The 110,059-nt window shown below is 66.8% G+C and carries 108 protein-coding genes, 5 tRNA genes, 4 pseudogenes and 1 riboswitch (1 of these 118 running past the window's edge); of the genes and pseudogenes, 26 read left to right on the top strand and 91 right to left on the bottom strand.

Annotated elements, in window-relative coordinates; all coding sequences use genetic code 11:
* The 3 genes from HMPREF1008_RS03760 to HMPREF1008_RS03750 form a co-directional block, all read left to right on the top strand.
* On the top strand, positions 1-294 hold the 3' portion of the coding sequence (locus HMPREF1008_RS03760; RefSeq protein ID WP_009278504.1) for a cell wall metabolism sensor histidine kinase WalK. Its footprint begins 924 nt before the window's first position; the window shows 294 of its 1,218 coding nt (coding positions 925-1,218); the start codon falls outside the window, past its left edge; its stop codon occupies positions 292-294.
* Between the two features lie 117 nt (positions 295-411).
* Positions 412-1,338: a carbon-nitrogen hydrolase family protein gene (locus tag HMPREF1008_RS03755; RefSeq protein ID WP_009278503.1), complete on the top strand. Its 927-nt coding sequence runs from the start codon at positions 412-414 to the stop codon at positions 1,336-1,338.
* A gap of 137 nt (positions 1,339-1,475) precedes the next feature.
* The gene (locus HMPREF1008_RS03750) at positions 1,476-2,873 is read left to right on the top strand and encodes an MATE family efflux transporter (RefSeq protein ID WP_232202827.1); all 1,398 of its coding nucleotides are present in this window, start codon (positions 1,476-1,478) and stop codon (positions 2,871-2,873) included.
* A gap of 49 nt (positions 2,874-2,922) precedes the next feature.
* On the opposite strand, the gene HMPREF1008_RS03745 is transcribed toward HMPREF1008_RS03750, so the two are convergent.
* Both HMPREF1008_RS03745 and HMPREF1008_RS10605 read right to left on the bottom strand, forming a co-directional pair.
* Positions 2,923-4,230, bottom strand: coding sequence for an alpha/beta hydrolase-fold protein (locus tag HMPREF1008_RS03745; RefSeq protein WP_009278501.1), 1,308 nt, complete (start codon positions 4,228-4,230; stop codon positions 2,923-2,925).
* 233 nt (positions 4,231-4,463) lie between these two features.
* A complete protein-coding gene (locus HMPREF1008_RS10605; protein ID WP_198003147.1) occupies positions 4,464-5,078 on the bottom strand; it encodes a DUF1801 domain-containing protein in 615 nt (204 codons plus the stop codon).
* Between the two features lie 253 nt (positions 5,079-5,331).
* Between HMPREF1008_RS10605 and HMPREF1008_RS03730 the strand changes: the two genes are divergently transcribed.
* Positions 5,332-8,190, top strand: coding sequence for a Cna B-type domain-containing protein (locus HMPREF1008_RS03730; protein WP_009278499.1), 2,859 nt, complete (start codon positions 5,332-5,334; stop codon positions 8,188-8,190).
* 143 nt (positions 8,191-8,333) lie between these two features.
* Here the strand turns inward: HMPREF1008_RS03730 and HMPREF1008_RS03725 are convergent, their stop codons facing one another.
* Positions 8,334-9,782: a PLP-dependent aminotransferase family protein gene (locus HMPREF1008_RS03725; protein WP_009278498.1), complete on the bottom strand. Its 1,449-nt coding sequence runs from the start codon at positions 9,780-9,782 to the stop codon at positions 8,334-8,336.
* 147 nt (positions 9,783-9,929) lie between these two features.
* Here HMPREF1008_RS03725 and pdxS point away from each other — a divergent pair, with 147 nt between their 5' ends.
* Positions 9,930-10,820, top strand: coding sequence for a pyridoxal 5'-phosphate synthase lyase subunit PdxS (gene pdxS / locus HMPREF1008_RS03720; RefSeq protein WP_009278497.1), 891 nt, complete (start codon positions 9,930-9,932; stop codon positions 10,818-10,820).
* A 289-nt stretch (positions 10,821-11,109) separates the two neighbouring features.
* Positions 11,110-11,430, top strand: a complete 321-nt coding sequence (locus tag HMPREF1008_RS03715; RefSeq protein ID WP_009278496.1) for a hypothetical protein — start codon at positions 11,110-11,112, stop codon at positions 11,428-11,430.
* A 47-nt stretch (positions 11,431-11,477) separates the two neighbouring features.
* Here HMPREF1008_RS03715 and HMPREF1008_RS03710 read toward each other — a convergent pair whose 3' ends face one another.
* Positions 11,478-12,272 carry a protein-ADP-ribose hydrolase gene (locus HMPREF1008_RS03710; protein ID WP_009278495.1) on the bottom strand — a complete coding sequence of 265 codons (795 nt, stop codon included), beginning with the start codon at positions 12,270-12,272 and terminating at the stop codon, positions 11,478-11,480.
* Positions 12,273-12,275: 3 nt separating this feature from the next.
* The gene (locus tag HMPREF1008_RS03705; RefSeq protein ID WP_009278494.1) at positions 12,276-13,187 is read right to left on the bottom strand and encodes a hypothetical protein; all 912 of its coding nucleotides are present in this window, start codon (positions 13,185-13,187) and stop codon (positions 12,276-12,278) included.
* Positions 13,188-13,404: 217 nt separating this feature from the next.
* On the opposite strand from HMPREF1008_RS03705, the gene HMPREF1008_RS03700 reads away from it, so the two are divergent.
* Positions 13,405-14,151: a DeoR/GlpR family DNA-binding transcription regulator gene (locus HMPREF1008_RS03700; protein WP_009278493.1), complete on the top strand. Its 747-nt coding sequence runs from the start codon at positions 13,405-13,407 to the stop codon at positions 14,149-14,151.
* Between the two features lie 103 nt (positions 14,152-14,254).
* Here HMPREF1008_RS03700 and HMPREF1008_RS03695 read toward each other — a convergent pair whose 3' ends face one another.
* The gene (locus HMPREF1008_RS03695; protein WP_009278492.1) at positions 14,255-15,163 is read right to left on the bottom strand and encodes a glycyl-radical enzyme activating protein; all 909 of its coding nucleotides are present in this window, start codon (positions 15,161-15,163) and stop codon (positions 14,255-14,257) included.
* A 108-nt stretch (positions 15,164-15,271) separates the two neighbouring features.
* Here HMPREF1008_RS03695 and HMPREF1008_RS03690 point away from each other — a divergent pair, with 108 nt between their 5' ends.
* Both HMPREF1008_RS03690 and HMPREF1008_RS03685 read left to right on the top strand, forming a co-directional pair.
* Entirely contained in the window at positions 15,272-17,686 is a 2,415-nt protein-coding gene (locus HMPREF1008_RS03690) for a glycyl radical protein (RefSeq protein ID WP_009278491.1), read from the top strand.
* A gap of 47 nt (positions 17,687-17,733) precedes the next feature.
* A complete protein-coding gene (locus HMPREF1008_RS03685; protein WP_009278490.1) occupies positions 17,734-18,405 on the top strand; it encodes a transaldolase family protein in 672 nt (223 codons plus the stop codon).
* A 182-nt stretch (positions 18,406-18,587) separates the two neighbouring features.
* On the opposite strand, the gene HMPREF1008_RS03680 is transcribed toward HMPREF1008_RS03685, so the two are convergent.
* The 3 genes from HMPREF1008_RS03680 to HMPREF1008_RS03670 form a co-directional block, all read right to left on the bottom strand.
* Positions 18,588-19,067 carry a flavodoxin gene (locus HMPREF1008_RS03680; protein ID WP_009278489.1) on the bottom strand — a complete coding sequence of 160 codons (480 nt, stop codon included), beginning with the start codon at positions 19,065-19,067 and terminating at the stop codon, positions 18,588-18,590.
* Between the two features lie 344 nt (positions 19,068-19,411).
* Positions 19,412-20,326 (bottom strand): CPBP family intramembrane glutamic endopeptidase, encoded by a 915-nt coding sequence (locus HMPREF1008_RS03675; RefSeq protein ID WP_050796604.1) that lies wholly within the window; start codon positions 20,324-20,326, stop codon positions 19,412-19,414.
* Positions 20,327-20,394: 68 nt separating this feature from the next.
* Positions 20,395-21,045: a TetR/AcrR family transcriptional regulator gene (locus tag HMPREF1008_RS03670; RefSeq protein ID WP_009278487.1), complete on the bottom strand. Its 651-nt coding sequence runs from the start codon at positions 21,043-21,045 to the stop codon at positions 20,395-20,397.
* A gap of 207 nt (positions 21,046-21,252) precedes the next feature.
* Here HMPREF1008_RS03670 and HMPREF1008_RS03665 point away from each other — a divergent pair, with 207 nt between their 5' ends.
* The 3 genes from HMPREF1008_RS03665 (at position 21,253) to HMPREF1008_RS03655 (ending at position 23,080) form a co-directional block, all read left to right on the top strand.
* Positions 21,253-21,687, top strand: coding sequence for a cupin domain-containing protein (locus tag HMPREF1008_RS03665; protein WP_009278486.1), 435 nt, complete (start codon positions 21,253-21,255; stop codon positions 21,685-21,687).
* Positions 21,688-21,808: 121 nt separating this feature from the next.
* The gene (locus HMPREF1008_RS03660; protein ID WP_009278485.1) at positions 21,809-22,660 is read left to right on the top strand and encodes an aldo/keto reductase; all 852 of its coding nucleotides are present in this window, start codon (positions 21,809-21,811) and stop codon (positions 22,658-22,660) included.
* Positions 22,661-22,759: 99 nt separating this feature from the next.
* Positions 22,760-23,080: a carboxymuconolactone decarboxylase family protein gene (locus tag HMPREF1008_RS03655; protein WP_009278484.1), complete on the top strand. Its 321-nt coding sequence runs from the start codon at positions 22,760-22,762 to the stop codon at positions 23,078-23,080.
* 375 nt (positions 23,081-23,455) lie between these two features.
* Here HMPREF1008_RS03655 and HMPREF1008_RS03650 read toward each other — a convergent pair whose 3' ends face one another.
* Both HMPREF1008_RS03650 and HMPREF1008_RS03645 read right to left on the bottom strand, forming a co-directional pair.
* A complete protein-coding gene (locus HMPREF1008_RS03650) occupies positions 23,456-24,643 on the bottom strand; it encodes a branched-chain amino acid aminotransferase (RefSeq protein WP_082719623.1) in 1,188 nt (395 codons plus the stop codon).
* A 487-nt stretch (positions 24,644-25,130) separates the two neighbouring features.
* The gene (locus HMPREF1008_RS03645; RefSeq protein ID WP_009278482.1) at positions 25,131-27,929 is read right to left on the bottom strand and encodes a magnesium-translocating P-type ATPase; all 2,799 of its coding nucleotides are present in this window, start codon (positions 27,927-27,929) and stop codon (positions 25,131-25,133) included.
* 916 nt (positions 27,930-28,845) lie between these two features.
* On the opposite strand from HMPREF1008_RS03645, the gene glmU reads away from it, so the two are divergent.
* Positions 28,846-30,243, top strand: a complete 1,398-nt coding sequence (gene glmU / locus HMPREF1008_RS03640) for a bifunctional UDP-N-acetylglucosamine diphosphorylase/glucosamine-1-phosphate N-acetyltransferase GlmU (protein ID WP_009278481.1) — start codon at positions 28,846-28,848, stop codon at positions 30,241-30,243.
* Positions 30,244-31,239, top strand: a complete 996-nt coding sequence (locus HMPREF1008_RS03635) for a ribose-phosphate pyrophosphokinase (RefSeq protein WP_009278480.1) — start codon at positions 30,244-30,246, stop codon at positions 31,237-31,239. It abuts the gene before it with no gap.
* Positions 31,240-31,434: 195 nt separating this feature from the next.
* Here the strand turns inward: HMPREF1008_RS03635 and HMPREF1008_RS03630 are convergent, their stop codons facing one another.
* Positions 31,435-32,442: a serine hydrolase gene (locus tag HMPREF1008_RS03630; protein WP_009278479.1), complete on the bottom strand. Its 1,008-nt coding sequence runs from the start codon at positions 32,440-32,442 to the stop codon at positions 31,435-31,437.
* Positions 32,443-32,569: 127 nt separating this feature from the next.
* Between HMPREF1008_RS03630 and HMPREF1008_RS09820 the strand changes: the two genes are divergently transcribed.
* Positions 32,570-33,601, top strand: a complete 1,032-nt coding sequence (locus tag HMPREF1008_RS09820) for a zinc ribbon domain-containing protein (protein WP_009278478.1) — start codon at positions 32,570-32,572, stop codon at positions 33,599-33,601.
* Positions 33,602-33,891: 290 nt separating this feature from the next.
* On the opposite strand, the gene pcp is transcribed toward HMPREF1008_RS09820, so the two are convergent.
* Entirely contained in the window at positions 33,892-34,503 is a 612-nt protein-coding gene (pcp, locus tag HMPREF1008_RS03615; RefSeq protein WP_009278477.1) for a pyroglutamyl-peptidase I, read from the bottom strand.
* A 118-nt stretch (positions 34,504-34,621) separates the two neighbouring features.
* Between pcp and pth the strand changes: the two genes are divergently transcribed.
* From pth to gltA, 4 genes are all read left to right on the top strand, one after another.
* Positions 34,622-35,206, top strand: coding sequence for an aminoacyl-tRNA hydrolase (gene pth, locus HMPREF1008_RS03610; RefSeq protein ID WP_009278476.1), 585 nt, complete (start codon positions 34,622-34,624; stop codon positions 35,204-35,206).
* An 87-nt stretch (positions 35,207-35,293) separates the two neighbouring features.
* On the top strand, positions 35,294-35,668 hold the full coding sequence (locus HMPREF1008_RS03605) for a TMEM175 family protein (protein WP_009278475.1): 375 nt from the start codon (positions 35,294-35,296) through the stop codon (positions 35,666-35,668).
* 185 nt (positions 35,669-35,853) lie between these two features.
* Positions 35,854-36,696, top strand: coding sequence for a sulfide/dihydroorotate dehydrogenase-like FAD/NAD-binding protein (locus HMPREF1008_RS03600; RefSeq protein ID WP_009278474.1), 843 nt, complete (start codon positions 35,854-35,856; stop codon positions 36,694-36,696).
* Positions 36,684-38,096 carry an NADPH-dependent glutamate synthase gene (gltA, locus tag HMPREF1008_RS03595; protein WP_009278473.1) on the top strand — a complete coding sequence of 471 codons (1,413 nt, stop codon included), beginning with the start codon at positions 36,684-36,686 and terminating at the stop codon, positions 38,094-38,096. Before HMPREF1008_RS03600 ends, gltA begins: the two co-directional genes overlap by 13 nt.
* Before the next feature lie 603 nt (positions 38,097-38,699).
* Here the strand turns inward: gltA and HMPREF1008_RS09815 are convergent.
* The 30 genes and pseudogenes from HMPREF1008_RS09815 to HMPREF1008_RS09810 all read right to left on the bottom strand — a co-directional run bounded on the left by HMPREF1008_RS09815 (position 38,700) and on the right by HMPREF1008_RS09810 (position 60,654).
* Positions 38,700-39,716 carry a C39 family peptidase gene (locus tag HMPREF1008_RS09815; protein ID WP_232202826.1) on the bottom strand — a complete coding sequence of 339 codons (1,017 nt, stop codon included), beginning with the start codon at positions 39,714-39,716 and terminating at the stop codon, positions 38,700-38,702.
* Between the two features lie 120 nt (positions 39,717-39,836).
* Positions 39,837-40,475 carry an orotate phosphoribosyltransferase gene (pyrE, locus tag HMPREF1008_RS03585; RefSeq protein WP_009278471.1) on the bottom strand — a complete coding sequence of 213 codons (639 nt, stop codon included), beginning with the start codon at positions 40,473-40,475 and terminating at the stop codon, positions 39,837-39,839.
* Positions 40,476-40,565: 90 nt separating this feature from the next.
* Entirely contained in the window at positions 40,566-41,561 is a 996-nt protein-coding gene (locus HMPREF1008_RS03580) for a zinc ribbon domain-containing protein (protein ID WP_009278470.1), read from the bottom strand.
* Between the two features lie 132 nt (positions 41,562-41,693).
* Positions 41,694-42,764 carry a glycosyltransferase gene (locus tag HMPREF1008_RS03575; RefSeq protein ID WP_009278469.1) on the bottom strand — a complete coding sequence of 357 codons (1,071 nt, stop codon included), beginning with the start codon at positions 42,762-42,764 and terminating at the stop codon, positions 41,694-41,696.
* 523 nt (positions 42,765-43,287) lie between these two features.
* A complete protein-coding gene (locus tag HMPREF1008_RS03570; RefSeq protein ID WP_232202875.1) occupies positions 43,288-43,902 on the bottom strand; it encodes a hypothetical protein in 615 nt (204 codons plus the stop codon).
* A 289-nt stretch (positions 43,903-44,191) separates the two neighbouring features.
* The gene (locus HMPREF1008_RS11055; RefSeq protein WP_369750397.1) at positions 44,192-44,482 is read right to left on the bottom strand and encodes a hypothetical protein; all 291 of its coding nucleotides are present in this window, start codon (positions 44,480-44,482) and stop codon (positions 44,192-44,194) included.
* Positions 44,382-45,011: pseudogene (locus HMPREF1008_RS03565) on the bottom strand (tRNA pseudouridine(38-40) synthase TruA); the annotation flags it as partial. The pseudogene HMPREF1008_RS03565 and the gene HMPREF1008_RS11055, both read right to left, overlap by 101 nt.
* Before the next feature lie 76 nt (positions 45,012-45,087).
* Positions 45,088-45,891: an energy-coupling factor transporter transmembrane protein EcfT gene (locus HMPREF1008_RS03560; RefSeq protein ID WP_009278466.1), complete on the bottom strand. Its 804-nt coding sequence runs from the start codon at positions 45,889-45,891 to the stop codon at positions 45,088-45,090.
* Positions 45,884-47,560, bottom strand: a complete 1,677-nt coding sequence (locus tag HMPREF1008_RS03555) for an ABC transporter ATP-binding protein (protein ID WP_009278465.1) — start codon at positions 47,558-47,560, stop codon at positions 45,884-45,886. Before HMPREF1008_RS03555 ends, HMPREF1008_RS03560 begins: the two co-directional genes overlap by 8 nt.
* 76 nt (positions 47,561-47,636) lie before the next feature.
* Positions 47,637-48,122 (bottom strand): 50S ribosomal protein L17, encoded by a 486-nt coding sequence (rplQ, locus tag HMPREF1008_RS03550; RefSeq protein WP_009278464.1) that lies wholly within the window; start codon positions 48,120-48,122, stop codon positions 47,637-47,639.
* A gap of 28 nt (positions 48,123-48,150) precedes the next feature.
* Positions 48,151-49,092: a DNA-directed RNA polymerase subunit alpha gene (locus HMPREF1008_RS03545; RefSeq protein ID WP_009278463.1), complete on the bottom strand. Its 942-nt coding sequence runs from the start codon at positions 49,090-49,092 to the stop codon at positions 48,151-48,153.
* 23 nt (positions 49,093-49,115) lie between these two features.
* Positions 49,116-49,709 (bottom strand): 30S ribosomal protein S4, encoded by a 594-nt coding sequence (rpsD, locus tag HMPREF1008_RS03540; protein WP_009278462.1) that lies wholly within the window; start codon positions 49,707-49,709, stop codon positions 49,116-49,118.
* A gap of 18 nt (positions 49,710-49,727) precedes the next feature.
* Positions 49,728-50,129: a 30S ribosomal protein S11 gene (gene rpsK / locus HMPREF1008_RS03535; RefSeq protein WP_009278461.1), complete on the bottom strand. Its 402-nt coding sequence runs from the start codon at positions 50,127-50,129 to the stop codon at positions 49,728-49,730.
* Between the two features lie 10 nt (positions 50,130-50,139).
* A complete protein-coding gene (rpsM, locus tag HMPREF1008_RS03530; RefSeq protein ID WP_009278460.1) occupies positions 50,140-50,511 on the bottom strand; it encodes a 30S ribosomal protein S13 in 372 nt (123 codons plus the stop codon).
* A gap of 15 nt (positions 50,512-50,526) precedes the next feature.
* Positions 50,527-50,640, bottom strand: coding sequence for a 50S ribosomal protein L36 (rpmJ, locus tag HMPREF1008_RS03525; RefSeq protein ID WP_009278459.1), 114 nt, complete (start codon positions 50,638-50,640; stop codon positions 50,527-50,529).
* Positions 50,641-50,757: 117 nt separating this feature from the next.
* The gene (infA, locus tag HMPREF1008_RS03520) at positions 50,758-50,976 is read right to left on the bottom strand and encodes a translation initiation factor IF-1 (protein WP_009278458.1); all 219 of its coding nucleotides are present in this window, start codon (positions 50,974-50,976) and stop codon (positions 50,758-50,760) included.
* Between the two features lie 176 nt (positions 50,977-51,152).
* Complete coding sequence (gene map, locus HMPREF1008_RS03515) at positions 51,153-51,938, bottom strand: type I methionyl aminopeptidase (RefSeq protein WP_009278457.1); 786 nt, start codon at positions 51,936-51,938, stop codon at positions 51,153-51,155.
* The gene (locus HMPREF1008_RS03510; RefSeq protein WP_009278456.1) at positions 51,935-52,561 is read right to left on the bottom strand and encodes an adenylate kinase; all 627 of its coding nucleotides are present in this window, start codon (positions 52,559-52,561) and stop codon (positions 51,935-51,937) included. Before HMPREF1008_RS03510 ends, map begins: the two co-directional genes overlap by 4 nt.
* A 217-nt stretch (positions 52,562-52,778) precedes the next feature.
* Positions 52,779-54,059, bottom strand: coding sequence for a preprotein translocase subunit SecY (gene secY / locus HMPREF1008_RS03505; RefSeq protein ID WP_009278455.1), 1,281 nt, complete (start codon positions 54,057-54,059; stop codon positions 52,779-52,781).
* A complete protein-coding gene (gene rplO, locus HMPREF1008_RS03500; RefSeq protein ID WP_009278454.1) occupies positions 54,053-54,502 on the bottom strand; it encodes a 50S ribosomal protein L15 in 450 nt (149 codons plus the stop codon). Before rplO ends, secY begins: the two co-directional genes overlap by 7 nt.
* A 10-nt stretch (positions 54,503-54,512) precedes the next feature.
* Complete coding sequence (rpmD, locus tag HMPREF1008_RS03495) at positions 54,513-54,701, bottom strand: 50S ribosomal protein L30 (RefSeq protein ID WP_009278453.1); 189 nt, start codon at positions 54,699-54,701, stop codon at positions 54,513-54,515.
* 2 nt (positions 54,702-54,703) lie between these two features.
* Positions 54,704-55,225 (bottom strand): 30S ribosomal protein S5, encoded by a 522-nt coding sequence (gene rpsE, locus HMPREF1008_RS03490; protein ID WP_009278452.1) that lies wholly within the window; start codon positions 55,223-55,225, stop codon positions 54,704-54,706.
* Positions 55,226-55,236: 11 nt separating this feature from the next.
* Positions 55,237-55,605: a 50S ribosomal protein L18 gene (gene rplR / locus HMPREF1008_RS03485; protein WP_009278451.1), complete on the bottom strand. Its 369-nt coding sequence runs from the start codon at positions 55,603-55,605 to the stop codon at positions 55,237-55,239.
* A gap of 64 nt (positions 55,606-55,669) precedes the next feature.
* Positions 55,670-56,206: a 50S ribosomal protein L6 gene (rplF, locus tag HMPREF1008_RS03480; RefSeq protein WP_009278450.1), complete on the bottom strand. Its 537-nt coding sequence runs from the start codon at positions 56,204-56,206 to the stop codon at positions 55,670-55,672.
* Between the two features lie 29 nt (positions 56,207-56,235).
* Positions 56,236-56,634, bottom strand: coding sequence for a 30S ribosomal protein S8 (gene rpsH / locus HMPREF1008_RS03475; RefSeq protein ID WP_009278449.1), 399 nt, complete (start codon positions 56,632-56,634; stop codon positions 56,236-56,238).
* An 87-nt stretch (positions 56,635-56,721) separates the two neighbouring features.
* Positions 56,722-56,907, bottom strand: a complete 186-nt coding sequence (locus tag HMPREF1008_RS03470; protein WP_009278448.1) for a type Z 30S ribosomal protein S14 — start codon at positions 56,905-56,907, stop codon at positions 56,722-56,724.
* A 59-nt stretch (positions 56,908-56,966) separates the two neighbouring features.
* Positions 56,967-57,524 (bottom strand): 50S ribosomal protein L5, encoded by a 558-nt coding sequence (rplE, locus tag HMPREF1008_RS03465; protein WP_009278447.1) that lies wholly within the window; start codon positions 57,522-57,524, stop codon positions 56,967-56,969.
* A 608-nt stretch (positions 57,525-58,132) separates the two neighbouring features.
* Positions 58,133-58,552, bottom strand: a complete 420-nt coding sequence (locus tag HMPREF1008_RS03460) for a peptide deformylase (RefSeq protein WP_009278446.1) — start codon at positions 58,550-58,552, stop codon at positions 58,133-58,135.
* A gap of 123 nt (positions 58,553-58,675) precedes the next feature.
* Positions 58,676-59,875, bottom strand: coding sequence for a GTP-binding protein (locus HMPREF1008_RS03455; protein ID WP_156797591.1), 1,200 nt, complete (start codon positions 59,873-59,875; stop codon positions 58,676-58,678).
* Positions 59,876-59,934: 59 nt separating this feature from the next.
* On the bottom strand, positions 59,935-60,654 hold the full coding sequence (locus tag HMPREF1008_RS09810) for a metal-dependent hydrolase (protein WP_255348645.1): 720 nt from the start codon (positions 60,652-60,654) through the stop codon (positions 59,935-59,937).
* 215 nt (positions 60,655-60,869) lie between these two features.
* Positions 60,870-60,955: riboswitch (ZMP/ZTP riboswitch) on the top strand.
* A gap of 80 nt (positions 60,956-61,035) precedes the next feature.
* Between HMPREF1008_RS09810 and HMPREF1008_RS03445 the strand changes: the two genes are divergently transcribed.
* Positions 61,036-61,680 carry an IMP cyclohydrolase gene (locus HMPREF1008_RS03445; protein ID WP_009278443.1) on the top strand — a complete coding sequence of 215 codons (645 nt, stop codon included), beginning with the start codon at positions 61,036-61,038 and terminating at the stop codon, positions 61,678-61,680.
* Positions 61,681-61,782: 102 nt separating this feature from the next.
* Complete coding sequence (locus HMPREF1008_RS03440) at positions 61,783-62,961, top strand: phosphoribosylaminoimidazolecarboxamide formyltransferase (protein WP_009278442.1); 1,179 nt, start codon at positions 61,783-61,785, stop codon at positions 62,959-62,961.
* A 91-nt stretch (positions 62,962-63,052) separates the two neighbouring features.
* Here HMPREF1008_RS03440 and HMPREF1008_RS03435 read toward each other — a convergent pair whose 3' ends face one another.
* The 3 genes and pseudogenes from HMPREF1008_RS03435 to HMPREF1008_RS10150 form a co-directional block, all read right to left on the bottom strand.
* Positions 63,053-64,219, bottom strand: a complete 1,167-nt coding sequence (locus HMPREF1008_RS03435) for a DUF389 domain-containing protein (protein WP_009278441.1) — start codon at positions 64,217-64,219, stop codon at positions 63,053-63,055.
* Positions 64,220-64,343: 124 nt separating this feature from the next.
* A complete protein-coding gene (locus HMPREF1008_RS03430; RefSeq protein ID WP_009278440.1) occupies positions 64,344-64,529 on the bottom strand; it encodes a hypothetical protein in 186 nt (61 codons plus the stop codon).
* Positions 64,526-64,846 (bottom strand): annotated as a pseudogene (locus tag HMPREF1008_RS10150) (ATP-binding cassette domain-containing protein); the annotation flags it as partial. The pseudogene HMPREF1008_RS10150 and the gene HMPREF1008_RS03430, both read right to left, overlap by 4 nt.
* 65 nt (positions 64,847-64,911) lie before the next feature.
* Between HMPREF1008_RS10150 and HMPREF1008_RS03420 the strand changes: the two are divergent.
* Positions 64,912-65,259, top strand: a pseudogene (locus HMPREF1008_RS03420) (methyltransferase domain-containing protein); the annotation flags it as partial.
* Positions 65,260-65,496: 237 nt separating this feature from the next.
* Here HMPREF1008_RS03420 and feoB read toward each other — a convergent pair.
* The 3 genes from feoB to HMPREF1008_RS03405 form a co-directional block, all read right to left on the bottom strand.
* The gene (gene feoB / locus HMPREF1008_RS03415) at positions 65,497-67,488 is read right to left on the bottom strand and encodes a ferrous iron transport protein B (RefSeq protein ID WP_009278436.1); all 1,992 of its coding nucleotides are present in this window, start codon (positions 67,486-67,488) and stop codon (positions 65,497-65,499) included.
* Complete coding sequence (locus HMPREF1008_RS03410) at positions 67,485-67,712, bottom strand: ferrous iron transport protein A (RefSeq protein ID WP_009278435.1); 228 nt, start codon at positions 67,710-67,712, stop codon at positions 67,485-67,487. The genes feoB and HMPREF1008_RS03410 overlap by 4 nt, the downstream gene beginning before the upstream one ends.
* A gap of 639 nt (positions 67,713-68,351) precedes the next feature.
* Positions 68,352-69,296, bottom strand: coding sequence for an EamA family transporter (locus HMPREF1008_RS03405; RefSeq protein ID WP_232202824.1), 945 nt, complete (start codon positions 69,294-69,296; stop codon positions 68,352-68,354).
* A 100-nt stretch (positions 69,297-69,396) separates the two neighbouring features.
* Here HMPREF1008_RS03405 and HMPREF1008_RS03400 point away from each other — a divergent pair, with 100 nt between their 5' ends.
* Positions 69,397-70,023, top strand: coding sequence for a uracil-DNA glycosylase family protein (locus tag HMPREF1008_RS03400; RefSeq protein WP_009278433.1), 627 nt, complete (start codon positions 69,397-69,399; stop codon positions 70,021-70,023).
* Between the two features lie 41 nt (positions 70,024-70,064).
* Here HMPREF1008_RS03400 and HMPREF1008_RS03395 read toward each other — a convergent pair whose 3' ends face one another.
* The 8 genes from HMPREF1008_RS03395 to HMPREF1008_RS03360 all read right to left on the bottom strand — a co-directional run bounded on the left by HMPREF1008_RS03395 (position 70,065) and on the right by HMPREF1008_RS03360 (position 77,475).
* Positions 70,065-70,592: a GNAT family N-acetyltransferase gene (locus HMPREF1008_RS03395; RefSeq protein WP_009278432.1), complete on the bottom strand. Its 528-nt coding sequence runs from the start codon at positions 70,590-70,592 to the stop codon at positions 70,065-70,067.
* A 256-nt stretch (positions 70,593-70,848) separates the two neighbouring features.
* Complete coding sequence (locus HMPREF1008_RS03390) at positions 70,849-71,043, bottom strand: helix-turn-helix transcriptional regulator (RefSeq protein ID WP_009278431.1); 195 nt, start codon at positions 71,041-71,043, stop codon at positions 70,849-70,851.
* Positions 71,040-71,555, bottom strand: coding sequence for a hypothetical protein (locus HMPREF1008_RS03385; RefSeq protein ID WP_009278430.1), 516 nt, complete (start codon positions 71,553-71,555; stop codon positions 71,040-71,042). Before HMPREF1008_RS03385 ends, HMPREF1008_RS03390 begins: the two co-directional genes overlap by 4 nt.
* Positions 71,556-71,695: 140 nt before the next feature.
* Positions 71,696-72,679 carry an ABC transporter ATP-binding protein gene (locus tag HMPREF1008_RS03380; protein WP_009278429.1) on the bottom strand — a complete coding sequence of 328 codons (984 nt, stop codon included), beginning with the start codon at positions 72,677-72,679 and terminating at the stop codon, positions 71,696-71,698.
* Entirely contained in the window at positions 72,672-73,778 is a 1,107-nt protein-coding gene (locus HMPREF1008_RS03375; RefSeq protein ID WP_009278428.1) for an ABC transporter ATP-binding protein, read from the bottom strand. Before HMPREF1008_RS03375 ends, HMPREF1008_RS03380 begins: the two co-directional genes overlap by 8 nt.
* Before the next feature lie 9 nt (positions 73,779-73,787).
* Positions 73,788-74,735 carry an ABC transporter permease gene (locus HMPREF1008_RS03370; RefSeq protein WP_009278427.1) on the bottom strand — a complete coding sequence of 316 codons (948 nt, stop codon included), beginning with the start codon at positions 74,733-74,735 and terminating at the stop codon, positions 73,788-73,790.
* 13 nt (positions 74,736-74,748) lie between these two features.
* On the bottom strand, positions 74,749-75,669 hold the full coding sequence (locus HMPREF1008_RS03365; RefSeq protein ID WP_009278426.1) for an ABC transporter permease: 921 nt from the start codon (positions 75,667-75,669) through the stop codon (positions 74,749-74,751).
* Between the two features lie 108 nt (positions 75,670-75,777).
* A complete protein-coding gene (locus tag HMPREF1008_RS03360; RefSeq protein WP_009278425.1) occupies positions 75,778-77,475 on the bottom strand; it encodes an ABC transporter substrate-binding protein in 1,698 nt (565 codons plus the stop codon).
* A 304-nt stretch (positions 77,476-77,779) separates the two neighbouring features.
* On the opposite strand from HMPREF1008_RS03360, the gene HMPREF1008_RS03355 reads away from it, so the two are divergent.
* The 3 genes from HMPREF1008_RS03355 to HMPREF1008_RS03345 all read left to right on the top strand — a co-directional run bounded on the left by HMPREF1008_RS03355 (position 77,780) and on the right by HMPREF1008_RS03345 (position 82,947).
* Positions 77,780-79,102 carry an alpha-L-fucosidase gene (locus HMPREF1008_RS03355; RefSeq protein WP_009278424.1) on the top strand — a complete coding sequence of 441 codons (1,323 nt, stop codon included), beginning with the start codon at positions 77,780-77,782 and terminating at the stop codon, positions 79,100-79,102.
* 115 nt (positions 79,103-79,217) lie between these two features.
* Positions 79,218-82,055, top strand: a complete 2,838-nt coding sequence (locus HMPREF1008_RS03350) for a transglutaminase domain-containing protein (RefSeq protein ID WP_009278423.1) — start codon at positions 79,218-79,220, stop codon at positions 82,053-82,055.
* Between the two features lie 169 nt (positions 82,056-82,224).
* The gene (locus tag HMPREF1008_RS03345) at positions 82,225-82,947 is read left to right on the top strand and encodes a class I SAM-dependent methyltransferase (RefSeq protein ID WP_009278422.1); all 723 of its coding nucleotides are present in this window, start codon (positions 82,225-82,227) and stop codon (positions 82,945-82,947) included.
* Positions 82,948-83,437: 490 nt separating this feature from the next.
* On the opposite strand, the gene rplX is transcribed toward HMPREF1008_RS03345, so the two are convergent.
* The 34 genes and pseudogenes from rplX to rlmB form a co-directional block, all read right to left on the bottom strand.
* Positions 83,438-83,755 (bottom strand): 50S ribosomal protein L24, encoded by a 318-nt coding sequence (gene rplX / locus HMPREF1008_RS03340; protein WP_009278421.1) that lies wholly within the window; start codon positions 83,753-83,755, stop codon positions 83,438-83,440.
* A 14-nt stretch (positions 83,756-83,769) separates the two neighbouring features.
* Positions 83,770-84,138 carry a 50S ribosomal protein L14 gene (rplN, locus tag HMPREF1008_RS03335; RefSeq protein ID WP_009278420.1) on the bottom strand — a complete coding sequence of 123 codons (369 nt, stop codon included), beginning with the start codon at positions 84,136-84,138 and terminating at the stop codon, positions 83,770-83,772.
* 84 nt (positions 84,139-84,222) lie between these two features.
* Positions 84,223-84,489 carry a 30S ribosomal protein S17 gene (rpsQ, locus tag HMPREF1008_RS03330; RefSeq protein ID WP_009278419.1) on the bottom strand — a complete coding sequence of 89 codons (267 nt, stop codon included), beginning with the start codon at positions 84,487-84,489 and terminating at the stop codon, positions 84,223-84,225.
* Between the two features lie 19 nt (positions 84,490-84,508).
* Positions 84,509-84,724 (bottom strand): 50S ribosomal protein L29, encoded by a 216-nt coding sequence (rpmC, locus tag HMPREF1008_RS03325; protein ID WP_009278418.1) that lies wholly within the window; start codon positions 84,722-84,724, stop codon positions 84,509-84,511.
* Entirely contained in the window at positions 84,725-85,153 is a 429-nt protein-coding gene (gene rplP, locus HMPREF1008_RS03320; protein ID WP_009278417.1) for a 50S ribosomal protein L16, read from the bottom strand. It abuts the gene before it with no gap.
* Complete coding sequence (gene rpsC, locus HMPREF1008_RS03315; RefSeq protein ID WP_009278416.1) at positions 85,153-85,866, bottom strand: 30S ribosomal protein S3; 714 nt, start codon at positions 85,864-85,866, stop codon at positions 85,153-85,155. Before rpsC ends, rplP begins: the two co-directional genes overlap by 1 nt.
* A gap of 7 nt (positions 85,867-85,873) precedes the next feature.
* Positions 85,874-86,236 (bottom strand): 50S ribosomal protein L22, encoded by a 363-nt coding sequence (rplV, locus tag HMPREF1008_RS03310; RefSeq protein ID WP_009278415.1) that lies wholly within the window; start codon positions 86,234-86,236, stop codon positions 85,874-85,876.
* An 18-nt stretch (positions 86,237-86,254) separates the two neighbouring features.
* On the bottom strand, positions 86,255-86,512 hold the full coding sequence (gene rpsS, locus HMPREF1008_RS03305; protein WP_009278414.1) for a 30S ribosomal protein S19: 258 nt from the start codon (positions 86,510-86,512) through the stop codon (positions 86,255-86,257).
* Positions 86,513-86,542: 30 nt separating this feature from the next.
* On the bottom strand, positions 86,543-87,379 hold the full coding sequence (gene rplB / locus HMPREF1008_RS03300; protein ID WP_040656716.1) for a 50S ribosomal protein L2: 837 nt from the start codon (positions 87,377-87,379) through the stop codon (positions 86,543-86,545).
* A gap of 131 nt (positions 87,380-87,510) precedes the next feature.
* Positions 87,511-87,816 (bottom strand): 50S ribosomal protein L23, encoded by a 306-nt coding sequence (gene rplW, locus HMPREF1008_RS03295; RefSeq protein ID WP_009278412.1) that lies wholly within the window; start codon positions 87,814-87,816, stop codon positions 87,511-87,513.
* The gene (gene rplD / locus HMPREF1008_RS03290) at positions 87,816-88,439 is read right to left on the bottom strand and encodes a 50S ribosomal protein L4 (RefSeq protein ID WP_009278411.1); all 624 of its coding nucleotides are present in this window, start codon (positions 88,437-88,439) and stop codon (positions 87,816-87,818) included. The genes rplW and rplD overlap by 1 nt, the downstream gene beginning before the upstream one ends.
* A gap of 43 nt (positions 88,440-88,482) precedes the next feature.
* A complete protein-coding gene (gene rplC, locus HMPREF1008_RS03285) occupies positions 88,483-89,103 on the bottom strand; it encodes a 50S ribosomal protein L3 (RefSeq protein WP_009278410.1) in 621 nt (206 codons plus the stop codon).
* A gap of 688 nt (positions 89,104-89,791) precedes the next feature.
* On the bottom strand, positions 89,792-90,100 hold the full coding sequence (gene rpsJ / locus HMPREF1008_RS03275) for a 30S ribosomal protein S10 (RefSeq protein ID WP_009278409.1): 309 nt from the start codon (positions 90,098-90,100) through the stop codon (positions 89,792-89,794).
* A 61-nt stretch (positions 90,101-90,161) separates the two neighbouring features.
* Positions 90,162-92,258, bottom strand: a complete 2,097-nt coding sequence (gene fusA / locus HMPREF1008_RS03270) for an elongation factor G (protein WP_009278408.1) — start codon at positions 92,256-92,258, stop codon at positions 90,162-90,164.
* A gap of 24 nt (positions 92,259-92,282) precedes the next feature.
* On the bottom strand, positions 92,283-92,753 hold the full coding sequence (gene rpsG / locus HMPREF1008_RS03265; RefSeq protein ID WP_009278407.1) for a 30S ribosomal protein S7: 471 nt from the start codon (positions 92,751-92,753) through the stop codon (positions 92,283-92,285).
* 45 nt (positions 92,754-92,798) lie between these two features.
* Entirely contained in the window at positions 92,799-93,173 is a 375-nt protein-coding gene (rpsL, locus tag HMPREF1008_RS03260) for a 30S ribosomal protein S12 (RefSeq protein ID WP_009278406.1), read from the bottom strand.
* A 406-nt stretch (positions 93,174-93,579) separates the two neighbouring features.
* Positions 93,580-93,906, bottom strand: a complete 327-nt coding sequence (locus HMPREF1008_RS03255) for a helix-turn-helix transcriptional regulator (protein ID WP_009278405.1) — start codon at positions 93,904-93,906, stop codon at positions 93,580-93,582.
* Positions 93,907-94,024: 118 nt separating this feature from the next.
* Positions 94,025-98,455: a DNA-directed RNA polymerase subunit beta' gene (locus tag HMPREF1008_RS03250; protein WP_009278404.1), complete on the bottom strand. Its 4,431-nt coding sequence runs from the start codon at positions 98,453-98,455 to the stop codon at positions 94,025-94,027.
* Positions 98,456-98,460: 5 nt separating this feature from the next.
* Entirely contained in the window at positions 98,461-101,925 is a 3,465-nt protein-coding gene (locus tag HMPREF1008_RS03245) for a DNA-directed RNA polymerase subunit beta (protein WP_232202823.1), read from the bottom strand.
* A 723-nt stretch (positions 101,926-102,648) separates the two neighbouring features.
* On the bottom strand, positions 102,649-103,023 hold the full coding sequence (gene rplL, locus HMPREF1008_RS03240) for a 50S ribosomal protein L7/L12 (RefSeq protein WP_009278402.1): 375 nt from the start codon (positions 103,021-103,023) through the stop codon (positions 102,649-102,651).
* Between the two features lie 63 nt (positions 103,024-103,086).
* Positions 103,087-103,608: a 50S ribosomal protein L10 gene (gene rplJ / locus HMPREF1008_RS03235; protein ID WP_009278401.1), complete on the bottom strand. Its 522-nt coding sequence runs from the start codon at positions 103,606-103,608 to the stop codon at positions 103,087-103,089.
* Positions 103,609-103,936: 328 nt separating this feature from the next.
* A complete protein-coding gene (rplA, locus tag HMPREF1008_RS03230) occupies positions 103,937-104,641 on the bottom strand; it encodes a 50S ribosomal protein L1 (RefSeq protein WP_009278400.1) in 705 nt (234 codons plus the stop codon).
* A gap of 65 nt (positions 104,642-104,706) precedes the next feature.
* Positions 104,707-105,135: a 50S ribosomal protein L11 gene (rplK, locus tag HMPREF1008_RS03225; RefSeq protein ID WP_009278399.1), complete on the bottom strand. Its 429-nt coding sequence runs from the start codon at positions 105,133-105,135 to the stop codon at positions 104,707-104,709.
* A gap of 90 nt (positions 105,136-105,225) precedes the next feature.
* A complete protein-coding gene (gene nusG, locus HMPREF1008_RS03220; RefSeq protein ID WP_009278398.1) occupies positions 105,226-105,771 on the bottom strand; it encodes a transcription termination/antitermination protein NusG in 546 nt (181 codons plus the stop codon).
* Positions 105,772-105,774: 3 nt separating this feature from the next.
* A complete protein-coding gene (gene secE, locus HMPREF1008_RS03215; protein ID WP_009278397.1) occupies positions 105,775-106,146 on the bottom strand; it encodes a preprotein translocase subunit SecE in 372 nt (123 codons plus the stop codon).
* 78 nt (positions 106,147-106,224) lie between these two features.
* A tRNA-Trp gene (locus HMPREF1008_RS03210) sits at positions 106,225-106,300 on the bottom strand.
* A 14-nt stretch (positions 106,301-106,314) separates the two neighbouring features.
* Positions 106,315-106,464, bottom strand: a complete 150-nt coding sequence (gene rpmG / locus HMPREF1008_RS03205; RefSeq protein WP_009278396.1) for a 50S ribosomal protein L33 — start codon at positions 106,462-106,464, stop codon at positions 106,315-106,317.
* A gap of 235 nt (positions 106,465-106,699) precedes the next feature.
* A complete protein-coding gene (tuf, locus tag HMPREF1008_RS03200; RefSeq protein ID WP_009278395.1) occupies positions 106,700-107,905 on the bottom strand; it encodes an elongation factor Tu in 1,206 nt (401 codons plus the stop codon).
* A gap of 80 nt (positions 107,906-107,985) precedes the next feature.
* A tRNA-Met gene (locus tag HMPREF1008_RS03195) sits at positions 107,986-108,062 on the bottom strand.
* Positions 108,063-108,078: 16 nt separating this feature from the next.
* Positions 108,079-108,154 (bottom strand) — tRNA-Thr (locus HMPREF1008_RS03190).
* A 6-nt stretch (positions 108,155-108,160) separates the two neighbouring features.
* Positions 108,161-108,244, bottom strand: a tRNA-Tyr gene (locus HMPREF1008_RS03185).
* 278 nt (positions 108,245-108,522) lie between these two features.
* Positions 108,523-108,598 (bottom strand) — tRNA-Thr (locus HMPREF1008_RS03180).
* A gap of 109 nt (positions 108,599-108,707) precedes the next feature.
* Positions 108,708-109,244, bottom strand: a complete 537-nt coding sequence (locus HMPREF1008_RS03175; RefSeq protein WP_009278394.1) for an NYN domain-containing protein — start codon at positions 109,242-109,244, stop codon at positions 108,708-108,710.
* Positions 109,237-110,059, bottom strand: a pseudogene (gene rlmB, locus HMPREF1008_RS10145) (23S rRNA (guanosine(2251)-2'-O)-methyltransferase RlmB); the annotation flags it as partial. The pseudogene rlmB and the gene HMPREF1008_RS03175, both read right to left, overlap by 8 nt.

Below are 110,059 nucleotides of genomic sequence, written 5' to 3'. Positions count from 1 at the left end.
TCCCCGACCGGGTCGACCATCACCCTCCGTGCCAGGGCTGGGGACGGCCGCGTCTCGTACCAGGTGCAGGACGAGGGGATGGGCATGGGCGAGAGTGACGTGGCACACGCGTTCGAGAGGTTCTGGCGCGCGGACGAGGCGCGCGGCGGCGAGGTCGGCGGCACCGGGCTGGGACTCTCCATCGCCAAGTGGATCGTGGACGCGCACCAGGGGACGATCGACGTCGTCTCGCGCGAGGGCGTGGGCACGCGCTTCTCCGTGAGCTTTCCCGTCTCTGCGGATGGACGCGCCTGACGGGGGGACGCCCCGTGCTTCTCCCCCGTAAAATGTCGTGGCCCCTCGGCGGCCGCCCGCCGTGGGGTGGCTATTCTCCCCTTTGCACGACTCGCAAGCCCGCAGAAGGAGCAGCACATGAGGGAACTCGCCGACACCTGCCGCATCGCCGTGGTGCAGATGCAGCCCACGATCTTCGACCGCGACACCTGCGCCTCTCGGATGGTGGAGACGATCGATCGCGTCTCGCGCGAGCGCCCCAGCGACCTCATCGTCTTCCCCGAGCTGGCGATTCCCGGTTACCCGCATGGCCTGACCTTCGGCTTCGTCACCGGGGCGCGCAGGCCAGCCGGCCAGCTCGACTGGAAGCGCTACTACGACGGCTCCGTCCTGGTCGACGGACCGGAGGTGGGGGCCATCGCCGAGGCGGCGCGCCGGGCCAGCAGCTGGGTGAGCGTGGGCATATCGGAGCGCGACGCCACGAGCGGCACGCTCTACAACAGCAACGTGGTCATCGACCCCGAAGGAAGGGTCGACGCCGTGCACCGCAAGCTCAAGCCCACGGGCCTCGAGCGCGTGGTGTGGGGAGACGCCCAGGACCACTACTTCCCCACCTCCGACACGCCCTGGGGGCCGATGGGCACCCTCATCTGCTGGGTGAGCTACATGCCCCTGGCGCGCGTCGCGCTGTACCAGAGGGGCGTGACCATCTACCTCGCCCCCAACACCAACTGCAACCCCGAGTGGCAGGCCACGCTGCGGCACATCGTCCTGGAGGGGCGCTGCTTCGTGGTCAACTGCGCGCCCTACGTCGAGCGAGCGGACTACCCGGCCGACCTGGCGGAGCCGGAGGAGGTCGAGGCGCTGGACGAGGTGGTGTACACGGGCGGGAGCTGCGTGGTCGACCCCTACGGACACTACGCCGCCGGCCCCCTGTGGGACGAGCCGGGCGTCATCTATGCCGAGCTCGACCTGCAGCAGGTGGCGGCGAGCAAGTGGGAGTTCGACCCCGTGGGCCACTATGCCCGGCCCGACGTGCTCGAGCTGCGCGTGAGCGACCGGTAGGACCTCGTTCGGCCAGTTCGCCCCTCCCGCACGTAACGATTCCGTGAGGATGTGAGCACCGGCTCAGCATCCCGACGGGCCACGCCGGGCTTCGGTGCATCATGCCTCTCATGCGAAGCGACGCAGACGACACAGACGTGACCGCACGGACGGACGCGGCCGAAGCCCACCACAGGGGCAGGCAGACCCCCGAGGAGAAGTTCCGGCAGATGACCGAGGAGCCCATCCGGCCCCTGATACTCTCGCTCGCCACGCCCTCGATCCTCTCCAACCTGGTCACCAGCATCTACAACCTGTCCGACACCTTCTTCGTGAGCAGCCTGGGCACCTCCGCGTCGGGTGCCATCGGCATCTCGTTCGTCGCGATGACCGCGATCCAGGCCATAGGCTTCTACTTCGGGCAGGGCACGGGCAATGCCATCTCGCGCCACCTTGGGGCGAGGGAGAGGGACGAGGCCTGCGTGCTTGCCACCACGGGCCTCGCCTGCACGCTGACGCTGGGGCTGGTCGTCGCCGTGCTGGGCAACGTCTTCATCGACCCCATCTGCCTCCTGGCCGGGTCGACCCCCACTATCCTCCCCTACGCGCGGCGCTTCGTGGGCATCATCCTCATGGGCGCGCCGTTCATGTGCAGCTCGCTCATGCTCAACATGCAGCTGCGCTTCGAGGGGGAGGCCTTCTACTCGATGGCGGCCATCATGACGGGCGCCGTGCTCAACATGGCGCTGACGCCGTTCTTGATCTACGTCTGCGGCATGGGGATCGCGGGCAGCGCGACCTCCACCGTCATCTGCGAGTTCATAAGCTTCTGTCTCCTGGTCTTCCAGATGCAGAGAGCGGGCATCACGCCGCTGGGCCTACGGTGGCTGCGGCGTCCCACGAGGGAGATGGCGCTCAAGATCAACAACGGCGGCGTGCCGTCCTTCGTACGACAGATCATGCTGGGCGTGGCGACGACGCTGCTCAACGACGCCGCGCGGCCGTTTGGCGACGCGGCCATCGCGGGACTGGCCATCGTCCAGCGCATCTGCGGCTTCGGCAACTACGTGCAGATTGGCATCGGACAGGGCTTCCAGCCCCTCGTGGGATACAACTACGGGGCACGGCGCTTCGGGCGCATCCGGGAGGGCTATGCGTTCGCGGTGCGCGCGGCGCTGGTCGCGGTGTTCTCTGTGGGCGTGTTCACCTGCGCCTTCGCGCCGCAGCTGGTTGCCTTCTTCAACGACGACCCCGAGGTGGTGCGCATAGCCACGCTCACCCTGCGCGTCGAGAGCTTCACCATGTCCATCACGGGCATGGCCATGATCACCAACTTCCTGCTCCAGACCACGGGGCGCATGTGGCGCGCCACCATCCTGGGTGCCTGCAGGCTGGGCCTGGTGCTCGGCCCGGTCGTGACCGTGCTGCCGCACTTCATGGGGCTCCTGGGCGTGCAGCTGGCCCAGCCCCTGACCGACGTGATCACGGGCCTGGTGGCGCTGCCCATGGCGGCGAGCATCCTCGGCGAGCTTGGGCGCGAGGAGCGGGCGGCCTAACGAGCGCGACTCGATTCAGCTGCGGATCGATCCGCGGCTGCAGTGTGGTCTAGCTGCGCTTTGACTTGGACCGGCTGGTCTTGCCAGACTTGAGCCGGCGGGCCTCGTCCCTCTCCGCGTCGACCTCCGCCTGCACCTCGGCGAGCGCGGCGGCAAGGCGCTCCGCCTCCCCCTGGGCTGCAGCCACGGCCTCCTTGGCGGAGGCGAGACGGGCCGTGGCGTCCGCCTGGGCTTGGGACGCCCGCTCGACGGCAGCCTCGGCCTCGCCCGCGATCCAGCGCGCGGAGCCCAGGCGCTCGGCGGCCGCGTCTGCGGCCGACTGCGCCGCACCCGCCGCCTTCGTGGCCTCGGCCAGCAGCAGGGCGATGCGGTCCCTCTCGGCCCAGGCCTCGGCGGCGGCGACGCTGAGCTCCTCGTCCTTCTGCGCTGCCGCCTCGACGGACTCTGCCTCGTCGCGGGTGCGCTTGCGAGCGGCCCTGAGCTCGGACTTCGCCTGCTTCAGGGCCTCGGACGCCTCCCTGAGCTCGACCGCCGCGGCCTCGCTCTGGTCGGCGGCATGCTCCGCCTCGGTGCGTGCGGACGCGAGACGGGCGACCAGCTTGCGGTCGATGAGGCCGTTGGGCGCCAGGAGGCAGGGCAGCAACTGGCGTGCCTCCTCCTGCCACCAGAACCAGCTGGGCACGACGTCCCAGCCCCAGTACTCGAAGCTTGCCTCGAGCCCCAGCTCGCAGCAGAGTGCGTCGAGGCCACGCTGGGAGCCCAGGCCGAGCTCGTCGGAGGAGCGACCACAGACGAAGGCAAGCTGCTTGCCAGCAAGGGCCTTCATGCCCTTCGCGTCATTGGCAAGCGTTCGCACGATGTCGACGGGAGAGACGTCAAGCCACGCCTGGTCGGGGTCGGCTCCCGCAAACGCGCGCGCGTCATAGCTGCCCGACATCGCGAGGAGCCCGCCCAGCCTCTTGGGCTGTCGCAGCATGAGTGCCGTGGCGTTGAGCGCGCCGATGCTGGCACCGGCAACGAGCGGCAGCTCCTTGCTGGCGGAGTGCCGTGCCGCATAGGGAAGGAGCTCCTTCTCCACGTAGCCTTGCCATTGCTCAAGGTTGCGCAGGCGGTAGTCGTCCACGGCGCCGCGGGCGAGCCAGGTCTGCGCGTCCATGGACTCGGTGCAGAAGAGCTGCAGCTCTCCAGCCTCGATGCGCTCGCGAAGCGCCTCGACCATGCCGCCGTTCTCCCAGCTGGTGCTGCAGCCGTCCTCTGACGGGAAGGCGATGACCGCGCGTCCGGCATCGCCATAGACTGACACGTCGAACGACCTCTGCGCCAGCTTGCTTTGGATGCTGATGTCTGCCTGCTTCATGGGAGACCTCCGGTCTGGCTCGTCGGCGGCGCATCGCCCAGCGATGCCCTGGTATCCAGGCTTAATTGTACGCGCTCGAAGGACGGCCGAAGCGCCAGCGGGCCGCTCGCAGGCCACGCCTGGCGAGGGCGCACCGAAAAAATGCGCATTGGATTACGTTCAGGCGAGGGCATTCTGGGCAAACGCGGCGCGTCTCCACAATTCGACACTACCGTGCGCAGTTTTTTGGCGCACTAGTCCGATTCCCCAGCCAACCAGAGACAGATGCGCGTGACGAGTCCCCTTGGGAGCGGCTCGTCATACTCCAGGCGCAGCGTCCCCTTCGAGCTGCGGCGCGAGCCAAGCTCTTGGGCGAAGTGGTCGAGAGCGGCCGCTCCCGGGTAGATTCCGACATGGCTCGCGTAGCCCGCGAAGTGCAGAAGCAGCTTCCCGTCCAGCCGATAGCTGGGCATCTGCCACGAGATGGTCTCCTCGGCCCCTGGGAGAGCGTCAACGACAGTCGCCCTGAGCTCGTCCAGCAGGAGGCGACGCTCCGCAGGCTGGGCCTCTAGGTACTCGTCCGCCGTGCGAGGTCCCGCGACGACGTCAGGGGCCTCGGGGCCGCCCACCTCCGCACCGCCCGACGACGTCGCATCCTTCTCCTTGCGGGACGGACGGTGCTCCATGCCCATGTACACGCCACCGCGCGCAAGCTCGTCCAACATCTGGGCGATATGCCGCTCGCGCGTGGCCGGAAGCTTGGCGCGGTCAATCCAACCCAGGTAGTCGTTTCGTTGGTAGGCGGGGCGCTGGTCGTAGTCCGCCCTCAGCCCGCGAGACTCGAGCAGCTCAAGGACGTCCTGCGGCATGGGGTTCCTCGCGCGCATACCATCCTCCCTTGGTTATTTAAACGAGAGACGCAGTCAAAGACGGCACCGGGCCTCATGCTGAGCAGATATCGACAGGCGACAAACACTGTATTTTTGGAAAATCATACACAAACGGAACCAGATATTATCTGCTAGATGCAGGAATTCGGTTACCATGGCACAGATACGATGGAATTTGACAAAGACGCCCTTCTGGAGAAGACAGACCAAACACACGAGAGGAAGGCCCGCCATGAAGAGCAGGCTCTTTGCCCTTTTGGGCATGGTGCTGGCATTCTGCATCTGCCTACCCCTAGGCATGCGGACAGCCCTTGCCGAGAGTGACCACCCCATCTATGTGAACGGCTCCACCGGGTCTGACAGCAACCCCGGCACGGAGGATGCGCCGGTGAAGACCTTCGCCAAGGTCAAGGAGCTGCTGCCCGGCTCGGGCTTCGACTTCGCCTACGTGAGCGGGGCGCTCAAGCCCTCTGGCGACGAGACCTGGGACCTCGGCGGCAAGATGCTCCAGCGGGCGTCTGGTTACTACGGCGAGCTCATCCATGTCGGGGGAGGCGCGAAGCTGACGCTCGCCAACATCGTCGTAGATGGCGGCATTGACAACGGCAGCTGGGCAGAGTGCACGGGCGGCTCAGGCGAAGGCGGATCCATCGTTGGCGTGTTCGACGGCGGTGCGCTGACGATCGCCGAGGGCGCCACGTTGCAGAACAACTACATCCGCAGCGAGGGGCATTGGTACCCCGAGGCAGGAGGCGGGGTCTTCGCGAAGGATGCGGGCACCACGGTGAACGTCGAAGGCGGCACCATCCGCAACAACTCCGCCGTCCGCGGCGGCGGCATCTACGGCTGCGATAATGCCGTCATCAACATGTCAAGCGGCACCATCACGGGCAACCACGCCGTCGATGGCACAAACAGCAACCCCGATCTTGATCAACGCTATGGCGGTTCCGGCGGCGGCATCTGCGTGTTCGATGGTGCCGACATCAACCTCTCGGGCGGCACCATATCCGGCAACGATGCCTTCGAGCGGGGCGGCGGCATCTCGGTAGGCACATTCTTTGGCCCCCAAAGCCAATCCGTCCTCACCATGACCGGCGGCACGATCGACGGCAACAGCGCCGGGAGCGGTGGCGGCGGCATCTTCGTGCAGTACGGCGACGATTCCGCCTATAGCATCGCGACCATCACCGGCGGCAGCATCACCAACAACGCCATGACGGGCGAAGGCGATGACAACGGCATGTTCGGCGGCGGCGGCATCTACGTCAACGGCATCGGTGACGGATATACCGGCTGGCACGACGCCGAGCTCTACCTCTCGAACGTCGAGGTGGCTAACAACTCGACGAAGGTCTACGGCGGCGGCTATGCTGCCTGCCCCGCCTCCGTCACCGAGATCAACCTGACTAACGGCTCGGTCTTCTACAACAACAAGGCCGACGAGGGCGCCAACGAGCTCTACATCCTCGCCGCGACCTGGCTCGGCACCCACAGCGGTAACCCTCCCTACGAGATCTCGCCCTCCATGCTCGGCGGTGGCGCCTACAGGTGGACCTACGACGACGGCAGCGAGGTTCCCCTCGACGACCTCAAGGGCGTGCTGGATGCCTGGTCCGGTCAGGAGCTCTCGCTCGGTAACGCGCTGACCAAGGACGATCCGGGCGTGCAAAAGGCACTCGGTTTGGCGAAGGTTCACATCACGGGCAACAGCTCCGCCACACGCGGTGGCGGTATCGGCTCCAACGGCACCGTGTTCATCGGCAAGTCCGTCGAGACCACCGAGATCAAGGTCACCAAGACCTGGAACGACGGCTCCGAGCAGAACGCCACCCATCCGGGCTCGGTGCTGGTCAACCTCTATCGCGACGGCCAGTACGTGGGCTTCCAGAAGGTCACCCCCGACTCCGACGGCAACTGGACGGCGACCTTCCAGAACCTCCCCAAGAACGACCCCAGCGGCCACGTGTACGACTACACCGTCGAAGAGCGCAAGGTCGAGGGCTACGTCCCCGAGGTCAGCGGCAGTGCCGCAGAGGGCTTTGTCATCACCAACACCCCCGCCACCTCCGTCCAGGTGAAGAAGAGCTGGGTCGGTCCCGTCGCAGGACCCGTGACGGTAAAGCTCCTGGCAGACGGCCACGACACGGACAGGGAGCTCGCACTCAACGAAGGGAGCGGCTGGAAGGGCAGCTTCGACGACCTGCCCAAGTATGCCGAGGACGGTCACGCGATCGCATACTCCGTGCGGGAGTCCGACGTGCCCGACGGCTACGAGGCCAGCGATCCGGCGGGTGACGCAGCGACCGGCTTCACCATCACGAACACCAACGTCGAGAAGGTCCACGTCCAGGGAAGCAAGACCTGGGACGACGACAACGACCGCGACGGCCTGCGACCCGCGAGCATCACGGTGCGGCTCCTCGCCGGCCAGACGGAGGTCGCAAGCAAGGAGGTCACGGCAGAGCAGGGCTGGAGCTGGGACTTTGGCGAGCTGCCGAAGTACGACGGCAACGGCAGCCCCATCAGCTACCGGATCGTCGAGGACAAGGTCGGGGGCTATGCGAGCACGACGTCCGAAACCGGCTTCGACGTCACCAACACGCACTCCCCCAGCGTCACCTTCGTCAAGGTGGAGAAGGTCTGGGACGACGCGGACAACGCCTCCGGCAAGCGTCCCGCCTCGGTGCGCGTGCAGCTGACGGCCAACGGCAAGGCCACGGGCGACGCGGTTGAGCTCTCCGCCGCCAACGGCTGGAAGCACAGCTGGGACAAGCTGCCCGTCAACGAGGCCGGCAAGAAGGTCACCTACGCGGTCCAGGAGGTCGAGGTCCCCGACGGCTACGCCTCCGAGGTCACGGGGAACGCTGGTGAGGGCTTCACGATCACCAACAAGCTGACCACCACCCCTCCCGACAAGACCCCCAAGAAGCCGAAGCCTGAGACCCCGAGCAAGGCAACCCCGAAGCCGAAGCCCGCGACGCCCAAGACCGGGGATGACAGCGCCTCGCCCATCGCTCCCCTGCTCGCGTCGGCATGCGCCCTGAGTGCGGGACTCGCCCTGCGACGCGGCGCGCGTCGCGAGGACTAACACCAGGCGAGAGCATCCACGACACCGATTGACGGTCCAGGCGGCCAGCGGAGTCAACTCCGTTGGCCGCCTTCTCGTTGGCATGACGGACGGAACGGATACGCCACCCGCGTTGCCAGCACACCAATGTTTGGCGCGAACCCCTAGCGTGCGTTCCTGACGAGAGCGGCCAGACGCGCGGCAACGGACGCGACGTCACTCTCACCAAGACTTGAGTAGCTCATCACGAAGGCGTGCCGGTCGGCCTCGGGCGCCTCGCCCCCGGCGTAGAAGCCGCTCATCGCCCGCAGGGGCACGCCCGCCTCGCGGCACGCGCGCTCGAGCTCCTGGTCGCTCGTGCCGGAAGGCAGCTCCAACCGTAGGACGAAATGCAGCCCCGCGTCCTTTGACCTCACGTCCGCGAGACGCACCCCAAGCTCCCCCTCGAGCGCGAGGAGAAGCTGGTCCCGCAGGTGGCGACAGCGCGTGCGCGTTCGGTTCACGTGCCGCTCGAAGCTGCCGGACTCTATGACGCGCGCCAGGACGAGCTGGTCGACGGTGCCCACGGTGCCCGACGCGAACGAGAGCTCGTCTCGCCAGCGCCGCGCCAGGGCCTCGGGCAGCACGGCGTACGCCACGCGGAAGGCCGGGCCAAGGCTCTTGGTGAAGGTGTTGGTGTATATCACACGACCCGCGACGTCGACGGACTGCAGCGTAGGCGCCGGCAGGCCCGAAAGGCGGAACTCGCAGTCGTAGTCGTCCTCGACCACGTAGCGCCGGGGATGCTCCGCCGCCCAGGCCAGGAGCTCGTAGCGGCGGCCAACCGGCATGACGACACCCGTGGGGAACTGGTGGGACGGCGTGACGTGCGCGACGTCGGCGCCGTTCGACCTGAGGCCGTCCACGACGAGGCCCGCCACGTCCATTCCCACGGGGACGACACGCACGCCGCTGGCCTGGTAGAGGCGGCGCAGCTGGGGATATCCGGGGTCCTCCACCGCAAAGCAGAGGTCCCGGCCCAGGAGCTGCGCCAGCATGGCGTCGAGCAGCTTGGAGCCGGCGCCCACCACGACCTGGTCCGGCGTGGCCGCGAGCCCGCGCGTCTGGGCCAGATGGCGACAGATGGCGGCGCGCAGGCGGGGTGACCCCAGGGGATCGGTCTGCCCGAGCAGGGAGCGCTCGTCCTCCTCGGCAAGCACCTCGCGTGTGATGCGCGCCCAGTTGCGAAGGGAGAAGAGGCCCGCTGAGCCCAGCTCCGCCTCCTCGTCGGGGAGGGTGGGAACGAATCGTTGCGCCCCGGACCCATGGGCTGGCCCCGACGCCGAGGCGTGGCTCGGGACGAGGGGCCGCGCGACTCTCGCCCGCCCGGAGATGCCCCGTGCCACGAAGTAGCCCCGGCGCTCGGCAGACTCGACGTAGCCTTCGGCCAGGAGCTGGCGATACGCCGCCTCCACCGTGATCACGCTCACGCCCAGGTGCTCCGCCAGGCGACGCTTGGGGGGCAGCCGGTCGCCCGCCACGAGCCGCGCCGACTCTATGTCTGCCCGCAGGCACTTGTAGAGGTGCGCGTACAGCGTGTCGCTGCCACGCCGCCCCATGTCGTAGGTAAGCATTTCTGACCCTGTTCTGGACTGGTACTGACCTTGTTGATTAATCATCTATTGGATATAGCGACAATATCAGACTCAACCTAGCCTTTGGTTCGTGACACCAGACGGCCTGCGCGGACGGGCGGGGGCACACGACCAAGGGAGAATGGCATGGCAACGGAGCAGACAGGCAAGGACCAGGCGGCGGCCAACCGCGAGTTCGCTCGGTCACTGGCGGGCGGCGTCATCATGGACGTCACCACGCCCGAACAGGCGCGCGTCGCGGAGGAGGCGGGCGCGGTCGCGGTCATGGCCCTGGAGCGCATACCGGCAGACATCCGCGCGGCAGGTGGCGTGTCCCGCATGAGCGACCCCAAGATGATCAGGGGAATCCAGGCGGCGGTGGGCATCCCCGTCATGGCGAAGTGCCGCATCGGCCACTTCGTCGAGGCGCAGGTCCTCCAGGCGATTGGCATCGACTTCATCGACGAGAGCGAGGTGCTCTCGCCTGCGGACGACGTGAACCACATCGACAAGACCGACTTCGCGGCACCCTTCGTCTGCGGCGCACGCGACCTGGGCGAGGCGCTGCGCCGCATCGCCGAGGGGGCGGCGATGATCCGCACCAAGGGCGAGGCCGGCACGGGTGACGTGGTGCAAGCCGTGAGCCACATGCGCAGGATGAACGCGCAGATCCGGCAGGTCCAGAGCCTGCGCGTCGACGAGCTCTTCGAGTTCGCCAAGGAGCTGCAGGTGCCCCTGGGGCTGCTGAGGCGCATTCATGACGAGGGCAGGCTACCCGTGGTCAACTTCGCCGCCGGTGGCGTGGCGACCCCGGCGGACGCGGCGCTCATGATGCAGCTGGGCTCTGAGGGCGTCTTCGTCGGGTCGGGCATCTTCAAGAGCGGCAACCCCGCCAAGAGGGCTGCGGCCATCGTCGAGGCCGTGCGCCACTACGAGGACGCCGAGCTCGTCGCCCGCGTGAGCGAGGACCTGGGCGAGGCCATGGTTGGCCTCAACGAGGACGAGGTAACGCTGCTCATGGCCAAGCGCGGGAGGTAGGGGCCGCAGGCGCGCCCGGACAGGCCGGAACGGAAGGCTCAGCCGCCAGGCCGATGGGCGCGACCTGCACGACCTACATTTCAGGCGCAACGGGCGCGGCGCGGTCACCCAGTTCGGTGGTCGCACCGCGCCTTGCGCGCCGATACTCGGAGGGGCACCAAGAAACTGTACATTGGATTTCTTTCAGGCGATAAAATCCTGGGCAAACGTCCCTCGCCTCCACAACTCTGAGGAATCATGCGCAGTTTTTTCCCACGAAGTCTGATAGGTCGCGCGCGATAAGAATTGGATGTCGGGTATCAGGATAAAGAGCGCAGGCGAGGCCACCGTCCCAGGAACGACCACCCACCCATTCCGCGCGACCGATGGCTCCTACCTGGTTGAGGGCAAGCGCGTCAGCGGCTTCACCAACATGGAGGAGAAGCTCAACCGCACGGCGAAGGCCATACCCTTCTCACCCGAGGACGAGATCGGCAAGCGCGGCGGCAAGTTCACCAAGAGGCCCCCCTTCAGCACGTTCGCCGTAGCCGACGGGCGCCTGATAAGCGGCCAGAACCCCATGTCGGCCGCAAAGACCGCCACGCTGCTCGTCGAGGCCCTGCGCGCGTAGGCGGCAGGACCGCGCTGGGACGGGCAGGCGCCTCGCGTCCTTGCCTGCTAGCCCAGCAGCTCCCGGTAGATCCGCTCGTCCCGGGCGAGAAACACGTTGAATACCACCTGGTCTACCGCACCGGGATGCTCGTCGAGCCAGCTTCGGACGGAGCCCACGGCGATGCGCGCCGCCTCCTCCTGGGGGAAGCCGAAGAGCCCCGTGCTGATGCAGCAGAAGGCGACGCTACGGTCGCCCGCCTCGCTCGCGGCGTCGAGGCAGCTCTCGTAGCAGTCTGCCAGCTGGCGTCGGTGCAGGTTCGTGGGCGCGCCTCCCGCGATGGGCCCCACGGTGTGGACGACGTGGCGCACCGGCAGGTTGTACGCCGACGTCAGCTTGGCCTGGCCCGTCGGCTCCTCGTGGCGCTGCGCCGCCATGAGCCGCGCACACTCCTCGCGCAGCTGCACCCCCGCGTAGCTGTGGATCGCGTTGTCTATGCAGTGGTGTCCAGGCACCCAGCAGCCCAGGAGCTGGCTGTTGGCCGCGTTGACGATGGCATCCACCTCGAGGGCGGTGATGTCGCCACGCCAGAGCGAGAGGTGCCCGTCGACGTCGCAGCGCGGCAACCGCGCCGCGACCGTGACGCCCTTCTCCTCTGCCATGACGCGCAGCAGTCGGTCCTGGCGTGCATAGAACTCGTCGCTCGCGGGACGCGGCTCACGCACGTTCATCAGCGCGCGGAGGTGGGGCCAGAGCTGGCCCGGCTCCGTGGCCGAGGCGCGACTGGCCGAGCCGCGCTCCTCCTCGAGGTAGTCGATGAGCCACCTGAGCTCCGCCTCCCTCTCGTCGTCCACGACGTCCATGGGCTATGCCTCCTCCGCGAGCTTCGCCCTCAGGCCGGCGAGCACCCGCGCCGCATCGTCGCGAATCAGAATCGCGCGCTCGCCCAGCGCGGCAGGCGCCAGCGACTCCGTGGCGTTGACCTGCGCGTACGTAGCCCGCGGATTCTGCGCGGCAAGCTTCCAAAAGGGGTACTTGATGATGCCCGGCGTGTTGTTGCCCACGCCGACCTCGAGGTAGACGACCTTGTCACCCTCGTGGGCATCCAGGAAGGCCCGATAGCGTCCGGCCGCCGCATGCCAGCCCGCATCCTCCACGAAGGTGGAGTCCGCACGCAGGTTCATGCTCATCTCCTCACCGCAGCGCGGGCAACGGGGCACGAGCTCCTCGGGCACGCGCAGGTCGCTCTGGAGCTCGACCATCTGCCGCACGACCTCGTAGTTGTCGTAGGTCTCGTCGTGGCAGGGCACGGAGCACTGCCAGAGGCCGTAGTCGCCCTGGGTGTAGAAGAGACGCTCCCGGTCGACGCCCGCACGCTGGAACTGGTGGTCGACGTTCGTGGTGAGCACGAAGTGCTCTCGGCCTCGCAGCAGCGCCACCAGGTCGCGGTAGGGCTCGCCGACCGGACAGTCGTAGCGCGCATACCACACGTGACGGCTCCACCAGGCCCAGCGCGTCGTCGCGCCGGGGAAGGGATAGAAGCCCCCGGAATAGAGGTCCGTGATGCCAAAGCGCTCGTGGAAGTCGCCGAACCTCGCGAGGAAGCGCTCCCCGGAGTAGTCGAACTCCGGCCCGCAGGCGGCCGAGAGCCCCGCCCCGGCACCCACCAGCACGGCGTCGGCCTCCCTGATGCGCCGCGCGAGCTCGCCCACGGCATCCTCCGTGCTGCCCGTGGGCCGCGTGGCCCAGCGGACGTCGACCGACCTTCCCATCGGCATCGCGACTCCCCTCCCGTTTCTGCAAGCGTTTCCGTCCATTCTTACCCAAGCGAGAGAAGCTCTGGCGCACGATGCCCCCGCTTCTTCTCGCCTGAATTTTTCTTCCTTTTTGCTAGAATCTGCTTTCGTACGTAAGAAACATGCCACTGCTACGGCTCCGCGACGACGCGCTGCCACGCAGTCGCCCTCTTGGTGCAAGCCAGACAGAAGGTCCCACATGTCCAAGCGCGACGCCAAGATCCTCGAGCTGCTCACAGTCGAGAAGAAGATGGACGTCACGCGCCTGTCGGAGCGGCTCGGCGTCTCCAACGTCACCATGCGCAAGGACCTCGACTCGCTCCAGGACCGCGGCCTCGTGCTGCGCGAGCACGGCTTTGCCCTCCTTGCCAACCCCAACGACGTGAGCGGGCGCCTGGCGTACCACTACGAGGAGAAGCGCCGCATCGCCCAGCGCGCGGCCGAGCTCGTGCCCGACGGCTCCACCATCATGATCGAGAGCGGCAGCTGCTGTGCCATCCTCGCACGCGAGCTCGCCGTCCAGAAGCAGGGCGTGACCGTGGTCACCAATAGCGTCTTCATAGCCAACTACCTGCGTGACTTCCCGAGCGTCGAGGCAATCCTGCTGGGCGGGATCATGCAGCGCGACTCCCAGGTCACCGTGGGTCCGCTCCTGCGCACCTGTGCCCGCGAGTTTGCGGTCGACCACCTCTTCGTGGGAGCGGACGGCTGGATCGACGGAGTGGGCTTCACCAATGGCGACCAGATGCGCGCCGAGGCGGACCGCACGATGGCAGAGTCGGCCGGACACGTGGTCGTGCTCACAGAGTCCGAGAAGTTCCGCCAGCACGGCGCCATCCCCCTGCGCTTCGGGGACAAGCCGCTGGGCGTCGTGACCGACCCCGGCCTGGGCTATGAGACCCTCCGGAGGCTGGAGCAGATGGGAATCGAGACCCTGATTGCGTGACGAGGCCACGACGTGCCGACGGCGCGGCGCAAGGGCCGGGCGAGAGACCCGTGCCTGCCTTGCGGCGGGCGATACCCCTCCGCGCCCTCCCAGCCAATCCACGCTAGAAGAACGCGCGCACGCCCTCGTCCGCGTAGGCGCGCGCGTACTCCACGAGATCCTCCTCGTGCAGGTTCGTCTTGCCCGCAAGGGCATAGGGCCGCTCGAGAAGCGCGTACTTCGACTCCCCGAGGTTGTGGAAGGGAAGAAGCTGCACCTGGTCCAGGCCCAGGCCGCGCAGCAGCCGCGCCATCTGGCGCGCGTCCTCGATGTCGGCGTTGAAGCCCGGCACCACCGGCGTGCGCACCAGCACGTCCCGGCCAGCCCCCACGGCCCAGCTCAGGTTGGCGAGCGGCAGCTCGTTGCCGTCGCCCGTCCTCGCGCGATGCGTCGCCGCGTCCCAGTGCTTCATGTCCACGAGCAGGTGGTCCACCAGCGGTGCCACACGGGCGAAGACCTCCTGGGGCACGTAGGCCTCGGTCTCGAGGCAGCTGTCTATGCCCTCCTCGCGCAGGCGACCCAGGAACTCGACGCAGAAGTCGGGCCAGAGCAGCGCCTCCCCTCCCGAGAGCGTCACCCCGCCGCCGGAGTCCTCGTAGAAGGGCTTGTCCTGCAGGCAGAGTGCCAGCAGCCCCTCGACGTCGCGCGTCCTCCCCACCACGCTGAGCGCATGACCGGGGCACTCTGCCACCGCACGCGCGGCGGCCTTCGAGCACGCGTCGACGCCATGCAGGTCCACGTGCCGCCTGCCGCCCGTCACGCGCTCGCCCGCCCCAGCGCAGAGATCGACGCAATGCCCGCAGCCCACGCAGGAGGCGCGCTCCCACTCCAGCTCTGGCTCGCGCCGCTGGCTCTCTGGGTTGGCGCACCACTGGCAGCGCAGGGGGCAGCCCTTCAAGAAGACGACGGTACGAATGCCCGGGCCGTCGTTCAGGCTGAACTTCTGGACGTTGAAGACGGTCGCCGTCTGCATACTGCCTCCGCGGGGACGTTTTTCTCGCCTTGACTTCTCTTCCGTGTCACCTATCATTATATTTACGTTCGTAAGTATATATTATTTCTTACGTAATTAGGAGAACGGATGGAGAACGCACGGCACTTCGGCTCCCTCACCCCACGCATGCAGGAATTTCGCGAGGAGGTCCTGGACGAGAAGCCCTTCGTCGACGCCGAGCGCGCCGTCCTCTGCACGGAGTCATATCGCCAGACCACCAACCAGCCGCCCGTCCTGAGGCGCGCGCTCTCGTTCGCGCACATCCTGGACAACATGAGCGTCTACATCGAGGACAAGACCCTCCTCGCAGGCAACCAGGCGACCAAGAACTGCAACGCGCCCGTCTTCCCCGAGTACACGCTGGGCTTCGTCCTCGACGAGCTCGACCAGTTCGACAAGCGCGACGGCGACGTCTTCTACGTGACCGACGAGGACAAGGCCCGTATCCGCTCCATCGCGCCCTTCTGGGAGAACAACACCCTGCGCGACCGCGGCCTGGCGCTCCTGCCCGACGAGGTCTCGGTCTTCATGGAGACGGGCGTCTTTGGCATGGAGGGCAAGCTCAACGCGGGCGACGCGCACCTGGCCATCAACCACGCACGCCTGCTGCGCGAGGGACTTCGGGGCTACGAGGAGCGCACGCGTGCGGCGATGGGCGCGCTTGACCTCACCGACCCCGAGTCCGTCGACAGGCTGGCGTTCTACCGCGCCGTCCTGACGGTCATCCCGGCCGTCCGTCGCTGGGCACGACGCTACGCCACGCTCGCACGCGAGCTCGCGGCCCGACAGGACGACCCCGCGCGCAGGGCCGAGCTCGAGCGCATGGCCGCCACCTGCGAGCGCGTGCCTTACGAGCCCGCCCGGAGCTTCCGCGAGGCCGTGCAGGAGGTGTGGTTCTCGCAGGTCCTGCTGCAGATCGAGTCAAACGGCCACTCGCTCTCGTACGGCCGCTTCGACCAGTACATGCTCCCCTACTACCAGGCCGACGTCGCCAGCGGAGCCATCACGCGCGAAGAGGCGCTCGAGCTTCTGACCAACCTCTGGATCAAGTCGCTCACCGTGCAGAAGATCCGCAGCAGGTCGCACACGCTCTCGTCGGCCGGCAGCCCCATGTACCAGAACGTCACCATCGGTGGCCAGACCACCGGACACGAGGACGCGGTCAACGAGCTTTCGTACCTCGTCCTGCAGTCCGTGGCGCAGGCCCGCCTGACCCAGCCCAACCTCACGGTGCGCTACCACGCGGGCATCGACAAGCGCTTCCTGGACGAGTGCGTCGAGGTCATGAAGCTGGGCTTTGGCATGCCCGCCCTTAACAACGACGAGGTCATCATCCCCTCGTTCGTCAAGTGGGGCGTCGCCGAGGAGGACGCGTACAACTACTCTGCCATCGGCTGCGTCGAGACCGCCGTCCCGGGCAAGTGGGGCTATCGTTGCACCGGCATGAGCTACCTCAACTTCCCCCGACTGCTCCTCTGCTGCATGAACGGCGGCGTCGACCTCACCACCGGCAGGCGCTTCACCAAGGACTACGGCCACTTCACGCAGATGAGCAGCTACGACGAGCTGCTTGCCGCCTGGGACAAGACCATCCGCGAGATGACTCGCTACTCCGTGATCGTCGAGAACTTCATCGACAAGGCCTCCGAGCGTGACGTGCCCGACGTGCTCTGCTCCGCCCTCACCGACGACTGCATCGCGCGCGGCAAGACCATCAAGGAGGGCGGCGCCGTCTATGACTTCATCAGCGGCCTGCAGGTTGGCATCGCCAACATGGCCGACAGCCTTGCTGCCATCAAGAAGCTTGTGTTCGACGAGGGCAAGATCTCGAGCCAGGAACTCTGGGACGCACTACTCGACGACTTCCAGTCCCCCCAGGGCAAGCGCGTCCAGGAGCTCCTCGTGAACGATGCCCCCAAGTACGGCAACGACATCGACTACGTCGACGACCTGGTGGTCGAGGCCTACGACTCCTACATCGACGAGATCGCGAAGTACCCTTCTACGCGCCACGACCGCGGCCCAATCGGCGGCATTCGCTACGCAGGCACGAGCTCCATCAGCGCCAACGTGGGGCAGGGCATGGGCACCATGGCGACGCCCGACGGTCGCCACGCCCACGAGCCGCTTGCCGAGGGCTGCAGCCCCGCGCACAACTGCGACAGGCAGGGCCCCACGGCCGTGTTCAAGTCCATCACCAAGCTTCCCACCGAGAAGATCACCGGCGGCGTGCTGCTCAACCAGAAGCTGACCCCCACCATGCTCTCGCGCGACGAGAACAAGCAGAAGCTCGAACTCATGCTCCAGACCTACTTCAACCGCCTGCACGGCTACCACGTCCAGTTCAACGTGGTCTCGCGCGAGACGCTGATCGACGCGCAGAAGCACCCCGAGGACCACAAGGACCTCATCGTGCGCGTCGCGGGCTACAGCGCCTTCTTCAACGCGCTCAGCAAGGCCACGCAGGACGACATCATCGGACGCACCGAGCAGACGCTCTAGAATCACAGGCAGACGACTCAGGCGAGGACAAGAGGGAGAGAAGCGACATGGAGTTCTTCATCGACACCGCGGACATCGAGGCAATCAGGGAGCTGTGCTCCTTTCTCCCCATCGATGGCGTGACCACAAACCCCACCATCATCACCAAGTCCGGCAAGGCGCCCGAGCAGGTGTTCGCCGAGCTCGAGGAGGTCCTGGACGAGGACCAGAAGATCATCGCCCAGGTGGTGGCGACCGACTACGAGGGCATCCTGGCGGAGTCGCGCAAGATCGCCTCGCTGCGCGGTGGCAAGAACGTCGTCGTCAAGATTCCCGTATCGCGGGAGGGACTGCGCGCCATCCCCGCCGTCAAGTCTGAGGGCATATGCGTGCTGGCGACGGGCATCTACAGCCCCGACCAGGCCTTCTGGGCCGCGAAGGCGGGTGCGGACTACCTGGCGCCCTACGTCAACCGCATGTGCAACTACGGCGACGGCGTGAGCCAGGTAATCGAGCTCGTCGACACCCTGGCCACCTACGGCTTCGACGCAAAGGTCTGTGCCGCGTCGTTCAAGAACGTCGACCAGGTGCATCAGCTCCTCGCGGCGGGCACTCCCGCCGTCACCGTGGCGCCGGACGTGATCCGCGCGATGGTCGACCATCCCGGCACCGCGATCGCCGTGGACGAGTTCACGAGCAACTGGCGGAAGACCTACGGAAGGTCCACGCTCGAGGCGTAGGGTCTGAGACCGGAGGCAATGGATGCCGCTCGAGAGGTGGAAAGGACAGCATTTCGCGTGAAATGCTGTCCTTTTTCTCGCTCAACTGGGCAAACACAAAATTTGACAGCATTCTACGCAGAATGCTGTCTTGGAGGGCCTTCGCCAAAGCAAGGTCGACTGCGGCTACCCCAGGCCCAGGCTCACAGTCCGAGCTCGCGCACCCAGGACGCGAGCTCGGCCGCAGAGGCGCCGGCGCTCAACCTGCGACCACCGCGCACCGTAGCGTCGGGCACGAGCTGCTGCATGCGCTCCGGAGCCTTGCCCAGACCACTTCCGCCGCTGGTGGCAAAGGGCACGACGGTCTTCCCGGAAAAGTCGTGAGCCTCCAGGAAGCTGTCTACGATGCGCGGCTCGACGTACCACCATACGGGGAACCCCACGAAGATGACGTCGTAGCCAGAAAGGTCGACGTCGTCGCCCGCAAGCTCGGGACGGCAGGACTCGTCCCGCATCTCGACGCTGCTGCGCGACGCCCTGTCGTTCCAGTTGAGGTCGGCGCTGCTGTAGGGTCGCGCCGGCGCGACCTCGTGCAGGTCGGCCCCCGCGGCGTCTGCCAGCGTCTTTGCCACGCGCGCAGTGGTTCCCGTGGCCGAGAAGTATGCGACCAGAACCTTTGCCATGATCCTCTCCCCCTCCATGGACGCCGGCGGACGCACCATGCGGCCAATCGGCGCCCCGCTCGTTGGGATAATCATGCGCCGACGTGGAGCCATCGTTCAATGCCCAGAATCGTCGCGCGTGGAGTCGTCCGGCATCCTTCCCAACTCGGCAAAAATTGAAATTTTGCCGAGTTGCATGTGAGCTAGCTGGGGCCTTGCAAAACGAGTCAGCAAAATTTCGAATTCTGCGGACTTCGCCGGCGCGACGCGGCAACATGCGGACTTCGCCGGCGCGGCACGGCAACCTCACGCGAGAGCCTGCGTACTCGGACGGCACGCGACGGCGGCACGCGGCAGTCCGGCCGCTACTCCTCCACGAGCAGGGGCTCTCCGGCCCTCTCCAGGCGACGAAGCCTGGCAAGGAGCAGCGCCGCAGCCACGACGAAGCCCACGCCGCCCAGGATGCCCGTGGGCGCCGGACCCACGAGGGGATTGCCTGCCGTCCGCGCGAAGGCATAGCTCAGCCCCGCCGTCCCGTCGAGCGAGCCGTGCGCGAGCGTCGCCGGGATGCAACTGCCCGACCTCAGCGTGAGGTAGCTCAGAAACACCCCCACCACGGTGCAGTAGGCACAGCAGGCGACGACCCCCGCGACGGGAAATCCCGCGTAGCCCGCTCCGTACTCGCTGCCCAACACGACCAGAGGGGCGTTCCACGCGCCCCACACCAGGCCGCTCGCCAGAATCGCCCTGGTCACGGAGCCCTCCTCGAGCAGCTTGGGAAGAAGGTAGCCCCTCCAGCCCCACTCCTCCCCAAAGGAGTAGACGAAGTTGGCCATCGGGGCAACGACGATGATGCCCAATGCGAACGGGATTCCCTCGAACACGAGGTCGAGGTTGCCCAGCAGCGGCAGCTCCTCGCGCGCATAGCTCATGCTTGGGTCGAAGGCACCGAGAACGACCAGGTAGTAGAGGCAGGCTCCCACCGCCGCGAGCACGACGGGCCCAAGGTATCCCGCAAGCCAATAGCGCCAGGTCTTGTCGAAGCCCGCCGAGGTGAGGTGGGACGTGCCCTGGAACCCCTCCCCCGTGACGGCCCTCGTCACGATGACGGCGATCGAGGGCGCAAGCATGATCGCCCCCGTGACCAGCTTGGTGGCCATGGGCAGGTAGCTTGCCAGCGCGCTCCTGCTCATGGGGTACACCGCAAGGAACGCATACGCCCACGCGATCCCAAAAGTCACGAGCAGGACGATGAGGATCCGCCTTCTGGTGTCACTCATTCGGGAACCAGTCACCTGCCACTCTCGCCTGGCTGCGACTGCCGTGCCGAGGCCCGCTGGGCTGGCGGCTACCGTGCCGAGGCCCGCTGGGCTGGCGGCTGCCGTGCCGAGGCCTGCTGGGCTGTGGCCTGACGGGCCGCCGGTTCTCCGCCGACGTCACGCACGCTACGGACGCCGTCCTCGATCAGGCCGCCCAGGAGCTCGGCAAGCCGTTCGGGCGAGACGCGCCTTCCCCCTTCCACCCAACGGCGGAACATCACATGCGAGGCACCGCTGGCAAAAGAGTTGACGAGGTCCTTCTCCTCGGGCGGAAACGACGCGAAGGGGTCGAAGCCCTCCCGGTTGCTCCGCAGAGATCGTGCCGACACGGCCTGGAAGAGGTCCGCCCAGCGCGGGTCGCAGATGAGCCGCTCGGCAAAGGCGTCACGCGTGTAGAAGTCGACGAAGACCCGCGTGAGCCTCTTGTAGTCGTAGGGCACGGGCAGCTTGGAAACCTCGTCGGCGTATTGCTGGCACACCTCTGCGACCATGTCCTCATACAGCGCCTCGATGCAGCTGTAGTGCAGGTAGAAAGTCTTGCGATGTATGCCCGCGCGCTCCGACACTGATGTGACGGTCACTGCGTCGGGGCTGCCCTCCACCACAATCTGGCGAAACGCCTCCCTGATCGCGTCGCGCGTACGCCGCGAGCGCTGGCTCCTCTCGACCGCCTGATCCATGGCCCACACCCCCTCCCGGCCCATGCGACGTCCGTCATGCCACGCAAGGCACCACCTTGGGCACAAGTGGCCATTGAAGATGGGCGCGGCTGTGGCTAGCGTCTGGAACATACAGTATATCCACGTGAGCAGCGCGCCGGCACGTGGTCCGGGCCGGGAGTGGCCCCGAGCTGGCTTCCAGGAGGCACGCAGATAGGGGGACGCGACATGAAGTACCTCGACGGGGAAGAGTTCCAGAAGGCGGACGCCTTTGGCGTGGGAGGGCCCAACGACGCGTACGCGGCGTACTTCGTGGGCAACTCCTACCTCAAACTGCTGACGGACCCGAGCAAGGTCTCGCTCGCGGTGGCAAACGTGAGCTTCGAGCCGGGCTGCCGCAACAACTGGCACGTCCACCACGCCAGCGAGGGCGGCGGGCAGATCCTCATCTGCACGGCCGGAGAGGGCTGGTACCAGGAGTGGGGCAAGGAGCCCGTGGAGCTGACGGCGGGCAGCGTGGTCTCGATCCCGCCCGAGGTGAAGCACTGGCATGGCGCCAAGAGGGACAGCTGGTTCTCTCACCTTGCCATCGGCGTGCCTGGCAAGGACGCGTCCAACGAGTGGCTCGAGGCCGTGAGCGACGAGGACTACCTGGCGCTGTAGCTACGCCGGAGGCAGTCCGCGTCACGACATGCAATGACGCCGCAGCGGGCGATGCGGCGGCGGGGTGGGACGGTCTGCGGCAAACGGCACGAACGAGTCTTTATGGCGAGAGGAGCCAACGATGGTCCTTGAAGAGAGCTTCGTCCTGAGCAACGGCGTCAGCATTCCCAAGCTGGGGCTGGGAACCTGGTTCATCGACGACGGCAAGGCACCCGAGGCGGTGCGGCAGGCCGTGCGCCTTGGGTACCGGCACTTCGACACCGCCCAAGCCTACGGCAACGAGCGGGGCGTGGGCGAGGGCGTGCGCACGGCAGGCATCGCGCGCGAGGAGCTCTTCGTTACCACCAAGCTGGCAGCCGAGGCGAAGGACCACGCCACTGCGGCGGCGGCCATCGACGAGTCACTGAGAAAGGCAGGCCTCGACTACTTCGACCTCATGCTCATCCACAGCCCCCAGCCCTGGGCGAACTGGCGCGAGGGCAGCTACGCCGAGGGCAACCGCGAGGCCTGGGAGGCGCTGGAGGATGCGTACCGCGCGGGCAAGCTCCGTGCCATCGGCGTCGCCAACTTCGAGGAGGCGGACCTCCAGAACCTGGAGGCCGAGGACGTGCGGCCGATGGTCAACCAGCTCCTGGTCCACGTGGGCAACACCCCGGAGCAGCTCATCCGGCACTGCCGGGACAAGGGCATCCTGGTCGAGGCGTACTCTCCCGTCGCTCACGGCGCAATCCTGGACGACCCGAGGGTCGCCGGAATGGCCGAGCGCTACGGCGTGAGCGTGGCCCAGCTCTGCATCCGCTACGACCTGCAGCTGGGAACCCTCCCCCTGCCCAAGACGGCGAACCCCGACCACATGCGCCAGAACAGCGAGCTGGACTTCGAGATCTCTGACGAGGACATGGACACGCTGCGCGGCTACGACGCGGTCGACTACGGCAGCTATGCGGCGTTCCCCGTGTTCAGCGGAAAGTAGGGCGCCTGGAGCAGGGACGCGACGAGCGCGCGACGGGCACGCAGACGGGCGTTCGGCCCAGACGAATCGAGAAAAGGCATCAGGCGAGAGGGGCCAGGCATGGCAGTGAGGCAGACGGCAGGACGCGACCAGCTGGGCGAGTTTGCCCCCAAGTTCGCGGAGCTCAACGACGACGTGCTGTTCGGCGAGGTGTGGAGCCGGGAGGAGGAGCTCTCGCTGCGCGACCGCTCGCTGGTCACCGTGGTCGCGCTCATGGCGCAGGGGCTCGTCGACTCGTCGTTCAAGTACCACCTGATGACGGCGAAGAAGAACGGCATCACCAAGGAGGAGATCGCCGAGGTCATCACCCACGCCGCCTTCTATGCCGGCTGGCCCAAGGCCTGGGCCGCCTTCAACATGGCCAAGGAGGTCTGGGAGTAGGATACGGCCGTGCCGGGCTGGGTGTGGCTGGACCGAGCCGGAAGGCGCAGCGCCGCCCAATCTTGCGATCGTGGACTGAATTGGCCCCGCACGGCGGCAAAACTGTCCACACTGGCAAGACTAAGCCTTACAGCATGAGGCTTCGGGCGAGAGTGACGCGCGTACGATGCCGGCCGCACCGTCTCACCAACGACCCGCATTCACGCTCGTACCGCACGCCACGCGCCACGCTGCGCTCGTTCCCTATGCACGCAGAGCTTGCACCCGGACACATCACGCACGTCGACGCAACGCGCCCCGGGGCCGAAGCCCCGGGGCGTGGCATGTCTCACGCGACGAAGAGCATCACGGCAGCAACGCCGGCGCGCCTCTCGCCTACTCGACGTCGATCTTGTGGACCCAGTTGAACTTGTCCTCGACCTCGCCGGACTGGATGCCGGTCAGGGTCTCGCGCAGCTTCCTCATGACAGGTCCGACCTCGTCCATGCCGTAGACGACCTCGCCATCGGGGCCCACGACCTTGCCCACCGGCGAGATGACGGCCGCGGTGCCGCACATGCCGCACTCGACGAACTCGCCGATCTCGTCGAAGCGCACGGGACGCTGCTCGACGGTCATGCCCAGCATGTTCTGGGCCACATCCACCAGCGAGCGGCGCGTGATGGAGGGCAGGATCGAGTCGGTCGCAGACTGGGGAACCACCAGCGTGCCGTCCTTCTTGACGAAGAGGAAGTTGGCGCCGCCGGACTCCTCCACGAAGGTGCGGGTCTCGGGGTCGAGGAACATGTTGTCGGCGTAGCCCTCGGCATGCGCCTCGACGCTGGGATACAGCGACATGGCGTAGTTGAGGCCGGCCTTGATGTTGCCGGTACCATGGGGAGCTGCGCGGTCGTACTCCGAGACCTTGACCGCGACAGGCCTGACGCCGCCGGAGTAGTACGGGCCAACGGGGGTCACGAGGATGCGGAACTGGTACTCGTCGGCGGGCTTGACGCCGATGACGTCACCGGTGGCGATCATGAGCGGGCGCACGTACAGCGTGGCGCCAGAGCCGTAGGGCGGCACCCATGCGGCGTTGGCGCGTACGACCTTCTCGACGGCGTCGACGAAGCGGTCCTCGGGGAAGGGCGGCATCACGATGCGCCTGGCGGAACCGGCCATGCGGGCGGCGTTCTGGTCAGGACGGAAGCAGACCACGTCGCCGTTCTTGGTGGTGTACGCCTTGAGGCCCTCGAAGACCTCCTGGCAGTAATGGAAGATGCCCGCGCACTCGGAGAGCGTGATGCTGTGGTCGGTGGTAAGCGCGCCCTCGTCCCAGGCACCGTCCTTGTAGTTCGAGACGTAGCTGTAGTCCGTGGGCATGTAGCTGAAGCTGAGGTGCTCCCAGTCCAGGTCCTTCTTCTGCATGTGGCCCTCCTTGCCTTGTTTGTGGTTCGCGCGGGTGCGGCCCGGGAGCGTCCCAGGCGTCACCTCCGCCGCGATGCACAGTGTACTCTCGCCCTTGCGGGCGCCCTGAGTAGGTGACGCTCCCGAAACATGGGAGGGGCTTCTCCTCGCGTTCATCATCTGGTCAAGCATCTTGCGGGCGGGTGCCACCGGACGTCGGGACGCGGGTGGCAGGAGGCGCGGTGCGGGCTGGGCTCACCTTGGCTGTGGGAGGCGCGGGCTGCGCTCACTTCGGCTGTGGGAGGCGCAGGCGGCACATCACCGGCACAGGAGGCCCGAAGTGGGTGATTTCCGTCCCCTTGAAGGCGAGAAAACCACCCACTTCGAGCGCGCGACAGCAACTCACTCACCCATTTCTCGCCTCTCGCGCGCTAACGCCGAAGTGAGTGGTTACGCCCTTCTCGCCCGCGAGAAAACCACCCACTTCGGACGTGGCGTGACGACTCGCCCGCCCACTTCGAGCATGGCACGGCAGCTCGCCCACCCACTTCGAGCCCGCCATGGTCGTCCACCAACCCACTTCGAATCCGGCACGCGGAAGGCCCGAAGTGGGTCGCGGACCAGCAAGTAGGTCGTGGGTCAGCAGGCGAGCCGAGGCCAGTCGCTAGCCACGGGCACTCCCCCGCACGCCCCGCACGAGGACGAGGCGGTTCGCCACCATTGCCGCAAGCGCGTACGCCACGCAGACGACGGCCACGACCCCCAGCCCCCACGCGGGAAGCGCGACGAAGTCCAGCGGCTCGGCCAGAGGCGAGAGGGGCAGCCATGCACCCAGGAGCGCCACCGCGACGGCGACCAGGGTCACGCGCCAGGAGGCGCGGCTCTGGACGAAGGGCAGCCTGCGCGTGCGCATGACCTGCACGGCCAGGAGCTGCGTGACCAGGCTCTCCGTGAACCAGGCGCCCTGGAAGACCGCCACGAAGAGGGCGCGCCGTGCCGCCATCCCCGCGCCGGCCGCCGCGAGCTCCGCCCAACTGCCACCCGCGACGGCAGGGCAGACCCAGAAGAAGAGCAGGCCAAAGGTGAGAAGGTCGAACGCCGAGCTCACGGGCCCGATCCGCCTCATGTAGCCGCCCAGCGAGCCCACGTCCCAGCCGTTGGGCGCGGCCACGGACTCCTCGTCCACGTTGTCCCAGGGAATCGCCGTGCAGGCGATGTCGGAGAGCAGGTTGAGCAGGAGCATCTGGGTGGCACGCATGGGCAGGAAGGGCAGGAACAACGACGCGGCGAGCACGCTGAAGACGTTCCCGAAGTTCGAGCTGGCAGCGATGCGCACGTACTTCTCCATGTTTGCGAAGGTGTGACGACCGGCCATGATGCCCCTCTCCAGCACCATGAGGTCCTTCTCGAGGAGGATGATGTCCGCCGTCTCGCGCGCGACGTCGGTCGCCCCCTCCACGCTGATGCCACAGTCGCTCTGGCGCATGGCGGGGGCGTCGTTCACGCCATCCCCCATGTAGCCCACCACGTGTCCGTTGGCACGCAGCGCGGCCACCACACGAGCCTTCTGGTCGGGCGCGAGCTTGGCGAACACGGTGACGTCCTCGGCCGCCTGCGCAAGCCGGGCGTCGTCCATGGCCTCCACGTCTGACCCCTCCAGCACGCCGCCCACGTCCAGGCCGATGGCACGGCACACGTGGACGGCGACTCGGGCGGAATCCCCCGTGAGCACCTTGGTCCCCACGCCGTGCGAGGCCAGGGCGGCGATGGCGGTCTTGCTCGACTCCTTGGGCGGGTCGAGGAAGGCGAGGAAGCCGATGAAGCGCATGTCGCGCTCGTCCTTGGTGCTCAGGACGCGCACGCCCGCAGGCTCGGCCTTGCGCGCCACGCCGAGGACGCGCATGCCCTCGCTCGCCATGGCCGCCGCCCGCTCCATGACCTGCGTGCGCAGGTCGTCACCCAGCGCGCACGCCTCCCCGCCCAGGTCGACCTCGCTGCAGGCCGCGAGCACTTCCTCGACCGCGCCCTTGGTGATCATGTGGGTCCTGCCCCGCTCGTCCCCCACCACGACGCTCACCAGGCGACGCTCGAAGTCGAAGGGAAGCTCGTCCACCAGCGTGTAGCGCTCGGCGAGCTCGTCGGCGCTGGGCAGGTCGCGCGCACCCGACGTCATGGCGACGCCAGTCGCGACCACGCCGGCCTCGTCACTCTCGCCCGCGTCCCTCGCCGCCGCGCTCAGCTCCTGCGTGCGGCGGATGATGGCGGAGTCGACGAGGTTGCGCAGGCCGGTCTCGAAGAAGCTGTTGAGGAAGGCCTCGAAGAGCACGCGGTCGTCCTCCCGGCCCAGGGCGTCTAGGTGGCGCTCCAGGACGACGCGGTTCTCGGTGAGGGTGCCCGTCTTGTCGGTGCAGAGGACGTCGATCGAACCCAGGTTCTGCACGGCGTCGAGGCGCTTCACGATGGCCTTGCCGCGGCTCAGGTCCTGAGCGCCCTTGGCCAGGCAGGCGGTCACGATCATGGGCAGCATCTCGGGCGTGAGTCCCACGGCGACGCTCGAGGCGAAGAGCAGGGCGGCGAGCCAGTCCCCCTTGGTGAGGCCGTTCGCAAGCAGGACCAGAGGGGCGATGACCAGGGTCATCCTCATGAAGAGCGCGCCAACCTCGTCAAGGCTGCGCTGGTAGGCGCCCTTGGGACGCACCTCTCCAAGCGAGCTGGCAACGCGTCCGAAGGCGGTCCCCTCTCCCACGGCGACCACGACGCAGCTAGCCCCGCCCGAGATGACGGTGGACCCCATGAGGGCGACGTTGGGCAGGTCGGTGACCTCCCGGCTGGCGGCAGCGCACTCGTCCAGCGCGGCGGCGCAGCGCTCGACGGGAGCGCTCTCGCCCGTGAGGGAGGCCTGGCTGACGAAGAGGTCGCGCGCGTGGGTGAGGCGCACGTCGGCGGGGACGATGTCGCCCGCGCGCAGGTGGATGACGTCGCCTACCACGACTTGGTCGAGCGGGAGCTCGGCGCGTCCGGCGTCCGCGCGCTCGACGCAGCAGGTGGTCTGGATCGAGCGCGCCAGCGCCTCTGCGGCGTTTGCGCTGCGACGCTCCTGCACCTCACGCATGAGGACCGAGATGCCCACCATGACCAGGATGATGAGGGTAGTGGATGGGTCGCGCTGGCCAGGCTGGGCAAATGCGACGTCAGTCACGAACGAGACGATGGCCAGCACGACGAGGATGTCGGTGAAGGGGTCCGAGAACACAGACAGCAGACGAGAGAAGACGGACGGCCGGTCGGGCGCGCCCACCACGTTGGTGCCCCACTCGGCGCGGGACTCCTCGACCTCCTCGGGCCCGAGGCCCGCCTCATGGCTCTTGAGCTCGTCGAACGCCTGGTCGATGGACAGGGTTGCGAGGTGGCGCAGCCAGGAGAGCCTCAGCTCCCCAGCAGTGCCGACGTTGATCAGGGACATGCTATGGCCCCCTCCCTCCAGCTGGTCCCGCCTGCATGGCGGAAACCAGGGTCAGGGGGCGCATGCACTCGGGCTTGCTAGCTCAGACGCGACGCGACAAAGGCGCGGGCAGGCGCCCCCTCTCGGAAATTACATGATCGACTGTGACCAAGACCGACGTCCATGGAGCACCTCCTTGGGGTCGGGGACTCCCGTCCCTCTCGCCTTGCCTGAAAGCCTGCCGGGCCATCCCTGGCGCAACGGCGTGTGCGGCACGCGGGTTCGCTGCGTGCCCATGCCTCGACGCGTGTATACCCGAGCACGGACCATCTTGAACCCCTTCACCGCCAAAGGCAAGCCCGGCGGGCCGTCTCGATCCGGCAGAAGGATCGCTTTGGGCTGACGAGAGGAACCCGCCCCGGGCTTCCCGCGCAAAGGTGACAATGTGAGCGGACAAGATGCCGCCGCAAGTTTGAAGTGGGTGGTAGGTTGCTACCGCAGGCCCAAGGTGGGTGGTTCTCTCGCCTGGCGGAGCCTTGCAACAACCCACTTCGCCCGCGGCGCGCCGGAACGCCGATGTGGGTGGGCGGACGACCACGCCGAGGTCGAAGTGGGTGATTCTTGCGCAGCCGAGAGGGGCGGAACCACTCACTTCGGGGCTCGCACGCCACACGGGGCTCGCACGCCATCGCGGGATGTGGAAGACATGCGAGCCCCCAATGCCGGCGCGGCATTACGCACACGAGCCTCGGATGGTCGGCACGACGCCTCACCCCGTACCCCATGGCACCCGCGCGTTCCCATGTGTTCATCGTCTGAGCAATCCGCTGCCCGCAAACCGACGTTTCTCCCCGACAACGCGAGCGCGTTATGATGAGACTGCCGTGTCCTGCCGCGACGCGGCAAAACCGAGACCGTTCATCGTTGGAGGCCCTACATGCCCGTAACCGCGATCATCCTCGCCGCCGGCGAGGGAACGCGCATGAAGTCTCGCCATCCCAAGGTAATGCACAAGATGCTCGACCACCCCATGATCTGGTGGGCCGCCGACTCCGCCCGCAAGGCGGGGGTCGAGCGCATCGTCGTAGTCGTGGGCAACGGCGCCGACGAGGTGCGCGACTACTTCGCCCATGACGAGCTGGGCGCAAGCGTCGAGTTCGTCGAGCAGGCCGAGCGCCTGGGCACCGGCCATGCCGTCCGCGTGGCGCGCGACGCCCTCGGTGCCTTCGAGGGACCCACCGTGGTGATGTACGGCGACACCCCGCTGGTGCGCCCCCAGACCATCAGGTCGCTCATCGACCAGGCGAGAGACACGCACGCCGCGTGCACCGTGCTCACCATGACGCCGGACGACCCCACGGGCTACGGCCGCATCCTGAGCGAGGACGGCCAGGTCAAGGCCATCATCGAGCACAAGGACTGCACCCCCGGGCAGCGCGAGGCCCTCAGGGAGTGCAACTCCGGCCTCTACTGCTTCTGCGGACGCCGCCTGACCCAGAACCTGGACAAGATCGGCAACGACAACGTCCAGGGCGAGTACTACATCACCGACATGGTGGGCATCTACGCCCAGATGGGCGAGCCCGTGAGCGCCGTGCACTGCGAGGACGCCGGCGAGCTCCTGGGCGTCAACAGCCGATCGCAGCTCGCCGCCGTGACCAAGATCATGCAGCGCCGCATCAACGAGGGCCTCATGGCCGCCGGCGTCACCATGATGGACCCCGAGCAGGTCTGGGTGGGACCCGAGGCGACCGTCGGCCAGGACACCGAGCTCCTGCCCCAGACCTTCGTGTGGGGAAGGAGCCACGTGGGCTCCGACTGCGTCGTGGGCCCCAACAGCCGGCTCGTCAACGCGAGCGTGGGCGACGGCTGCCTGGTGGACGAGACGATCATCGTGGACTCCGCGATCGACGACGAGGTCAAGTGTGGCCCGCGCGCCTACCTGCGCGGCGGCGCCCACTTCCACAAGGGTGCCAAGGCAGGCACCCACGTCGAGATAAAGGGCTCCGAGGTGGGCGAGAACTCGAAGGTGCCGCACCTCTCCTACATCGGTGACGCGACCCTAGGCCGCGACGTCAACATCGGCGGCGGCTCCATCACCTGCAACTACGACGGGAAGCACAAGAGCCACACCCAGATCGGAGACCACGTCTTCGTGGGCTCCGACACCATGATGGTGGCCCCCGTGACCATTGGCGACAACGCGCTCATCGGCGCGAGTTCGTGCATCACCAGAGACGTGCCGGCGGGAGCCCTCTCGCTGGAGCGCTCGAGGCAGTACGTCCAGGAGGGCTGGGCGGATCAGTACTGGGAGAGACTTGGGAAAGAGGAGTAGATGTACGAGAACCTGTGCAAGCCGCTCAACGTCGAGAAGGAGATAAAGCTCTTCTCCGGCACCGGTAACCCGGAGCTGTCGAAGCGGGTCGCCAAGATCCTGCACCTCGAACTGCAGGGCCTGCACCTGGAGAAGTTCGCAAACGGCGAGACCTACGCGCGCTTCGTGGAGTCCGTCCGCGGCGACGAGGTCTTCTTCATCCAGACCCTGGCCGGCCCCAACGTCAACGACCTGCTCATGGAGACGCTGATCGTGGCAGACGCGGCCACGCGCGCCTCCGCGGACAACTTCACCGTGGTCATCCCCCACTACGGCTACGCGCGCCAGGACCGCAAGGCCGCGCCGCGCGAGCCCATCACCGCCCGCCTGGTGGCCAACCTGCTCGAGGCCGCCGGTGTGGACCGCGTGATCACGCTTGACCTGCACTCCAACCAGATCCAGGGCTTCTTCGACATCCCCGTGACCCACCTCACCGCCCTCTACCTCTTTGGCGACTACTTCAAGGAGAAGGACTTCGACTGGGAGAACACCGTCGTGGTCTCGCCCGACATGGGCCGCGCGAAGGTCGCCAAGAAGCTCAGCGACTACCTGGGCTGCGAGGTCGCCATCGCCCACAAGAGCCGTCCCAAGCACAACGCCGCCGAGGTCATGGGCATCATTGGCAACATCAAGGGCAAGACCTGCATCATCAACGACGACATGATCGACACCGCGGGCACCCTGGTGGGGTCGATCAACAAGCTCAAGGAGATGGGCGCGGGCGACATCTACATCAGCGCCACCCATGGCATCTTCTCGGGCCAGGCCGTCGAGCGCATCGAGAGCGCCCCCATCGTGGAGTGCGTGGTGTCTGACGCCATCCCCTGCGCTGTGGCCAACCAGCCCGGCTCCAAGATCAAGACCGTGTCCGTCGCGCAGGAGCTGGCCGACGCGATCTACGCCGTGTACGTGAACACCCCCGTGTCCGGCGTGTTTGGCGGCAACTCCGAGATGTAGCGCTGCCAGAAGCGCAAACCACCGGCAGCGAGCATGGGCAACATGCGCCCTGTAGCTTGCTTCGGTTCCTGAGCTCGACCCCTTGGACGCCCCGGCTTCGGCCGGAGCGCCCTTCTTCTCTGGGAAGTGGGGCGAGGGCGCGCGACGATGGGGTGCGGCGTGCAGGCGAGAACGGCCTGCGTCCGCGCCGGGGGGCTAGGGCTCCCGCACCGCCTCCCAGACGGCGGTCGAGACGCGCGCCATGAGAGCGTCCGCCTGGCCCTGGTCCATCCCCGTGGTCATGACGACGAACACGTAGGGGTGGTCTCCCAGGACGATGCCGCCGTCGTGGCGCACGCCGTCCAAGCTCCCCGTCTTGTGCGCGAACGCGACCCCATCCGGCAGCCCCTGCGCCAGGCCTCGCGTGTCCGCCTGGTCCTCGAGCCAACCCAAGGCGCGCTCGGAGGCCTCAGGGCTCACGAGCTCCCCGCGCGCCACCATGAGCAGCAGCCTCGCCTGGTCGCTCGCGCTCGTGTAGTTCTCGCGCCCGGAGGTGGCCGCAGCCGTGTCCATCATCTTGCGGCGGAGGCTCGTGTCGGCAAGCCCAAGCCGCTGGCACTCCTCGTTCACCGCATCCATGCCCAGGGCGTCGATGAGCAGGTTGGTGGCCATGTTGTCGCTCTGTCCGATCATGTATGCCGCAAGCTGCCCATAGCTGAGCCAGGTGCCCGCGCGCATGTCCTGCACCACGCCCGAGCCCTCCACGCGGTCCTGACCGCGCAGGATGGTGCCATCCGCAAGCGAGATGCGGCCGTCCTGGGCCTCCTGCAAGAGCGTCGCCATGACCGCAGTCTTTATCATGCTGGCCGAGGGGACGCGCTCCTCTCCCCCAAGGGAGAATCCCGTGGTGCTGCCATCCACCGACTCGTAGGCGACGTAGGCGCTTCCGGAGTGGCCGGCGAGCGCCGCCTCGACCGCCGCCTGGATGGGGGCTGAGTCCCGCGGCCACGTGCCCGACGAGGAGTCGCCCGGGGACGCGTCGCTCACCGTGGGCCACGCCGTCTTCTGTCCCGCCGTGGCCTGGTCCGACGCGCCAGGCTGGCTTGCCTGGCCTTCCGCCGCGCCCGGGCCACTCACGACCCGAGGCGAGCAGGCGCCCAGGAGGCAGGGGGCGACTGCCGCGAGGGTGGCGAGGGCGACAAGGGCTATTCTGGAATGGTGCATGTTCACGCCTCACGTACGCAGGTCTTTGACGTTCGGGCGCCTCGAGGCGCGGACGGGTCGGACGATAGCCCAGCCAACCATGGTACCTGCCATGAAGCCTTGCCCACGCGAGCTCACGGAGGAAGCGATGGCCGGAAACAACTTTTGCGTCAACTGCGGGGCTCCCCTCCAGGAGGGCGCCCGCTTCTGCACCAACTGCGGAGCGCCCGTGCAGGCCCACGTCGACGGCGGCGCTACCGAGCCCACGAGTGACGCTTCGGCAACGGAGCCCCAGCCCGACCAGACGCAGCGGCTCGCGGCTCCCGGGGAGGCCGCTCCCATGCAGCCTGCGGGAGCCCAGCCTTACGTGCCCGTGGGGCCCGGCAGTCCCCATCCCCAGGCTGCGTTTGCGCAGGCTCCCTATGCACGGGCGACCTCCGCCGTCGCAGGCGGCGACAACCGCCACAGGACCATCGTCGTCATCGCCGTCGTCGTGGCGGCGCTGGTGGCCCTCGCCCTCGTGGCCGCACTCGCCCACGCGTGGCTGTCGGGCACGGGCACGGGCGGCAACGATGGGCAAGCCCAGCAGGGCCAGCAACAGGGTGACTCCGATGGCGAGGCAAACGGCGACGCCTCGAGGAAGCAGGAGGACGACAAGGCGGGGGCCGAGGCAGAGGCCAAGAAGAAGGAAGAGGAGGCCGAGGCCCAGGAGGAGAAGGCCAAGAAGGAGTCCCTCGACCAGCAGGACAGCGCCTTCCACGACTCCCTGGTCTCGTACTACAACGTGCTCTCCGACTACGACGCGCGCGTGCGTGACGCGGCCTCGAACTTCAACGCGTCGTTCCTCTCCAAGGACATGGACCTCAGGCGCAGCCTTGCCAGCAGCTGCTCCAGCCTCAAGGTCGAGCTCCAAGGCAAGGTGGACTCCCTGGGCAAGATGACGGCACCGGAGGGGTCCGCGTGGACCACGCAGCTCTCGCAGATCCGCCAGTGCTACCAGGACCACCTGAGCCGTGTCACGGTGATGGACTCCGCCTGGCAGGTTGACCTGCGCTACCCGGACCCGGAGCCCCACCAGTCAGAGATCTTGGGACCGATCTCTGCCGGGAACCTGGACGGCTCCAACAAGAACGCAGCGCTGGACGACTACGAGAAGCTGTACCCACAGATCACGCTGTAGGAGCGTAGGCGCAGGCGATGGCGCTGGACCCGGGCGCGCATGGTTCGACGTTCACGCCGTTACGCACGAGATTGCCAGCGAGCACGCTCTTGCGCACATGAGCCAGTCCCATCAACTGGGCAAACGCGATGCGGCATGTGCGTTTGAGCGTGAGCGACGAGGCGTGCGTGCGTTCGAGCGTGCCCGGCGGTCGGGTGCGTGCGTTCGAGCGTGAGCGATGAGCCGTACGCGGGCAATGGCGCGCGTGACGCATGGCGTGCACGGCAAACGTCAGGCGAGAGAGGCGCGCCTCACGCCTCGAGGCAGGCCCCCAGCATGAGCTCAAGCCCACGCGTGGCAACGTCCAGCGACATGCTGGGCACGTCCGACCCAAGCGCCGCAGCCTGCTGGGGCAGGTAGGGCAAGTGGACGAAGCCGCCCCTCACGCCCGGCCTCCCGCCGCGCAGGCAGTCCAACAGGCAGAAGAGAAGCTCGTTGCACACGTAGGTCCCGGCCGTGTACGAGACCGCCGCAGGCACGCCGCCGTCAGCGGCCGCGCGCGCCATGCCCGCCACAGGCAGGGTGGAGAAAAGCGCGTCCGGGGCACCCTCGAGGATGCGCTCGCCAAGGGGCTGCCTGCCGGCGTTGTCCGGAATGCGTGCGTCACGCCAGTTGATGCCCACGAACTCCGGCATGACCTTGGAGCGCCCGCCCGCCTGGCCCACGCAGAGCACCAGTTCGGCGTCACAGGCCTCCAGCTCCTCGCGCAGCCTCGCGAAGGCGCCGCCGAACTCCACGGGAAGCACGACGCGCACGAGCTCCCTACCCAGGATGGTATCCGGAAGCGATCGGACCGCCTCCCAGGACGGGTTAGTCGCCTCTCCCCCAAAGGGCTCGAAGCCCGTGACAAGAACCTTGCCCATGGTACCGCCTTCCGACGCTCTCTTGCGTCCGCATGATACGACAGCGCAGGTCCTGGACGAGGTGCCTCTCCCCTGCGCTATGCTCTTTGCAACGAACGGCTACGCAAGAGAGGCTGGCATGAAGGCGGCACCCAAGGCACCCAAGCAGATTTCCCTCATCTGCGGGCTGGGAAACCCCGGTCCCGAATACGCCGAGACCCGACACAACGCGGGCTTCGCGACCGTCGACCTGCTGGCCGAGCGCGCGGGCGTGCGCTACTGGAAGAGCCAGGCGGGCTGCGACGTCGCGCGCATCGGCTGGACGTCGGCGGGAGAGGCGCGCGAGGTCGTCCTCGCAAAGCCGCAGAGCTACATGAACACCAGCGGCGGCCCGCTCTCGAAGCTCATGAGGGAGCTGCGCGTGGGACCGCAGGAGGTCCTGGTGGTCCACGACGAGGTGGACCTCCCGCAGGGCCAGGTGCGCGCCAAGTTTGGCGGTGGCCTCAACGCGCACAACGGACTCCGCTCCGTCGCGGACAAGCTGGGCACGCGCGACTTCGCCAGGCTGCGCTTCGGCGTGGGCAGGCCCCCGGGAAAGATGAGCGTGGCAGACTACGCCCTCCGCCAGCTCAAGGGCGGCTTCCTGGACGAGTTCAGGCTCACCGCGCAAGACGCGGCGGACCTGGCCGAGCGCTGCCTCGACGGGAACGTGAGCTGGGACTAGACGACGCGTACGACTGGCACGTCCAAACGGACAGCGCTGGAACGGCCGGGCGTCTTCGCGCGACCGCATTCCGGGGGAGGGCAACGCATGGAAACCGACAAGCTCGAGGCGTTCTCGGATGGCTGCATCGCCATATTCATCACCATCATCCTCCTGACCTTCCACGCCCCCGACGGCGGGACCTACCGCGACCTCCTCGCCTTCGTCCCCAGCCTCCTCTGCTACCTGATGAGCTTCATCGTCATCGCCATCTACTGGGGCAACCACCATCACCTCCTCCACGTCATCAAGAACGTGAACGGCAAGGTGATGTGGGCGAACCACGCCCTGCTCTATGCCGCGGGTGCCATCGTGTCGCTCTGGCTCCCGTGGGTCGCCCTCGCCATGTACTTCATCGTCAACGTCATCTGGTTCGTCCCCGACTGTCGCATCAGCAGGGCGCTGGACGCCCGTCCGGAGTAGGACCGGAACTCCCCTGCGGCAACGGCCGCGACGCCCCTCTCACCAGAGCTGAATAAATCGGCAAAAGGCGAAGTTACGTACGCAAGCGGACCCTTTGAGCATAAAATGGACGAGGCCGCCGCAATTGGGGGAGAGCGGCTCGCCAGTCCGCTGTACGAATGATGCTTCAGGAGAGGAGCCATTTGATGTACAAGATCCTCGAGAAGACTCAGTTCTCGGAGAAGGTGTTCAAGTTCCGCATCGAGGCGCCCGAGATGGCCAAGCACGCGCATGCCGGCCAGTTCCTCATGGTGCGCGCCAACGAGAAGGGCGAGCGCGTGCCGTTCACCTTCGCGGACTGGAACCCCGAGGAGGGCTGGGTCGAGTTCATCTTCATGGTGATCGGCAAGACCACCCAGATGCTCTCCAGCTACGAGGCGGGCGACGAGCTGCAGGACGTCACCGGACCCCTGGGCCAGCCCACCGAGATGGGCCCCGGCAAGTGGGCCGTCATCGGCGGCGGCGTGGGCCTGGCCATCGCCTTCCCCGTCGCGCGCCAGCTCGCGGCAACCGGCCACGAGGTCCACGCCATCATGGGCGCCCGCACCAAGGACCTGCTGCTGCTCGAGGAGCAGTTCCGCTCCATCCTGCCCGAGGACCACATCCACATCACCACGGATGACGGCTCCTATGGCGAGAAGGGCGTCGTCACCGCACCCCTGGAGCGCCTGCTCCAGGACAAGGCCGTCGACCAGGTCTTCTGCGTCGGCCCCGTGCCCATGATGAAGTTCTCCACCCTTACTGCCGAGAAGTACGGCACCCCCATCATCGCCTCGCTCAACCCCATCATGGTCGACGGTACAGGCATGTGCGGCTGCTGCCGCGTCGAGGTGGACGGCCAGACCAAGTTCGCCTGCGTCGACGGCCCCGACTTCGACGCCACCAAGGTCGACTGGAACGACCTGCGCGCCCGTCAGGCCGCGTACCGCACCGAGGAGGGCCAGTCCCTCAAGGCCTATGAGGAGGCGAACTGCGCATGCCAGAGGTAAACGGCCGTTGGGTCGCCGACATGAAGGCGCCCCGCACCGCAGACAACGAGGAGCCCGCCGCTGAGCGCGCGCTCGACTTCCGTCCCGTCGACAAGGGCTTCACCGAGGAGATGGCCGTGGCCGAGGCCGCGCGCTGCATGAGGTGCAAGAAGCCCCTCTGCGTCCAGGGCTGCCCCGTCAACATCAACATCCCCGCCTTCATCGAGGCCATCTACGACAAGGAGTACGGCAAGGGACTCGACGTCATCCGCGAGCAGTCCATGCTCCCCGCCATCTGCGGCCGCGTCTGCCCGCAGGAGAGCCAGTGCGAGGGCATGTGCATTCGCGGCAAGAAGGGCGATCCCGTGGCCATCGGCCAGCTTGAGCGCTTCCTGGGCGACCAGCCCGAGCTTGCCAGCGCACCCCAGATGGCACCCAAGAACGGCATGAAGGTCGCCGTCATCGGCTCCGGCCCCTCCGGCATCACCTGCGCCGGCGAGCTGGCCCGCAACGGCTTCGACGTCACCGTCTTCGAGGCCTTCTTCACCGGCGGCGGCGTGCTGGTCTACGGCATTCCCGAGTTCCGCCTTCCCAAGGCCGTCGTCAAGCGCGAGATTGACGGGCTCAAGGAGATGGGCGTCAAGTTCGAGTTCAACTCCGTCATGGGCCGCCTGGCCGACGCGGAGGAGCTCCTGGGCGAGAAGGGCTTCGACGCCATCTACGTGGCCACCGGCGCCGGACTGCCCAAGTTCCTCAACATCCCTGGCGAGAACCTGCCCAACGTGTTCTTCGCCAACGAGTACCTCACCCGCGTCAACCTGATGAAGGCCAACGGCTTCCCCGAGTACGACACCCCCACCAAGCACGGCAAGAACGTCGTCGTCTTTGGCGGCGGCAATGTGGCCATGGACGCCGTGCGCACCGCGAAGCGCCTGGGTGCCGAGCGCGCGGTCATCGCCTACCGACGCACCGAGGACGAGATGCCCGCCCGTAAGGCCGAGCTGCACCACGCCAGGGCCGAGGGCGTCGAGGTCATGCCCCTGGTCTCGCCGCTGGAGTTCGTCGCCGGCGAGGACGGCAACGTCTGTGCCGTGCGCGTGCAGAAGATGGAGCTCGGCGAGCCCGACGACTCCGGCCGCCGCCGCCCCGTGCCCATCGAGGGCGCGATCGAGGAGATTCCCTGCGACGTGGCCATCTCGGCCATCGGCACCAACGCGAACCCCTTCGCCAAGCTGATCGGCGGCATGGGGCTCAACAAGTGGGGCTACATCGAGGCCGACGAGAACGGCCAGACGAGCAACCCCAGAATCTGGGCCGGCGGAGACATCGTCACCGGTGCCGCCACCGTCATCCTGGCCATGGGCGCCGGCAAGAAGGCCGCCGCTGCCATGACCGCCGCGCTCACCGGCAAGGGCGAGTAGCGGGCGAGACACGCGGCGCGGCAGGCACGCAGCGTACTCGGCTTCGTGCAGGCGAGAGGAGCCCACGAAGTTGGATTGAGACTCGGACCCCGACGGAGGGTTTTCTCTCCGCCTGGGTCTTTTTGTATGCGGACGATAGGCGACAGGGCGCGAGTGCGTCGAACGCGCGCACTTGGGCAGCAAGTACGTCCAACGCGCACAATCTGACCGCGGCTACGTCGAACGCGCGCGCAAAACTCCCGAGTACGTCGAACGCGTCTCTCGCCTCGCAAACCCGCAGGTAAAATTTCGCGCTCAGACGCGTTGGACGTAGTCGACGATTTAACTGACGCGTTGGACGTAGTCGCGAAGCCAATCGACGCATCGGACGTTGTGGGAGGGGGTCGGAGCACCGTCGTGCATCAAGCACGCTCCAACGCACGTCTCCACGTGTCGCGCACGCCCCAACGCACAGCTAATTCATCCCGCACGCCCCAACGCACATGTCGAAAAATTTGACCTGCACTTTTACGACGACACCTGTGCGCAACTGCGTGCTCGATGACAATGGCGTGCGTTGGCGCGTGTCCGGCGCAAGCGAGTGGCACGCACGCCCAGCCCCCACTACAGCTTGAAGCTATGCAGGCGCATCGTCTGGCCGACCAGGCGCTCCGGGTCCCAGGTCTGTCCCGACCTCACCGACGAGTACGGGTCGCAGATGGACACGCTCCCGTCCGCGTTCCAAACCGTGAGCACGATGAAGTGGCCCGCCGTGGTGAAGTCCCCCGGTCCCACGTTGGCGATGAGCACGTGCCCGCTTTGCAGCTCAGCCTTGATCACCTCGACCGACCTGCCCACCTCCCGGCACTCGAGCCCGTAGCACTCCGCCGCCGTGGGGATGAAGTCGCCGTAGGTACCCGCGTCGTCGTCCACCATGTCGAGCTCCTGCGCCAGCTCGCCCGCAACGCCAGGCGTAACGTCGGTCTTCCCCGTCACGGCCATGTACACCATCGAGAACGACGTCGGACAGCAGCCCGTGGTGCCAAAGTCTCGGCCGCAGTACTCCGTGTAACCCCAACGCTTGTCCCACTGGTACAGCCGGGGCACGACGCCCTTGGTCACGCCGGACGCATACTCCTCGGACCTGGCCCGCGGATAGCTCTCTGGCAGGTCCGCGACGAAGTCGATGGCAGCGGGGTCGTCCGCCGCCAGCTTGAGCAGCTTCTGCTGTTCGTACGCGCCACCGTTGCCCACCTTCGCGTAGGCGTCAAGATTGTCCAGCGCCTTTGCGACGCGAACATCCTCGCGCCCCAGCTCCTGCAGGCGAGAGGAGAGCTGCGCGTCGAAGCTCGCAGGCAGCTGCCAGCTCCGGACATCGGCCACCTCGCCCGCGGACCCCGCGTCGGACGTCGCCCGCCCGCTGCCGCCTGCGCCACCGGCCACGCATCCATGCACGCAGGAGCCCAGACCCAGCAAGGCTAGCACCAGCAACAACGCTCCCAAGGCCATCACGCCGTACGAGAGCGGCCTGGCATCGATGAGCCAGAGCAGAGACCTTCTGAGCCAGCGATGCAGGCGACGGGCCATGCGCTGCGGCCGGGGAGGCATCCTCCTCACGGCAGCGGCGAGCGGACGTCGCACGGCAGAGCGCGCGGTCGCCCTCCTGGAGCGGACGCGGCCATGGCGGGAGCCTCTCTCCCCTTGCCCCCTATGCCTTCCCTCACGTCTCAAGTCATGGACTCCAAAGCGCGGCGCGCCGGGCTACCCCCTCATCCAGCTCTGGTCGGAGGGGTCGTCACGGAAGGCGAGCAGGCGAGCCTTGTCGCCAGGCTCGATGTAGCCCTCCTCCTCGGCCACCTCGACCAGCGCGTCCAGGTCGCAGAGGCTGGTGTTGGTGACGTTTGCCGCAGCCAGGCGGTCAAGCCCGCGCCGCATGCCGTAGGTGAAGATGCTCACGACGCCCAGGACGTCCGCGCCCGCCTCCCGCAGGGGGTTGACGCAGTCCAGGACGCTTCCACCGGTCGAGATGAGGTCCTCGATCACCACGACCTTCTGGCCAGGCTCGAGGCGACCCTCGATCTGGTTCTGGCGCCCGTGGTCCTTGGCGGAGCCACGAACGTAGCCCATGGGGATGCCCAGGCGGTCCGCCGCGATGGCGGCGTGCGCGATTCCGGCGGTGGAGGTGCCCATGAGCATCTGGACCTCGGGATACAGCTCCTTGGCGGTAGCGGCAAGCGCCTCGTCCACCAGGGTGCGGACCTCGGGATAGCTCAGGGTCAGGCGATTGTCGCAATAGATGGGGCTCTTGATGCCGGAAGCCCAGGTGAAGGGCTTGTTGGGCCTCAGGAACACGGCCCTGATGGAAAGGAGCGCCTTAGCGATGTCCTGCTTGCTGGTCATGGGAGCCTCCAAGTGCTCGTGGTTTCCTGCCGTACCGTTGCGTGCGGGCGGGCCCTCGACCGCATGGGACCCGCCGACCGGTGGAACTAACTAGCTCGCGAGCCCCAGACGACGTGACAGCTGGGGCCAGAAGGCCGTGAGAAGGGACGCGATGCCCGCGACCCAGGGCCAGGACGTGAGCTCGAGAGGCTTCGCCAGGGCCAGCGCCTGACCCACCTGGCTGCCGCCCACACCTGCCGCGAGGGACTCGATCTGCCCGTTGGCGAAGATCACGCAGGCGCACCACAGAAGCGAGAGCGCCCCCACGCCAACCATCAGGACCTTCTGGAGGTCGACGGCGCCCTCGAGCGCCCGCAGCCTGTCGTTGCCGGCCACCTTGAGGAAGGGCCTGACGATGCAGAAGCACAGGGCGACGAGCATGAGCGCCCAGACGACGAAGGCGACGGTGACGACCGCATTGAACGTGCCAATCTTCGAGAGCACGCCCGCGGTGGTGAGGTCGACGTCACCAGCGCCCGCCATGAGGCCGGCGAGGCGGTTGAGCTGGCTCACGGTGCCACGCAGCTCGGGCATGTTCCAGCTGCCCCTGAAGAGCGAGAGCATCCTCAGGGCGTCGGGCGACACCCCGCCCATGAGGTACGCGATGGGGCTGGACGACGAGCCCATGGCCGAGGCGGTGAGCTTGATCAGGGGTGACGTGACACAGGGCATGATGAGCGAGAGAAGCGCCACGGCCTTGCCTGCGAGGGTGACGATGTCGCCGGTCCCATATGCGTGACGCGCGCCGGGAGCGGTCGCGCCGGCGGCAGGCTCGGCTGCGGCCACATAGGGGTCGGGGGCGGCTTGGGCGGGAACGGGATTCGCTGCCTGCGCGGGCACCGCAGACGCCGGCTGCGCAGGCTGCGCTGGCTCCGCCGCAGGCTGCACCGGTCGTTCGACGGCCTCCGGATGGACCGTCACCGCGTCCTGAGCCGTCACCTCGGGCCGAACGGAAACGGGCCTCTCCCCTGCCTCCAGCCTGAACCCGCAGTTGCCACAGAAGGCCTGACCGGGCTGGACCTCGTTGCCACAGTTGGGACAGAACAAGACGGCTCCCCTCGTCGCATGCGCCGTAGGGCCGCACGGCGGCCTCGTCCTACTGTATCGCAGTCGAGAGGCGCCGATGGCCTGCACTGCGGCCAACAAGGCCTCCGGCGCGGGGCGCCAGCGGACGGCTGGCTAGCGGTTCGCCTTCAGCGTGGCGAAGATCCGCGTGTTGTGGCGCTTCACGAAGCTGATGAAGCGACCCTCCCGGTATGCCATGGCGACGTTCTTCTCCCGTATGGGAAGGAGCATGAGGGCCATCATCTTGGTGCGGGGACGCGCGACAGCAACCGCCAGCTGGGCGCGCTCGCTCGTGATCATGCGCTCGATCTGGGCGAGCTTCTCCTTCGCGTCCAGGGAGCACTGGGGGTTGCAGACGTTCTCTATGCAGCCCACGAGACGCTCGATGTAGCGCCTCTGCACGACCTCCATGCTGGCGGCGTCGCCCTCGAGCCCCCAGTGGCGATAGAGCTCCAGCATCCAGCCGTGCTCCTCCTCGCGCTTGTCGTACATGTCGGGGCGCCAGCGGGCGGTCTCGGACTCGCTGCGCTGCCTGATGAAGTGGTAGTACGGCGTCTCCATGACGCCCACCCGCTCCACGTCGCGCACGAAGTCGAGCACGTAGGGGAAGTCGTCCCAGAAGGTGGGACGAAAGCGCAGGCCCAGCTCCTCGATGCGGGAGCGCAGGAAGATCTTGTTCCATGGGGCATAGAGCTGGTTGGCGTCGAAGAGCTCCCAGGCGGAGGTCCTGAACTCGCGCTGCGTGTCGTACACGCGGGTGGGGCAGCTCTTGAGCTCGGTGGTGTGCTGCCCGTCGTCACCGTAGTAGGTGTCGATGTAGAAGCCGGCAACGGCAAGCTCGAGCTGGCCGGCCTCGGCAAACTCGTACATCTCTTCCAGCATGCGGGGTTCGGCCCAGTCGTCCGCGTCGAAGAACATGACGTACTTGCCGCGGGCGCGGTCGAGGGCGAAGTTGCGGGCCGCGGGGGCGCCGCCGTTCTCTTGGTGGAAGGCAGTGACGCGGATGTCGCGGTCGGCGATGGAATCCAGGATCTGGCCCGTGCGATCGGTGGAGCCGTCGTCCACCACCAGGAGCTCGAAGTCCGCGAAGGTCTGGTGCTGGATGCTTTCGACGGCACGGCGAACATATCTGTCGACGTTGTACGCCGGCATGATGATCGAGATCTTGGGTGCCTTGGGCGTCATTCCAAGCGTCTCCAGACAACGTCGTCAGCTCGTCCACGGGCGAGGCTTCGTGTCAGGTTGCCCGTGCTCACAAGCTGAATTATGGCCCAGCAGGTGGCAAACGTTGTGACGAGGGGGTGAAGGGCGCAGATTACAGACTAAGCACAGAAGCGAGAGGGACGGCGGCGATTTCGTCGAGCATGCCGTTGCGCTCACGTTTGGCTGTCACGCGCGTTTGGCTTCGACGTGCACGCCGTTACGCACGTCTCGTTCCATTGCCCACGCCGTTGCGCACGGCCAATTCATCGAGCACGCTGTTGCGCACAGGCGGGCCCACAAAAGCGCAGATAGATTTTCTCGCCTTGTGCGTTCGAGCGTGATTGATGGCAAGCGCGTGCGTTCAAGCGTGCTTGGTGCCGGCGACGCTCGCGTCCTGAGGCGCGACCTGGCGGCAGGCGCGTGCGTTGGAGCGTGCTCGACGGCGGATGCGTGCGTTTGAGCGTGCCCGATGCAACAGTAGCACAGCGCCAGCCCGACACACCACCTACGACGTGGGGCGAAGCGTGCCCACGAGCAACCCGAGCTCCGTCTGGCGGATGCGAGACCAGCTCCCGCCGTCGCCGTCGTCCTCCGCGTCCGCCGGCGCATCCTTTAGGTCGAGGTTCTCGACGCCGATGGACTGCACGAGCTCGACCACATCGAGCAGCTGCGACGTGCTCATGTCGGTGGAGATGTTGGAGAAGAGCCCGGATGCGCTATCCAGCAGCGCCGATACGCCAGAGTTGCGCAGCCCCCTCACCTGGTCCCAGAGCTCGTCCGTCGCCACCAGGACATGGGTCGCCCTGATGTTGCATGCTGCGGCAAGCGGGGCGATGCAGCTCTGGGCGCCCTTCGCGGCAAAGAGCTCCTGCAACGTGCTCGCGCCAGACGCGTCCTCGACGCGCACGTCGAGGGGAATCTCGACCAGATAGCCCTTGCGCTTGGTTGCGTCGAGCGAGAGGAGCTGCGCCCTCTGCAACGTGGGCGCGCTCTTCCTGACGTCGTCCACCGTAAGCACCAGGATGTGGGTGAACACGTCGTCCGACGCCTCGTAGCCCTCGTCGGGGTCCAGCGTCTCCGCCTGCGTGCTGATGCCGCTGCCAAGGCCTGCGTCACCCACGCGGCCGTCAGCGTTCGCGCACCTCCAGAGCTGCGTCAGGAGTGCCGCGAGCCCTGCCGCCAAGACGAGCAGAACGGCCAGCGCGACGAGGTTGCGATGCGCGGACTCGCGCGGAACGTCACTGCGCTCGAAGCGCTCGCGCCTGTGCGGCATGGGACCTCCCCTCGCAGTGGCGGCGCAACGTTGTTCTCCCCTGCACTATAGGGCATGAGGGCTGGGTGGCGCAGGGGTCGTGGGCTGATGGCAACCCGGCAACCCAGACGCGAAGGCCCGGCCAAGGGCGCCGAGGCTACTCCCAGGGAACGAGCGCCCCTTCGTCGTAGCGCACCGCCTCGAGGCAGAGGCCCTGCGCGGGAGCCGTGGGTCCAGCCGCCGACCTCTGGCGGGCCTCGAGGGCCCGAGAGAGCCACGAGGGGTCCCCTGTGGCCGCGCCCCACCTCGACCAGGCTGCCCACCATGATGCGGACCATGTTATGGAGGAAGGCGTTGCCCTCAACGTCCACCACCACCAGTCGCTCTCCCGCCTCGACGACCTCGCCCGCCTCGACCCGCGTGAGGCGGCGGCAGGTGGAGCGGCCATCCGCCTCGAGCAGCTGGGCCGAGGCCGCCTTGCAGAAGCTCTTGAAGTCGTGCTCCCCCAGCAGGGCGGAGGCCGCCTCGTTCATGGCGGCGACGTCAAGCGCGGGGACCCCGCGCAGCCACCAGCTGTGATCCCAGGCGAGGACCGGGCGCGCGGGGCCAGGGCAGATTCGGTAGCGGTAGCTCCGCCCCCGCGCGTCGAAGCGGGCGGAGAAGCCCGCCTTCGCGCGATAGATGCCGGCGATGGATATGTCGTCCGGCGTGAGCGCCACGAGGGAGGCATGGAGCCTGCGGCCCTTCAGGAGCTCCTCACCCGGCTCGAGGGGAAGGCTCAGGAACTGCGCGAGGGCGCTCACGCCCGCGTCCGTGCGACCGGCGCACTCGAGCTCCACGGGGCGGCGAAGGACGGTTTGCAGGGCGCGCCTCAGCTCGCCTGCCACCGTACGCTGTCCCGGCTGCTCGGCAAAGCCGGCGAAGCCCGCCCCACGATAGCCCAGCCTGAGGACGAGGGTGCCCGCGGACGCCCGCATGACGCCGTCGCCTACGGAGGTCGTCTGGTCTGCCTGCATGTGAGCTCCTTCTGGAAAAGTCGTCAGGCGGTCGAGCCTAGGATAGTGCCGGCAGCACGATTGCCGCCACGAGCAGGGCGAGGGACGTGGCGAGCGAGAGGCGCTCCCTTGCTCCCCAGGTCTCGCCCTGCCGCCACGGCTGCCCCGAGCCCGAGGCGTAGCAGCGGTCGCGCAGGGCCTGGGCGAGTTCGTCGGAACGTCGGAAGAGGGCCACCACCAGAGGAATCATGACGGCCGCGTAGGCTCTGAGCCTGCACGCGGGACCCCCCTGGTCGAAGCGCACGCCACGTGCGCGCTGGGCACGCACGATGAGCGCGAACTCCTCCTCGACCTCCGGGATGAACCTCAGGGCGACCACCACGACCATGGCCACGTCCCCCACGGGAAGCCCCAGCCTCCCCAAGGGCGAGAGACCCCGCACCAGAGAGCGGCTGAGGCTGCTGGTGCTCGTCGTGGACGTCATCACGAGCACCAGCCCCACCATGAGCACGATGCGGCACACGGCCATCCCGGCGCGCGCGAGCCCCGCCCAGCGAAGGCCCACGCCCCCCATGAGGCCAAGGTCGAAGCTCCCGTCCACCACGAGGCCGTTGGCAAGCAGCGAGAGCACCAGCAGCACGGTCGCAGGCCTCAGGGCAAGGAGCAGCCTGCCCAACGGAAGGCGACACGACGCCAGGAGCGCGAGCAGTGCCACCCCCAGGAGCGCGAGCCCCTCCCAGCCCGGGGCAGCCATGGCCGCAAGCGAGAGGAGCAGGAGGCAGGCGACCTTCGCGCCCGCCGCCAACCCGTCGAGCCATGACCCTGCGGCGGCGTACCCGCCGAGCACGCGCGTCCTAGGCATGCAGGGCCTCCCTCAGGCGCAGGTACAGTGGCAGTCCCAAACCCGACGCCCCCAGCGTGCCAGGCTGGCGCTCGAGCTCCGCGGCGCGGCCCTGCCAAACCACGCGACCCGCGCGAAGCAGGCAGACGTCGTCCGCCAGGGGCAGCCACTCGTCCAGGTCGTGCGAGACCACCACGACCGCGGCCCCCTTGCCCACGAGCTCGCCCACCAGCCCCTCGAGGCGCACGCGCGCCGCACCGTCCAGACCCGCCGTGGGTTCGTCGAAGACGTAGGCGCTCCTTCGCATGGCGATGACTCCCGCCAGGGCCACGCGGCGCCTCTCCCCTCCCGAGCCTTCCAGGGACGAGAGGGGCCAAGCCTCCTCGCCGACCCCCATGCGGCGCAGAGCATCCTCCGCCGCCCCGCGCGCGTCCGACGCGCTCGCCCCCAGGTTCCTGGGCCCCAGGCTCACGTCCTCGAGCACCGTCGCGCAGAAGAGCTGGTCCTCGGGCCTCTGGAAGGCCAGCCCCACGTCCGGGGGCCTGACGGGCCTTCCCAGAAGAGTCACCTTGCCCCCGTCGGGCTCGAGCACCCCCGCAGCGACGAGGCTTACCGTAGTCTTGCCCGACCCCGACTCGCCCGCCAGCAGCGTGAGCCTGCCACCCCGAGCAACCAGGGAGACGTGGCTGAGCGCGGGCGCCCCCGCCTCGTAGCTGACGCTCACGTCATCGAGCGCGAGCTCGACCCCGGCCGGAGGGCGCGAGGCCTCGCCGTCGCATCGCCTGCCCGTGGGTTTGCCCCCCAAGGACACGTTCACCCAACCTACAGGACCACAGGCGTCTCGCCGCAGGGCCCCGGGCTGCACGCACGCGCCGTCGGCTCTCCCTTCGACAAGCCCGCGCAAGGTCGTGGCGTCGGCCGCAAGAGCCTCCCGTGGCTCGACGCCCCGACGAGCCAGGGCATTGAGGGCGTCAGCCGAGTCCCCCAAGACCCCCGCGCGCGCAAGGAGCGCCGCATCGGAGAAGAGCTCGAGCGGGCGCCCCTCCCAGCAGATGCGGCCCGCCTCCATGACCAGGACGCGATCGGCGGACGCGATGTCCTCCGGCAGGTGGGACGCCAGCAACATCCCCACGCCCCGTCCCGCGAGCACGGCGAGCGATGACCTGATCCCCTGGCGGGCGCGCGGGTCGAGCTGGGCGCAGGGCTCGTCCAGCATCAGGTACGACGGGCCCATCGCAAGGACAGCCGCCAGGGCGACGCGCTGCATCTGCCCGCCCGAGAGCCCCATCGTGCGACTGCGGGCGAGGTCCTCGACGCCACAGAGCCGCAGCGCCTCACGCACGCGACGTCCAAGCTCCTCTCCCCCGATTCCGAGGTTCTGGGAGCCGAAGGCGAGCTCCTCCTCCACGAGCGAGCTCACAAGCTGGCCGCGGGGGTCCTGGCGGAGGATGCCGACGCCCTCTTGGAGGAGACGGGCCCCGTCCCTGCCGGCGGACACCCCATCGACCAGAATCTCGCCAGAGCTTGGGCTCACCCCTCCCTTGCAAAGCGAGAGGAGCGTGGACTTCCCCGAGCCGTTGCGCCCCACCAGGGCGACACGCTCGCCCCTCTCCACGCGAAGGGAGCAGTCCCTTACCGCATCGCGACGGGCACCCGCGTAGCGATAGCTCACTGACCTCAGCTCGAGCATGTCACCCCCTAGAGAAGAAGGGAGGCCCGCTTTCGCAGGCCTCCCTGGCATTGCGTCCGTTGCAGGAAGGACGGAGCTACTCCGCGCTCTCCTCGGCAGCCTCGGGCTCGCTGGCCTCGGGCTCGACCTCGGCCTCAGGAGCGGCCTCGGCAACCTTCTCGACCTTCTTGACGGTCGTGGCGGCCTTCTTGGGCTGGACGGGCTCGGTGACGAGCTCGATGATGGCGACCTCGGCGGCGTCACCCTTGCGGGGGCCAAGCTTCATGATGCGGGTGTAGCCACCGTTGCGGCCCTCCCACACGCCCTGGGCGGCCTTCTCGAAGACCTCGCGCACGATCTCCTTGTCGCCGACCTTGGCGATGGCGAGGCGACGAGAGGCGAGGTCGCCCTTCTTGGCCCAGGTGATGACCCTGTCCACGTCGGGACGGATGGCCTTGGCGCGGGGCTCGAGGGTCTTGATGCGATCGTTGGCAAGGAGTGCGGCAACGAGGCTCTTCTTCATTGCCTTGGTATGGGCGGCATCGGTGCCGAGCTTCATACCCCTCTTCTTGTTGTGTCTCATGGTCTAGCTTCTCCTCTAAATGCTGTGTCTAGTCCTTGAGGCCCAGGCCCATGGCCTCGAGCTTGTCCTTGACTTCCTCGATGGACTTGACGCCAAAGTTGCGAATGTTGAGCAGGTCGTTCTCGGAGAACTCGACCAGCTGGCGGACGCTGTGGATGCCCGCACGCTTGAGGCAGTTGTAGGAGCGGACGGAGAGGTCCAGGTCCTCGATCTGCTTGTCAAGCTCGGTGCTGTCCTCCTCGATGCCGTTCGAGAAGATGGAGACGTCCTCGACGGGCTCCTCCTCGTCGGCCAAGCCCATGAAGGCACTCATGTGCTGGTTGACGATGTTGGCGGCCTCGACGACGGCGTCGCGGGGCGAGAGGGAGCCATCGGTCTCGACCTCGAGCACGAGGCGGTCGTAGTCCGTGTGCTGCCCGACGCGGCAGGGCTCGACGGCCTTGGCGCAGCGGCGCACGGGGGAATACAGAGCGTCGACGTGGATGAGGCCGATGGGATCGCCCTCGCGCTCGTTCTCGTCACCGGACACGTAGCCGCGGCCCATGCCGATGCGCATCTGCATCGAGAGGTGGGCACCCTCGCCCAGGGAGCAAATCACGTGGTCCTTGTTGACGAGCTCGAACTCGGCGGGAACCTTGAAGTCGCCGCCGCACACGGTGCAGGGGCCATCGACCGAGATGGTGGCCGTGGCCTCGTCGCCCGTGCCCATGGGACGGAACACCAGGCCCTTGACGTTGAGCACGATGTCGGTGACGTCCTCGTAGACGCCTTCGACGGTGGTGAACTCGTGCTGGACGCCGTCGATCTGGATGGCCTCGACTGCCGCACCCTCGAGGGAGGAGAGCAGCACGCGACGAAGGGAGTTACCGAGGGTGTTGCCGTAGCCACGCTCCAGCGGCTCAGCGCTGACGCGGGCGACGTTCTCGGAAATCTCCTCGACAGACACCTGCGGTCGGATGAATTCTGACATGAATACCTCCTACCGGTGTGGGCTTACTTGGAGTAGAGCTCGACGATGAGCTGGGCGTCGATGTCCAGGTCGATCTGGTCGCGGACGGGAGTCTGCAGGACGGTGCCGCGCAGCTTCTCGATGTCGACCTCGAGCCAGGCGGGAACGGCCATGTGCTCGGAGGAGACGATGGCCTCCTTGATGGGGAGAAGGTCCTTGGCCTTGGGGGCCACGGCGACGACGTCGCCAGCCTTCACCTGGTAGGAGGGGATGTCCACGCGGTGACCGTTCACGGTGACGTGGCCGTGGTCGACGGTCTGGCGGGCCTCCTTGCGGGTGCGGGCGAAGCCGAGGCGGAAGACGACGTTGTCGAGACGGCTCTCGAGCAGGCTCATCAGGTTGTCGCCGGTGACGCCCTCGCCCTTCATGGCCTTCTCGTAGTAGCCGCGGAACTGCTTCTCCAGGACGCCATAGATGAACTTGGCCTTCTGCTTCTCGCGCAGCTGCTCGCCGTACTCGCTCTTCTGGCGACGGGTGCGCCTGGGCTGGCGGTTGGACTTCTTGTTGATACCCATGACGATGGGGTCGATTTCAAGCTGGCGGCACCGCTTGAGGACAGGGGTCCTATCAATTGCCATTGCTACTGTCCTTCCTTACTACACGCGACGGCGCTTGCACGGACGGCAGCCGTTGTGCGGGATGGGGGTCTTGTCCTGGATGCCCGAAACCTCGAGGCCGGCGGCCTGGAGGGAACGGATTGCGGTCTCGCGGCCGGAGCCGGGACCCTTCACGAACACAGCCACCCTGTGCAGGCCGTGCTCCATGGCCGCCTTCGCGCAGGCCTCGGCCGCGACCTGGGCCGCGAACGGGGTGCTCTTGCGGGAGCCCTTGAAGCCGACGGTGCCACCGGACTGCCAGGCGATGACGTTGCCCTGGGGGTCGGTGATCGAGATGATCGTGTTGTTGAACGTGCTCTTGATGTGGGCCTGGCCCACGGCGATGTTCTTGCGCTCGGCGCGGCGGATGTGCTGCGTGCGCTGGTTCTTCTTCTGCGGCATTGTCTCTCCCCTACGCCTTCTTCTTTGCACCGATCTGGCGACGCTTGCCCTTGCGGGTGCGCGCGTTGGTGTGGGTGCGCTGGCCATGGACAGGGAGGCCCTTGCGGTGACGGAGGCCGCGGTAGCAGCCGATCTCCATCAGGCGGGCGGTGTTCTGCCTGACGGCGCGGCGCAGGTCGCCCTCGATGGTGAAGTTCGCGTCGATGTAGTCGCGGATCTTGGTCACCTCGTCCTCGGTGAGATCCTTGACGCGCGTGGAGGGGTCGACGCCGGTCTCGGCGCAGATCTTCTTCGCGCTGGTGGCGCCGATGCCGTACAGATACGTAAGACCGACCTCAGTGCGCTTCTCGCGCGGGAGGTCGACACCGTTGATACGTGCCAACTTCGAGCTCCTCTCTTAGCCCTGACGCTGCTTGTGGCGAGGGTTCTCGCAGATCACGTAAACCTTGCCATGGCGACGGACGATCTTGCACTTGTCGCACATCTTCTTGACCGAAGGACGCACCTTCATAGTCTCTTCCTTCCGGTAGTGCTTGTACGAACTGGTACTGCCGAGGCAAGTCAGGTGGAAGCTGGCCTGCCCTATCTCCTCGCCCAGCCGCAGGCGTGAATATCTGGAGTCTTGGGGTTACTTGTAGCGGTAGGTGATGCGACCCCTGGTGAGGTCGTACGGGGAAATCTCGACCACCACGCGGTCACCGGGAAGGATGCGGATGTAGTTCATCCTGATCTTGCCCGAGATGGTGCAGAGGATGGTCTTGCCGTTTTCGAGCTCCACGTTGAACATGGCGTTGGGAAGTGGCTCCACTACCTTGCCCTCAAGCTCGATGCCGTCCTGTTTGCTCACCGTGCCTACTTTCTCCCTGTGAATCACAGCGACTGATAATCATACGGAATGCAGGGAAATCGGTCAAATTCACACGCCCTTCGCACACGCCAGGACCACAGTCGGCAAAAAGGGGCCGATCGCGGCTGCGACCGGCCCCGAAGGCCTCTCCCACAAGGCGGGTGCGAGGCGTTTGCCTACTCGCCACCCTGCATGCTGCACCAGGGCCCGACCTCGTCCTGGGTCAGGATGACGGGACCGTCCTCGGTAATCGCCACGGTGTTCTCGTAGTGGGCAGCCTGCAGGCCGTCGTCGGTCACCACGGTCCAGCCGTTCGAGAGGGTGTGGTTCTCGTAGGTTCCCAGGGTGATCATGGGCTCGATGGCGATGACCATGCCCGCCTGCAGCCTCACGCCGCGGCCCTTCTTGCCATAGTTGGGCACGTTGGGGTCCTCGTGCATGACGCGACCCACGCCGTGGCCCACGTACTCGCGCACGACCCCGTAGCCGTTCTTCTCGGCCAGGCTCTGCACGGCATAGCCGATGTCACCCAGATGGTTGCCGGGGACCGCCTGCTCGATGCCCGCCTTGAGACAGTCGCGAGTCACCTCGCAGAGGCCCTTGACGGCGTCGGAGGGGGTACCCACGTAGAAGGTCCAGGCGTTGTCTCCCACCCAGCCGCCGAAGGTTGCCCCCGTGTCGACGGAGATGATGTCGCCGTCGTTGAGGAATACCTCGGGCGAGGGGATGCCATGGACGATCTGCTCGTTGACGGAGGCGCAGATGCTCCCGGGGAAGCCGCCATAGCCCTTGAAGGTGGGGATGGCGGAGTGCAGGCGGATGAAGCCCTCGACCGCACTGTCTATCTCCTTGGTCGAGACGCCGGGCCTGACCATGCTGCCCGCGAGGCGAAGGGCCTGCTTGGAGAGCGAGCCCGCCATCTTCATCTGCTCGATGTCCGCTTCAGACTTGATCTTGATCATAGGCTCAGGAGGGCCTTGACGTCGGCATACACCTCGTCCACAGGCCTGTCTCCATCGACCTCCTTCAGGATTCCGTGGCCGCCGTAGTACTCGATGAGCGGGGCGGTCTGCTGTTGGTAGGTGTCGAGGCGCTTCTTGATCGTCTCTGGCTTGTCGTCGTCACGCTGGTACATCTCGCCACCGCAGCGTGGGCAGACGTCCACGCCGGCGGGCGCGGTGTAGCCGCAGGAGCGGCAGGTGCGCCTCTGGCTCAGGCGCTCCACGATGACCTCGGGCTTGACGTCCACGAGGAGCGCCGCGTCGAGGTCGACTCCCATCTCCTTGAGCTCGGAGTCGAGGACGACGGCTTGCTGGGTGTTGCGGGGGAACCCGTCCAGGATGAAGCCCCTCTTGGCGTCGTCCTCCTGGAGACGTTCCTTGACCAGGTCGACGACGAGCTGGTCCGGCACGAGCTGCCCCGCGTCCATGTAGCCCTTGGCCTCGATGCCAAGCTTGCTCTGGGCCTTGACCGCGGCACGCAGGAGGTCTCCAGTGGAGATGTGCGCCACGCCGTAGTCGGCGACGAGCCTCTGGGCCTGGGTGCCCTTGCCCGCGCCGGGCGCGCCGAGCAGAACGATGTTCATGCGGGTTCCCTTCTTCCTCTGGGTGAGCGATGGAAGCGCGACTTCGCGGCGGGCGCGTTCGCCGCCGCATGACAATCCACAGTTTACCCACCTAGGGGCATGTGGTCTCATGCGATCCAAAAGACCATCCACCGCCACCCGTGCCCGCCGCCGCACATGGAAGAGGGGCGGCCACCGGAGTGACCGCCCCTCTCGCCTGAAGCTGCCCACGAATGGCCTACTTGAAGAAGCCCTCGTAGTTGTGCATCTTGAGCTGCGACTCCAGCTGCGAGATGGTGTCCATCGCCACGCCGACCATGATCAGCACCGAGGTGCCGCCGAAGGCCTGCATGAGGGTGTTGCCCGTCACGGCGAAGAGGATCGACGGCACCACCGCCAGGGCGGCCATGAAGAGGGCGCCAGGAAGCGTGATGTGGTCGAGCACGCTCTTGATGTACGCGGCGGTGGCGCTTCCGGGACGGACGCCCGGGATGAAGCCACCCGCCTTGCGGAGCTGGTCTGCCGTCTCGTCCGGATTGAACACCATGGCGGTGTAGAAGTACGCGAAGAAGACGATCAGCACCACCGAGAGGACCCAGTTGACGACGCCGGAGCTCAGCATGTTGGCGAAGCCCTGGATCCAGCGCACGTTGGGGAAGAACACGGCAAGCTGCGCCGGGAGGTACAGGAGCGCGGAGGCGAAGATGATGGGCACGACGCCTGCGGTGTTCACCTTGATGGGCAGGTAGGTTGCCTGTCCGCCCATGACCCTGCGCCCCACGACGCGCTTGGCGTACTGCACCGGGATGCGGCGCTGGCCGCGCTCGATGTAGACGATCACGGGAATGATCGCGATGATCACCAGCAAGGTGACCACCGTTGCGATGATGCCCGTGGTGGAGGTGCTCACCGAGGCGGTGAGCGAGTGGGGCAGGCCTGCCATGATGTTGGCGAAGATAATCAGGGACATGCCGTTGCCGATGCCCCTCTGGGTGATGACCTCGCCGAGCCACATGATGATGATGGCACCGGTGAGGAGCACGCCCACGATGATCAGGTTCTCGATCATCTCGGGGAAGCCCATGGCCGAGAAGTCGATGCCGTAGCTCTTGAAGAGGAACAGGTAGCCGACGGCATTGATAAGGGCCAGGACGATGGTGAGGTAGCGGGTGTACTGGGTGATCTTGCGCTGTCCGCTCTCGCCTTCCTTAGCGAGCTCCCCAAGGGAGGGAATCACCGCCTGGAACATCTGGAGGATGATCTGGGCGGTGATGTAAGGCATGATGCCGAGGCTGAACACGGAGACGCGCGAGAGCGCGCCTCCGGAGAACAGGTTCAGCACGGCAATGGCACCGCTGCTGGACGCGGCCGCCTGGAAGGCGGCAAGCATGCTGGCAAAGGGCACGCCGGGGGCCGGCAGGTAGGCGCCAAACCTATATAGGAGAAGGATCCCGGCCGTGACCAGGATCTTCTTCCTGAGCTCAGGAATGCGGAACGCGTTTGCGATTCCGTTTAGCACGCCTGCTCAACCTTTCCGCCAGCCGCCTCGATCTTGGACTGAGCAGAGGCGGAAACCTTGTCGACCTTGACGGTGAGCTTCTTGGTGAGCTCTCCGTCGCCGAGGACCTTGACGGGGATGTAGTCGTGCTTGATGACGCCCTTGGCGACGAGGGCCTCGCCGTCGACGGTCTCGCCATCGGCGAAGAGGGCTTCGAGGCGCGCGACGTTGACGGGGGCGTACTCGACGCGGTTGCGGTTGGTGAAGCCGGGGAGCTTGGGCAGGCGCATGGCCAGGGGCTGCTGGCCGCCCTCGAAGCCGGCGCCCTTGCCGCCGCCAGAGCGGGACAGCTGGCCGTTCATGCCGCGGCCAGAGAAGGTGCCGTGCCCGGAGGAGTTGCCGCGGCCGACGCGCTTGCGCGCCTTCTTTGCACCCTCAGCGGGACGAAGATCATTGAGCTGCATTGGATGACTCCTAGTTCTCTTCAACCTCAACAAGGTGCTTGACCTTGAAGATCATTCCACGAACGCTCGGGTTGTCGGGAAGCACCGAGGTGTCGCCGATCTTGCGAAGGCCCATGGCGCGGCAGGTGAGCGTCTGGTCCTTCTTGACGGAGGCGACCGCGCTGCGAACGAGCCTGACGGTGACGGTCTTGTCTGCCATGGTTACTCCTCCTTGCCGGCGAACAGCTCCTTGACCGTGAGGCCGCGACGAGACGCCGCCTCCTCGGGGCTGGAGAGGTTCATGAGGCCGTCGGCTGCGGCCTTGATGATGTTCAGGGCGTTGTCGGTGCCAAGGGACTTGGCGGTGACGTTGGTGATGCCGGCGAGCTCGAAGAGAGGACGCACGGGACCACCGGCGATGACGCCGGTGCCCTCGACAGCAGGCTTGATCAGGACGCGGCCGGCGCCGAAGTGGCCCTCGATCGCGTGGGGGACCGAGCCGCCCTTGGTGACGGGGACCTTGAACATGTTCTTCTTGGCGTTGTCGACGCCCTTCTGGATGGCCAGGGGCACCTCGGTGGAGCGACCCATGCCGAGGCCGACGTTGCCCTTGCCGTCGCCAACGACCACGAGGGCGACGAGGGTCATGCGGTGACCGCCCTTGGTGGTCTTTGAGACACGGTGGATGTAGACTACGCGCTCCTGAAGATCGGAGTCATTCTGGCGCTTACGATCACGTGGCATCTAAATTCCTCCTAGAACTTCAGGCCCGCGGAACGGGCTCCGTCGGCCAGGGCCTTGACGCGGCCGTGGTAGATGTGGCCGCCGCGGTCGAACTTGACCTCGGTGACGCCCTTCTCGGCGGCACGCTCGGCGACGAGCTTGCCCACGAACTCGGCAGCCTCCTTGTTGGAGCCCAGCTTGCCGGTTGCCCTGAACTCCTCGCTCAGGGTAGAGGCGGAGCAGATGGTCCTGCCGTCGACGTCGTCGACGACCTGGGCGTAGATGTTCGCGTTGGTGCGGTGAACGGTCAGGCGCGGACGCTCGGCAGTTCCGAAGATCTTGGAGCGGACGCGGCGCTGGCGGCGCTTGAGGCCCACACGCTTTGCCTGGTTCTTGTTCATTCCTTCTCCTTAGGCACGCCACCACCTGACGGGGTGGTGGTCTTTCTATATCGCCAGCAGGGCCTTACTTGGCAGCCTTGCCGAGCTTCCTGCGGATGTGCTCGCCCTCGTAGTGAATGCCCTTGCCCTTGTAGGGCTCGGGGGGACGCTTGGCGCGAATCTCGGCGGCAACCTGGCCGACCTGCTCCTTGGAGATGCCCTTGACCACGATGTGGGTGTTGTCGGGCACCTCGAAGCTGATGTTCTCGGGAGCGGCGTACACCACGGGGTGGGAGTAGCCGAGCGAGAGGTCGAGGTCCTTGCCCTTGAGCACGGCACGGTAGCCGACGCCGGTGAGCTCGAGCTTCTTCTCGAAGCCGGCGGAGACGCCGACGACCATGTTGTTGATAAGGGTGCGGACCAGGCCCTGCTGGGCGTTGGACTCGGTGGAGTCGTCGTTGCGGGTGACGAGGATCTCCTCGCCCTCCTGCGCGACGGTCACGAGCTCGGAGAAGTGGCGGTCGAGCTCGCCCTTGCTGCCCTTGACCGCAACGTGCGTGCCGTCGATGGTCACGGTAACCCCAGCGGGAACCTCGACAGGCTTCTTACCAATACGAGACATAGTCTCCTCCTATCTATTCCTGTCGCGGGTTACCAGATGTAGGCGATGACCTCGCCGCCGATGCCCATCTTGCGGGCGTCGCGGTCGCACATCATGCCCCTGGAGGTCGAGATGACGGCCGTGCCGAGGCCGCCGCGGACGCGGGGCAGGTCGGCAGCGGTGGAGTAGATGCGAAGGCCCAGCTTGGAGATGCGGCGGATGCCCTGGATGACGCGGGCGCGCTTGGGGCCGTACTTGAGGGTGATGTGCAGGGTCTTCTGGGGGGTGGTGTCCTCCACCTCATAGGACTCGATGTAGCCCTCCTCGCAGATGACGCGGGCGATCTCGGCCAGGACCTTGCTCGAGGGCATGGACACCTCGGACTTGCCGGCGGAGTTCGCGTTGCGGATGCGCGTCAGCATGTCCGCGATGGGATCAGTAACCTTCATTGATTCCTTCTCCTTCGTTAGTGATGAAACTGCGCATGCGGTTCATTTGGGCCCGTGGCCCGCACGCCTGCATGCCAGAGCCCTGGCCTACCAGCTAGCCTTGCGGACGCCAGGAAGCTCGCCCTTGCTCGCCAGCTCGCGGAAGCAGACGCGGCACAGCCCGAACTTGCGATAGACGGAGTGGGGGCGCCCACAGCGCTGGCAACGGTTCTGGGTGCGCGTCGAGAACTTCGGCTCGCGGTTCGCCTTGACGATCATCGAAGTCTTAGCCACAAATCCTCCTTCAGGAAGAGGCCCCGGGACCCTTCCCGGGGCAACTTACAAGCGATTAGTTAGTCCCTCTTGAACGGGAAGTGGAAGGCGTCGAGAAGCGCCTTGCCCTCCTCGTTGGTGGGGGCGGTGGTGACGATGGTGATGTCCATGCCACGGGTGTGGTCGATCTTGTCGTAGTCGATCTCGGGGAAGATCAGCTGCTCGGTGACGCCCATGGAGAAGTTGCCGTGGCCATCGAAGCTCTTGGCGCTGATGCCGCGGAAGTCGCGAATGCGGGGGATGGCGATGGCGATCAGGCGGTCGAGGAACTCGTACATGCGGTCGCCGCGCAGGGTCACCTTGGCGCCGATGGGCATGCCCGCACGCAGGCGGAAGGTGGCGATGGACTTGCGGGCGCGGGTCACCATGGGCTGCTGGCCGGTGATGGCGCGCAGGTCGGCGACGGCGCCGTCGATGGCCTTGCTGTCGGTAGCGGCCTCGCCGACGCCCATGTTGACGACGATCTTCTCGATCTTGGGGATCTGGTTGACGTTCTTGTACTCGAACTGCTTCTGCAGCTGGTCGCGGACCTCGGAGTAGTAGTGCTCCTTGAGGCGGGGAACGTACTTGTCTGCCATGTGCTCTCCTAACTCATGGGGTTTTACGTGCGGGGATGGGCCTCGCACCTCCCGGATGGCACCCGGGAGCCGGTTGCATCGCAAGCAATATGGGCAGAACTCTCCCTAGCAAGAGACGCAAAGGAAGATGATACGAGTTCGCAGGTCCTAATGCCACCGGCGCAGGGGCTGGCGGGGCCCGACAGCGAAATTTCACATTTCGGGAGCTGCGGCAGCCCGGCAGGCACGCCGCTCTCGCCCGCGCGACGCCCTCGCCCCCGACCGTGCGACCGCCTCGGTCGCCCGAGCGGTGTCCTCCGACCGTCCGACGCCCCTCGGACGCACGATGTCCCTCGGCCGTCTACCGTTCTCTATGCCATTTCCTGACTGCCATGCCGTTCTCTATGCCGTTCTCTGAAATTTAGGCCCTCTAGACCCCCCAAAATTCATGAGAAGGCATAGAGAACGACGGGGGATGTGGTGAATGGCGTGGCGGATGGGGGCGCCTGGTGCGAGGCGACGGGCGAGAGGGGCCTGCCACGGAGCTGCACGTCCCCGCGCGTGCGCTAGACCAGCTGAGGACACCCGCGTGACCAGCAAGCTCCTGGCTGCACGTCCCCGCGCGTGCGCTAGACCAGCTTACCCGCGCAGTGGTCGGCGATGTGCTGGATCATCTGGGCCTCCCAGCCCACGAAGTCGCGCTTGCGGCTCTTGAGCTCGCCGTCCACCAGCTCGTCGTAGCTGAGCTTGATCTTGGCGTAGCGGGTGACCTTGGAGGGCTCGTCACGGGTGAGGCAGCCCTCCTCGACGCGGGTGGCGCCCAGGCCGAAGATGACCCTGGGGTTGTACAGGACGTGCACGTTCCCCTTGTCGTCCAGGTAGGCGCCGACGGCCACGACCTGGCCGATCTGGTTGGCGGCCAGGCAGGCGGCGTCCTCGAGGGAGGACAGGGTGTCCACGAGGTCCTGCGCTACGGCGGCGTCCTCCGCGGTGGCGATGGCGCAGCGCTTGGAGAGGACGGCTTCGTCCCTGACGAGTTCCTTGATCATGCTCTTCCCTTTCCGGCGGGGCCTTCTCGCCCCACGTCCTGCCCGCCCGCACGCGCGGGCCACGTCGTGCAAGAGAGTATAGGCGAAGGCGCCCCGCACCCGGGCCCGCCCCCGCCCGCAGCCTCAGAACTCGCTGCCGTCCCAGTCGACCAGGCAGGCGTCCAGGCCGGCCTCGATGTCCTCGCGGTCCATGCGCCGCCCTATGATCACGATGCGGGTCATGCGGTCTCCCAACTCCTCGTCCCAGTCCCGGAGCATCTCGGGGTTCTGGACCAGGATGCGCTCGCGCTCCTCGTCGGGCGCGGTGGCCAGGAAGAGGCCGTTCTCGCTCAGGCTCACCTGGTGGCCCGCCTGCTCGAAGAGGTAGCGCATCGCGGGGTCCTGTGCCACCCACACGCTGCCCTTGGCGCGGATGACGCTCCGTGGCCAGCTGCGCACGTAGTCCGAGAGCGCCTCGACGTCGAAGGGGCGACGACGCTGGTAGAGGAAGGTCTGGATGCCGTACTCGAGCACCTCGGGGTCCTCGTGCTCCTCGGGGTGCTCCATGGCGTCCACCCAGGCGGCGGAGCGGTAGGCCTCCTCGAAGCTGAAGCGTCCGGTGTCGAGCAGCTCGGAGACGGGCAGCCCCCCGTTCACCGCCTCGACGACCACGGCGTCGTGCTGGAGGCTGCGCACCACGGCGCGCAGCTCGTCCAGCTGCTCGCGGCTCACCAGGTCTGCCTTGTTGAGCACGAGGGTGCTGCAGAACTCGACCTGCTGGACCAGCAGCGCCTCGATGTCGTCCTCGTCGATGTCGTCGGCGACGAGGCTGCAGCCGCCGTCGAACTCGTCGAGCATGCGGGCGCTGTCGACCACCGCGACGATGTTGTCGAGCTCCATGGGGGCGTGGCCGCCGTTCCTGCTCTGGTCGCAGAAGGCGCTGATGGTGTAGGCGATGGGGATGGGCTCGCAGATGCCCGACGCCTCGATGATCACGTAGTCGAACTTGCCGGAGTCGGCGATGGAGCCGAGCTGGCGGGCGAGGTCGTCCGAGAGCGTGCAGCAGATGCAGCCGTTGGTGAGGGGGATGAGGTCGTCCGCCTCGCTGAGGCCGCCGTCGCGGACGAGGCTGGCGTCCACGTTGACCGACCCGATGTCGTTGACGATGACGACGGCGCGGATGCCCTCGCCGTTGGCGAGGATGTGGTTGAGCAGGGTGGTCTTGCCCGCACCCAGGTAGCCGGTGAGGAGGACGATCCCCACCGGCTTGCGGGCGGTGGCGCTGGGGTCGACGGGGCTTGCGACGGTGACGTCGGAGCCGGCGCTGGCGTTTGCTGCTTGCATGTTGCCTGCCTTCCTGCCTGCCGCAGGCGCTGCCGCGGCGGTGGCCTTTCTCCGCGCCATTATGACCAAGTCGGCAGCCCGGGCGGCCACGGGAGGACGATTCCCAGCACGCCACGGGCAAAGGAGCACAGAAGGGCGAGAAGCGCCAGCCCCAGCACGAGACCATCCGCCATGCCAGCAGACCTGAGCAACCCCAGGCAGACACCGCGACGCAGGGGCCAGAGGAGCCTGAGCGGCGTCTTGTTGAGCAGGTCGAGGGCAAGGTGAGAGGCGTATCCCAGCGCCAGGGGGACGGCGAGGGCGGGAAGGGCCAGGCGCAGCGCCGCATAGGTCGCAACCAGCGCCACGAGCGAGTGGGAGAAGCCCCGGTGCCCCGACGCGCGGCCCACGGCGCAGACGGCGACGAGCGTCATGGCGCCGGCGAGATGGTTGGGACCAAGCTGACTCGCGAGCCACCGGAGCGCCACGAACGGGTCTTGGCCGGCGGGTGTCACACCTGCCGTGTAGAGCGCGAGGGACAGGGCGATAAGTGCCACCAATGCCGCCCAGGCCCGCCCGAGCTCCTGCGACGCCTCGCTGGTGGAGACGTCCGTGTCGGGCAGCAAGCCGCCCGCGGCGCCTGCTGCGGCAAGGGAGAGGAACGCCGCGGGGGAGAGGCTCGCGTCACCCACGGATGCCAGCGAGGCCGATGCGGCTGACGGGTCGGCGAGCCGCGCTGCCGCAAGCCCCGCGGCGACGGCGACCGCTGCCCCCACCGCCATGTGCGTCCGTCCCGTCATGTGGCCCCTCTCGCCCATGCGCGTATCCGCCAGAAAACACCCGATCGCGGTCCAACCAGCCATGCCGCACATCATGCCGCACCGCCCGCGGCCCAGCCGGCCATCCCGCACCGCCCGCGACGGTCCCCCGGGCGCGCCCCGACACTCGTCGACGTCTTGTGTCCGCATCCCATTCTGGCCCCAGCCGTCGCGCCGCGCATGCTACATTCTCTCCAGATACGCGCCGTTACTGACGGATGTTCGTGGGTCACCACGGTGGAGCGGCGCGCAAGCCATAGTGCCGACCGTCTGGGCAAGCAGCCTTCGCCGAGGGCCGCTTGCCCTTTGCCTTTGGGCCCGGGGCCATTCGGGGGACGAGGTCCCAGACGGAAGGACGTGCGCATGCAGGAACTCGTGGAGCTGCTTCGGGCAAACCCGTATCCCGGTCGCGGCATCGTGGTGGGCAGGGACTGCGTCTACTACTGGATCATGGGGCGCAGCTCCAACAGCCGAAACCGCGTCTTCTCCCTCACCGAGGACGGAATCCGCACCGAGGCGCATGACCCGGCCCTGCTCGAGGACCCGAGCCTGATCATCTACCACCCCGTGCGCCGGATGGGCGAGAACCTCGTGGTGACCAACGGCGACCAGACCGACACCGTCGTGGAGAGGGGCGACTTCCGTACCGGCTGCATGACCCGCGAGTTCGAGCCCGACGCCCCCAACTACACGCCCCGCATCAGCGCCGTCGTGCGTCCCGACGGCAGCTTCGAGATGTCGGTCCTCAAGCGCCAGGCGAGCGACTCCGGCCGCTGCCTGCGCCAGTTCTTCTGCTACGAGGGGGCCGACGAGGGGGTGGGCTACCTCATCAGTACCTACCAGGGGGACGGCAGCCCGCTGCCCAGCTTTTCCGGCGAGCCCGTCGAGGTCGCGCTGCCCGCGACGGCGCGGGAGGTCTGGGACGCGCTGAACGATGACAACAAGGTCTCCCTCTATGCCCGCATCGGCGCGAAGGTGACCCTCTTCAACAAGAACCTCGGCGACTAGCGGCGCCTGTCGCGCTGGCAGCGATAGCGCGCTGGTAGCAATGCCTCGCTGCGACGTGCGCGCGACACTCTCGCCTGGAAGATGACCCATGGAAGGAAGACCATGAACGAGCTCGAGCTCAAGTACGGCTGCAACCCCAACCAGAAGCCCGCCCGCATCTTCATGAAGGATGGCTCGGACCTGCCCGTCACCGTGCTCTGCGGCAAGCCGGGATACATCAATTTCCTGGACGCCCTGAACTCCTGGCAGCTCGTGCGCGAGCTGGCCAAGGCCACGGGCATGCCGGCGGCGGCCTCGTTCAAGCACGTCTCGCCCGCTGGCGCCGCCGTGGGCAGGCCGCTGAGCGGGGTGGAGCGCCAGATCTACTTCGTCGAGGACGAGGGAGAGCCCTCCCCCATCGCCTGCGCCTACATCCGCGCGCGCGGCGCCGACCGCATGAGCTCCTACGGCGACTGGGCCGCGCTGAGCGAGGTCTGCGACGCCGACGTGGCACGCTACCTCAGGCGCGAGGTCTCGGACGGCATCATCGCGCCCGGCTACACCGAGGAGGCCCTGCAGATCCTGGGCGCCAAGAAGGGAGGGCGCTACAACGTGGTGCAGGTCGACCCCAGCTACCAACCGGCTCCGACCGAGGTGAAGGACGTCTTTGGCATCAGCTTCGAGCAGGGACACAACGACTTCAGGATCGACCGAGGGCTCCTTGGCAACGTGGTGACACGGAACCGCGAGGTCCCCGAGACGGCGCTCGTCGACATGATCGTGAGCCTGATCACGCTGAAGTACACGCAGTCCAACTCGGTCTGCTACGTGAAGGACGGGCAGGCCATCGGCGTGGGCGCGGGCCAGCAGAGCCGCATCCACTGCACCAGGCTCGCGGGCGGCAAGGCCGACACCTGGTACCTGCGCCAGCATCCCAAGGTCCTGGGGCTGCGCTTCGTCGAGGGGATCCGCCGCGCCAACCGCGACAACGCGATCGACGTGTACGTCTCGGACGAGCACGACGACGTGCTGGCCGAGGGCGAATGGCAGAAGTGGTTCGCGGAGAGGCCCGAGGTGTTGACCCGCGAGGAGAGGGCGGCGTGGATAGCCGCCCAGACCGGCGTCACGCTGGGATCGGACGCCTTCTTCCCGTTTGGCGACAACGTCGAGCGCGCGCACAAGAGCGGCGCGAGCTACATCGTGGAGCCGGGCGGGTCGATCCGCGACGACAACGTGATCGAGACCGCCGACAAGTACGGCATCGCGATGTGCTTCACGGGGATGAGGCTGTTCCACCACTAGGAACACAAGGGGCGGAGCCGCGCCCATCTTGTCTTTCGCTACAGAAATGCCTCGAAATGGCGAGAAAAGCGTGGCAAACGACAAGATGGGGCTATCGAGATGACGCGTTCGACGTAGTCGCGGCAGCAGGTGCCGAGCCGTCATCGGATGGCGCAGGCGAGCCATTCTCGCTCGCTGTCGCGTCACCGTCGGCGTCGGCGCCCGTACTCGACAACTCGAAGCTCACCTCGTCGAGGTCCTTCACATGCACCCTGAGCAGCGCCTCGATCTCTGCCTTGCGCGTGTCGTCCAGCGGCGCCGACGTCACCACCCGCGCCACCACCTTGCGCGAGAGCGAGCCCGCCCCGGAGTCGTACGAGTCGAGCACCCCCACGCGGTACGACGCGAAGCCGGGGCACACCGCCTCGAGCTCCTGCGTGGTGGCGCGCACGTCGTAGCCGTCCTGGATGGCGAAGGTCTCGCCGTCGTTCTTCGCCATGGTGTCCTGAACCAGCCGCGCGGTCATCAACGTGCAGGGAATCGCGAAGACCAGCGTGCCCACCAGCAGCCTGCGGCGAAGGCGGCGACTCCTCTCCCGTGCCTCCTCGTCCTCCTGCACCGTGATCACGCCGTCCCCGTCGACGTCGCGCTTGAGGGGCGTGCGCAGCAGGACCAGCACGAACTCGGCGGCAAATGCGATGAACACCACGTTGAGCGAGAACTCGTAGAAGGCCCCCGCAAAGTACGCGAGGTCACTCTGGGCCACGCCGTAGCCCGCCGCGCAGAGCGGCGGTATGAGCGCGGTCGCCACGGCGACGCCCGAGAGCAGCGTGGCGGGCTCCTGGTTGCGCGAGATGCCAATGCCACCGGCGAATCCTCCGGCCAAGGCGATGAGCACGTCCCACACCGTCGGGCTTGAGTTGGTGAGCAGCTCGGAGGTCTCGCTCGAGATGGGCGAGACCACGAAGTAGAGGGTCGAGGTGACCAGGCAGATCGCGACCTGGACCACGAGGCCAATCAGCACCTCGCGCAGGAGGCGCAGGTCGGCGGTGGCGATTGCGTAGGCGAGCGCCATGACCGACCCCATGAGCGGGCAGATGAGCATCGCGCCGACCACGGACTCGGTGGAGTCGACGTTGAGGCCGACCGACGCGATGAGCATGGCGACGATGAGGATGCAGAGGTGGGTGCCATCTATGCGCGCGCCGGCAAGGATACGGCGGCGGATGGTCTGGTGGCTCGCCCGGCCGTCGCGCACGTTTGCCAGCCGTCGTGCCACGCGCAGCAGGTCATCTTGGCCATGCCGTCGCCCCTCCCCTTGCCCCGCCCGTCGCGGACGCCTTGGATTGTAGGCCGAGGAAGGGGCGGCAGGCGAGAGGGGTGCGCCACCGCTGGCCAGTCAGTCAGTCCCTCTCTTCCAGGGCGAGCGCGACGTTTCCGCCCAGGAGGAGGACGATGCCCGCCCACGCGAGCGCGGACGTCGCGGCGGGTCCCAGCAACTCGCCGGGAAGGTACAGCCCGCCCATGATCAGGAACAGGCTCAGCATGACGCAGAGGAGCGCCAGCATCTTGCGCGCGGTCTCGCTCATCGGCCGACCCCCGTCCTGCCCGCCTCAAGCAGGCGCACGTACGCCCCGTCCTGGGCGAGGAGCTCCTCGTGGGTGCCCTGCTCGACGATGCGGCCGGACTCGAGCACCACGATCTTGTCGGCGTCGCGCACGGTGTTCAGCCCGTGCGCTATGACCAGCGTCGTCTTGTCGCGGCAGAGCTCGCTCATCGCCAGCTGGATGTGGCGCTCGTTGTCTGCGTCCACGCTCGCCGTCGCCTCGTCCAGGATGACTATGGGCGCGTCCTTCAGGATGGCGCGGGCGATGGAGACGCGCTGCGCCTCCCCGCCCCTGACCGTCCAGTCGTCCGTGCGCGCGGACAGCGACCACAGGGCCCGGTACTCCTCGCACGAGGAGGGTTCGTGGTAAGAGACTGCAAACGCACCCCCCTGACGCGGAGTCCTTCGACGTCGTCATCTGCTCCATGAGCTTCCACCACTACCCCACGCCGCAGGACTTCTTCGACAGCGTGTTCCGCGTGCTGCGCCCGGGCGGCAGGCTTGTGCTCAACGACAGCACGGGAAACGCGCTCCTGCTGTGGGTGGTGAACCACATCGAGCTGCCCCTCGCGAACCTCACCCACAAGGGCGACGTGCGCATCTACTCGCGCAAGGAGCTCGAGTCGATGTGCTCGAAGGCCGGCCTCGGCATCGAGACCTTCGTGAACGACAAGGTCTGGCACCTGCACATGGTGGCACGCAAGCCGAGGTAGGAAACTCGCGGGGGTACCGGCTCGCCCGATCTTGTGGTGCGGGACGCCAGCTCGCCCGATCTTGCAGCTGTGGACAGAATTGCCCCCGAACGGCGAGAAATGCGTCCACGTCTGCAAGATCGGGCGCCGGGGCCCCGTCGCGGGCCCCGTTGTGGCGCCGAAACCCCGTCGCGGCGCGAGGCCATGGCGCCAATCGCGAAGCGCCGGGCCCCGTCGCGAGGCCCCGGCGTGGCAACGTCACACGAACAGCACCGCCACGTGATACACCACGAACGCGATGGCGAGCGCCAGCGCGAAGTAGGTCGCCCCGATGATCGCGGTCCACTTCGCGGAGTGGGTCTCGGAGTACGTGGTGGAGAGCGCCATGGCGCACGGGACGTTGAAGGTCACCGCGAACATGTAGGCGAGCGCCTCCGCCGGCTGGATTCCCGCCGCGAGGCCCGACGCGCTGACGGCGCCCGTCGCCTTCGCCGCCGACGCGGCGGCATACAGGCTGCCCGCAGAATCGGCCTGGCACAGCGCCGAGAGGACGCCCAGCGAAGCCTCCTTGGCGAACATCGATGCCAGGAACGAGACGAAGGTCTTCCACCCCATCCCGAACACGCGGGTCACGGGCTCTATGGCGTGGCCCATGGCATAGAGCGCCGAGCCCGACACGTCTCCCGTAGGCGACCACGACAGGACCCAGAACAGGGTGGACGAGAGGAACACGATCGTGAGCGCGCGCCTGAACACCCCGACGCCGTGCCTGAGCGACGAGACCAGCAGGGCGCCGATCTTGGGGCGGTGATACGGAGGCAGCTCCATGACCAGGCCGGAGCGCTCGCCCTCGGGGTTGAGGCGATGTCCGTAGGCCTTCGATATGACCAGCATCACCAGCATCATGACGACGAAGATGCCCACCATGACGAGGGCCATGCCCCCCGGCCCGAAGAAGACCATGGCGATGGTGGGGATGATGGAGAAGGTCGCGCCGCAGGGAACGGCCCAGGTGAGCATGGTCGCCAAGAGGCGTTGGCCCCAGGAGTCGACCACGCGGGTGCCCGTGACCCCCGCCATGGTGCAGCCCAGGCTCATCATGAAGGGCATGATGACCTTGCCCTGCAGCCCGAGGGCTCCCATCCAGTCGTCGAAGGCGTAGCTCACCCGGGCAACGACGCCCGCCTCCTCCAGGAGGCCGAAGGCGAAGGTCGCCCCGAAGCAGAAACCCGCCATGGCGATGGAGTAGCCGACGGCGGTGATGAGCCCCTGGGACACGTAGGCGGCTATGAACTCGCTGGCGCCGGCGGAGGTGAGCCCGACGTAGGCCGGGAGCTCCAACGAGCTGACGACAGCCATTCCCGCCAGCATGATGGGCGAGGAGACCAGCATGGCACCCACGAGGCCCAGGAGGATGATGCCCGTAGAGGCGAGCTTTCCCCAACGACGCGAGAGGAGCGCCGCATCGAGGCGGGCAAGGCGCTTTGCGGGAACACCGTCCGATGACTGCACGCCCTCCAGCATCGCATCGACCCAGGCGTAGCGCGCCGTGGCGCACGACACGGCACCGGACTCATCCGCGGAGGCGTCGCGGGCGGCGAGCCACACGGGGCCGAAGCCCAGGGGCTCGCGCTGGCCGGACGTGCGGGCCTCTCCCCCGTCTGATGTCACGTCCCGGAACGCACGGACCCACTCGGGGGAGTGCCGCCTGTAGAGGTCCTCCAGGGCGGAGGCGTCAAGGACCAGGCAGTCCCTGTCCGCGCGGTCGATCGCGTCCATGAGGGCGTCGTAGCCCTCTTTGCCGTTGGCCACGAGGGGGACGACGGGTATGCCGAGCCTGTCCTGGAGCAGGGACGCGTCGACCTGCTTTCCCTGGGCGCGGGCCACGTCCATCATGTTGAGCGCCAGCACGCAGGGCAGCGTGGTGCCCACGACGTCCGCCAGCATGTAGAGGCTGCGCGAGAGCTGCGACGCGTCGGCCATGACCACGATGACGTCCGCCGCGGCAGACTCGATGTAGTCCTGGGTCACGCGCTCCTCGTCGGACTGCGCCGAGAGGCTGTAGCTGCCCGGGAGGTCGCAGACCTCGTAGCTGCGGCCTTCTCGCTCGAAGCTGCCCAGCTTCTTCTCGACCGTCTTGCCCGGCCAGTTGCCCACGTGCTGGTGAGACCCCGTCAGGCGATTGAAGAGGGTCGACTTGCCCGAGTTGGGCTGCCCGAGCAGCGCCAGGCGCAGCCTGCGGGCGCTCATGCGGACACCTCCTCGACCTGGATGTCATCGCAGCCGCGACGCCCCAGGGCAAGGAGGGTGTCGCGGGAGAAGACCAGGAGGGGCCTGCGCCGGTCGTTCCTGCGAACCTGCAGGACGCTCCCCGGTATGACGCCCACCGACGCGAGCCTGCTCAGCTGCCGCATGTCGCCGCCCAGCCTCGTAACGCGAACCCGCGAGCCCGCCGTCGCCTTCGATAGATTCATGCTTCCCCCTTTGGTGACCCTGACCGCCCGTAATTGGTGGCGGTCGAGTTCACTTTAGCTTACTTATCGGACGAGAGAAGCTCCATGCGGACGCGGCGGGCGCACGTCTCCGCCGCCGTCGGCGCACGGTTCTGCGTTGCCCTCCAGCGGCTGGTTCCGGGCACCTCTTCGGCGGTTCGCCTGGGCTCCGGGCGCCTCTACGGCGACGCGCCCGGCCCCGCACCTCTCCGGCAGCCTGCCTGGCCCCGCAGCTCTCTCTGCCGGCCGCCTGGCCTCGGACGCCTCTCCGGTGACGCACCTCTCCGCCAGCTGCTGCGGACCCAATCTTGTAGTCGTGGACAGAACCACCCCCTGGCAGCGTGAAAAGTGTCCGCATCTGCAAGATTGGACGGCAGGGACCTGGCCGCGTGGAGTCAAGCGAGAGTGGCACCCATGTGGCGCAGTCGAAAGCAATCGCGCTTCGTGTAGTTGTGGACAGAACCACCCCCTGTCGGCGTGAAAAGTGTCCACGTCTGCAAGATTGGGCGCCGTGGCGACGGGCTACTGCGATTCCGGCGGCAGGCGGCCGTACGGCAGGCGGCCGCAAGTCAGACAGCCGCAGACCAGGCGAGAGTGGCTTCCGTGTGGCGCGGGTCTCGGCTACGCCAGCAGCGTCATGGCTACGGTGCCGGCGACCATGAGCGCCAGGCCCAGCGCCGCGCGGCGCGTGAGCGGCTCTCTCAGCACCAGCCACGCGAAGGCGACGGAGACCAGGATGGACAGCTTGTCGATCTGCACCACCACGCTCACCACGCCGGTTTGGATCGCACGGTAGTAACAGAGCCACGAGGCCCCGGTGGCTACTCCCGAGAGCAGAAGGAAGCCGAGCTCGCGGCGGTCGACCGACCGAAGCTCGCCCAGCTTGCCGCGGAGGAGCACGATGGCCCAGGACATCGGCAGCACCACGCAGGTGCGCAGCGCGGTGCCGAGGTTCGACTCCACGCCCTCGATCCCGACGCGGCCCAGGATGGAGGTCAGCGCGGCGAAGACGGCCGCCAGGATGGCGTAGGGGAGCCACCCCAGGCCATGGCGCCCCTCTCGCCCGCCGCACGGCTGCTCGCCGCGGCGCCCCTCTCGCCCGCCGTCCGCCGCGTCCTCGCGGCGCTCGATCATGAGCAGCGTGCCCAGGAGGATGACCGCCGTGCAGACGAGCTTCGCCGCGAGGTGGGCGGTCTCTCCCAGAAGGGCGATGGCCAGAAGCGTCGCGAGCACGGCACTGCTCTTGTCGATGGGCACCACTCGGTTGACGTCACCCAGCGAGAGCGCTCGGAAGTAGCAGATCCATGACGCGCCCGTCGCCAGGCCCGAGAGCCCCAGGAAGACCCATGAGCGCGGGGTGAGCGCGGACATCGTCGGAGCCGAGCCCACGACGGCCACCACCAACCAGGCGAAGGCCAGCACGACCGTGGTGCGAATGGCCGTCGCAACGTCGGAGTCCGTCCGCTGGATGCCGAGCTTCGCCAGGACGGACACCACGCCCGCAAAGAACGTCGAAAGCACCGCCGCAGCAACCCAACCCATGACACGACCCCTCCCCTTGAGCATGCGCGTCGCGCGCTCCCACCGTAGCGCTTCGCGGGCGTCTCGGCGGGTAAAAGGAGTCCTGACGCGTTTTTCGACCCGCTCGGACGAGGGAGGTGGAGCGATGGTCCACGCTCGCGAAGGCGAGAGGGACGCTGCGGACACGGCCCGCAAGGTCGAGCTCATCCGTCAGGAGATCCGCGACGACCCCCAGAACGCGGACTACACGAGACGTGGGATCGACCCGCTCTTCGTCGTCGGGGCCGACGCGCGCATCGTGATCGTGGGGCAGGCGCCCGGCGTGCGCGCGCAGGACAGCGGCATGCCATGGAACGACCGCAGCGGGCAGCGCCTGCGCTCCTGGATGGGCGTCGACGACGAGACCTTCTACGACTCCGGCAAGATCGCCATCATGAACATGGACTTCTACTTCCCGGGGACGGGGCGCTCGGGAGACCTGCCGCCTCGCGCCGGCTTCGCCCAGAAGTGGCACCCTCGCCTGCTCGAGTTCATGCCACGCGCGGAGCTCATGCTGCTGGTAGGAGGCTACGCGATGCGCAGGTACCTGGGACTCCCCTCGTCCGCCCGGCTGGGCGACGTGGTACGGGACTTCCGCCGCTATGCGCCGGGGCGGTTCCCGCTGGTGCACCCGTCGCCGCGCAACCAGCTGTGGATGGGCAGGAACCCATGGTTCGAGGAGGACGTCGTCCCGGCGCTGCGCAGGCGCGTGGCGGAGGCCTTGCGGGATTAGCGCGCCGTCAGCCCCCGCTCCTGCCGCGCCGAGCGCGAAGGCTACCCCTCGTGCGCGGCGACGAACTTCTCCATGTAGACCATGTCATACCAACGGTCGAACTTGCGTGCGCACTTGTTGAAGCGCCCCACAAGACGGTACCCCATGCGCTCGTGGAAGCGCACGCTCGCCTGGGTGAGGTATTCGTCCTCGGGTTCCACGTAGGCGATGCAGGCGTAGAGGTTGGTGATGCCGCGCGCGGCGCAGGCGACCTCGAGGTCCTGGTAGAGCCTGCGGCCCACGCCTTTGCCGCGCTGGTCGCGCCTCAGGTAGATGGCCGTCTCGGCGCTGCAGGCGTAGGCCTCGCGCGCATGGAACTCGCCCACGTAGGCATACCCCACGGGCTCGCCGTCCACCTCGGCCACCAGATAGGGGTAACGCGCGCCTATGCGCGCGATGCGCTGGCGAAACTCGGCCAGGCTGGGCGGCTCGAGCTCGAAGGTGATCGCCGTCTCGCTCACGTACGGCGCGTAGATGGCAAGCAGCGCCTCCGCGTCATCTGGCGTCGCACTGCGAATCGTGATGTCCATGCGCCTCTCCCCCAGACGATTGCGTGCGCCCGGCACGTCTGACGCACCGGATGCGCCCGGCACGTCTGACGCGCCGGATTAGTGTACACAAACTCAGCATTTTGCCAGGATAAGCTCGATATGGGTGGTTTCTGAGGCTCTTCGGCGAGTCCATGTACACTAATTTGCCGTGAGGGGCATGCGAACGCCGCCATGCAACCGAGAGCGAGACCGTCGCCCGGAGTCCCGCCACCCAGGTCCCTTCACCCAGGTCCCGTCACTCTGGCCAGAACAGCTCGTCCAGGCTCCGCCCCAACCTCTTACAGATGGCAACGCAGAGCCTGATGGTGGGGTTGTAGTCCCCCCGCTCCACCGCGTTGATGGTCTGGCGCGAGACCCCCACGGCATCCGCGAGCTCCTGCTGCGACAGCCCCGCCTCGGCGCGCGCCTGCCTCATGGAAAGGTTGCTCATCCCTCCACGCCCTCCCGATGCCCCTCTTTCCGCAGGCACCAGACGCGAGCCAACGCGACCAGCGACTCAAACGCCCAGCTCGCGTTGATCAAGAGCGAGCCATCGCCGACGTCGGGCTTGCCCCCGCCGGCAAGCTTTGCCATGAAGTCCGGCAGCTCGATCGCCAGGGCGACTGTCCCCAGGACGAGCAGGAGCACGACCCCCGGCAGGTAGTTCCTACGCATCCCAAAGTAGGCGTCGTGCCAGATGGCATAGGTGGCAAACGCGCAGCAGTCCACGCACAGCACCAGCACCATGAGGAAGCCGGGGTCGAGACGGGCATCCCCCCAGAGCTCCACCGCAAACGCCGCAAGGAGGAGGAGCACGGAGTTGAGGATGAAGCCGACCTTGTATGCCTTCCCCATCACCGCGGTCTGGCGCTCGTCATAGCCCCTCTCGCCCTTCTCGTTGGCGACGCACAGCATGACCGCGACCATCGAAACCACAAGAAGGATCATTCCCAGGGCGAGCATGCGAGCCTCCCTACCTCAGGTGGGAAAATGTCGTATATATTTGACTCGATTGTAGGAAAGCAAGCACATTTGTCAAATAAACACGACACACCCGAGAAGGGCGAAGCATCCTTCATGGCAGCTCGGCATGGCCCCGTACCCTACGTCGGAAGCTGGAGCCCGTCGTAATGGCAGCGCAGCTTGTGGCCCGGCGAGACCTCGCGCATCTTGGGGAACTCCTTGACGCAGCGCTCCGTGCAGTGCGGGCAGCGGGTGTGGAAGGGGCAGCCCGTTGGCGGGTTCATGGGGCTGGGCAGGTCTCCCTCGATGAGCACGTGGCGGCGCTTGGACTTGGGGTCGGGCACCGGCACGGCCGAGAGCAGCGCCTGCGTGTAGGGGTGGCACGGCCTCGCGTACAGCTCCTCGTTGGGCGCCATCTCCATGATGGTCCCCAGGTACATGACGGCGATGCGGTCCGAGATCATCTCGACCACCGACAGGTCATGCGAGATGAAGAGGTAGGTGAGCTCGTAGCGCTCCTGCAGGTCGCGCAGGAGGTTGAGCACCTGGGCCTGGATGGACACGTCAAGCGCCGAGACGGGCTCGTCAGCGATGATCAGCTTGGGCTGCACCGAGAGGGCGCGGGCGATGCCGATGCGCTGGCGCTGGCCACCGCTGAACTCATGCGGGTAGCGCTCGCCATGGGCAGGCGAGAGGCCCACCGTGCCAAGGAGCTCGTGCACCCTCTTGAGCCGCTCGCCTGCGGACATCCTGGTGTGCACCAAGAGTGGCTCGCCGATGATGTCCTGCACCTTCATGCGGGGGTTGAGCGAGCCGTAGGGGTCCTGGAAGACCATCTGCATCTTGGCGCGCAGGGGGCGCATCTGGCGCTCGCTCAGCGCCGTCACCTCGTCGCCGTCGAAGAATATCCGCCCCTCGTCGGGCGTGATCAGGTGGTCTATCAGGCGGCTCGTGGTGGACTTGCCGCAACCGGATTCGCCCACGAGCGAGAAGGTCTCGCCCGGCATGACGTCGAACGAGACGTCGTTCACGGCATGGACGTAGCCGGTTGGGCGGCCGAGGAGGCTCTTGCCCACCGGGAAGCGCTTCGAGACGTCCTGCACGGAAAGCAGCGGCTCACTCATGCGTGGGAACCCCCTTCGCGTCTTGTGCCGACACATCACCGGTGGCCCCCGACGCAGCGGCGGTGGCATCGGCCGCGCCGGCGCCGTCAGCCAGACCGCCGATTCCGGCCGCGTACTCCACGCTGGCACCAGCCGCGGCGTATGGGCAGGCGCAGCGATGGCCCTCCCCCACCTGCACGAGCGCGGGCACCTTGGCCTCACAGGCCGGGCGCGCCATGGGGCAGCGCGGGGCGAAGCGACAGCCCGCAGGCATGGCCGCGAGGTCTGGAACGCTGCCGGGGATGGACGGCAGGCGGTGCACGCGCCGCCCAAGCCGGGGCACGGAGGCTATGAGCCCCTTGGTGTAGGGGTGGCGCGGATGCTCGAAGAGCTCCTCGACCGGCGCCTCCTCGACGATGCCACCGGCGTACATCACGATGACGCGGCTGCAGGTCTCGGCCACGACGCCCAGGTCGTGGGTGATCAAGAGGATGCCGGTGTTGCGCTCGGCGCGGATGCGCTCCATCAGCGCCAGGATCTGGGCCTGGATGGTCACGTCGAGCGCCGTAGTGGGCTCGTCGGCGATGAGCAGCTTGGGCTCGCAGGACATGGCCATGGCTATCATGACGCGTTGGCACATACCACCCGAGAGCTCGTGCGGGTAGTTGCGCAGCGTCACCTCGGGCTCGGGGATGCCCACCAGGCGCAACGCCTCGACCGAACGCGCGTGGACCTCCTCGCGGCTCAGGTCGTTGTGCAGCCGCAGGGCCTCGGCGAGCTGGTCTCCCACGCGCATGATGGGGTTGAGCGAGCTCATGGGCTCCTGGAAGATCATCGAGAAGTCGTTGCCGCGTGCGTCTCGCATCTCCCGGTCGCTCAGCTCGAGGATGCTGCGGCCGTCCATGACCACCGAACCCGAGGTGCGGCTGGTGTCCTTGCTCAGGAGGCGCATCATGGCCAGCGAGGTGACCGACTTGCCGCAGCCGGACTCCCCCACCAGGCCCACGATCTCTCCGGCGTGGATGGAGAACGACACGCCGCTCACGGCGGTGATCCATGACTTTCGGTCGCGCTTGAACTCGACCTTGAGGTCCCTGACCTCAAGCAGGGCGTCTTGCATCTGCGCCTCCTAGTTGAGCTTGGGATCGAGGGTGTCGCGCAGGCCATCGCCGAAGAGGTTGAACGCGAGCACGGTGAGGAAGATCAGAAGGCCCGGGAACAGCACCAGGTGAGGCGCCGTGGCCAGGTAGTTGCGGCTCTGCGAGAGCATGGCGCCCCACTCGGGCTGGGTTACGCTGGCGCCGAAGCCCAGGAACGACAGGCTCGAGGCCGAGAGGATCGCGCCGCCCACGTTCATGGTGAAGTTGACGATGAGCGCCTGCATGGTGCCGGGCAGGATGTGGACGAACATGATGCGCCTGGACGAGCAGCCCACCGAACGCGCCGCCTCGACGTAGAGCTCGCTCCTCACCTCGAGCACGGCGCCACGGATGATGCGCGCGAACGACGGGACGGTGAACACGGCCACGCCGATCATCACGTTGGTGAGGCCGGGGCCGATTATCGCGACGACGGCGATGGCCAGCAGGATGCCGGGGAAGGCGAACATCACGTCGCAGACGCGCATGATGAAGGCGTCCACGAGCCCGCCGCAGAAGCCCGCGATGAGGCCGAAGACCACGCCGGCGGCGGTGCCGATCACCGATGCCGTGAGGGCGGTCCCAAGCGAGAGCTGCGTGCCTGCGACGAGGCGGCTGAACACGTCGCGCCCGAACTCGTCCGTGCCCCAGACGTGGGCGGCCGTGGGGCCCGAGAGCAGGGCCGAGTAGTCGTACTGGTTGGGGTCGTAGGGCACCACGGAGGGGCCGATGACGGCTATGACCAACATGAGCACGATGAAGACGAACCCCGCCACGGCGGTCTTGCGACGCAGGAACTTCTTGAGGAACTGCCTGGCCGGACTCTGCGCGCGGGGGAGCTCCTCACCGCGGGCGAACTCCGAAGCGCCCGCCCCTGCGGTCGCGGCGGTCGCGTCCCCTTCGCCCGGGGCCCCCTTCAGCTTGGTCTTTTCTGCCATGTCGCACGTCCTCCTAGTCGAAGCGGACGCGGGGGTTGATGACCCCGTACAGCACGTCCGCCAAGAGGTTGATGACCATGTACTCGAGCGAGAAGAACATGATGAGCGCCTGCACCACCTGGTAGTCGCGGTAGTTGATCGAGTCGACCAGGAGGCGTCCCATCCCCGGAATCGAGAAGACGGTCTCGATGACCACGGAGCCCGCGATGAGGGCGCCGATCTGCAGGGCGGCCACCGTGACCACGTCGATGGAGGAGTTCTTGAAGGCATGGCGCATGATGACCTTGGACTCGGGCAGGCCCTTGGCGCGGGCGGTGCGGATGTAGTCCTTGCCCAGGTTCTCGATCATCGAGGAGCGGGTGACGCGCGCCAGGATGGCCATAATGCCGGCGCCCATTGCCAGCGACGGCATGATGTAGCCGCGCCAGTCGTCCACGCCGCCTGTGGGAAGCCACCCCAGGGCGACGGAGAAGAGCTGCATGAGCTCGAGGCCCAGCCAGAAGCTGGGGATGGAGAGGCCCGAGATGGCCACGACCATGCCCACGAGGTCCAGGGCCTTGCCACGATTGATGGCAGACACGACGCCCAGGAAGATGCCGATGAGCGCCGACCAGGTGATCGAGCAGATGGTGAGGTAGATGGTTATGGGGAAGCGCGGGACGAGCAGCGACCAGACGGTCTGGCTGTTCTTGTACGACATCCCCAGGTTTCCGGTGAAGAGGCCACCCATGTAGTCCAGGTACTGCCGGAGCAGGGGCTTGTCCAGGCCGAGCTGCTGGCGGATGAGCTCTATGTCCCCGCCCGTCGCGTTCTTGCCGGCGATCATGCGTGCCGCGTCACCCGGGATCAGGTGGATGAACAGGAACACGACGATCGAGATGACGAAGAACAGGGGGATCATCGAAAGCATGCGCTTCAGGAAGTAGCGCCCCATCTTCCGCCTCCTCATTTGCTCCAAAAGGGCTTGCCGGCCTTCGGGGGCCGGCAAGCCCAATCCGTTTCCTGACGTGTGAGCCGGGACGCGCCCGGCCCCGCGCCCGCGCTAACGCTCGAGCGTCGCGTGGGTGGCGTCGATGCCCATGGGGATCATGCGGACGCCCTTGAGGTACTCCTTGTACGAGAAGAGCGAGTCGTCCGTGGCAAGGAAGAGCCAGGGGCAGTTCTCCCAGGCAATCTTCTGGCACTCGCGATAGTACTTGTCCTGCTCGTCCTGGGTCGGTGCGGCGTTGCCCTTCTCCAGGTTGGCGTCGAACTCGTCGTCCTTCCAGAAGGCGGTGTTGTAGCCCGTGGGGGGCACCATGCCGCTGGAGAGCAGCGAGCGCAGGAAGCCGTCGGCGTCGTTCTGGGACCAGTTGACGTACCACATCTGGAGCTCGGTCTCGTCGGCGGGGAGGGCCGTCTTGTCGGCCACGGTGGCGGGCTCCATGGGCTGGACGTCCACGGTGATGCCAATCTGGGCCATCTGCTGCATGACGAAGGTCATGCCCTTGGTCTCCTGCGTGGAGTTGTCGCCCCAGAGGGTGAGCTTGAAGCCGTCGGGGTAGCCGGCCTCCTTGAGGAGGGACTTGGCCTTGTCGAGGTCCACGTCGTAGGGCGTCTGCGCCTCGTAGGAGTGGAGCTTCTCGGGCAGGACGGAGGTCGCGGGGTCCGCGAAGCCGGAATAGAGGACCTCGGCGTACGCCTTCTGGTCGAAGGCGTAGTTCATGGCCTGGCGCACGCGCACGTCAGAGAGCTCCTTCACGTTGGTGTTGAGCGTGACGTAGCGCATGGTGGTTGACTTCTGCGCCTTGAGGTTGATGTCGCCCGCGCCCTTGATGGTGGCAATCTGGTCGGACGGGGTGGGATACACGAAGTCGGCCTCGCCGGTCTGGAGCATGGCGATGCGCGCGCCCGCCTCGGGCACCTCGCGGAAGGTCACGGAGTCGACCGTGGGCTTCTCTCCCCAATAGCTGGGGTTGGGCACCATGGTGGTGTGGTCGCCGTTGACCCACTCCTTGAGCGTGAAGGCACCGGTGCCGGCAGACTGTGCCAGGTAGTTGTAGTTGGGGTCCACGGCGGCGCTGGGGTTGATGAGGTAGAACTGCGAGATGCTGTTCATGAACGGCGAGTAAGGCGCGGACAGGGTGAAGACCACGGTGTTGGCGTCGGGCGCCTCGACCTTGGCCACGCGGTAGTTCTCGCTCCCGTCGTCCAGGGTCTGCACGAAGGTACGGCGACGACGCCAGCCGTTCTCCTTCTTGACCGCCTCGTTGTAGTTGGTGACGACGACCGAGGAGTCGAAGGGGGTGCCGTCACTGAAGGTGACGCCGCTGCGCAGGTGGAAGGTGTAGGTGAGGGCGTCATCCGAGACGTCCCAGCTCTCGGCCAGCATGGGGACGAAGTTGTAGTCCTCGTCGTGGGCGACCATGGTCTCGTACATGTAGTAGCAGACGTTGCCGGAGTTGCCGTCCGACCAGTTCATGGGGTGCAGGTTCTGGATGGTGCCCTCGATGGCGATCACGAGGTCGTTGTCCGCGGACTTGCCGTCGGTCTTGGTGGCCTTGACGACGAAGCCGTCAGCGTCGACCTCCGCGGCGGCAGTATCGGAGCCGGACTCGACGGGCGTGGTGGCATCGCTCCCCTTCTTGCCGCAGCCGGCAAGGGAAGCGCCCAGCAGGCCGGCGCCGATGGCGCCATAGCCCAGGAACGAACGACGGCTCATTCCCTTCTCCGAAGCGGAAACCTCGTGATTCTGAAGCATGCGACTTCCTCCTTGTGGACGACGCGCCCGGCCCACCCCGACGGGACGGGCCCCTCCTGACCTGTCCCCGTCCGCGGTCGCGAGACGGGGCCGTGCAAGATGACCGAGGGGAGACGAACCTCTGCGCGCTCTCCGGGAACTTTCGCCTTCTGGGCGACGGACCCATGCGGCACTGCCCCCTCATGATTCATATAGATTCATACTCGGAACCGGCTTCGCTTGGCAACAGTTCGCCCAACGGCAACCCGCCGGAGGGGAGAGGTTTTCGCCAAGCGTGATGATGCGCGCGACGAGGGGAGCACGGTTGTACGAGTTCGACAGGGAGCGCTACGACAGGCGCATGGCATGGTGGCTCCACGACCGCTTCGGCATGTTCATACACTGGGGCCTCTACGCCATCCCCGCGCGCGGCGAGTGGGTGCGCAGCACGGAGGAGATGGACGACGCCTCCTACCGGCCCTACTTCGACGAGTTTGACCCTCGCGAGCTCGACGCGCGCGCCTGGGCCCGCGCCGCGCGCGAGGCGGGCATGCGCTACGTGGTCATGACCGCAAAACACCACGACGGCTTCTGCCTCTTCGACACGGCACAGACCGACTACAGCTCCGTGCACGCACCGCTCGGCCGCGACGTCGTGGCCGAGTTCGTCGAGGCCGTGCGCGCCGAGGGCCTGAGGGTGGGGCTGTACTTCTCGCTCATAGACTGGCACCACCCGGACTTCCCGCAGTACGGCGACCGCCAGGCACCGCTGCGCAACCATCCCGAATGCGGCAACGAGGGTCGCGATTGGGGGCGCTACCTGCGCTTCATGCACGCCCAGGTGAGGGAGCTCTGCAGCAACTACGGCAGGCTCGACCTGCTGTGGTTCGACTTCTCGTACGACGACATGCGCGGCGAGCGCTGGGGCGCCACCGAGCTCATGCGCATGGTACGCGAGCTCCAGCCCGACGTGATCGTGAACAACCGCCTCGAGGTGAGCGGCGAGGGCATGGGCTCCCTTGCCGAATGCGCGCCCACCCCCTACCACGGCGACTTCGTGACGCCGGAGCGCATCATCCCGCCCTGGCGGCTCACGGACGCCGAGGGTCGCCCCCTGGCCTGGGAGTCCTGCCTGACCATGAACGACAGCTGGGGCTACACCGCCCGCGACGACAACTGGAAGTCACCGCGCACGCTGGTGCGCTCGCTCGTGGAGTGTGTGTCGAAGGGCGGCAACCTCATACTCAACGTGGGTCCCGACGCGCGCGGACGCATCCCCCGCGCGTCGATGGAGCGTCTGCGCGAGCTGGGCCGCTGGATGGGAGAGAACGGCGCGAGCGTCTATGGCTGCGGCAGCGCCGAAGGAGGTGGCGTCGACCTTGCTCGCTTCGACCAGGGACGCGTGACGCGCAGGGGCAACCACTACTACCTGCACCTGCACGAGCCCCACGTGGGCCCCGTGCCGCTTTTGGGCGTGCCCAAGGCGAGCATCCGCAGTGTGAGGATACTCGCGGACGGCAGCGAGGTGCCCCTCTCGTCCAGCTGGACCCACAGCGACTACGCCGACGTCGCGTTTGCGGACCTCGGTGCGGCGACGGAGCTTCCCGACCCGCTGGACACCGTGCTGGAGCTCGTTTTGGACAAGTAGGGCGCGGGATGTCCGCCCACGCAAGGGACGAAGGCGCGTGGGCCGCGTCCACCCAAGGCCTCGCAACCACAAGCCGAACCACAAGCCACCGACACACCCAGGCGAGAGGAGCCTCATGCTCGGCAAGGAACTCCAGGACTACGCGCGCGACTGCTTCGAGGGGCGTCTCGCCCTGCTCGACGACGTCACCCGCGCACGTGCCACCGCGACCGTGGACGCCAGCGCCGACGAGGACGAAGCCTGCCTCCTGCGCTACCTCTTCGGCACGCTGCCCCTCTCCGACGTCCTCGACGTCGAGCCGGGAGTCCTCGTCTCCTACGTGCGTCACTCCCTCATGCTGCGGCGCGGCCTGGGCTGGACCCGCGAGCTGCCCGAGCCCCTCTTCGTGCACTTCGTGCTCTGTCCCCGCGTCAACAACGAGCCCCTCACCGACTGCCGCCCCCCGCTCTGGAGTGAGCTGCACGAGCGCGTCACGGGGCTCAACGAGCGTGAGGCCGTGCTCGAGATCAACTACTGGTGTGCCCAGATGGCCACCTACCAGGCGTCGGACGGCCGTACCCTGGGGCCGCTCGCCATGCTGGCAAGCGGGGACGGCCGCTGCGGGGAGGAGTCGACCTTCCTGGTGAGCGCCCTGCGCAGCGTGGGCATCCCCGCGCGCCAGATCTACACCCCCTGGTGGGCGCACTGTGACGACAACCATGCATGGGTCGAGGCCTACGCCGACGGCGGTTGGCACTACCTGGGCGCCTGCGAGCCCGAGGAGGCGCTCGACCGCGGGTGGTTCACCAACGCGGCGGGACGGGCCCTCATGATGGGCACGACGGTCTATTCCGACTATGCCCTCGACCAGCTGGGCGGCGAGGACGCCGGGCGCAACGGCTGCACCCACCTGATTGGCGTGACCCCCTCCTACACGAGGACGGTGCGACTCGCGGTGCACGTCGCGGACGAGGGCGGCAATCCGGTCGAGGGGGCGACCGTCTGCCTCGAAATCCTGAACTCCGCCCAGTGGGCCCCGGCGACCTGCCTGGTCACCGACGCCTCGGGCGAGGCTGGCGTGAGCGTGGGGCTGGGGGGCCTGCGCGTGCGCGTGACGAGCGGCGGGCGCATGGCGTGGCGTACCATCGACACGGCGGAGCTCCACGAGCTCGACTTCATCCTGGGCGAGAGGGGCGCCGGCGACGAGCCCGTTGGGGCGGGCCAGGCCGGGGCGGATCCTACGCCCGGACGCGAGGCCGGCAGCTGGCAGTGGACCTCGCCCGTAGGCAGCGCGGAGGTCTTGACCTGGCATGACGTGGACGTGCGGGCGCCGGAGGACCACCCCGCCCCCTCCTGCCGCCCCACGCCGGAGCAGCTCGAGCGCGGACGTGGGCGCAAGGCGAGCGTCGACGAGCTGCGTCGCAGGCGTGTCGCGAGCTTCCTGGACGAGGGCGCGCAGCTCGCCGACGGACTCGTGGCTCGCGCCAACCGGGAGGACCACGCGCGCATCGAGCGTTTCATGCGCCTCGCCCTCGGCAACGCCGGCGAAGTCGCCCGCTTCCTCTCTGGCACCTCGGCGGACGACGTGGCAGCTGCGGCCCAGGGCCCGCTCGAGGCGGACCGCCTAGGGCTTCTCTCCACCTTGTCCGACAAGGACTTCCGCGACCTCAGGGCAGACGTGCTCGAGGAGCAGCTCCATGGCGCCCGCGCCGTCTGCGGACGCACGCTGGGGTTGCTGGCAGCGCAGGGCATCGAGCCTGACGAGGCACAGCGCGTCTACGAGCGCTACGTGCTCTGCCCGCGCGTGGGCCTCGAGCACCTGACCGCCTGGCGCGGCCCCCTGCGCGGCTGGCTCCAAAGCGAGCTCGACGCAGGCGAGCTCGAGGCCATGCATGGCGACCCGCGCGCCATCTGGGACTGGCTCGAGCGCAACGTGGGCTTCGACGAGAGGCAGGACCTCGCCAAGCTCGCGGGAGGCCCCGTCGGCGCCCTGCGCGGCCGTCACGCCTCCCCCGTCACGCGCGCCACCCTCTTCGTTGCCCTCTGCCGCTGCCTGGGCCACCCGGCCCGCGTCAACCCCGAGTCGCTCGCACCCGAGCTCTTCGAGGGCGGCCGCTTCGTGCCCGCGCAGGAGCCCCCTCGCCCCAAGTCCCGCAGGGTGCGCCTGCGTGCCACCGCCGGAGGGACCAAGTCCTGCTTCGTCGACTGGACCCTGGGAAGGCTCCAGGCCTACACCGAGCGAGGAGGGCAGGGGTCCTTGGGCTTCCCCTCGCTCGAGCTTTGGGGCACGAGCGCGGACGAGGGCGGCCTGACACTCGAGCTGCCATTGGGGACCTGGCGCCTGGTGAGCACCACCCGGCTCCCCAACGGGAGCCAGCAGGCCTCCGAGGCGATCTTTCGTCTTGTGGAAGGCGAGGGGGAGCTCGAGCTGCCGTTGCGTACACGCGTGCCCGAGGCCTCCGATATGCTGCAGGACATCCCCCTGCCCGAGCTTGCGCTGCACGCAGCGGACGGGTCCCCCGCCTGCGCCAGCGACGCGCTGCGGCGCAGCGGCGCAGGCAAGGCGGGCATCGTCGCCTTCCTGGGGGAGGCGGAGGAGCCCACCGAGCATCTGCTCAACGAGCTGCGCGAGCAGGCCGACCAGGTTCGGGAGGCCGGACTGGGCCTGCTCCTCGTGTGCCGGAGCCCGAAGGCCTACGACGACCCCACGCTCATGCGCGCCCTCGACGCGCTGGGGTCCGCGCTGGTGCTCTTCGACGACTTCGACGAGCTGCCCGAACGCCTCGCGCGCCGCATGTACGCCAACCCGGAGAAGCTGCCTCTCATGCTCCTGGTGCAGCCGTGCGACAAGGCCGGTGAGGGCGAGGCGGCAGGCGCAACGGACGGCGACGTCGTCTTCCGCGGGCTCTATGCGGTGGGGGGCTACAACGTGGGCAGCGTGGCCCTTGCCCTGCGCCTGGCGCAGCTAGCCTAGGGACTGGGGACGGATGATGCCACGAGGCGGACAGCGACCGGCAGGCGGAGCACGCGCCCTCTCCGGCCCGTTGCCCACTCCCGCCGCGCTGCCCGCGCAAGCGGCATCATCGCCGGCCAAGCCGTCGTCATCCGCGCCTCTCGTCCACTTTGCTTCCGAGTCCTGTCGCATGGCCGCGAAGGAGGTCGCCTCTCACCTGGGGTCCGAGCTACTGGCTGGCACACCAGAGGATGGGGATTCTGGTCCCAGCCTGCTCATGGACGAGTCAGGCCTCTGGCTCTGCGGGGAGGACATGAGGATGCGAGGAGACTTCGCCCGGCTCATCCCGCGCCTCAGGCCTCACGCCCTGGCGCGGGAGCTGCTGGTCAAGGCGGCGCGGGTCAAGGGCGTCGAGCGCCCGTGCGCCGTCGACGCCACCGCCGGCCTGGGAGAGGACTCTCTCCTCCTGGCTGCAGCCGGGTTCGAGGTCGACCTCTACGAGCGTGACCCGGTAATCTTCGAGCTCCTACGGGACGCGCTGCACCGCGCGGAGTCGCAGGGCGAGCTCGCGCACCTCGTGGCGCGCATGCACCTGCATGAGGGCGACAGCATGGTCGCGCTACGGGCCCTCAACGAGGGTGGCGCTCGTCCAGACGTGGTCTTCCTGGACCCCATGTTCCCCGCCCGGCAGAAGAGCGCCCTGGTGAAGAAGAAGTTCCAGCTCATCCATCGGATCGAGGCGCCGGCTTCGGACGAGGACGAGCTGCTTGCGGCGGCCTTGGCGGCGCGTCCCAGAAAGGTCGTCATCAAGCGGCCGCCCAAGGGTCCCTTCCTCGCGGGGAGAAAGCCCGGTCACAGCGTCGTTGGCAAGGCCGTCCGCTACGACGTGATTGTGCCCCCACCCCAAGCCTAGGGGAGGACGGGCACCGGGACCCCGCCACCAGGAGCCCTGCAAGCCCGGAGCGCGGCCTCTCGCTTGTCGGTACTTTTCTCCCGTGGAACCACCGACGATCAGCCACCTCGGGGTGAAGTCGGACCGAACTTCAACGATTGTCGGCACTTCTCGTCTTCCAAACCACCGACAAACGGAGCTTCCGGGCGAGAATGGCGCCGCTGCCTCAGTTTGCTTGTACTTCTCGGCTTCCTGAACACAAGGAAATTGCCCATTTTGGACGAGGACGGCTCTGACGCATCAAATTGCTTGCACTTCTCTAAGTCAGAAATGCAAGCAAATCGACGGTTCGAAGCAAAAACGCCCCGTGACCCGAATTTGCTTGTGCTTCTCGGCATCAGCCGGCGGGAAAACACAAGCAAACGAGCGCCTCCGGACGAGAATGACTTCAAAAAGTCCCCCACCCTGGCGGATGGGGGACCCGACGTTCGCACTGGCGGTGACTCGCTCCCTAGAGCTCGACACCAGACTTCTTGGCGAAGCGGACCTTCTTGCCGTCCTCGTTGAAGCGATAGCCGACGCGGGTGGGCTTGTCGGTCTGGGGGTCGACGATCGCGACGTTGGAGACGTCGATGGCCGCCTCCCTCTCCACGATGCCGCCCTGCTGGCCCTGCTGGGTCGGGCGCTGGGCCTTCTTGACCATGGCGACGCCACGGACGACAACCTTGCCCTCGGCGGGCATGGCCTTGATGACCTCGCCGCGCTTGCCCTTGTCCTTGCCGGACAGGACCTCGACCTGGTCGCCCTTCTTAATCTTCATCTTTGCCATCTGCTACTCACTCCCTACAGCGTCTCAGGCGCGAGCGAGACGATCTTCATGTACTTGTGGTCGCGCAGCTCGCGGGCGACGGGCCCGAAGATGCGGGTACCCTTGGGCTCGCCGTCCTTGTTGACCAGGACGCAGGCGTTCTGGTCGAACTTGATGTAGCTGCCGTCCTTGCGGCGGGTCTCCTTGACCGTGCGCACGACGACGCAGCGGACGACGTCACCCTTCTTGACGGATCCGCCAGGGGTGGCCTCCTGGACGGCGCACATGATGACGTCTGCAAGGCCGGCGTAACGACGCTTGGAGCCACCAAGTACCTTGATGCACTTCACACGCTTGGCGCCGCTGTTGTCAGCGACGTTGAGCATGGTCTCCATCTGAATCATTGCTTGTTCCTCCGAACGCTCACCCCTGCCAGAGGTGCGGCCTCGCGTGCGCCGCACATGGCTGGGAATGGGTTGTATAGGTCGTTACTTGGCGCGCTCGACGATCTGGGTCACGCGCCAGCGCTTGGTCTTGGACATGGGACGGGTCTCCATGACAGTGACGGTGTCGCCCAGGCCACACTCGTTCTTCTCGTCGTGGGCGTGGAGCTTCTTGTGGATCGTCATCATCTTGCCGTACTTGGGGTGGTGCTTGCGGTACGTGACCTGAACGGTGACGGTCTTGTCGCCGGAGGTCGAGATGACCTCACCGGTGCGGACCTTGCGCGCGTTCCTGCTTTCGGTATCTGCCATTTCCTGTTTCTCCTGCGATCTAGTTCTGCGCAGCGGCGTTTTCCGCTGCGATCTGGCGTGCGCGGATCTCGGTCTGGACGCGGGCGATGTCGCGCTTGACCGTGGTGACGCGAGCGGTATTGTCCAGCTGGCTGGTCGCCATCTGGAAGCGGAGGTTGAAGAGCTCGGCCCTGCCGTCCTCGAGCTTCTGGGCAAGCTCCTCGTCGCTGAGCTCGCGGATGTCCTTGTACTTCATTTACTTGGCCTCCCCGTCCTGGTCGGCGCGGGCGATAATCTTGGTCTTGATGGGGAGCTTGTGCTGGGCGAGGCGCAGGGCCTCCTTGGCGATGGACTCGTCGACACCGGCGATCTCGAACATGATGCGACCGGGCTTGACGACGGCCACCCACTCCTCGGGGTTGCCCTTGCCGGAGCCCATGCGGGTCTCGGCGGGCTTCTTGGTGATGGGCTTGTCGGGGAAGATGGTGATCCAGACCTTGCCGCCACGCTTCATCTGGCGCGTCATGGCGATACGAGCGGCCTCGATCTGTCGGTTGGTGATCCAGTGGGCCTCGAGGGCCTGCAGGCCCCACTCGCCAAAGTAGAGCTTGGTGTTGCCCTTGGCCTGCCCCTTCATGGAGCCACGCTGGACCTTGCGGTGGAGAACGCGCTTAGGTGCGAGCATTAACGGCCCCTCCTCTCGTTACGGGAACGGCGAGGACGGCTGCTGCCCTCGAGCGCGGGGTTGAGCGCAGGCTGGCCGGGAAGCTGCTCGCCGAGGTAAATCCAGACCTTCACGCCGCAGGCGCCCATGGTGGTGCGGGCGGTAGCCTCGCCGAAGGCGATCTTGGCGCGCAGGGTGTGCAGGGGCACGCGACCCTCGCGGTACCACTCGCGACGGCCCATCTCGGCGCCGTTGAGGCGGCCGGAGCACTGGATGCGGATGCCCTTGGCGCCGGCCTTGCGGGCGGACTGGACCGCCTTGCGCATGGCGCGACGGAAGGCGATGCGGCCCTCGAGCTGCTCGGCGATGGACTGGGCGACCAGCTGCGCGTCGAGCTCGGGACGCTTGATCTCGATGACGTCGACGTTGATGTTGCCCTTGGTCACGCCGGCGATCTTCTCGAGCTCGCCACGCAGGGAGTCAATCTCGGCGCCCTTCTTGCCGATGACGATGCCGGGACGGGCGGAGTAGATGATGACCTTCACCTTGTCGCCGGCACGCTCGATGTCGACGCGGGCGAGGGCGGCGGAGGCAAGACGCTTCTCGAGGAACTTGCGAATCTCGAGGTCGTTGCCAAGGCTCTTGGCGTAGTCCTTCTTATCGGCGTACCAACGGGAACGCCACTCCTCGGTGATGCCGAGGCGGAAGCCGGTAGGCTGAACCTTCTGTCCCATGCTTTCCCTACGCCTCCTTTCCAGGTGCGACGACGACGGTGATGTGGCTCGTGCGCTTGTTGATGCGGGATGCGGAGCCCTTGGCGCGAGGACGGATGCGCTTGAGCGTGGGGCCCTCGTCGACGTAGGCGTACTTGATCACGAGGCCGTCGGCGCGCATGCCGTTGTTGTTCTCGGCGTTGGCGACGGCGGAGCGCAGGACCTTGGCGACCGGCTCGGCGGCGGCGCGGGTGCTGAACTGGAGGGTCTCGAGGGCCTTCTCCACGGACTTGCCGCGCACCTGGTCGACGATCATGCGGACCTTGCGAGGGGCCATGCGGACGTACTTCGCAGTAGCCGAGACCTCGTTTGCAGCGTTGTTCTTAGCCATTGTTCTTCATGCCCCCTGTTAAGCCTTGTGGCCGCGGAAGGTGCGGGTGGGCGAGAACTCGCCCAGCTTGTGACCAACCATGGACTCGGTGATGTACACGGGGACGTGCTTGCGGCCGTCGTGGACGGCAATCGTGTGCCCGACCATCTCGGGGAAGATGGTGGAGGAGCGCGACCAGGTCTTCACGACCTCCTTCTTGCCAGCCTCGTTCATAGCGGTGACACGCGCAAGGAGGCGAGTCTCCACAAACGGGCCCTTCTTGAGACTTCTGCTCATTCTTGGGATCTCCTAATACTCGTGTTCCGACTACTTCGAGCGACGACGACGGATGATGAGGCGGTTCGACGCCTTCTTCGGGTCGCGCGTCTTCTTGCCCTTGGTCGGCTTGCCCCAGGGGGTGACGGAGGGACGTCCGGAGGTGTGGTTCTTGCCCTCGCCGCCGCCGTGCGGGTGGTCGACGGGGTTCATGACCGTGCCGCGGACGGTGGGACGGACGCCACGCCAGCGCTGGCGGCCGGCCTTGCCGATGACGATGTTGCCGTGCTCGGCGTTGCCGACCTCGCCGATGGTGGCGCGGCAGGTGAGGAGCACGCGACGGAGCTCGGAGGAGGGCATGCGGAGGACGGCGTAGCCGTTGTCCTTGCCCATCAGCTGCACGGAGGTGCCGGCGGCGCGGGCCATCGCGGCGCCCTTGCCGGGCTGGAACTCGACGGCGTGGACCAGGGTGCCGACGGGGATCTGCGAGAGCGGCATGCAGTTGCCGGGCTTGATGTCGACGTCCTTCTCGCCCGAGAGGACGACGTCGCCCACGTGAAGGCCCTCGGGAGCCAGGATGTAGGCCTTGGCGCCGTTCACGTAGTGGAGCAGGGCGATGCGAGAGGAGCGGTTGGGGTCGTACTCGATCGTGGCGACCTTGGCCGGCACGTCGTCCATGCGACGCTTGAAGTCGATCCTGCGGTACAGGCGCTTGTTGCCGCCGCCCTGGTGACGGGTGGTGATGCGGCCGTTGTTGTTGCGGCCTGCCTTCTTGGGCAGGGGCTCGAGAAGGGACTTCTCGGGCTTGGTGGCGGTGATCTCCTTGAAGTCAGAGATCGTCTGCCAGCGCCTGCCTGCGCTCGTGGGCTTGAGGTGCTTGACTGCCATTGCTTTCCCTTTCTTTCCGTTGGCCGACCCCCTCGGGAATAGGAGGCGACACCGGATTACCACGGTACCGCGCGTATCCATCCTGCGCGGCATAACAGCCCGGCCTCCCTGGGGAGGCGCGGGCGAATTACCTACTCCTCGGCAGCGGCCTGCTGGTTGGAGAAGATCTCGATCTGCTCACCATCGGCGATGGTGACGACCGCCTTCTTCCAGGTGCGGGTCTTGCCGGTGACATAGCGGACGCGCTTATTCTTGGGACGGACCCAAAGCGTGTTCACCTTGAGGACGTGAACGCCGAACAGCTTCTCGACGGCAGCCCTGATCTCCTCCTTGGGAGCGTTGCGGGCAACCTCGAAGGTGTACTTGTTGTTCGACATCAGGTCGAAGGAACGCTCGGAGACGACCGGGCGGATGATGACCTCGTAGGCAGAGTTCATTACGCGAGCACCTCCTCGAGCTGCTTGGCAACCGCACAGGACATCACGAGGGCCGCGTTGTCGAGCAGGTTGCGGGTGTTGGCCTCGCAGGAGGCGATGATGGTGACCTTGGGCAGGTTGCGGAAGGCCAGGTAGGTGTTGACGTCATCGTCGGGAACGACGATGGTGACGCGCTTGCCCTCGAGGCCCAGGGCGGCCAGGACGGCCTTGGCCTGCTTGGTCTTGGGCTCAAGGGAGAGCTCGTCGATCAGGAACAGCTGAGAGTCGGCAAGCTTGCCAGAGAGCGCGGAGCGCATGGCGAGCTTCTTCTCCTTGTTGTTCGCGCGCAGGGCGTGGGAGTGGGGGGTAGGCCCGAAGACGACGCCGCCGCCGGTGAACTGCGGGGCGCGGATGGTGCCCTGACGGGCACGGCCGGTGCCCTTCTGGCGGAAGGGCTTGACACCGCCGCCGGAGACGGCGGAGCGGTTCTTGGTGGAGTGGGTGCCCTGGCGCAGGGACGCCTCGTAGGCCACCACGACCTGGTGCATCACGGGGATGTTCGGCTCGATGCCGAACACGTTGTCGGAGAGCTCAACGGTGCCGGCCGCCTTCCCCTCAACGTTCTTGACTTCAATGCTGGACATTTGTCCTCCTTGTTAGCCTTAGGGCTCTTCTTACCTCGGCCCTTTAGGCCATGCGGACCTGGACGAGACCGTTCTTGCCGCCAGGGACGGCGCCCTTGACCAGCAGGAGGTTCTGCTCGGCGTCGACGCGGACGAGCTTGAGGTTCTTGACGGTCACGCGCTCGTTGCCCATGTGGCCGGCCATGTGCAGGCCCTTGCGGACGCGCGCGGGGTAGGCGCACTGGCCGATGGAGCCGGGCTTGCGCTGGTTGCGCGAGCCGTGGGCCATGGGGCCACGAGAGAAGTTCCAGCGCTTGATGGTGCCCTGGAAGCCCTTGCCCTTGGAGGTGCCGATGACGTCGACCGCCTTGACGTCGGCGAAGTCAGCGACGGTGACCAGGTCGCCGCAGCTGTGCTCCTCGCCGTTCTCGACGCGGACCTCGCGCAGGTAGCGCATGGGCTCCACGCCATGGGCCTTGAAGTGGCCGGCCATGGGCTTGTTGACGTGCTTGGGCGTGATGTCTCCGAAGCCGATCTGGACGGCATCGTAGCCGTCGGTCGCCTTCGTCTTCACCTGCGAGACAGTGCAGGGGCCTGCCAGGATGACGGTGACGGGGACGACGTTGTCGTCTTCATCCCACACCTGAGTCATCCCGATCTTGCGGCCAAGAATCGTGCTGACCATGCTCTTTCCTTACCCTCGGTGGTCATGGGACCTGTGGGGGCAAGCCCCCTCATGGCGCATCCGGCGCCACTTCCCCAGCGGACCACAGCTGTCGTCTGCCACCTCAGCTGCGGTTTTGTCCTGTGCGCTATGGACAGAACTCCCCCACAAAATCGGCAGCTTAATAAGTTTACATGCCCGGAGCGCCTTTCACAATCTCTTCGCAGAAGTTTTTGAAGCCCCTAGCTGGTACTTTGTCTACCACTGTGTCGGGCGTATCTATGAACTGCCAGAGAGCCTCTGCATGCGAGTCCTTGCATGCGCGACTGCGTCAAACGTGCCCGCCCCCTCCGCTCGAGTCGCTCGAGTACGTCAATCGCGCGCACAATTTCGCCGAAAACGTCGAATGCGTTTATTCTCGGCACATCAACAGGGCAAACGTGAATCGCTCCGACGCGTTGGACGTTTTCGAGACTAAGGAACACGCGTTGGACGTAGCCGCGGCCGAGGCGCACGCGTTGGACGTCATTGCAACTGAGGCGCACGCGACAGAGGCGGCAGCAGCTGGCTCGTGCACGGTGGGCGAAATCTTCTATAGCCGTGGGCGAGAATGGCGCACCAGCTAAGACGGGACGCAACTCTCCACCAAAAAAAGGGGCCCGGCCGAAGCCGAGCCCCCTTGCAAGTCATCTTGCGACCGAGCTAAGCCTTAGAGCTTGATCTCGATGTCCACGCCCGCAGGAAGGTCGAGGCGCATGAGCGAGTCGACGGTCGAGGAGCTGGGGTCGAGGATGTCGATGAGGCGCTTGTGGGTGCGCATCTCGAACTCCTCGCGGGAGTCCTTGTCCTTGTGGGGCGAGCGGATGACCGTGTAGAGGTTGCGCTCGGTGGGCAGGGGGATGGGGCCGGACACGCGGGCGCCGGTCTTCTGGGCGGTGTCCACAATGAGCTTGGCGGACTGGTCCACTACCTCGTGATCGTAGCCCTTGAGGCGAATCCTGATCTTCTGGCTTGACACTTCAAATACCTCCATCGAATAGCGGCTGCGAGTTGCTCGCGCTGCCATTGGCTACTTTTGCTTACGAGGCGCTTCCGCCGTTCTTGCTGACGATCTCCTCGCGGACGTTCTTGGGAACGGGCTCGTAGGAGTCGAACTGCATGGTGTAGGAAGCACGGCCCTGGGTCTGGGAGCGCAGGTCGGTGGCGTAGCCGAACATCTCGCCCAGGGGCACCTTGGCCCTGATGAGCTTGGTGTTGGCACGGTCCTCCATGCCCTCGATCTTGCCGCGGCGGCCGCTCAGGTTGCCCATGACGTCGCCCATGTACTGCTCGGGCGTCTCGACCACGACGGACTCGACGGGCTCGAGGAGCACGGGGTCGGACTTGGCGAGGGCGTTCTTAATCGCCATGGAGCCGGCGATCTTGAAGGCGGCCTCGGAGGAGTCGACCTCGTGGTAGGAGCCGTCGACCAGGGTAACCTTCACGTCCTGGACGGGGTAGCCAGCGATGACGCCGGTCTCCAGAGCCTCCTGGATGCCCTTGTCCACAGAGGGGATGTACTCCTTGGGGATGGAGCCGCCGACGGTGGCGTCGACGAACTCGTAACCAAAGCCGGCCTCCATGGGCTCCAGGTCGATGATGGCGTCGCCGTACTGGCCGCGGCCGCCGGACTGGCGGACGAACTTGCCCTGCACGTGCTGCACGGCCTTGCCGGCGGTCTCGCGGTAGGCGACCTGGGGCTTGCCCACGTTGCACTCGACGTGGAACTCGCGGCGCAGGCGGTCGACGATGATCTCGAGGTGCAGCTCGCCCATGCCGGCGATGATGGTCTGGCCGGTCTCGTGGTCGGTGTGCACCTGGAAAGTCGGGTCTTCCTCGGCGAGCTTGGCCAGGCCTACGGACATCTTGTCCTGCTCGGCCTTGGACTTGGGCTCGACCGCGACGTCGATGACGGGCGCGGCGAACTCGATGGACTCGAGCACGATGGCGTGCTTCTCGTCGCAGAGAGTGTCGCCGGTGGAGGTGTTCTTGAGGCCGACGCAGGCGACGATGTCACCGGCGGAGCACTCCTCGCGGTCGACGCGGTCGTTGGCGTTCATCTCGAGGATGCGGCCCAAGCGCTCGCGGTTGTCCTTGACCGAGTTGTAGACGTAGCTACCGGACTCGGCCTGGCCGGAGTACACGCGGATGTAGGTGAGCTTGCCGACGAAGGGGTCGGTCATGATCTTGAAGGCGAGGGCGGAGAAGGGCTCCTTGGGGTCCGCGTGACGGACCTCGTCCTCGCCCTTCAGGTTCTTGCCGTCGATTTCGGTGACGTCGAGGGGGCTGGGCAGGTAGTCCACGACGGCGTCGAGGAGCTCCTGGATGCCCTTGTTCTTGTAGGCGGAGCCCACGAAGACGGGGTTCATCTCGCCAGCGAGGACGCCCTTGCGGATGGCGGCCTTGAGCTGGTCGACAGAAATCTCCTCCTCCATGAGGATGGCCTCCATGAGCGCGTCGTCGAAGTTGGCGGCGGCGTCGAGGAGCTCCTCGCGCTTCTCGGCCGCGAGCTCGGCGAACTCGTCAGGGATGGAGTCCATGACCTCGGGATAGATCATCCCCTTGGCGTCCTCCTTGAAGTCCCAGGCCTCCATGGTGACGAGGTCGATGAGGCCCCAGAAGTTGGACTCGGCGCCCATGGGAATCTGGGCGGCCACGGCAGCGGCGCCCAGGCGGTCCTTCATGGTCTCGATGGCGTGGAAGAAGTCGGCGCCGACGCGGTCGTACTTGTTGATGAAGGCAATACGGGGCACGCCGTAGTTGGCGGCCTGGCGCCACACGGTCTCGGACTGGGGCTGGACGCCGGCGACGGCATCGAAGACGGCGACGGCACCGTCGAGGACGCGCAGGCAGCGCTCGACCTCGGCCGTGAAGTCGACGTGGCCCGGGGTGTCGATGATCTGGATGACGTGGTCCTTCCAGAAGCAGGTGGTGGCGGCGGAGGTGATGGTCACGCCGCGCTCCTGCTCCTGAACCATCCAGTCCATGGTGGCGGCGCCGTCGTGGACCTCGCCGATCTTGTGGGTCTTGCCGGTGTAGTAGAGGATGCGCTCGGTAGTGGTGGTCTTGCCTGCGTCGATGTGAGCCATGATGCCGATGTTTCGCAGGTCTTCGAGCTTGTACTTAACTTTCGCCATTTCGCTACTTCCTCGAGCCTTCGATTAGAAACGGTAGTGCGAGAAGGCGCGGTTGGCCTCTGCCATCTTGAAGAGGTCCTCGCGACGCTTGACGGAGGCGCCGACGCCGTTGGCGGCGTCCATGATCTCGTTGGCAAGGCGCTCGGCCATGGTCTTCTCCTTGCGGGCGCGGGAGAAGTTCACGATCCAGCGGATGGCCAGCGTGGTGGCACGACGGGAGTTGACCTCCATGGGCACCTGGTAGGTGGCACCACCGACGCGCTTGGGCTTGACCTCGAGGGTCGGGCGCACGTTGTCCATGGCCTTCTTGAAGACGGAGAGGGCGTCCTGCTCGGTCTTGGTGGCGACCATGTCGAAGGCACCGTAGACGATGCGCTCGGCGGTGGCCTTCTTGCCATCGAGGAGGACCTTGTTGATGAGCTGGGTCACGAGACGGTTGTTGTAGACGGCGTCGGGGATGACCTCACGACGAACTGCTGCTGCACGACGCGGCATGTGTATCTCCTAAGAACTGGAAAGGCTGATTCAGGATTTGGGGTCTTACTCCTTGGGGCGCTTCGCGCCATAGCGGGAGCGGGCCTTCTTGCGGTCCTGAACGGCAGCGCAGTCATAGGCGCCGCGGACGATCTTGTAGCGCACGCCGGGGAGGTCGCGGACGCGGCCGCCACGGATGAGGACGATGGAGTGCTCCTGCAGGTTGTGGCCCTCGCCGGGGATGTAGGCCGTGACCTCGATGCCGTTGACGAGGCGCACGCGGGCGACCTTGCGCAGCGCCGAGTTGGGCTTCTTGGGCGTGGTGGTGAAGACGCGGGTGCAGACGCCGCGCTTCTGGGGGTTGTGCTGCAGGGCTGCGTTCTTGGACTTGGCCTTGTGGGACACGCGGCCCTGGCGGACGAGCTGGTTGATGGTAGGCAAAGCTTTCTCCTTCGTAGAGCGTGCGAGTAGGCGGTGCGCGAGCACCTATGTATCAAGGACGGCGCAGCACCGTCGTCCCGGATTGTCATGCGCATGACAGTCGCGACGGGAAACATTACGCCCAATAAGGGCAGATGTCAAAATACCACGGGTCCGGGCGTATCCTTGATTCACCCATATTACACAGGCGAGAGACGGGCCGGGACGCCGGCGGAGAAGCCGTGTGCAACGAGGCGGGCGGGCGCTCGTCGCAGGCGACACGCCGCTGATGCCACCCGCCCCACGCGCGACCGTCGTTCTCTATGCCAATCTATGAAACCGAGGATACAAAACCCCAGTTAGCGAGCCACTCGATTCAGGAGAAGGCATAGAGAACGCATGCGGGCGGGGCGGGTTACGCGGAGGCCTACACAGACTCCTCCGCGGCGTGCCTGAGTCCCGTGGCGATAAGGGCGCTCACGTGGTCGTCTGCCAACGAGTAGATGACGCGCTGGCCGTCTCGCCTGGAGCTTACCAGGCCTCGGTCCCTAAGCAGCCTGAGCTGGTGCGATATGGCGGATTGCGTCACATTGCACGCCTCGGTCAGCTCACCCACGCTCCTCTCGCCCATGACCAGGACGCCAAGGATCTGGAATCGCGTCGAGTCGCTGAGCGCGTCGAAGATCTGCGTGGCACGGTACACGATGTCGTCGCTAGCAAGGCATTCCTCGAGCGTGCACGCCGTCTCTTCCATGGGACTCCCCTCTTCAGGCGCCCGTCCTCCCCCATCGATTCTAGGCAAGAGGGACCTCTCGTACGAGAGGGGCCCGCCACTCTCGTGACGGGCCCCGTGCCAAGCATCCGGGCGAGAGCTACTCCTCGTCGCCGTCCTCGCTCTGCTCCACCTGCGAGAGCAGGTCGTGCAGGGAGCCAAGGTCCTCGTTGATGACCTGGTCGCCCTCGTCGTCAGAGGTCTCGCTGCTGCCACCGATGAGCTCGTCGTCGAAGCTGTGCTTCGCGGGAGCCGCAGTGCCCAGCATGATGTCGTTGTCGGCATCAGGCGAGAACACCATGTTGAGCAGTTGCGAGAGGTCCTCACTGTCCGCCTCGTCCTCGTCGGGCTCGAGGATGTAGAGGAGGTTGCGCGCCTCGAGGCCGTCACGGAGCTCCTCGATCGCCTTGGCGCCGATGCCGTCGATGCGCAGGAGGTCGTCCTCGGTCTTCCCGATGAGGTCACCCACGGTCTCGATGCCGACCTCGCTGAACTTGTTGGTCCAGCGCTGCGACACCCCGAGGTCGTCGAAGAGGTAGAGCTTCGCGTCCTCGCTGGAGAGGGTGCGGCCGTTCTTGGAGTAGACGCCGCCGAAGCCGTAGTCGTCGCCGATCCAGTCGAGCTGCTTGGGCAGCTGGTCCTCGATGCCCTTGAGCCTCTCGGGAGCCCAGTCGGGCAGGCTCTTCGCCATGGGCGAGGTGGGGCCGTCGATGACCTGGCCGTGGTAGGTGAGCTTGACGTCGCCGTACGCCTTGAGGCCGGTGCCTGCGGGAATCTTCTTGCCCACGATGACATTGGACTTGAGGTCCAGCAGGTGGTCGACCTCGCCCTTGATGGCGCTCTCGGTGAGGACGCCGGCGGTGCGGATGAACGACGCGCTCGACAGCCAGGAGTCGATGGAGCTGGCCACCTTGAGGGTGCCCAGGATGACCGGCTCGGCCTCGGGGGGCGTGCCGCCCGCGAGGGCGATGTTGCGCACCGTGTTGGCGAAGACGTAGCGGTCGACGTACTGGCCCAGCAGGTAGGTCGAGTCGCCGGGGTTGGTGACCTGGACGCGACGCAGCATCTGGCGCGCGATGACCTCGATGTGCTTGTCGTTCAGGTCGACGCCCTGGGAGGTGTAGACGTCCTTGACCGACTTGACGAAGGTGTGCATCGTCGACTCGATGTCGGTGAGCTTGCGCAACTTGCGGAAGTTGACGAAGCCGCGGGTCACCTGGTCGCCGGCGCGGACCTCGGCACCGTCCTCGACGCCCGGCATGAAGCGGACGGACGCGGGGACCCTCCACTCGGCCAGGATGCGGCTGGGATCCTCGGTGTCGAGGATGCGCAGCTGGTACTCGGTCTGCTCGGGAGTGATCTGGAGCGTGCCGGTGTAGGGCGCCAGGTCGGCCTCGCGGCCCAGGATCTTCTCGTTGACGTTTCCGACGACGTCGAACATGCGAGCGACGGTGGGCAGGCCCTGCGTGATGTCGTCCGCGCCGGCGACGCCGCCGGAGTGGATCGTACGCATGGTCAGCTGCGTGCCGGGCTCGCCGATGGACTGTGCGGCGATGATACCCACGGAGGTGCCGATGTTGACGGGCCTGCGGGTCGAGAGGTCCCAGCCATAGCACTTCTGGCAGACGCCGTACTTGGACTTGCAGGTCAGAAGGGCGCGGAGCTGGACCTTCTTCAGACCGGCCTCGACCATGGCCTCCAGGTCGGCCTTGGACTCAACGTAGCCGTCCCTCGCGACGATGACCTCGCCGGTCTGGGGGTTGACGATGTCCTCGAGCGCGCAGCGGCCGATCAGGTCGGTGTCGACGTCCGTCTCGCCCGGCTTGACGAGGTCGTAGGTGACGGCCTCGTCGGTGCCGCAGTCTTCCTCGCGCACGATGACGTCCTGCGCGACGTCGACCAGACGACGGGTCAGGTAGCCGGAGTCGGAGGTGTGGGACGCCGTGTCGACCAGGCCCTTGCGGGCGCCGTAGGTCGAGATGAAGTACTCGAGCGGCTCCAGGCCCTCGCGGAAGTTGGCCTTGATGGGCAGGTCGATGGTGTCACCGGACATGTCGGCCATGAGACCTCGCATGCCCGCGAGCTGCCTGAGCTGCGTCTTGGAGCCTCGGGCGCCGGAGTCGGCCATCATGTAGATGGGGTTGTCCTCGGCGAAGCCCTCGAGCATCTTGGTGCCCAGGGTCTCGGTGCACTCGGTCCAGGCGTTGATGACCTCGGCGTGGCGCTCGCGCTCGGAGAGGAAGCCGTCCTCGTAGTACTCGTTGATCTGGTCGACCTTGGCCTGCGCGTCCTCGAGCAGCTCGGGCTTGTCGTCGGGAATCGCGGCGTCCCAGACCGAGATGGTCAGGCCGGCGCGGGTCGCGTAGTGGAAGCCGCTGTGCTTGATGGCGTCCAGGATGGGCTCGACCTCGGCGGTGCTGTAGCGGTCGCAGCAGTCGTTGACGAGCGCCGAGATGTCACTCTTGGACATCTTGAAGTTGATGAAGGGGTAGTCCGCGGGCAGGCACTGCCGGTTGAAGATCACGCGGCCGACGGAGGTCTCGATGCGCACGGGACGCTCGGTGACGTCGTAGTCCCGGAACTGGCCACGGCCCTCCATGACGCGGAAGACCCTCCTGTCGCCCTCGACCACGTTGGCGTCCTCCGAGGAGACGCGCACCGTGACCTTGGCCTGGATGTCCACCCTGTCGCGGCAGTCGTAGGCGTTCATGGCGTCGTCGAAGTCGGCGAAGACGCGCCCCTCTCCCTCGACGCCATCCTTCTGGGTGGTGAGGAAGTACACGCCGAAGACCATGTCCTGCGAGGGGACGGTGAGGACCTTGCCCGACGCGGGCGAGCGCAGGTTGTTGCTCGAGAGCATGAGCACGCGGGCCTCGGTCTGCGCCTCGGTGGAGAGGGGCACGTGGACCGACATCTGGTCGCCGTCGAAGTCCGCGTTGAAGGGAGCGCAGACGAGCGGGTGCAGGTGGATGGCCTTACCCTCGACCAGCACGGGCTCGAAGGCCTGGATGGAGAGGCGGTGCAGGGTCGGCGCGCGGTTGAGCAGCACCAGGCGACCCTTGATGACCTCGTCCAAGACGTCCCAGACGGCCGGGGCGCTGCGGTCGATGGCGCGCTTGGCGCCCTTGATGTTCTCGACCTTGCCCAGCTCGACCAAACGACGCATCACGAAGGGCTTGAAGAGCTCGAGAGCCATGGTGGAGGGCAGGCCGCACTGATGCAGCTTGAGGTGCGGGTCGACGACGATGACCGAGCGGCCGGAGTAGTCGACGCGCTTGCCCAGCAGGTTCTGGCGGAAGCGGCCCTGCTTGCCCTTGAGCGCCTCGGCGAGCGACTTCAGCGGACGCCCGCCACGGCCGGTGACGGGACGGCCGCGGCGGCCGTTGTCGAAGAGCGCGTCCACGGACTCCTGGAGCATGCGCTTCTCGTTGTTTACGATGATCGCCGGGGCGTCGAGGTCGAGCAGGCGCTTGAGGCGGTTGTTGCGGTTGATGACGCGACGGTAGAGGTCGTTGAGGTCGGACGCGGCAAAGCGGCCACCGTCGAGCTGCACCATGGGGCGCAGGTCGGGCGGAATCACGGGCACGACGTCCAGGATCATGTTGGCGGGGTCGTTGTTGCCCTTGAGGAAGGCGTCGACCACCTCCAGGCGCTTGACGGCCTTCTCCTTCTTCTGCTTCTGGGAGTCGGGAGAGGCGACGATGGCGCGCAGCTCCTCGGCCTCCTTGGGCAGGTCGATGGAGCGCAGGAGCTCACGCACGGCCTCGGCGCCCATGCCGCCCTTGAAGTAGATGGAGTAGTAGCGCTTCATCTCGGTGAAGAGACCCTCGTCGGAGATGAGCTCGCGCTCCTGGAGCTGCATGAAGCGCTCGTAGGCGTCGCGACGGAGCTGCTTCTCCTCCTCGTACTCCTCCTCGAGGTCGGCGATGCCCGCGCGGACCTCGTCGGCCGAGAGCGGCTCGATGTCGCTGAACTCGTCCTCAGAGGGCTCGCCCTGGGCCTTCAGGCGCTCTATCTCGTCGTCGCGCTCGGCGTCGAGCTCCTCGAGGTCCGCCGCCAGCTCCTCCTTCAGCTCGTCGGCGTCGGCCTCGCGGGCCTCGGCGTCAATGGAGGTGATGACGTAGCTCGCGAAGTACAGGATCTTCTCCAGGTCCTTGCTCTTGATGTCGAGCAGGCGGGCCAGGGGGAAGCTCGTGGGACTCTTGAAGTACCAGATGTGGCTCACGGGAGCGGCGAGCTCGATGTGGCCCATGCGCTCGCGTCGCACCTTGGCGCTGGTGACCTCGACGCCGCAGCGCTCGCAGACGATGCCCTTGAAGCGGATGCCCTTGTACTTGCCGCAGGCGCACTCCCAGTCCTTGGTGGGACCGAAGATCTTCTCGCAGAAGAGGCCGTCCTTCTCGGGCTTGAGGGTGCGGTAGTTGATGGTCTCGGGCTTCTTGACCTCGCCGTGCGACCAGCTGCGAATCTCGTCGGCGGAGGCGAGCGAGATCTTTATAGCGTCGAAATCGGTGGTATCGAAATCTGCCACGTTCGCTACTCCTTATCGTTGGTGATGTCGCCGACAAGCGCGTCCTCGCCCTTGTCGAGGTCGGCGGAGAGGCCGCCGATCAGGTCGTCGGCGCTCTCGGCGCCCGCGAAGACGTCCACGGGGCTGACGGTCGCTTCGTCCTGCGCGCCGGCCTCGTCCTCGCCGACCTTCTTGTAGGTGATCGGCTCGATGTCCAGGGCCAAGGAGCGGATCTCCTTGACGAGGACCTTGAAGGACTCGGGGATGTCCGGATTGGGGACGTTCTCGCCCTTGACGATGGACTCGTAGGTCTTGACGCGGCCGTTGGTGTCGTCGGACTTCACGGTCATGAGCTCGTGCAGCACGTTGGAGGCACCGTAGGCATAGAGCGCCCACACCTCCATCTCGCCGAAGCGCTGGCCGCCGAACTGGGCCTTGCCGCCCAGCGGCTGCTGGGTGACCAGGGAGTACGGGCCGGTCGAGCGCGCATGGATCTTGTCATCGACCATGTGGCCCAGCTTGAGGATGTAGGAGGTGCCCACGGTGATGGGACTCTTGAAGGCCTCGCCGGTGCGACCGTCGTAGAGCGTCGTCTTGCCCTTCTCGTTGAGCTGGGGGACGAAGTCTATGTCCATGTGCTTGCCGTACTCGCGCATGGCCTTGTTGACCAGGTTGATGTTGGTGCGGCGCAGGGCCTCGGCGACCTCGACGTCGGTCGCGCCGTCGAAGACGGGCGTGGCGACGCGCATGTTGCCCTCGACGACCCTCTTCGAGTCGGGGTCCTCGGTGTCCCAGCCGTGGGCGGCGGCCCAGCCGAGGTGGCACTCGAGCAGCTGGCCGACGTTCATACGAGAGGGGACGCCCAGGGGGTCGAGGAGCACGTCGACGGGGGTGCCGTCGGTCATGTAGGGCATGTCCTCCACGGGCAGGACGTTGCAGACGACGCCCTTGTTGCCGTGGCGGCCGGCAATCTTGTCGCCCTGCTGGATCTTGCGGCGCTGGGCGACGAAGACGCGGACGAGCTCGTTGACTCCTGGCGGGAGGTCGTCGCCCGCCTCGCGGCTGAAGCGCACCACGTCGACGACGCGGCCATAGGCGCCGTGGGGCATCTTGAGGGAGGTGTCGCGGACGTCGTGTGCCTTGGCGCCGAAGATGGCGCGGAGCAGCCTCTCCTCGGCGGTGAGGGCCGTCTCGCCCTTGGGGGTGACCTTGCCCACCAGGATGTCGCCGGGGCCAACCTCGGCGCCAATGCGGATGATGCCGTCGTCGTCCAGGTTGGCGAGCATCTCCTCGGACTGGTTGGGGACCTCGCGGGTGATCTCCTCGGGGCCGAGCTTGGTGTCGCGGGCGTCGATCTCGTGGCGCGAGATGTTGACGGAGGTCAGCAGGTCGTCGCGGACGACGCGCTCGGAGACGATGATGCCGTCCTCGTAGTTGTAGCCCTCCCACGGCATGTAGGCCACGGTGAGATTGGCGCCGAGGGCAAGCTCGCCGTGGTCGACGGAGGGGCCGTCGGTCAGGGGCTCGCCCTGGGCGACGTGCTGGCCCACCTTGACCACCGGGCGGTGGTTGCTGCAGGTGCTCTGGTTGGAGCGCTGGTACTTGGGGAGGTCGTAGCGCTCGGGGCCCCTCTCGGTGTTGACCACCACGTGGGCGGCGTCGACCTCGGTGACGACGCCCTCGTGGGAGGCGCTGATGAGCTCGCCGGAGTCGAGCGCGGCGCGGGCCTCGAGGCCGGTGCCGACGAGGGGGGCGTTGCAGGTGATCAGGGGCACGGCCTGGCGCTGCATGTTGGCACCCATCAGGGTTCGCTTGGCGTCGTCATGCTCGAGGAAGGGGATGAGGTTGGCGGCGACGGAGAGCATCTGGCGAGGCGACACGTCCATGTAGTCGACGGCCGAGACCTCAATCTGGGCGGGCGCGCCGAAGGAGCCGTCGAAGTTGCGGGTGCGCGCGACGACGGTCTCGGGCGCGTAGATGTTGCCCTTGGAGTCGACGGCCACGAACTTGCCTGTCTTGGGGTCCACGGGCACGTCGGCGGGGGCGATGTTGTGGAGCTCCTCCTCGTCGGCAGTCATCCAGTCGACCTCGTCGGTCACCTTTCCGTCAACGACGCGGCGGTAGGGCGACTCGATGAAGCCGTACTCGTTGACGTGGGCGAAGAGGGCCAGCGAGCCGATGAGGCCGATGTTGGGGCCCTCGGGGGTCTCGATGGGGCACATGCGCGCGTAGTGCGAGTTGTGGACGTCGCGGACGGCCGTGGGCACGTTGGTGCGGCGGCTGGAGCCGGACTTGTGGCCGGCAAGGCCGCCGGGGCCGAGGGCCGAGAGGCGCCTCTTGTGGGTAAGCCCGGCCAGGGGGTTAGACTGGTCCATGAACTGCGACAGCTGGGAGGAGCCGTAGAACTCCTTGATGGCCGCGACAATGGGGCGGATGTTGATTAGCGACTGGGGCGTGATGTCGTCAGCGTCCTGGGAGGCCATGCGCTCGCGGATGACGCGCTCCATGCGGCTCATGCCGATGCGGAACTGGTTCTGTACCAGCTCGCCCACGGTGCGGACGCGACGGTTGCCGAAGTGGTCGATGTCATCCAGCTTCTTGGTGGGGTCACCCTCGTGCAGCGCGAGGAGGTAGCGTAGGGCGCTGACGATGTCCTCGCTGGTGATGACCTTCTGCTGGGCGTCGATCTCGAGGCCGAGCTTCTTGTTGATCTTGTAGCGGCCCACGCGCGCGAGGTCGTAGCGCTGGTTGTTGAAGTACAGACTGTCGAGCAGCGAGCGGGCGGAGTCCACGGTGGGGGGCTCGCCGGGGCGCTGGCGGCGGTAGATCTCGATCAGCGCGTCGTCGCGGGTGGTCGCGACGTCACGCTCGAGGGTGGAGCGGACGACCTCGGAGTCGCCCAGGAGGTTCATGATCTCGTCGTCGGACTCGGCGATGCCCAGGGCGCGCAGGAGGACCGTGGCGCTCTGCCGGCGCTTGCGGTCGATGGAGACCACGAGGTGGCCGTGCTTGTCAATCTCGAACTCGAGCCAAGCGCCGCGCGCGGGAATGAACTGCACGTGATGCACCTGGACGCCGTTGTCCAGCTCGGACGAGAAGTAGACGCCGGGCGAGCGCACGAGCTGCGAGACGACGACACGCTCGGTGCCGTTGATGATGAAGGTGCCGCGGTCGGTCATGAGCGGGAAGTCGCCCATGAAGACGAGCTGCTCCTTGATCTCGCCGGTCTCCTTGTTGACGAAGCGCACGTCGACGAAGAGGGGCGCCTGGTACGAGATGTCCTTGGCGCGGCACTCGGCCATGCTGTTGGGGGCATCGCCGAACTGGTGGTCACCAAAGGAGACCTCCATGGTCTTCGCGGAGTTCTCGATGGGAGAGAACTCGGCAAAGGACTCGGCGAGACCCTCGCCCATAAAGCGCTCGAACGACTCCTTCTGCACGGAGATGAGGTTTGGCAGCTCCATAGCGCTGGGGATCTTGCTAAAGCTCATGCGCTCGCGCTGATCCGCCTGTGCGGCTTGGGAAGACTTTGCGGTAGGCACCAGGCACTTCCTCCTTCAACGGTTAAATAGCGGCAGTTGTCGCAATCTAATAAAGTACCTAAGGGCTGCCATTTGGTCAATGAAAAGCCTTGACATATTCGTCATTATTTTGTATGGGAGAACCACGCTCCGACTACCTGCGGTTTTGCCACGGCAATTGTGGAGCGGCTGTGATGGGACGTGAGAGGCTCCTGGAGTTGGCTTGCCCGATCTTGTGGGTGTGGACGGTCTTCTCGCCTAGAGGGAGCGATTCTGTCCACAGGCACAAGAACGAGCGCAAGAACGGGGCTCCGTCTGTGCCTCGAGAGGGTAGCGACGTTCTTTTCTCGTCTGCTCCAGAGGCTTTCGCTCGCGGGAGCCTCGTACGGAACGGCTCTCGGCGGGTTTCCCCAGGAAACCGCTCGCCGCGCGTTCCTTGCCGGTGGCTCGTTGGGACTTTCGCGCCATCGGCGTTACGAAAGAATACGTCAGGCGAGAAAACGGGTGATTCCGACACGGAGACGTTCTCCATTCCGTCGCTTTCGTCAGTTGATGCCCCAGCCAGCCGGCAAAGATTGTCCACGCGCGCTGTTGTGGCGGACGGGCGACGCCCGCTTCGGACGAAAAAGGGTCCGGGCATATGCCCGGACCCCGAGCGACCTGAGTCGCTGAGCTAGCGTGTCAAGACCCCAGTTACTTCAGGGTGACGGTGGCGCCGGCCTCCTCGAGCTGCTTCTTGGCGGCCTCGGCGTCCTCCTTCTTGGCACCCTCGAGGAGCACCTTGGGGGCACCCTCGACGGCCTCCTTGGCCTCCTTCAGGCCAAGGGAGGTGAGGGCGCGGACGACCTTGATGACGGCGATCTTGTTGGAGCCGAAGGAGGTCAGCTCGACGTCGAAGTTGGTCTTCTCCTCCTCCTCGGCGGCAGCCGCGGGAGCGGCGGCGGCGACGGCGACGGGAGCGGCGGCGGAGACGCCGAAGACGTCCTCCAGCTCGTGAACCAGCTCGGAAAGCTCGAGGGCGGGCATCTCCTTGAGGGCCTCGATGATCTCATCCTTGGTGACAGCCATGTCAATTCTCCTTTGTGTGAGGGCACGGGCGTGCCCTGCGACCTTTGCTTGGTGCGATGGGGCTTACGCGGCGTTCTTCTGGTCGACGACGGCCTGGAGCGCAGTGGCGAGGCCACGGGCGGGACCGGCGCAAACCTGGGCGATGCCCGAAAGCGGGCTGGCGACCACGTAGACGAGCTTGGCCATGAGCTCCTCGCGGGAGGCGAGCTCGGAGTAGGCCTTGGCCTCGTCGGCGTCGAGCGCCTTGCCATCTGCGATGGCGCCGATCCACTCGATCTTCTTGAGTGCCTCGGCCTCCTTCTTGATGACCTTTGCGGCATCGACGGGGTCGTTCTCGTAGAAGACGTAGGCGCAGGTGCCGACGAGCTTCTCGCTCACGTCGGGCAGGCCGGCCTCCTTGAGGGCGATGTTCACGATGCTGTTCTTGTAGACCTTCATCGTGGCACCGGCCTCGCGCAGGGCGCGACGCAGCTCCTGGGTCTCCTTGACTGAGAGGCCGCGATAGTCGATGAAGAAGACGCCCTTCGACGCCTCGATAGACTTGTTGACCTTCTCGAGCATGTTGATCTTGGACTGTGCTGGCATTGAATACACCTCCTTGGAACGCGCTAGGGCACGAGCCGCCGACACGGGCGGGCCTTCACGCGAAAGACCCCGCTAGGCGCGCGGCCAAAGCGGGGTCCAAGAAGACGTTTCTTTAGACCACCTCGGCAGGCGGGTCTCCCCTTTGAGCCTTGCGGCACCGACTGTCTTTGGCAGCGGACGTGCGATGTATGGTTTGCTCTTTCGAGCATTGTAGATTCTTGCACCCAAGAATCGGGCTGTCAAGCTCACCTGTGCCGCACGGCCCTCTTCACAAGAAAGCCCCATGGCCGCTGCCATGGGGCTTCGTCAAATCAGGCTTTGCCTCGACCTACGCGGTGAAGTCGCGCGTGACGGAGGAGTCGACCCTCACGCCGGGGCCCATCGTGGAGGACACGACGACGCTCTTGACGTAGCGACCCTTGGCGGTGGAGGGCTTGACGCGGAGAAGCTCGGAGTACAGGGCCCCGTAGTTCTCGGCCAACGCCTCGGCGGTAAAGGACACCTTGCCCATGGGGACGTGGCAGATGCCGTAGCGGTCGGCGCGGTACTCGACACGGCCTGCCTTGAGCTCCTTGACCATCTTCTCGACGTCCATGGTCACGGTGCCCAGCTTGGGGTTGGGCATCAGGCCGCGGGGGCCGAGGATGCGGCCCAGGCGACCGACCTTGCCCATGAGGTTGGGCGTGGCGATGACTGCGTCGAAATTGATGTTGCCGGCCTGGATGTCGGCGACGAGCTCGTCGGAGCCGACGATGTCTGCGCCGGCGGCCTCGGCCTCGCGCGCCTTCTCGCCCTCCGCGAAGACGGCAACGCGCACGTCCTTGCCCGTGCCGTTGGGCAGCGAGATGGAGCCGCGGACGTTCTGGTCGGCCTTGCGGGTGTCGACACCCAGGCGGACGGCGACCTCGACGGTCTCGTCGAACTTGGCAGTCGAGAGCTCCTTGACGAGGGCCATGGCCTCCTTGGGGCCGTAGGCCTTGCCGGCCTCGACCTTGGCGGCGGCTCCCGTGTAGTTCTTTCCGTGCTTAGGCATGCTTTCCTCCTATGTGGTCAAGCGGGCGCGAGCCCTCCCACGTGGTAGTTGCCAGGTAGCCCGTGCTACTCGGCGATGGTGACGCCCATGGAGCGGGCGGTACCGGCGACGATGGCCTTGGCGGCCTCGATGTCGTTGGCGTTGAGGTCGGGCATCTTGATCTCGGCGATCTTGGTGAGCTGCTCCTGGGTGAGCTGACCGACCTTGTCGCGCTGGGGGACGCCGGAACCGCTCTTGAGCTTGAGCTCCTTCTTGATGAGCTGGGCCGCGGGAGGGGTCTTGGTCACGAAGTCGAAGGAGCGGTCCTCGTAGACGGTGATCTCGACGGGGATGATGTCTCCGGCCTTGTCCTGCGTGGCCGCGTTGAAGGCCTGGCAGAACTGCATGATGTTGACCTGGGCGGCACCGAGGGCGGGGCCTACCGGAGGCGCGGGGTTGGCCTGGCCGGCGGGAATCTGAAGCTTGATGAAGCGAGTGACCTTCTTCTTGGGCATCTCTGTCTCCTGCGTTCGACGTGTGCGTGCGGCATATCTAGTTCCGGCCCCGAGAAGCAATCCTCACCGATACCGGGGTCGAAGGGAAATCTAGGCGATGGTGACGACCTGGTCCAGGGTGAGCTCGACGGAGGTCTCGCGGCCAAAGATCGCGAGCATGACCTTGACCTTGCCGGCCTCGGGCATGACCTCGGCCACCTGTCCGTCGAAGTCCGCGAGCGGGCCGTTGACGACCTTGACGGCCATGCCGGGCTCGAGGTTCGTGGTGGTGTGCTTCGGGACCTCCTGCGCGCCGCGCGGGTTGGTGCGGCGCATGATCTTGTTGAACTCGCTGCGACGCAGGGGCGTGGGCTTGCCGTCGATGCCGACGAAGCCCGTGACGCCGGGGGTGTTGCGGACGACGGCCCAGGAGTTGTCGTCCACCTCCATGCGGACGAGGACGTAGCCGGGGAAGACCTTGTTCTCCTTGGTCTCCCTCTTGCCGCCGTCCTTGATCTCGGTCACCTGCTCGGTGGGAATCTGGATGTCGACGATCTGGTCCTCGAGGCCGTAGGTCTCGATGCGGTGCTCGAGGTCGGTCTTGACCTTGTTCTCGTAGCCCGAATAAGTGTGAACGACGTACCAGCGCTTAGCCATGCCCTACCCCCTCAGTCCGGTGAAGCCGACGAGAAGGGCGACGAAGCCGGTGTCCACGAGCCAGACCAGGATGCCGAAGACGACCAGCATCACGATGACCGCGACGGAGTAGCTCTTGAGCTCGGGCTTGCTCGGCCACACGACGCGGCGCATCTCGGTCTTGACGTCAGAGAGGTAGCTCCGGAGCCTGGACCTCTTCTTGGCCTTGGCCGGCTTCGACGCCTTGGACGAAGACAGGTTGGAGGACTGGCCGGACTTCTTGGAAGTCGACTTGGCATCCTCGGCGGAGGCCGAGGCCCTTGCGGCCTCGCGCTCGGCACGCTCCTGCTGGCGTGCCTGGCGTGCGCTCCTCTTCTGACGCTCTTTCTTTGCCATCCTCAAACCCCTCTGGGGCAAATGCCCCTTCTCATAGAAACCGGCTAACCTCCGAGGAGGAAAGCCGGTGGTGTTAGCTGGCAGGCCAGGAAGGACTCGAACCCTCAACAAACGGTTTTGGAGACCGCCGCTCTACCATTGGAGCTACTGGCCTATGTCGACTCTATTTTAGCGAGTCTCCCTGTGAAGGGTATGCTTGTGGCACCACGGGCAATACTTCTTCAACTCCATGCGATCGGGAGTGTTGGACTTGTTCTTGTCGGTGGTGTAGTTGCGACGCTTGCACTCGGTGCATGCGAGGGTAACCATTGTGCGCATAGATCCTCCTGTAGGACAGCCGCCGTCAAGACTATCTCGATGGCGACGCGATGGAATACGTTACTATCCGTCAGCCGATTCTGTCAACTATTTTGCTCTTCGCGCCTGGCCTCAACAAAACCACCAAAAGTGGGGCTGCTCTCACCTGGCGCTCGGCCCAGGGACAGAGAAGGGCCCGGCACCCTCCGAGGAGGGCACCGGGCCCAAAGGTCGTTCTAGAGACTAGGAGGCCTAGCTACTCGACGATCGTGGAGACACGGCCGTCGCCGACGGTGTGGCCACCCTCGCGGATTGCGAACTTGAGGCCCTGCTCCATGGCGATGGGGTGAATGAGCTCGCAGGTGACGGTCACGTGGTCGCCAGGCATGGCCATCTCAACCTTGGCGCCGTTGGCGTCGGTGAGCTCCTGGATGTCGCCCGTCACGTCAGTGGTGCGGAAGTAGAACTGGGGACGATAGCCGGAGAAGAACGGGGTGTGACGGCCACCCTCCTCCTTGGTGAGGACGTAGATCTCGCCGGTGAACTTCTTGTGGGGGGTCACCGAGCCGGGCTTGCAGAGGACCTGACCGCGCTGGATGTCCTCGCGCTTGACGCCGCGGAGCAGGATGCCCACGTTGTCGCCAGCCTCGCAGAAGTCCATGGTCTTGCGGAACATCTCGATGCCGGTGGCGACGGAGGTCTGGGTCTCCTTGATGCCGACGATCTCGACCTGGTCGTTGAGCTTGAGCTCGCCGCGCTCGACACGACCGGTGGCGACGGTGCCGCGGCCGGAGATGGTCATGACGTCCTCGATGGCCATCAGGAAGGGCTTCTCGTTGTCACGGGCGGGCGTGGGGATGTAGGAGTCGACCTGGTGCATGAGCTCCACCACGGAGTCGACCCACTTCTGCTCGCCGTTGAGGGCGCCCAGCGCGGAGCCGCGGATGATGGGGAGGTCGTCTCCGGGGAAGTCGTACTCGGAGAGGAGGTCGCGGGTCTCCATCTCGACGAGGTCGATGAGCTCGTCGTCGTCGACCATGTCGCACTTGTTCAGGAAGACGATGATGTAGGGCACGCCGACCTGACGGGCGAGGAGGATGTGCTCGCGGGTCTGGGCCATGGGGCCGTCGGTGGCGGCGATGACGAGAATCGCGCCGTCCATCTGGGCGGCACCAGAGATCATGTTCTTGACGTAGTCGGCGTGGCCGGGGCAGTCGACGTGGGCGTAGTGGCGCTCCCAGGTCTCGTACTCGACGTGGGCGACGGAGATGGTGATGCCGCGCTGGCGCTCCTCGGGTGCCTTGTCGATGTTCTCGAAGGCGGTGTAGTCGGCCTTGCAGCCCTCGGTCTCGGAGAGGACCTTGGTGATGGCCGCGGTCAGCGTGGTCTTGCCGTGGTCGACGTGACCAATGGTACCGATGTTTACGTGCGGCTTGCTACGATCGAACTTCTGCTTGGCCATTGCCGTCCTCCTTTAGAAACAACCCTTACGGCCTTTGCTGCTTTTATACTTCAAACGGGGCCGAAGCCCCGTAAGAATTCTGGTACCGGTGACTGGATTCGAACCAGTGACATCGCGGGTATGAGCCGCGTGCTCTAACCAGCTGAGCTACACCGGCAGGTGCCTGCCTGAAATGGAGCCCGCGACCGGATTCGAACCGGTGACCTCTTCGTTACCAACGAAGTGCTCTACCGACTGAGCTACACGGGCCTGGAATGGTGGGGATGCCTGGACTCGAACCAGGGAACCCAGAGGGAGCGGATTTACAGTCCGCCGCAGTTGCCGCTGTGCCACATCCCCATTCCAATTTTCAAGCCGCTCGCTTGGGTTACCCCTTGCAAGCGGAAGTGATATTACGACGCCAAAAAAGCGTTGTCAACGGAATCTATCCTAATCCACGCACCCGGGCGTATCTCACGCACGATTCCTGCACAAACGTTTTGGACAGGACCCTTTTTGCGGCCCCTCTCGCCTGGTTCTTCCGGGCGAGGGGAGAGGTCGTACGACGCGGCGCGACGCGGCGAGCCTTGCCCTCGCATGGAAGGGGCCCACCCATACTGGGCGGGCCCGGACATGCGTGGAGCTGGTGGCCGGGCTCGAACCGGCGACAACTAGTTTACAAGACTAGGGCTCTACCAACTGAGCTACACCAGCATGCGCATTGATGATAGCGAAAGCCCGCCCGGCGGTGGGCCACGACGCGCTCGACGGCCACCGAGCAGGTGGGGCAACCGGGCACAAGCGCCTCGGCCCGCCCGGGGCGTTAGGACCTTCCCAGCAGCTCGTCTAGACGCGCGCGCGTCCGCGCGTCGAGGCGGTCCTCGAGCGTGAGCTTGGCATGGGTGCGGTCGGCGAGCTCGCGCCCGATGTCCGCGTTCATGTGGGCGACGTTGGCCACCAGGACGTCGCTCGAGACCCTGGTGACGGGAATCCCGCCCACCGTGGCGCGGATTGTGTTGTCGGAGGTGATAACCGTGACCTCGCGGGGCTGCAGGCGCGCACCCGTGACCAGGCGCTCTATGACGGAGTCGGCAGACTCGCCCACCTGCGAGAACATCACGCGGATCCCGGCCTTGCCCAGGTTGGGGCGGTCGGGAGAGACGTTGCCCGCCGCGTCGAAGACCACGACGGCGTCGTAGCTCCCCTGGGCGTAGGCGGCCACGTCAGCTATGAGAAGCTCGCGGGCGCGGTCGAAGGGATCGCCCTCCCCAGAGGCCTCGTCCACGACGGCCATGTAGCGGCTGGACTTGAAGATGACGTTGTAGCCGTCGACCACCAGGAGTTCGGAGGGCCTACTCATCCGCCCCTCCCGCCATGGTCCGTCGCAGCCACTCGTAGCAGAGGGCGGTCGCGGCCTGGGCCACGTTGAGCGACTCGACCCGTCCGCGCTGCGGCAGGCGGCACTCGAAGTCGCACTTCTCGCGCACCAGACGGGAGATGCCCTCCCCCTCCGAGCCCACGACCAGGGCGAGCCTGCCCTCGAGGGGGGCATGCCAGAGGTCCTGCTCCGCGTGCTCCGTGCCGCCGGCAGCCCAGAAGCCCGCCTCCTTGAGGCGGCCGAGCGCGGCGGCGAGGTTCGACACCTGGGCGATGGGCAGGTGCAGGACGGCGCCGGCGGAGGTCTTGTAGGCACCCACGCCGACTCCGGCCGCGCGGACCTTGGGGATGACGACGCCCGCCGCCCCCACGACCTCCGCCGAGCGGACGATGGCTCCGAAGTTGCCCTCGTCAGTCACGTGGTCGAGCACGAGCACAAGGGCGGGGCCCTGCCCCGCGGCCTCGACCACGTCGTCCAGGCTGGCATACGCATAGGGCTTCACCTGCACGGCTATGCCTTGGTGGGCGCCATGCGAGCTGATGGCGTCGAGTTTGGCGCGCGGAACCGTCCTGGACCGGGACGCCGGCGTCGGCGAGCCTGCCCACGAGCGAGGCGAGAGTCGGGTCCGCGCCGTCGCTCCCCGCGCTGACCAGCGCCCGCCTGAGGGGAATCCCCGCCTCGAGCGCCTCGGCGCAGGCGCGCCTGCCCTCGATGTAGTCTCCGGAGGGGCGGACGGTCTGGCCGTCGGGGCGAGAGGGACGCTCGACCCCTGGCCGGGGACCGTCCCCGCGCCCGGG

Origin of the sequence: Olsenella sp. oral taxon 809 str. F0356, from assembly GCF_000233535.1 — a bacterium.
Taxonomy (GTDB): Bacteria; Actinomycetota; Coriobacteriia; order Coriobacteriales; family Atopobiaceae; genus Olsenella_I; species Olsenella_I phocaeensis.
This window is presented reverse-complemented; position numbering and strand designations above follow the sequence as displayed.

What these genes read in the sequence shown, in the direction of transcription:
- HMPREF1008_RS03755 (WP_009278503.1), top strand. Translation starts at nt 412, where the DNA reads ATGAGGGAACTCGCCGACACCTGCCGCATCGCCGTGGTGCAGATGCAG.
- HMPREF1008_RS03745 (WP_009278501.1), bottom strand. Translation starts at nt 4,230, where the DNA reads ATGAAGCAGGCAGACATCAGCATCCAAAGCAAGCTGGCGCAGAGGTCG.
- HMPREF1008_RS10605 (WP_198003147.1), bottom strand. Translation starts at nt 5,078, where the DNA reads ATGCCGCAGGACGTCCTTGAGCTGCTCGAGTCTCGCGGGCTGAGGGCG.
- HMPREF1008_RS03730 (WP_009278499.1), top strand. Translation starts at nt 5,332, where the DNA reads ATGAAGAGCAGGCTCTTTGCCCTTTTGGGCATGGTGCTGGCATTCTGC.
- HMPREF1008_RS03725 (WP_009278498.1), bottom strand. Translation starts at nt 9,782, where the DNA reads ATGCTTACCTACGACATGGGGCGGCGTGGCAGCGACACGCTGTACGCG.
- pdxS (WP_009278497.1), top strand. Translation starts at nt 9,930, where the DNA reads ATGGCAACGGAGCAGACAGGCAAGGACCAGGCGGCGGCCAACCGCGAG.
- HMPREF1008_RS03715 (WP_009278496.1), top strand. Translation starts at nt 11,110, where the DNA reads ATGTCGGGTATCAGGATAAAGAGCGCAGGCGAGGCCACCGTCCCAGGA.
- HMPREF1008_RS03710 (WP_009278495.1), bottom strand. Translation starts at nt 12,272, where the DNA reads ATGGACGTCGTGGACGACGAGAGGGAGGCGGAGCTCAGGTGGCTCATC.
- HMPREF1008_RS03705 (WP_009278494.1), bottom strand. Translation starts at nt 13,187, where the DNA reads ATGCCGATGGGAAGGTCGGTCGACGTCCGCTGGGCCACGCGGCCCACG.
- HMPREF1008_RS03700 (WP_009278493.1), top strand. Translation starts at nt 13,405, where the DNA reads ATGTCCAAGCGCGACGCCAAGATCCTCGAGCTGCTCACAGTCGAGAAG.
- HMPREF1008_RS03695 (WP_009278492.1), bottom strand. Translation starts at nt 15,163, where the DNA reads ATGCAGACGGCGACCGTCTTCAACGTCCAGAAGTTCAGCCTGAACGAC.
- HMPREF1008_RS03690 (WP_009278491.1), top strand. Translation starts at nt 15,272, where the DNA reads ATGGAGAACGCACGGCACTTCGGCTCCCTCACCCCACGCATGCAGGAA.
- HMPREF1008_RS03685 (WP_009278490.1), top strand. Translation starts at nt 17,734, where the DNA reads ATGGAGTTCTTCATCGACACCGCGGACATCGAGGCAATCAGGGAGCTG.
- HMPREF1008_RS03680 (WP_009278489.1), bottom strand. Translation starts at nt 19,067, where the DNA reads ATGGCAAAGGTTCTGGTCGCATACTTCTCGGCCACGGGAACCACTGCG.
- HMPREF1008_RS03675 (WP_050796604.1), bottom strand. Translation starts at nt 20,326, where the DNA reads ATGAGTGACACCAGAAGGCGGATCCTCATCGTCCTGCTCGTGACTTTT.
- HMPREF1008_RS03670 (WP_009278487.1), bottom strand. Translation starts at nt 21,045, where the DNA reads ATGGATCAGGCGGTCGAGAGGAGCCAGCGCTCGCGGCGTACGCGCGAC.
- HMPREF1008_RS03665 (WP_009278486.1), top strand. Translation starts at nt 21,253, where the DNA reads ATGAAGTACCTCGACGGGGAAGAGTTCCAGAAGGCGGACGCCTTTGGC.
- HMPREF1008_RS03660 (WP_009278485.1), top strand. Translation starts at nt 21,809, where the DNA reads ATGGTCCTTGAAGAGAGCTTCGTCCTGAGCAACGGCGTCAGCATTCCC.
- HMPREF1008_RS03655 (WP_009278484.1), top strand. Translation starts at nt 22,760, where the DNA reads ATGGCAGTGAGGCAGACGGCAGGACGCGACCAGCTGGGCGAGTTTGCC.
- HMPREF1008_RS03650 (WP_082719623.1), bottom strand. Translation starts at nt 24,643, where the DNA reads ATGAACGCGAGGAGAAGCCCCTCCCATGTTTCGGGAGCGTCACCTACT.
- HMPREF1008_RS03645 (WP_009278482.1), bottom strand. Translation starts at nt 27,929, where the DNA reads ATGTCCCTGATCAACGTCGGCACTGCTGGGGAGCTGAGGCTCTCCTGG.
- glmU (WP_009278481.1), top strand. Translation starts at nt 28,846, where the DNA reads ATGCCCGTAACCGCGATCATCCTCGCCGCCGGCGAGGGAACGCGCATG.
- HMPREF1008_RS03635 (WP_009278480.1), top strand. Translation starts at nt 30,244, where the DNA reads ATGTACGAGAACCTGTGCAAGCCGCTCAACGTCGAGAAGGAGATAAAG.
- HMPREF1008_RS03630 (WP_009278479.1), bottom strand. Translation starts at nt 32,442, where the DNA reads ATGCACCATTCCAGAATAGCCCTTGTCGCCCTCGCCACCCTCGCGGCA.
- HMPREF1008_RS09820 (WP_009278478.1), top strand. Translation starts at nt 32,570, where the DNA reads ATGGCCGGAAACAACTTTTGCGTCAACTGCGGGGCTCCCCTCCAGGAG.
- pcp (WP_009278477.1), bottom strand. Translation starts at nt 34,503, where the DNA reads ATGGGCAAGGTTCTTGTCACGGGCTTCGAGCCCTTTGGGGGAGAGGCG.
- pth (WP_009278476.1), top strand. Translation starts at nt 34,622, where the DNA reads ATGAAGGCGGCACCCAAGGCACCCAAGCAGATTTCCCTCATCTGCGGG.
- HMPREF1008_RS03605 (WP_009278475.1), top strand. Translation starts at nt 35,294, where the DNA reads ATGGAAACCGACAAGCTCGAGGCGTTCTCGGATGGCTGCATCGCCATA.
- HMPREF1008_RS03600 (WP_009278474.1), top strand. Translation starts at nt 35,854, where the DNA reads ATGTACAAGATCCTCGAGAAGACTCAGTTCTCGGAGAAGGTGTTCAAG.
- gltA (WP_009278473.1), top strand. Translation starts at nt 36,684, where the DNA reads ATGCCAGAGGTAAACGGCCGTTGGGTCGCCGACATGAAGGCGCCCCGC.
- pyrE (WP_009278471.1), bottom strand. Translation starts at nt 40,475, where the DNA reads ATGACCAGCAAGCAGGACATCGCTAAGGCGCTCCTTTCCATCAGGGCC.
- HMPREF1008_RS03575 (WP_009278469.1), bottom strand. Translation starts at nt 42,764, where the DNA reads ATGACGCCCAAGGCACCCAAGATCTCGATCATCATGCCGGCGTACAAC.
- HMPREF1008_RS11055 (WP_369750397.1), bottom strand. Translation starts at nt 44,482, where the DNA reads ATGGCCGCTCCACCTGCCGCCGCCTCACGCGGGTCGAGGCGGGCGAGG.
- HMPREF1008_RS03560 (WP_009278466.1), bottom strand. Translation starts at nt 45,891, where the DNA reads ATGCCTAGGACGCGCGTGCTCGGCGGGTACGCCGCCGCAGGGTCATGG.
- HMPREF1008_RS03555 (WP_009278465.1), bottom strand. Translation starts at nt 47,560, where the DNA reads ATGCTCGAGCTGAGGTCAGTGAGCTATCGCTACGCGGGTGCCCGTCGC.
- rplQ (WP_009278464.1), bottom strand. Translation starts at nt 48,122, where the DNA reads ATGAGACACAACAAGAAGAGGGGTATGAAGCTCGGCACCGATGCCGCC.
- HMPREF1008_RS03545 (WP_009278463.1), bottom strand. Translation starts at nt 49,092, where the DNA reads ATGTCAGAATTCATCCGACCGCAGGTGTCTGTCGAGGAGATTTCCGAG.
- rpsD (WP_009278462.1), bottom strand. Translation starts at nt 49,709, where the DNA reads ATGGCAATTGATAGGACCCCTGTCCTCAAGCGGTGCCGCCAGCTTGAA.
- rpsK (WP_009278461.1), bottom strand. Translation starts at nt 50,129, where the DNA reads ATGCCGCAGAAGAAGAACCAGCGCACGCAGCACATCCGCCGCGCCGAG.
- rpmJ (WP_009278459.1), bottom strand. Translation starts at nt 50,640, where the DNA reads ATGAAGGTGCGTCCTTCGGTCAAGAAGATGTGCGACAAGTGCAAGATC.
- map (WP_009278457.1), bottom strand. Translation starts at nt 51,938, where the DNA reads ATGATCAAGATCAAGTCTGAAGCGGACATCGAGCAGATGAAGATGGCG.
- HMPREF1008_RS03510 (WP_009278456.1), bottom strand. Translation starts at nt 52,561, where the DNA reads ATGAACATCGTTCTGCTCGGCGCGCCCGGCGCGGGCAAGGGCACCCAG.
- rplO (WP_009278454.1), bottom strand. Translation starts at nt 54,502, where the DNA reads ATGCAGCTCAATGATCTTCGTCCCGCTGAGGGTGCAAAGAAGGCGCGC.
- rpmD (WP_009278453.1), bottom strand. Translation starts at nt 54,701, where the DNA reads ATGGCAGACAAGACCGTCACCGTCAGGCTCGTTCGCAGCGCGGTCGCC.
- rpsE (WP_009278452.1), bottom strand. Translation starts at nt 55,225, where the DNA reads ATGCCACGTGATCGTAAGCGCCAGAATGACTCCGATCTTCAGGAGCGC.
- rplR (WP_009278451.1), bottom strand. Translation starts at nt 55,605, where the DNA reads ATGAACAAGAACCAGGCAAAGCGTGTGGGCCTCAAGCGCCGCCAGCGC.
- rplF (WP_009278450.1), bottom strand. Translation starts at nt 56,206, where the DNA reads ATGTCTCGTATTGGTAAGAAGCCTGTCGAGGTTCCCGCTGGGGTTACC.
- rpsH (WP_009278449.1), bottom strand. Translation starts at nt 56,634, where the DNA reads ATGAAGGTTACTGATCCCATCGCGGACATGCTGACGCGCATCCGCAAC.
- rplE (WP_009278447.1), bottom strand. Translation starts at nt 57,524, where the DNA reads ATGGCAGACAAGTACGTTCCCCGCCTCAAGGAGCACTACTACTCCGAG.
- HMPREF1008_RS03460 (WP_009278446.1), bottom strand. Translation starts at nt 58,552, where the DNA reads ATGATCAAGGAACTCGTCAGGGACGAAGCCGTCCTCTCCAAGCGCTGC.
- HMPREF1008_RS03455 (WP_156797591.1), bottom strand. Translation starts at nt 59,875, where the DNA reads ATGCAAGCAGCAAACGCCAGCGCCGGCTCCGACGTCACCGTCGCAAGC.
- HMPREF1008_RS09810 (WP_255348645.1), bottom strand. Translation starts at nt 60,654, where the DNA reads ATGACGGGACGGACGCACATGGCGGTGGGGGCAGCGGTCGCCGTCGCC.
- HMPREF1008_RS03445 (WP_009278443.1), top strand. Translation starts at nt 61,036, where the DNA reads ATGCAGGAACTCGTGGAGCTGCTTCGGGCAAACCCGTATCCCGGTCGC.
- HMPREF1008_RS03440 (WP_009278442.1), top strand. Translation starts at nt 61,783, where the DNA reads ATGAACGAGCTCGAGCTCAAGTACGGCTGCAACCCCAACCAGAAGCCC.
- HMPREF1008_RS03430 (WP_009278440.1), bottom strand. Translation starts at nt 64,529, where the DNA reads ATGAGCGAGACCGCGCGCAAGATGCTGGCGCTCCTCTGCGTCATGCTG.
- feoB (WP_009278436.1), bottom strand. Translation starts at nt 67,488, where the DNA reads ATGAGCGCCCGCAGGCTGCGCCTGGCGCTGCTCGGGCAGCCCAACTCG.
- HMPREF1008_RS03410 (WP_009278435.1), bottom strand. Translation starts at nt 67,712, where the DNA reads ATGAATCTATCGAAGGCGACGGCGGGCTCGCGGGTTCGCGTTACGAGG.
- HMPREF1008_RS03405 (WP_232202824.1), bottom strand. Translation starts at nt 69,296, where the DNA reads ATGCTCAAGGGGAGGGGTCGTGTCATGGGTTGGGTTGCTGCGGCGGTG.
- HMPREF1008_RS03400 (WP_009278433.1), top strand. Translation starts at nt 69,397, where the DNA reads ATGGTCCACGCTCGCGAAGGCGAGAGGGACGCTGCGGACACGGCCCGC.
- HMPREF1008_RS03395 (WP_009278432.1), bottom strand. Translation starts at nt 70,592, where the DNA reads ATGGACATCACGATTCGCAGTGCGACGCCAGATGACGCGGAGGCGCTG.
- HMPREF1008_RS03390 (WP_009278431.1), bottom strand. Translation starts at nt 71,043, where the DNA reads ATGAGCAACCTTTCCATGAGGCAGGCGCGCGCCGAGGCGGGGCTGTCG.
- HMPREF1008_RS03385 (WP_009278430.1), bottom strand. Translation starts at nt 71,555, where the DNA reads ATGCTCGCCCTGGGAATGATCCTTCTTGTGGTTTCGATGGTCGCGGTC.
- HMPREF1008_RS03380 (WP_009278429.1), bottom strand. Translation starts at nt 72,679, where the DNA reads ATGAGTGAGCCGCTGCTTTCCGTGCAGGACGTCTCGAAGCGCTTCCCG.
- HMPREF1008_RS03375 (WP_009278428.1), bottom strand. Translation starts at nt 73,778, where the DNA reads ATGCAAGACGCCCTGCTTGAGGTCAGGGACCTCAAGGTCGAGTTCAAG.
- HMPREF1008_RS03370 (WP_009278427.1), bottom strand. Translation starts at nt 74,735, where the DNA reads ATGGCAGAAAAGACCAAGCTGAAGGGGGCCCCGGGCGAAGGGGACGCG.
- HMPREF1008_RS03365 (WP_009278426.1), bottom strand. Translation starts at nt 75,669, where the DNA reads ATGGGGCGCTACTTCCTGAAGCGCATGCTTTCGATGATCCCCCTGTTC.
- HMPREF1008_RS03360 (WP_009278425.1), bottom strand. Translation starts at nt 77,475, where the DNA reads ATGCTTCAGAATCACGAGGTTTCCGCTTCGGAGAAGGGAATGAGCCGT.
- HMPREF1008_RS03350 (WP_009278423.1), top strand. Translation starts at nt 79,218, where the DNA reads ATGCTCGGCAAGGAACTCCAGGACTACGCGCGCGACTGCTTCGAGGGG.
- HMPREF1008_RS03345 (WP_009278422.1), top strand. Translation starts at nt 82,225, where the DNA reads ATGGCCGCGAAGGAGGTCGCCTCTCACCTGGGGTCCGAGCTACTGGCT.
- rplX (WP_009278421.1), bottom strand. Translation starts at nt 83,755, where the DNA reads ATGGCAAAGATGAAGATTAAGAAGGGCGACCAGGTCGAGGTCCTGTCC.
- rplN (WP_009278420.1), bottom strand. Translation starts at nt 84,138, where the DNA reads ATGATTCAGATGGAGACCATGCTCAACGTCGCTGACAACAGCGGCGCC.
- rpsQ (WP_009278419.1), bottom strand. Translation starts at nt 84,489, where the DNA reads ATGGCAGATACCGAAAGCAGGAACGCGCGCAAGGTCCGCACCGGTGAG.
- rpmC (WP_009278418.1), bottom strand. Translation starts at nt 84,724, where the DNA reads ATGAAGTACAAGGACATCCGCGAGCTCAGCGACGAGGAGCTTGCCCAG.
- rplP (WP_009278417.1), bottom strand. Translation starts at nt 85,153, where the DNA reads ATGCTCGCACCTAAGCGCGTTCTCCACCGCAAGGTCCAGCGTGGCTCC.
- rpsC (WP_009278416.1), bottom strand. Translation starts at nt 85,866, where the DNA reads ATGGGACAGAAGGTTCAGCCTACCGGCTTCCGCCTCGGCATCACCGAG.
- rplV (WP_009278415.1), bottom strand. Translation starts at nt 86,236, where the DNA reads ATGGCTAAGAACAACGCTGCAAACGAGGTCTCGGCTACTGCGAAGTAC.
- rpsS (WP_009278414.1), bottom strand. Translation starts at nt 86,512, where the DNA reads ATGAGCAGAAGTCTCAAGAAGGGCCCGTTTGTGGAGACTCGCCTCCTT.
- rplB (WP_040656716.1), bottom strand. Translation starts at nt 87,379, where the DNA reads ATGGCAGTCAAGCACCTCAAGCCCACGAGCGCAGGCAGGCGCTGGCAG.
- rplW (WP_009278412.1), bottom strand. Translation starts at nt 87,816, where the DNA reads ATGAACTCTGCCTACGAGGTCATCATCCGCCCGGTCGTCTCCGAGCGT.
- rplD (WP_009278411.1), bottom strand. Translation starts at nt 88,439, where the DNA reads ATGTCCAGCATTGAAGTCAAGAACGTTGAGGGGAAGGCGGCCGGCACC.
- rplC (WP_009278410.1), bottom strand. Translation starts at nt 89,103, where the DNA reads ATGGTCAGCACGATTCTTGGCCGCAAGATCGGGATGACTCAGGTGTGG.
- fusA (WP_009278408.1), bottom strand. Translation starts at nt 92,258, where the DNA reads ATGGCGAAAGTTAAGTACAAGCTCGAAGACCTGCGAAACATCGGCATC.
- rpsG (WP_009278407.1), bottom strand. Translation starts at nt 92,753, where the DNA reads ATGCCGCGTCGTGCAGCAGCAGTTCGTCGTGAGGTCATCCCCGACGCC.
- HMPREF1008_RS03255 (WP_009278405.1), bottom strand. Translation starts at nt 93,906, where the DNA reads ATGGAAGAGACGGCGTGCACGCTCGAGGAATGCCTTGCTAGCGACGAC.
- HMPREF1008_RS03245 (WP_232202823.1), bottom strand. Translation starts at nt 101,925, where the DNA reads ATGAGCTTTAGCAAGATCCCCAGCGCTATGGAGCTGCCAAACCTCATC.
- rplL (WP_009278402.1), bottom strand. Translation starts at nt 103,023, where the DNA reads ATGGCTGTCACCAAGGATGAGATCATCGAGGCCCTCAAGGAGATGCCC.
- rplJ (WP_009278401.1), bottom strand. Translation starts at nt 103,608, where the DNA reads ATGCCAGCACAGTCCAAGATCAACATGCTCGAGAAGGTCAACAAGTCT.
- rplA (WP_009278400.1), bottom strand. Translation starts at nt 104,641, where the DNA reads ATGCCTAAGCACGGAAAGAACTACACGGGAGCCGCCGCCAAGGTCGAG.
- rplK (WP_009278399.1), bottom strand. Translation starts at nt 105,135, where the DNA reads ATGCCCAAGAAGAAGGTCACTCGCTTCATCAAGCTTCAGATTCCCGCC.
- nusG (WP_009278398.1), bottom strand. Translation starts at nt 105,771, where the DNA reads ATGGCTAAGCGCTGGTACGTCGTTCACACTTATTCGGGCTACGAGAAC.
- secE (WP_009278397.1), bottom strand. Translation starts at nt 106,146, where the DNA reads ATGGCAAAGAAAGAGCGTCAGAAGAGGAGCGCACGCCAGGCACGCCAG.
- rpmG (WP_009278396.1), bottom strand. Translation starts at nt 106,464, where the DNA reads ATGCGCACAATGGTTACCCTCGCATGCACCGAGTGCAAGCGTCGCAAC.
- tuf (WP_009278395.1), bottom strand. Translation starts at nt 107,905, where the DNA reads ATGGCCAAGCAGAAGTTCGATCGTAGCAAGCCGCACGTAAACATCGGT.
- HMPREF1008_RS03175 (WP_009278394.1), bottom strand. Translation starts at nt 109,244, where the DNA reads ATGAGTAGGCCCTCCGAACTCCTGGTGGTCGACGGCTACAACGTCATC.